At 40.3% G+C, this 115,343-nt stretch carries 100 protein-coding genes, 6 tRNA genes, 1 other RNA gene and 1 pseudogene (1 of these 108 only partly in view); 55 read left to right on the forward strand and 53 right to left on the reverse strand.

What is annotated here, in order from left to right; all coding sequences use genetic code 11:
• Positions 1-4 precede the first annotated feature (4 nt).
• Positions 5-388, forward strand: coding sequence for an SCP2 sterol-binding domain-containing protein (locus F4W09_RS00520; protein ID WP_016167018.1), 384 nt, complete (start codon positions 5-7; stop codon positions 386-388).
• A 62-nt stretch (positions 389-450) separates the two neighbouring features.
• On the opposite strand, the gene F4W09_RS00525 is transcribed toward F4W09_RS00520, so the two are convergent.
• Entirely contained in the window at positions 451-1,563 is a 1,113-nt protein-coding gene (locus F4W09_RS00525; RefSeq protein ID WP_016167017.1) for a transglycosylase SLT domain-containing protein, read from the reverse strand.
• Positions 1,564-1,929: 366 nt separating this feature from the next.
• Between F4W09_RS00525 and greB the strand changes: the two genes are divergently transcribed.
• The 4 genes from greB (at position 1,930) to F4W09_RS00545 (ending at position 5,664) form a co-directional block, all read left to right on the forward strand.
• Positions 1,930-2,421: a transcription elongation factor GreB gene (gene greB, locus F4W09_RS00530; RefSeq protein ID WP_104441632.1), complete on the forward strand. Its 492-nt coding sequence runs from the start codon at positions 1,930-1,932 to the stop codon at positions 2,419-2,421.
• Positions 2,422-2,514: 93 nt separating this feature from the next.
• A tRNA-Ser gene (locus F4W09_RS00535) sits at positions 2,515-2,604 on the forward strand.
• A gap of 798 nt (positions 2,605-3,402) precedes the next feature.
• On the forward strand, positions 3,403-4,809 hold the full coding sequence (locus F4W09_RS00540; protein WP_151503991.1) for an aldehyde dehydrogenase family protein: 1,407 nt from the start codon (positions 3,403-3,405) through the stop codon (positions 4,807-4,809).
• Between the two features lie 192 nt (positions 4,810-5,001).
• Positions 5,002-5,664: a helix-turn-helix transcriptional regulator gene (locus tag F4W09_RS00545; RefSeq protein ID WP_151503692.1), complete on the forward strand. Its 663-nt coding sequence runs from the start codon at positions 5,002-5,004 to the stop codon at positions 5,662-5,664.
• A gap of 528 nt (positions 5,665-6,192) precedes the next feature.
• Here the strand turns inward: F4W09_RS00545 and ssrS are convergent.
• The 3 genes from ssrS to F4W09_RS00560 form a co-directional block, all read right to left on the reverse strand.
• Positions 6,193-6,377, reverse strand: a non-coding RNA gene (ssrS, locus tag F4W09_RS00550) — 6S RNA.
• Between the two features lie 100 nt (positions 6,378-6,477).
• On the reverse strand, positions 6,478-6,762 hold the full coding sequence (locus tag F4W09_RS00555; RefSeq protein WP_044738413.1) for a cell division protein ZapA: 285 nt from the start codon (positions 6,760-6,762) through the stop codon (positions 6,478-6,480).
• Positions 6,759-7,316 carry a hypothetical protein gene (locus tag F4W09_RS00560; protein WP_016167012.1) on the reverse strand — a complete coding sequence of 186 codons (558 nt, stop codon included), beginning with the start codon at positions 7,314-7,316 and terminating at the stop codon, positions 6,759-6,761. The genes F4W09_RS00555 and F4W09_RS00560 overlap by 4 nt, the downstream gene beginning before the upstream one ends.
• Positions 7,317-7,380: 64 nt before the next feature.
• Between F4W09_RS00560 and F4W09_RS00565 the strand changes: the two genes are divergently transcribed.
• Positions 7,381-8,010 (forward strand): UPF0149 family protein, encoded by a 630-nt coding sequence (locus F4W09_RS00565; protein WP_044738414.1) that lies wholly within the window; start codon positions 7,381-7,383, stop codon positions 8,008-8,010.
• A gap of 76 nt (positions 8,011-8,086) precedes the next feature.
• Positions 8,087-9,406, forward strand: coding sequence for a Xaa-Pro aminopeptidase (gene pepP / locus F4W09_RS00570; RefSeq protein WP_151503693.1), 1,320 nt, complete (start codon positions 8,087-8,089; stop codon positions 9,404-9,406).
• 91 nt (positions 9,407-9,497) lie between these two features.
• On the opposite strand, the gene F4W09_RS00575 is transcribed toward pepP, so the two are convergent.
• From F4W09_RS00575 to F4W09_RS00585, 3 genes are all read right to left on the reverse strand, one after another.
• A complete protein-coding gene (locus F4W09_RS00575; RefSeq protein ID WP_016167009.1) occupies positions 9,498-9,989 on the reverse strand; it encodes a flavin reductase in 492 nt (163 codons plus the stop codon).
• Between the two features lie 163 nt (positions 9,990-10,152).
• Positions 10,153-11,199, reverse strand: coding sequence for a methionine synthase (locus F4W09_RS00580; RefSeq protein ID WP_016167008.1), 1,047 nt, complete (start codon positions 11,197-11,199; stop codon positions 10,153-10,155).
• A 37-nt stretch (positions 11,200-11,236) separates the two neighbouring features.
• On the reverse strand, positions 11,237-12,229 hold the full coding sequence (locus F4W09_RS00585) for a DUF1852 domain-containing protein (RefSeq protein WP_016167007.1): 993 nt from the start codon (positions 12,227-12,229) through the stop codon (positions 11,237-11,239).
• A gap of 465 nt (positions 12,230-12,694) precedes the next feature.
• On the opposite strand from F4W09_RS00585, the gene F4W09_RS00590 reads away from it, so the two are divergent.
• From F4W09_RS00590 to F4W09_RS00605, 4 genes are all read left to right on the forward strand, one after another.
• Positions 12,695-13,225 (forward strand): hypothetical protein, encoded by a 531-nt coding sequence (locus F4W09_RS00590; RefSeq protein WP_151503694.1) that lies wholly within the window; start codon positions 12,695-12,697, stop codon positions 13,223-13,225.
• Positions 13,226-13,622: 397 nt separating this feature from the next.
• Positions 13,623-14,831 carry a 2-octaprenyl-6-methoxyphenyl hydroxylase gene (ubiH, locus tag F4W09_RS00595; RefSeq protein WP_151503695.1) on the forward strand — a complete coding sequence of 403 codons (1,209 nt, stop codon included), beginning with the start codon at positions 13,623-13,625 and terminating at the stop codon, positions 14,829-14,831.
• Positions 14,828-16,066 carry an FAD-dependent monooxygenase gene (locus F4W09_RS00600; protein WP_151503696.1) on the forward strand — a complete coding sequence of 413 codons (1,239 nt, stop codon included), beginning with the start codon at positions 14,828-14,830 and terminating at the stop codon, positions 16,064-16,066. The genes ubiH and F4W09_RS00600 overlap by 4 nt, the downstream gene beginning before the upstream one ends.
• Positions 16,067-16,234: 168 nt before the next feature.
• On the forward strand, positions 16,235-16,483 hold the full coding sequence (locus F4W09_RS00605; RefSeq protein ID WP_016167002.1) for a hypothetical protein: 249 nt from the start codon (positions 16,235-16,237) through the stop codon (positions 16,481-16,483).
• A gap of 66 nt (positions 16,484-16,549) precedes the next feature.
• Here F4W09_RS00605 and rsmI read toward each other — a convergent pair whose 3' ends face one another.
• On the reverse strand, positions 16,550-17,386 hold the full coding sequence (gene rsmI, locus F4W09_RS00610; protein WP_016167001.1) for a 16S rRNA (cytidine(1402)-2'-O)-methyltransferase: 837 nt from the start codon (positions 17,384-17,386) through the stop codon (positions 16,550-16,552).
• Between the two features lie 347 nt (positions 17,387-17,733).
• Between rsmI and F4W09_RS00615 the strand changes: the two genes are divergently transcribed.
• From F4W09_RS00615 to F4W09_RS00625, 3 genes are read left to right on the forward strand one after another with little or no spacing between them, the layout of a single operon-like run.
• Positions 17,734-18,162 (forward strand): YraN family protein, encoded by a 429-nt coding sequence (locus F4W09_RS00615; protein ID WP_044738434.1) that lies wholly within the window; start codon positions 17,734-17,736, stop codon positions 18,160-18,162.
• A gap of 60 nt (positions 18,163-18,222) precedes the next feature.
• A complete protein-coding gene (locus F4W09_RS00620) occupies positions 18,223-18,918 on the forward strand; it encodes a BON domain-containing protein (protein ID WP_016166999.1) in 696 nt (231 codons plus the stop codon).
• Positions 18,908-19,792, forward strand: coding sequence for an alpha/beta hydrolase (locus F4W09_RS00625; protein ID WP_151503697.1), 885 nt, complete (start codon positions 18,908-18,910; stop codon positions 19,790-19,792). Before F4W09_RS00620 ends, F4W09_RS00625 begins: the two co-directional genes overlap by 11 nt.
• On the opposite strand, the gene nudC is transcribed toward F4W09_RS00625, so the two are convergent.
• The 3 genes from nudC to dnaQ form a co-directional block, all read right to left on the reverse strand.
• Positions 19,781-20,554, reverse strand: coding sequence for an NAD(+) diphosphatase (gene nudC, locus F4W09_RS00630; protein ID WP_016166997.1), 774 nt, complete (start codon positions 20,552-20,554; stop codon positions 19,781-19,783). The genes F4W09_RS00625 and nudC overlap by 12 nt on opposite strands.
• Positions 20,554-22,203: a chemotaxis protein gene (locus F4W09_RS00635; RefSeq protein WP_104441667.1), complete on the reverse strand. Its 1,650-nt coding sequence runs from the start codon at positions 22,201-22,203 to the stop codon at positions 20,554-20,556. Before F4W09_RS00635 ends, nudC begins: the two co-directional genes overlap by 1 nt.
• Before the next feature lie 125 nt (positions 22,204-22,328).
• Positions 22,329-23,708 (reverse strand): DNA polymerase III subunit epsilon, encoded by a 1,380-nt coding sequence (dnaQ, locus tag F4W09_RS00640; protein WP_151503698.1) that lies wholly within the window; start codon positions 23,706-23,708, stop codon positions 22,329-22,331.
• Positions 23,709-23,927: 219 nt separating this feature from the next.
• Between dnaQ and F4W09_RS00645 the strand changes: the two genes are divergently transcribed.
• The 6 genes from F4W09_RS00645 to F4W09_RS00670 all read left to right on the forward strand — a co-directional run bounded on the left by F4W09_RS00645 (position 23,928) and on the right by F4W09_RS00670 (position 34,057).
• Positions 23,928-27,131: a LysM peptidoglycan-binding domain-containing protein gene (locus F4W09_RS00645; RefSeq protein ID WP_151503699.1), complete on the forward strand. Its 3,204-nt coding sequence runs from the start codon at positions 23,928-23,930 to the stop codon at positions 27,129-27,131.
• Between the two features lie 77 nt (positions 27,132-27,208).
• Positions 27,209-28,996, forward strand: a complete 1,788-nt coding sequence (locus F4W09_RS00650; RefSeq protein ID WP_243793436.1) for an extracellular solute-binding protein — start codon at positions 27,209-27,211, stop codon at positions 28,994-28,996.
• A gap of 75 nt (positions 28,997-29,071) precedes the next feature.
• Positions 29,072-30,136, forward strand: a complete 1,065-nt coding sequence (locus F4W09_RS00655; RefSeq protein WP_151503701.1) for a microcin C ABC transporter permease YejB — start codon at positions 29,072-29,074, stop codon at positions 30,134-30,136.
• Positions 30,136-31,146, forward strand: a complete 1,011-nt coding sequence (locus tag F4W09_RS00660) for an ABC transporter permease (RefSeq protein WP_151503702.1) — start codon at positions 30,136-30,138, stop codon at positions 31,144-31,146. Before F4W09_RS00655 ends, F4W09_RS00660 begins: the two co-directional genes overlap by 1 nt.
• Positions 31,124-32,752 (forward strand): dipeptide ABC transporter ATP-binding protein, encoded by a 1,629-nt coding sequence (locus tag F4W09_RS00665; protein ID WP_151503703.1) that lies wholly within the window; start codon positions 31,124-31,126, stop codon positions 32,750-32,752. The genes F4W09_RS00660 and F4W09_RS00665 overlap by 23 nt, the downstream gene beginning before the upstream one ends.
• Before the next feature lie 60 nt (positions 32,753-32,812).
• Positions 32,813-34,057, forward strand: coding sequence for an NADH:flavin oxidoreductase/NADH oxidase family protein (locus F4W09_RS00670; RefSeq protein WP_151503704.1), 1,245 nt, complete (start codon positions 32,813-32,815; stop codon positions 34,055-34,057).
• A gap of 2 nt (positions 34,058-34,059) precedes the next feature.
• Here the strand turns inward: F4W09_RS00670 and F4W09_RS00675 are convergent, their stop codons facing one another.
• The 11 genes from F4W09_RS00675 to argG form a co-directional block, all read right to left on the reverse strand.
• Entirely contained in the window at positions 34,060-34,758 is a 699-nt protein-coding gene (locus tag F4W09_RS00675) for a glutathione S-transferase N-terminal domain-containing protein (RefSeq protein WP_151503705.1), read from the reverse strand.
• Positions 34,759-34,890: 132 nt separating this feature from the next.
• Positions 34,891-34,966: transfer RNA gene (locus F4W09_RS00680), tRNA-Glu, on the reverse strand.
• A gap of 42 nt (positions 34,967-35,008) precedes the next feature.
• Positions 35,009-35,084, reverse strand: a tRNA-Glu gene (locus tag F4W09_RS00685).
• A 126-nt stretch (positions 35,085-35,210) separates the two neighbouring features.
• The gene (locus F4W09_RS00690) at positions 35,211-36,104 is read right to left on the reverse strand and encodes a lipase family protein (RefSeq protein ID WP_044740759.1); all 894 of its coding nucleotides are present in this window, start codon (positions 36,102-36,104) and stop codon (positions 35,211-35,213) included.
• Between the two features lie 81 nt (positions 36,105-36,185).
• On the reverse strand, positions 36,186-37,604 hold the full coding sequence (locus F4W09_RS00695; RefSeq protein WP_044740760.1) for an amino acid permease: 1,419 nt from the start codon (positions 37,602-37,604) through the stop codon (positions 36,186-36,188).
• A 110-nt stretch (positions 37,605-37,714) separates the two neighbouring features.
• Positions 37,715-37,790, reverse strand: a tRNA-Glu gene (locus F4W09_RS00700).
• Positions 37,791-38,108: 318 nt separating this feature from the next.
• Complete coding sequence (locus F4W09_RS17070) at positions 38,109-38,261, reverse strand: hypothetical protein (protein ID WP_167539537.1); 153 nt, start codon at positions 38,259-38,261, stop codon at positions 38,109-38,111.
• 94 nt (positions 38,262-38,355) lie between these two features.
• Positions 38,356-38,431: transfer RNA gene (locus F4W09_RS00705), tRNA-Glu, on the reverse strand.
• Between the two features lie 20 nt (positions 38,432-38,451).
• The gene (rnt, locus tag F4W09_RS00710) at positions 38,452-39,111 is read right to left on the reverse strand and encodes a ribonuclease T (protein ID WP_035301865.1); all 660 of its coding nucleotides are present in this window, start codon (positions 39,109-39,111) and stop codon (positions 38,452-38,454) included.
• Positions 39,096-40,130: a dihydroorotase gene (gene pyrC / locus F4W09_RS00715; protein WP_151503706.1), complete on the reverse strand. Its 1,035-nt coding sequence runs from the start codon at positions 40,128-40,130 to the stop codon at positions 39,096-39,098. The genes rnt and pyrC overlap by 16 nt, the downstream gene beginning before the upstream one ends.
• Positions 40,131-40,386: 256 nt before the next feature.
• Positions 40,387-41,727, reverse strand: a complete 1,341-nt coding sequence (gene argG, locus F4W09_RS00720) for an argininosuccinate synthase (protein WP_016166983.1) — start codon at positions 41,725-41,727, stop codon at positions 40,387-40,389.
• A 565-nt stretch (positions 41,728-42,292) separates the two neighbouring features.
• Here argG and lldP point away from each other — a divergent pair.
• The 7 genes and pseudogenes from lldP to F4W09_RS00755 all read left to right on the forward strand — a co-directional run.
• Positions 42,293-43,966 carry an L-lactate permease gene (lldP, locus tag F4W09_RS00725; RefSeq protein WP_171069587.1) on the forward strand — a complete coding sequence of 558 codons (1,674 nt, stop codon included), beginning with the start codon at positions 42,293-42,295 and terminating at the stop codon, positions 43,964-43,966.
• A 25-nt stretch (positions 43,967-43,991) separates the two neighbouring features.
• The gene (lldR, locus tag F4W09_RS00730) at positions 43,992-44,735 is read left to right on the forward strand and encodes a transcriptional regulator LldR (protein WP_016166981.1); all 744 of its coding nucleotides are present in this window, start codon (positions 43,992-43,994) and stop codon (positions 44,733-44,735) included.
• A 2-nt stretch (positions 44,736-44,737) separates the two neighbouring features.
• Positions 44,738-45,892 carry an FMN-dependent L-lactate dehydrogenase LldD gene (lldD, locus tag F4W09_RS00735; protein WP_151503707.1) on the forward strand — a complete coding sequence of 385 codons (1,155 nt, stop codon included), beginning with the start codon at positions 44,738-44,740 and terminating at the stop codon, positions 45,890-45,892.
• A 190-nt stretch (positions 45,893-46,082) separates the two neighbouring features.
• Complete coding sequence (gene dld / locus F4W09_RS00740) at positions 46,083-47,780, forward strand: D-lactate dehydrogenase (RefSeq protein ID WP_016166979.1); 1,698 nt, start codon at positions 46,083-46,085, stop codon at positions 47,778-47,780.
• Between the two features lie 184 nt (positions 47,781-47,964).
• The gene (locus F4W09_RS00745) at positions 47,965-49,998 is read left to right on the forward strand and encodes an NADPH-dependent 2,4-dienoyl-CoA reductase (RefSeq protein WP_151503708.1); all 2,034 of its coding nucleotides are present in this window, start codon (positions 47,965-47,967) and stop codon (positions 49,996-49,998) included.
• Between the two features lie 87 nt (positions 49,999-50,085).
• Positions 50,086-50,175: transfer RNA gene (locus F4W09_RS00750), tRNA-Ser, on the forward strand.
• Between the two features lie 289 nt (positions 50,176-50,464).
• Positions 50,465-50,689, forward strand: a pseudogene (locus F4W09_RS00755) (CoA transferase); the annotation flags it as partial.
• An 86-nt stretch (positions 50,690-50,775) separates the two neighbouring features.
• Here the strand turns inward: F4W09_RS00755 and F4W09_RS00760 are convergent.
• Together F4W09_RS00760 and F4W09_RS00765 are read right to left on the reverse strand one after the other, a co-directional pair.
• Positions 50,776-51,435: a VOC family protein gene (locus F4W09_RS00760; RefSeq protein ID WP_151503709.1), complete on the reverse strand. Its 660-nt coding sequence runs from the start codon at positions 51,433-51,435 to the stop codon at positions 50,776-50,778.
• A gap of 14 nt (positions 51,436-51,449) precedes the next feature.
• The gene (locus F4W09_RS00765) at positions 51,450-51,998 is read right to left on the reverse strand and encodes a TetR/AcrR family transcriptional regulator (RefSeq protein WP_151503710.1); all 549 of its coding nucleotides are present in this window, start codon (positions 51,996-51,998) and stop codon (positions 51,450-51,452) included.
• Between the two features lie 97 nt (positions 51,999-52,095).
• Between F4W09_RS00765 and F4W09_RS00770 the strand changes: the two genes are divergently transcribed.
• Complete coding sequence (locus F4W09_RS00770; protein ID WP_151503711.1) at positions 52,096-52,629, forward strand: HPP family protein; 534 nt, start codon at positions 52,096-52,098, stop codon at positions 52,627-52,629.
• Between the two features lie 77 nt (positions 52,630-52,706).
• Here F4W09_RS00770 and tcuB read toward each other — a convergent pair whose 3' ends face one another.
• From tcuB to F4W09_RS00805, 6 genes are all read right to left on the reverse strand, one after another.
• Entirely contained in the window at positions 52,707-53,840 is a 1,134-nt protein-coding gene (tcuB, locus tag F4W09_RS00775; protein ID WP_151503712.1) for a tricarballylate utilization 4Fe-4S protein TcuB, read from the reverse strand.
• A complete protein-coding gene (gene tcuA / locus F4W09_RS00780) occupies positions 53,830-55,236 on the reverse strand; it encodes an FAD-dependent tricarballylate dehydrogenase TcuA (protein ID WP_151503713.1) in 1,407 nt (468 codons plus the stop codon). The genes tcuB and tcuA overlap by 11 nt, the downstream gene beginning before the upstream one ends.
• 103 nt (positions 55,237-55,339) lie before the next feature.
• Positions 55,340-56,269 (reverse strand): LysR family transcriptional regulator, encoded by a 930-nt coding sequence (locus tag F4W09_RS00785; RefSeq protein WP_005302910.1) that lies wholly within the window; start codon positions 56,267-56,269, stop codon positions 55,340-55,342.
• A gap of 131 nt (positions 56,270-56,400) precedes the next feature.
• On the reverse strand, positions 56,401-57,195 hold the full coding sequence (locus tag F4W09_RS00790; protein WP_004773588.1) for a substrate-binding domain-containing protein: 795 nt from the start codon (positions 57,193-57,195) through the stop codon (positions 56,401-56,403).
• 91 nt (positions 57,196-57,286) lie between these two features.
• Positions 57,287-58,597 (reverse strand): MFS transporter, encoded by a 1,311-nt coding sequence (tcuC, locus tag F4W09_RS00795; protein ID WP_009390595.1) that lies wholly within the window; start codon positions 58,595-58,597, stop codon positions 57,287-57,289.
• Between the two features lie 275 nt (positions 58,598-58,872).
• Positions 58,873-59,802, reverse strand: coding sequence for a LysR family transcriptional regulator (locus F4W09_RS00805; RefSeq protein WP_005302915.1), 930 nt, complete (start codon positions 59,800-59,802; stop codon positions 58,873-58,875).
• Between the two features lie 874 nt (positions 59,803-60,676).
• On the opposite strand from F4W09_RS00805, the gene F4W09_RS00810 reads away from it, so the two are divergent.
• The 3 genes from F4W09_RS00810 (at position 60,677) to def (ending at position 63,620) form a co-directional block, all read left to right on the forward strand.
• The gene (locus tag F4W09_RS00810; protein ID WP_418655074.1) at positions 60,677-61,480 is read left to right on the forward strand and encodes a TorF family putative porin; all 804 of its coding nucleotides are present in this window, start codon (positions 60,677-60,679) and stop codon (positions 61,478-61,480) included.
• 861 nt (positions 61,481-62,341) lie between these two features.
• A complete protein-coding gene (locus F4W09_RS00815) occupies positions 62,342-62,923 on the forward strand; it encodes a HutD/Ves family protein (RefSeq protein WP_044737422.1) in 582 nt (193 codons plus the stop codon).
• Between the two features lie 211 nt (positions 62,924-63,134).
• Complete coding sequence (gene def, locus F4W09_RS00820; protein WP_016166966.1) at positions 63,135-63,620, forward strand: peptide deformylase; 486 nt, start codon at positions 63,135-63,137, stop codon at positions 63,618-63,620.
• A gap of 15 nt (positions 63,621-63,635) precedes the next feature.
• On the opposite strand, the gene F4W09_RS00825 is transcribed toward def, so the two are convergent.
• A complete protein-coding gene (locus F4W09_RS00825) occupies positions 63,636-64,418 on the reverse strand; it encodes an AraC family transcriptional regulator (RefSeq protein WP_026440863.1) in 783 nt (260 codons plus the stop codon).
• 102 nt (positions 64,419-64,520) lie between these two features.
• Between F4W09_RS00825 and F4W09_RS00830 the strand changes: the two genes are divergently transcribed.
• Positions 64,521-65,741: an MFS transporter gene (locus tag F4W09_RS00830; protein WP_104441680.1), complete on the forward strand. Its 1,221-nt coding sequence runs from the start codon at positions 64,521-64,523 to the stop codon at positions 65,739-65,741.
• 139 nt (positions 65,742-65,880) lie between these two features.
• Positions 65,881-66,348, forward strand: a complete 468-nt coding sequence (locus F4W09_RS00835; RefSeq protein WP_044737420.1) for a hypothetical protein — start codon at positions 65,881-65,883, stop codon at positions 66,346-66,348.
• Here F4W09_RS00835 and F4W09_RS00840 read toward each other — a convergent pair.
• Complete coding sequence (locus F4W09_RS00840; RefSeq protein ID WP_044737419.1) at positions 66,345-66,548, reverse strand: hypothetical protein; 204 nt, start codon at positions 66,546-66,548, stop codon at positions 66,345-66,347. The two genes, F4W09_RS00835 and F4W09_RS00840, sit on opposite strands and share 4 nt — an antisense overlap.
• Positions 66,549-66,630: 82 nt before the next feature.
• Here F4W09_RS00840 and F4W09_RS00845 point away from each other — a divergent pair, with 82 nt between their 5' ends.
• Complete coding sequence (locus F4W09_RS00845) at positions 66,631-66,999, forward strand: endonuclease domain-containing protein (RefSeq protein ID WP_044737431.1); 369 nt, start codon at positions 66,631-66,633, stop codon at positions 66,997-66,999.
• 88 nt (positions 67,000-67,087) lie between these two features.
• Here the strand turns inward: F4W09_RS00845 and F4W09_RS00850 are convergent, their stop codons facing one another.
• Entirely contained in the window at positions 67,088-67,483 is a 396-nt protein-coding gene (locus tag F4W09_RS00850; protein WP_016166960.1) for a hypothetical protein, read from the reverse strand.
• Between the two features lie 416 nt (positions 67,484-67,899).
• Positions 67,900-71,586 (reverse strand): methionine synthase, encoded by a 3,687-nt coding sequence (gene metH / locus F4W09_RS00855; RefSeq protein WP_151503714.1) that lies wholly within the window; start codon positions 71,584-71,586, stop codon positions 67,900-67,902.
• Positions 71,587-72,026: 440 nt separating this feature from the next.
• Between metH and F4W09_RS00860 the strand changes: the two genes are divergently transcribed.
• A complete protein-coding gene (locus F4W09_RS00860) occupies positions 72,027-73,649 on the forward strand; it encodes an inorganic phosphate transporter (RefSeq protein WP_151503715.1) in 1,623 nt (540 codons plus the stop codon).
• A gap of 384 nt (positions 73,650-74,033) precedes the next feature.
• Here the strand turns inward: F4W09_RS00860 and pgaD are convergent, their stop codons facing one another.
• From pgaD to rubA, 7 genes are all read right to left on the reverse strand, one after another.
• Positions 74,034-74,459 carry a poly-beta-1,6-N-acetyl-D-glucosamine biosynthesis protein PgaD gene (gene pgaD, locus F4W09_RS00865; protein WP_151503716.1) on the reverse strand — a complete coding sequence of 142 codons (426 nt, stop codon included), beginning with the start codon at positions 74,457-74,459 and terminating at the stop codon, positions 74,034-74,036.
• A 27-nt stretch (positions 74,460-74,486) separates the two neighbouring features.
• Positions 74,487-75,749 (reverse strand): poly-beta-1,6-N-acetyl-D-glucosamine synthase, encoded by a 1,263-nt coding sequence (gene pgaC, locus F4W09_RS00870; protein ID WP_151503717.1) that lies wholly within the window; start codon positions 75,747-75,749, stop codon positions 74,487-74,489.
• A 12-nt stretch (positions 75,750-75,761) separates the two neighbouring features.
• Positions 75,762-77,756, reverse strand: coding sequence for a poly-beta-1,6-N-acetyl-D-glucosamine N-deacetylase PgaB (gene pgaB / locus F4W09_RS00875; RefSeq protein WP_151503718.1), 1,995 nt, complete (start codon positions 77,754-77,756; stop codon positions 75,762-75,764).
• 295 nt (positions 77,757-78,051) lie between these two features.
• Entirely contained in the window at positions 78,052-78,945 is an 894-nt protein-coding gene (gene oxyR / locus F4W09_RS00880) for a LysR family transcriptional regulator OxyR (protein WP_016166954.1), read from the reverse strand.
• Positions 78,946-78,957: 12 nt separating this feature from the next.
• Positions 78,958-79,896 carry an esterase EstB gene (gene estB, locus F4W09_RS00885; RefSeq protein ID WP_016166953.1) on the reverse strand — a complete coding sequence of 313 codons (939 nt, stop codon included), beginning with the start codon at positions 79,894-79,896 and terminating at the stop codon, positions 78,958-78,960.
• A 60-nt stretch (positions 79,897-79,956) separates the two neighbouring features.
• The gene (locus tag F4W09_RS00890; RefSeq protein WP_151503719.1) at positions 79,957-81,135 is read right to left on the reverse strand and encodes an FAD-dependent oxidoreductase; all 1,179 of its coding nucleotides are present in this window, start codon (positions 81,133-81,135) and stop codon (positions 79,957-79,959) included.
• A gap of 58 nt (positions 81,136-81,193) precedes the next feature.
• A complete protein-coding gene (gene rubA, locus F4W09_RS00895) occupies positions 81,194-81,358 on the reverse strand; it encodes a rubredoxin RubA (RefSeq protein ID WP_016166951.1) in 165 nt (54 codons plus the stop codon).
• A gap of 479 nt (positions 81,359-81,837) precedes the next feature.
• Between rubA and F4W09_RS00900 the strand changes: the two genes are divergently transcribed.
• Positions 81,838-82,383, forward strand: a complete 546-nt coding sequence (locus tag F4W09_RS00900) for an adenine phosphoribosyltransferase (protein ID WP_016166950.1) — start codon at positions 81,838-81,840, stop codon at positions 82,381-82,383.
• 60 nt (positions 82,384-82,443) lie between these two features.
• Here the strand turns inward: F4W09_RS00900 and F4W09_RS00905 are convergent, their stop codons facing one another.
• Positions 82,444-82,959 (reverse strand): YqiA/YcfP family alpha/beta fold hydrolase, encoded by a 516-nt coding sequence (locus tag F4W09_RS00905; protein ID WP_016166949.1) that lies wholly within the window; start codon positions 82,957-82,959, stop codon positions 82,444-82,446.
• Positions 82,960-83,245: 286 nt separating this feature from the next.
• On the opposite strand from F4W09_RS00905, the gene F4W09_RS00910 reads away from it, so the two are divergent.
• From F4W09_RS00910 to F4W09_RS00920, 3 genes are all read left to right on the forward strand, one after another.
• The gene (locus F4W09_RS00910) at positions 83,246-83,686 is read left to right on the forward strand and encodes an SRPBCC family protein (RefSeq protein WP_016166948.1); all 441 of its coding nucleotides are present in this window, start codon (positions 83,246-83,248) and stop codon (positions 83,684-83,686) included.
• Positions 83,687-83,815: 129 nt separating this feature from the next.
• Entirely contained in the window at positions 83,816-85,342 is a 1,527-nt protein-coding gene (lysS, locus tag F4W09_RS00915) for a lysine--tRNA ligase (RefSeq protein ID WP_151503720.1), read from the forward strand.
• Between the two features lie 137 nt (positions 85,343-85,479).
• On the forward strand, positions 85,480-86,922 hold the full coding sequence (locus tag F4W09_RS00920; RefSeq protein WP_151503721.1) for a capsule assembly Wzi family protein: 1,443 nt from the start codon (positions 85,480-85,482) through the stop codon (positions 86,920-86,922).
• 119 nt (positions 86,923-87,041) lie between these two features.
• Here the strand turns inward: F4W09_RS00920 and F4W09_RS00925 are convergent, their stop codons facing one another.
• Positions 87,042-87,731: a pirin family protein gene (locus F4W09_RS00925; protein ID WP_151503722.1), complete on the reverse strand. Its 690-nt coding sequence runs from the start codon at positions 87,729-87,731 to the stop codon at positions 87,042-87,044.
• A 173-nt stretch (positions 87,732-87,904) separates the two neighbouring features.
• Positions 87,905-89,143 carry a L,D-transpeptidase family protein gene (locus F4W09_RS00930; protein ID WP_151503723.1) on the reverse strand — a complete coding sequence of 413 codons (1,239 nt, stop codon included), beginning with the start codon at positions 89,141-89,143 and terminating at the stop codon, positions 87,905-87,907.
• A gap of 202 nt (positions 89,144-89,345) precedes the next feature.
• On the opposite strand from F4W09_RS00930, the gene hemE reads away from it, so the two are divergent.
• The 4 genes from hemE (at position 89,346) to F4W09_RS00950 (ending at position 93,799) form a co-directional block, all read left to right on the forward strand.
• Positions 89,346-90,416, forward strand: coding sequence for a uroporphyrinogen decarboxylase (gene hemE, locus F4W09_RS00935; RefSeq protein WP_044737410.1), 1,071 nt, complete (start codon positions 89,346-89,348; stop codon positions 90,414-90,416).
• A 23-nt stretch (positions 90,417-90,439) separates the two neighbouring features.
• The gene (locus F4W09_RS00940; RefSeq protein WP_228130573.1) at positions 90,440-91,246 is read left to right on the forward strand and encodes a DUF817 family protein; all 807 of its coding nucleotides are present in this window, start codon (positions 90,440-90,442) and stop codon (positions 91,244-91,246) included.
• Positions 91,247-91,382: 136 nt separating this feature from the next.
• The gene (locus F4W09_RS00945; RefSeq protein WP_016166941.1) at positions 91,383-91,853 is read left to right on the forward strand and encodes a DUF3015 family protein; all 471 of its coding nucleotides are present in this window, start codon (positions 91,383-91,385) and stop codon (positions 91,851-91,853) included.
• A 62-nt stretch (positions 91,854-91,915) separates the two neighbouring features.
• Positions 91,916-93,799, forward strand: coding sequence for an Lnb N-terminal periplasmic domain-containing protein (locus F4W09_RS00950; protein ID WP_151503724.1), 1,884 nt, complete (start codon positions 91,916-91,918; stop codon positions 93,797-93,799).
• A 50-nt stretch (positions 93,800-93,849) separates the two neighbouring features.
• Here the strand turns inward: F4W09_RS00950 and arsC are convergent, their stop codons facing one another.
• Positions 93,850-94,272 carry an arsenate reductase (glutaredoxin) gene (arsC, locus tag F4W09_RS00955; RefSeq protein WP_151503725.1) on the reverse strand — a complete coding sequence of 141 codons (423 nt, stop codon included), beginning with the start codon at positions 94,270-94,272 and terminating at the stop codon, positions 93,850-93,852.
• A 90-nt stretch (positions 94,273-94,362) separates the two neighbouring features.
• Here arsC and F4W09_RS00960 point away from each other — a divergent pair, with 90 nt between their 5' ends.
• The 3 genes from F4W09_RS00960 to arsH all read left to right on the forward strand — a co-directional run bounded on the left by F4W09_RS00960 (position 94,363) and on the right by arsH (position 96,642).
• A complete protein-coding gene (locus F4W09_RS00960; RefSeq protein ID WP_044737407.1) occupies positions 94,363-94,686 on the forward strand; it encodes an ArsR/SmtB family transcription factor in 324 nt (107 codons plus the stop codon).
• A 205-nt stretch (positions 94,687-94,891) separates the two neighbouring features.
• Entirely contained in the window at positions 94,892-95,941 is a 1,050-nt protein-coding gene (arsB, locus tag F4W09_RS00965) for an ACR3 family arsenite efflux transporter (protein WP_016166937.1), read from the forward strand.
• Entirely contained in the window at positions 95,938-96,642 is a 705-nt protein-coding gene (arsH, locus tag F4W09_RS00970) for an arsenical resistance protein ArsH (protein ID WP_044737406.1), read from the forward strand. The genes arsB and arsH overlap by 4 nt, the downstream gene beginning before the upstream one ends.
• 56 nt (positions 96,643-96,698) lie before the next feature.
• On the opposite strand, the gene folE is transcribed toward arsH, so the two are convergent.
• Together folE and F4W09_RS00980 are read right to left on the reverse strand one after the other, a co-directional pair.
• Positions 96,699-97,247: a GTP cyclohydrolase I FolE gene (gene folE / locus F4W09_RS00975; RefSeq protein WP_171069590.1), complete on the reverse strand. Its 549-nt coding sequence runs from the start codon at positions 97,245-97,247 to the stop codon at positions 96,699-96,701.
• A 93-nt stretch (positions 97,248-97,340) separates the two neighbouring features.
• Complete coding sequence (locus F4W09_RS00980) at positions 97,341-98,027, reverse strand: Smr/MutS family protein (protein ID WP_151503726.1); 687 nt, start codon at positions 98,025-98,027, stop codon at positions 97,341-97,343.
• Positions 98,028-98,507: 480 nt separating this feature from the next.
• Between F4W09_RS00980 and F4W09_RS00985 the strand changes: the two genes are divergently transcribed.
• On the forward strand, positions 98,508-98,759 hold the full coding sequence (locus F4W09_RS00985) for a DUF2798 domain-containing protein (protein ID WP_016166933.1): 252 nt from the start codon (positions 98,508-98,510) through the stop codon (positions 98,757-98,759).
• A gap of 111 nt (positions 98,760-98,870) precedes the next feature.
• Here F4W09_RS00985 and trpC read toward each other — a convergent pair whose 3' ends face one another.
• The 5 genes from trpC to F4W09_RS01010 form a co-directional block, all read right to left on the reverse strand.
• On the reverse strand, positions 98,871-99,677 hold the full coding sequence (gene trpC / locus F4W09_RS00990) for an indole-3-glycerol phosphate synthase TrpC (RefSeq protein ID WP_151503727.1): 807 nt from the start codon (positions 99,675-99,677) through the stop codon (positions 98,871-98,873).
• A 14-nt stretch (positions 99,678-99,691) separates the two neighbouring features.
• The gene (gene trpD, locus F4W09_RS00995; RefSeq protein ID WP_151503728.1) at positions 99,692-100,738 is read right to left on the reverse strand and encodes an anthranilate phosphoribosyltransferase; all 1,047 of its coding nucleotides are present in this window, start codon (positions 100,736-100,738) and stop codon (positions 99,692-99,694) included.
• Complete coding sequence (locus tag F4W09_RS01000) at positions 100,739-101,323, reverse strand: anthranilate synthase component II (protein ID WP_016166930.1); 585 nt, start codon at positions 101,321-101,323, stop codon at positions 100,739-100,741. It lies immediately after the preceding gene.
• Between the two features lie 195 nt (positions 101,324-101,518).
• Positions 101,519-101,842 (reverse strand): putative quinol monooxygenase, encoded by a 324-nt coding sequence (locus F4W09_RS01005; RefSeq protein ID WP_151503729.1) that lies wholly within the window; start codon positions 101,840-101,842, stop codon positions 101,519-101,521.
• Positions 101,843-101,853: 11 nt separating this feature from the next.
• Positions 101,854-102,438 carry an NAD(P)H-dependent oxidoreductase gene (locus tag F4W09_RS01010; RefSeq protein WP_044737401.1) on the reverse strand — a complete coding sequence of 195 codons (585 nt, stop codon included), beginning with the start codon at positions 102,436-102,438 and terminating at the stop codon, positions 101,854-101,856.
• 1,021 nt (positions 102,439-103,459) lie between these two features.
• Between F4W09_RS01010 and F4W09_RS01015 the strand changes: the two genes are divergently transcribed.
• The 8 genes from F4W09_RS01015 (at position 103,460) to F4W09_RS01050 (ending at position 115,229) form a co-directional block, all read left to right on the forward strand.
• Entirely contained in the window at positions 103,460-104,638 is a 1,179-nt protein-coding gene (locus tag F4W09_RS01015) for an OmpP1/FadL family transporter (protein ID WP_104441695.1), read from the forward strand.
• A gap of 338 nt (positions 104,639-104,976) precedes the next feature.
• On the forward strand, positions 104,977-106,809 hold the full coding sequence (atzF, locus tag F4W09_RS01020; RefSeq protein WP_151503730.1) for an allophanate hydrolase: 1,833 nt from the start codon (positions 104,977-104,979) through the stop codon (positions 106,807-106,809).
• Positions 106,810-106,825: 16 nt separating this feature from the next.
• Positions 106,826-110,425, forward strand: coding sequence for an urea carboxylase (gene uca, locus F4W09_RS01025; RefSeq protein WP_151503731.1), 3,600 nt, complete (start codon positions 106,826-106,828; stop codon positions 110,423-110,425).
• A 15-nt stretch (positions 110,426-110,440) separates the two neighbouring features.
• Positions 110,441-111,127, forward strand: a complete 687-nt coding sequence (locus F4W09_RS01030; protein WP_016166924.1) for a GntR family transcriptional regulator — start codon at positions 110,441-110,443, stop codon at positions 111,125-111,127.
• 135 nt (positions 111,128-111,262) lie between these two features.
• Positions 111,263-112,273: a CobW family GTP-binding protein gene (locus F4W09_RS01035; RefSeq protein WP_151503732.1), complete on the forward strand. Its 1,011-nt coding sequence runs from the start codon at positions 111,263-111,265 to the stop codon at positions 112,271-112,273.
• A 61-nt stretch (positions 112,274-112,334) separates the two neighbouring features.
• Entirely contained in the window at positions 112,335-112,865 is a 531-nt protein-coding gene (locus tag F4W09_RS01040) for a YaeQ family protein (RefSeq protein WP_016166922.1), read from the forward strand.
• A 28-nt stretch (positions 112,866-112,893) separates the two neighbouring features.
• Positions 112,894-113,232 carry an FKBP-type peptidyl-prolyl cis-trans isomerase gene (locus F4W09_RS01045; RefSeq protein ID WP_016166921.1) on the forward strand — a complete coding sequence of 113 codons (339 nt, stop codon included), beginning with the start codon at positions 112,894-112,896 and terminating at the stop codon, positions 113,230-113,232.
• 203 nt (positions 113,233-113,435) lie between these two features.
• Positions 113,436-115,229, forward strand: a complete 1,794-nt coding sequence (locus F4W09_RS01050; RefSeq protein ID WP_151503733.1) for a sensor domain-containing diguanylate cyclase — start codon at positions 113,436-113,438, stop codon at positions 115,227-115,229.
• Between the two features lie 4 nt (positions 115,230-115,233).
• On the opposite strand, the gene F4W09_RS01055 is transcribed toward F4W09_RS01050, so the two are convergent.
• On the reverse strand, positions 115,234-115,343 hold the 3' end of the coding sequence (locus F4W09_RS01055; protein ID WP_044737395.1) for a GNAT family N-acetyltransferase. Its footprint extends 334 nt past the window's final position; 110 of the gene's 444 nt are visible here — the last part of the coding sequence; the start codon falls outside the window, past its right edge; it ends in the stop codon at positions 115,234-115,236.

Here is a 115,343-nt window from a genome sequence, read left to right on the forward strand (position 1 = left end):
CATCATGCCGGCCTTTTTAACTGATGATTGGTTTTCAACTGTAGAAACTTTGACTGCGCAAGCAGGGGATTTGAATTTGCCACCTGCTTTGGCAAATTTGGCCATTAACTTGGTGGTGACAGATACAAGTGGTAATACCGAATTGGCGTTAGATGGCGGCAAAATCTTGAAAGGTTTGTCTTCAAATGCCAAAACTACACTCAATATGGACGCAGAAACTTTACGTAAAGTTTTTCTAGAGTTTGATATGGCTGCTGCAATGCAAGCATTCATGACTGGAAAAATTAAAGTGCAAGGAGACATGTCTCAGTTGATGGCGTTACAAACTGCTAAACCAAGCCAAGAGCAAAAAGATTTATTTAAGAAAGTACTTGAGCACACCGCTTAAGATTTTTCAAAAAAAAGCTTACCCTAGGGTAAGCTTTTTTTTTTGCTTCAATTAATGACTATTTATATATTCACCAGTTGAGGCGTATTTTTGATGTATTCCAAATAAGAACGAATACGCGTGACATATTGTACGGCTTGGCGATAGCGACCATTTTGGGCTTTATTACCATCTAAATAACTATATAGGTTCACCCAGTTATTCGGATCTTTGCCTTGAGCACTGATACGTTTCTGAATCTGATCTACGGCTCCTGGTCCCATGTTATAGGCAACCAAGGCATACCAGTTACGATCTGGATAAGGAACTTCCTCAAACTTGCTCAGCATCAGGTCGTAGTACTTTGCACCACCCTGAATACTTTGTGCAGGATCGGTACGATTACTCACACCCATCGCTTTAGCTGTGCTGTTGGTCAGCATCATAATGCCACGCACACCTGTGGGCGAAATTGAATCGGGTTTTAAGTACGATTCTTGATAGCCAATAGCCGCTAAGAAATGCCAATCGAGGTCGTATTTCTCAGCAGTACGCTGAAAGCTGGCTTTATAAATCGGCATACGTTTGGTCAGGTCACGTTCAATAGAATCCCATGACTCGGCTTGCACGACATTACGATTATAAAAAGAAGCCAATTGGCTGATCGAACCTGATTGTTTGCCTTGGCAGACAAAGCCACTGGCAGTCTGAGTCAAGGGGTCATCAGCGTGTTTAAATACCCAACTTAGTTGTGTATTTAAGCCATTTTTCTGCAGGCTATACAAATCACCACAGGTGGCTGAAAACGAGGTTAGCTTTTTACTTTCAATGTTTTGAATGCTTGTTGTGGTAATGGCAAAGTTCGCTTTACCTTGATCAACCAATTTTAATGCTGTTGCATCATCAGGAACTGTAGTAAACACCAGTTCAACATTCATACTGTCAGCATAATTACGTGCAAGGTCATAACCAAAGCCATGTAAATACTGCCCATCTTTAAAAACAGTCGATGGATTTTCTACACCAACCACTGTGAGTTTGTTGTTATTGACAACAGCGTCATATTGGTAAGCCTTGCTCGCGTTAATCGTATGAAAAGGAATTAAGGCGACGGTGAGTGCTAAGGCTTTTAAAGGGAGAGAGAAAGTTAATGAGTTAAGGCTAAGCCTCGACCCAGAAGATGAACTACTGTGCATGTTGTCTCCGCTACAAGTAATTTATGCCCAAAAAATCCAAAGCAAACGAGGCCTTAAACTTTTACAAGTTTGATAAATTCAATAAGGGGTGGGCAGTCATGGACGTCATTCAAAATGACATGGGAAAAAATGAAATTATGCAGTCAAAAACCACATAGGTTAAAAAGTACACTAAACAAAAGATGAAGGCATAATAAAGTCGGAAATTTAGATTGTCAAATTTAGTATAAAAAATAGTGAAAAAATGTAACATAACTATCTAATTTAATTAATAAATTATTTTTATACTCTTTTGTTGTGGTGAAAATGGGCATAAAATAGCTTAAAAATGTATCTATTTCGTACCTTGAAAAGTCAATTTGCAATATGAAATCTAACTTAATTACACGTTCTGGGCACGATAAATTGGTGGCCGAACTTCAGCATTTATGGCGTGAAGAACGTCCAGAAATTACCAAAAAAGTGAACTGGGCAGCGAGTCTTGGTGATCGTAGTGAAAATGCTGACTACCAGTATAATAAACAGCTGTTAAGAAAAATTGACCGCCGTGTCCGTTACCTCGGAAAAAGGTTAGAAGAGTTAAGAATTGTTGACTTTGCTCCTGAGCAAGAAGGCAAAGTTTACTTTGGTGCATGGGTCGAAATTGAAAATGAACAAGGTGAGCGAAAACAACTGCGCATAGTCGGTGTCGATGAAATTTATGATCATCATCCGCAACATATTTCCATAGATTCACCTATGGCACGTGCATTACTTTCCAAACAAGTGGATGATGAGGTTGAAGTCATGACTCCCTCAGGAAAAAAGACGTGGTATATCAATACAATCCATTATGAAAAGCCAGAAATCATGCTTTAATCAGGTGTTTTGATTTTATTTTGTGCAATTGAATAGAAAAATATGCAAAAGTATTTGCCAAGGTAGAAAAATATTTATATGATAGCCGCCATTGGAAGCGTGGCAGAGCGGTTTAATGCACCGGTCTTGAAAACCGACGAGGGTGTGAGTCCTCCGTGAGTTCGAATCTCACCGCTTCCGCCAAATTCAAAAAACCCTGACTATGTCAGGGTTTTTTATTTTTAAGTTTTTGCTTAACAGTGCAAAAAAGGAAGTAAATAATTCAAGGAAAGATGATGGGAGTTGGAAAAATACTTTTATAGAGATCATCAATATTTAGTAAGCTATGTTTGGTTTTAGTAGCATATTGAAATGGATTAAAAAAAGGCTTGCTCCTGAAGATTGTTCATGCAATGCCCAAATTGAGATTGGTATTTTTTACTTAAATACGGTTTAAGGTGCTATTCTATTTTCATACTTTTGAGCACTGTGCTTTGCGCTTTAGCATCAGGATTGGTCTAAATTGCTCCCTCAAAATCAGATAACTCAATTTAAAATATAATTTAAGTTTTAGTTGTTCCTCTTTTAGAATTCAAGATTTTATTGAACGCATACTTCCATTTAACCAAGCAGAACGTCAAATAAAAATAAGTAATAAAAGCATTCTATTAAATATCTCGGAAAACATAGGCATAACTGTAAAGTCGGAGATTACTGCGAGTATTTATCTGGAAAATCGGTCGAGGTAGATACCGAGAAACCATGTATAAAGCATAATTTCAAGGCATTATATTTTGAGATGAAATGTTGATAGGCATCTTATTTTTACTGAAATAAATGTAAAATTACATTGAAAAATAATGATACTAAATAAAAGAATAAAAAAATTAATTGTATTGTTTTTCTATTAAGTTACGTTAAAATCATCCTAAAGGATGAGTTTATAAATAATTATCAGCGATAAACTTCATGCAAAAGAACATCAATATGGATATGAATCAGATGAATAGCAACATGTTGTTTAATGGTAAAACGGTAGTAGGTCAAGGCGAGCCTTTTGCGGTACTAAATCCTGCAACAGAAGAAACCATTGTCAAAATTAACAGTGCCACGGTGGAACAAGTAGATCAAGCTGTGCATGCGGCGCGTACAGCGTTTAAAACTTGGCAGTATGTATCCGATCAAAGCATTAATGAGAGCTTCATTAAAATTGCCCAAGATATTCGTGCAGAAAGTGCAGAAATTGCCAAACTGATTACCACAGAACAAGGTAAACCATTGGCTTTGGCTCAATTTGAAGTAGAAGCTGGTGCGAACTGGATTGAATATATTACCAGTCTGGAAGTTCCTGTAGAAACCATTACAGACCCAAGTGGCAAAACGATTAAAGTCTATAACCGTCCATTAGGTGTCGTGGCTTCAATTACGCCTTGGAACTGGCCATTTATGATTGCTATTTGGCATTTCTTCCCAGCATTAAAAACCAAAAATGCGGTGGTGAATAAACCGTCTGAGTTTACACCTCTCAGTACCATTAAACTGGTCGAAATTATTAACCGCCATTTACCCAAGGGTGTATGCAATATTGTCTTAGGAAAGGGCGATGTAGGTCAGGCTCTTAGTGAACATAGTGATGTAGACAAGGTAACATTTACGGGATCTACTCGGACAGGTCAAAGTATCCTGAAGCATTCCGTAAATACCTTAAAGAGTGTCGTGCTTGAATTAGGTGGTAATGATGTCGGAATTGTTTTAGACGATGTCGATGTGGATGCAGTGGCCGAGAAAATCTTCGGTTCAGCATTCTTAAATATGGGGCAAACCTGTGCAGCATTAAAGCGTCTATATGTACATGAAAATGTTTATGATGCATTAACACAAAAATTGACTCAAATCGCGAATGCACAAGTGGTTGGCAATGGATTAGATTCAACGACAACATTTGGTCCAATACAAAACCACGTTCAATACCATAAAGTGAAAGGTATGATTGAGGATGCTGTGGCACAAGGTGGTCAGATTATCACTGAGGCGAAAAAAGTAAGTGAGCATGGTTACTTTATTCCACCTACACTTATAACTAATGTCAAAGAAGGTACGCCTTTGGTTGATGAAGAACAATTTGGTCCAGTCTTACCAATTATTAAGTTTAGTGATGTAGACGCTGTAATTGAACGTGCCAATAACAGTGAATTTGGTTTAGGCGGTTCAGTATGGAGTAAAGACCTTGATCGTGCACAAGAAATAGCCAGTAAACTTGAGACGGGTACAGTTTGGATTAATAGTCATTCTGATGTCTCTCCAGCAGCCGAGTTTGGTGGTTGGAAAATGTCTGGTCTCGGATATTCATTTGGTTTAAACGGTTTGTTGTTGTTTACACATAAACAAGCGATCCATATTTCTCAATAATCAATTAAACAGATTCGTCGGTCTTGTTGATGCATTAAGTTCATGGCTTGGATATGAAACATATTGAAGCCATAACTTATTATTTAGAATTGATGTTTTAAAATAGATATCAGTAAGGTTTTATATTGGCAGGAAGCCAATTTTATTGATCTATCGACACTATTAAATTTTCAAAAAGGATGATGAAAATTTATGTTCAATCGTGATTTTATTCAGCAATTTAGTCAGAACTTTATTGCTCAGATCCAGCATGTTTCCCCTATAGATGGTTTTTTGACATATAAAACCGATAATATTCAACATGCTTATGATTTTGAGCAAGATGGCATATCAAAAAGTGCAATCGACGAATATTTAAATGGAAAAATTGAATATGATCCAGTGAGCTTTCGGCACTTTTATCATGGTCATCAGAACATTGCGCTTCTGGGCGAGCATCAACCTAACGAAATATTTGTAAATTTTATGCAGCGTTGGCAAGTTGAAGATACTGCTGAATTTTTCTTCAGAAAACGTGATGGAAAACTGATCTTTGGTTTGAGTATTTTTAGGGAACAAGGCAAAGCCAAATTTAATCAGCAAGAAAAGAAAATATTTGAATCTTTTTATCGATTGTCTATTGATCATTTTCATCATCATGTCGACATGATTAATAGAGATAAAATTATGGATCAATATCAATTAACTAAAAAAGAAATTGTGGTTTTAGAAGAATTATTTACAAATTTGGAAGCCATTCAAATTTCGCAAAAACTCAATTGTAGTTTGTCGACCATAAAAACGCATGTCCAACATATTTATCAGAAATTAAATGTAAATAGTCGCCAAGAATTGGTGTGTAAATTAATCAGATAGTCACACATTTCATATGTTCAAATAGATTCTATAACAATTTTCTTATATCAAGCCATAAAAGTAGTGTTGGATTTAAATGCTTCATATTCATGTTGGTTTTATGCAGAAAATCTATCTATAAGGGCTTATTGAGCACTCGATAGTAAAATGCATAGATGGAAGGACTTGGCAAATTGATTGGCTATTATGCGCTTAATTGATGGAAGCTAAGAAACTGCGCATTAAATTATTTGCTTGCTAACTCGGTGCCAAGTATTTTCAAAGTTAATGAAAAGAGGTGAACGTTCGGTAGTTACGCTAAACACATTTATAGAAGTAGGCTGATTCTATATCTTAATTTTGGCTTGAAATTAAATGATTGAGGAAAACTTTAACTTTTAATGTGACTCAGCTATGCATGGTTAAAAGCAAATTCAAATAGGCATAGATAACAAAGGACAATATTTTTGAATTATATATAGTCGATACATCGACTGAAAGTGATTTTAAAGGAGAGGGGGCGATAAGCTATTATTCTTATATAAAATAAAGCACTCCGAGGATGCCGCTGCATGTGTCGTTACCCTGAACCCGATGAGTTCAAGGTGGACGCGACGTATACTTGCTGGGTTTCCCACTCGAAGGTGGGCATACACTCTAAATATACAGAACGCAATCCATAAGTTTAAGTATCGGCAGGGGAATAGACCCGCTGGCGAACATCTCAGAGTTAAGCCTAGTATAACGGATAAACCAATACTGGCAAATCATCGTAGGCAAAGAACTGTAAAGTTAAGTGCTGTTTGTCGAGAGATTATGCAAATAAACGTGAAACTAGGTAAGTGTTTTAACATCTTCAAGGATAGTGCTGAGTAAACGTTCACAATGAGCATATTCCTGCAAGGACTTATTCATTGCGAGTACTTCTTGCATGAGCTCAAGTGCAACCATAATGATCAGTTTGCTGGGTTCAACACGGGGAGCTTGACGTCGAAATTCATCATATTTGTCATTTAACAATTGTGCGGCACGTTCTAACTCAGGTTTTTTATCTTCCGTGGTGGCTAAACGAAAGCTATGTCCCAATACACGCAGTTCAACAGGAATTTGTTCACTCATGATTGCATTTCCTCATTTACTTCGGTGGGATGAGCCAATTGTTGAATTTCTTGCGCATTTTGGTCTTGTTCAGTACCTAAAATTGATAAGCGTTGAATGATGGTTTCAACTTTGGTGCGCGCCAACTCATTTTTTTGTAACAATCTATCACGTTCCTGCTGCAAACCCTGAATTTCTTGTTGTGCATGACGTTGTTCATTCTGCATTTTTTCTTTAATGACACGTAATTCATTACGCTCACTTAGAATGTCCTGAAAACGATTCTTTAAATCGGTACAGCTTTTCTCTAGACGGCTATAACGATCGGCCAATGCCGTTGCATCAGTATTCAGTTGTTTAAATTGAGTCTGGACCTCAGTCAGTTGTTCCGTAAGGTTATCAATTTCTTCTTGTTTTTTGGTAATAATGCCGTTTTTATGCACAACTTGTGCATGGTGTTGCTCAGCGGCAGTTGCGCTGGCTTCGGTTAATGCATTATTTTCGGTTTCATAATGCGCGAGTCGGGTTTTTAAAACGCCAATATGCGCCTGTAGACGCTGTAATTCTTCTAACATAACGTAGTCGCACAGTGTTGCAAACAAAGGTAATATATAAGAAGTATAGAGATTGGATAAACGAATGCAAGACGATATTTCAGGTTGGTCGGAATGGCACCAACATTTTTCACAAATTGATGAGATTTCAAGCCCAAGTGAGTTACATGGGTTACTCACTGGTATAGTTTGTGTGACACAATCGCCGACACGTGAAGAGTGGCAACAAATTTTAGCCACGCTTAATGTGCCAGAATTAAGTGATATGGCTTTAACTGTGCTTACAGATGAAGCTGAAGATGTGTCACATGCATTATCAGAAGACGAATTAGACTACTTACCTTTGTTGCCAGATGATGAACATGTGTTAGCTGATCGCGTGCAAGCACTGGCGGATTGGTGTGCAGGTGTCGTATTGGGCTTTGGTTTAGCCTCAGGTCATATTCGTGCTGATGAAATGGAATTAATTGAGCATTTACAGGATGTGGCTGCGGTTGAGTTTGAAGAATCTGACAATGACGAAGAAGGTGAGGACAGTTATCAAGAGTTGTATGAATTTGTACGTTTGATTCCTGTGAGCTTGGCTTTAGGGCGCACCAAAGTAGCGGTAGATGAAAGTTCATTATTACAAAACTTTCATGCGAAAATGCAGAAGCATAAAACTAGTCCTGAAAACAATGTTGTAGAAATGTTTACACCACATCGACCAAGTTAATTTTGGTCGATTTTTTGCTTTAAGATTACAAACACAGCAACCCTATTCTTTATTCAACAAGATCGAAGAACATTCAATGAAAAAACTGACTCAAGTAGATTTTAAGGAACGTCGTGACCGCCTTGCAGAGGAAATGGGACCACACAGCATCGCGATTATTGCTACCAGCCCAGTGGCGATTCGTAATCGAGATGCAGACTATAAATTTCGAGCGGACAGTAGTTTTTTCTATTTGACGGGTTTTGCAGAACCAGAAGCGGTTGCTGTGATTGAAACGTATGAATCTTTGGATGAAGGTTATACCTATAGCTTGTTCTGCCGTGAACGTAATCGTGAGATGGAAATCTGGAATGGTTACCGTGCAGGAATTGATGGCGCGATTGATGATTATGAAGCCGATGAAGCTTATGCGATTGATCTACTTGATGAAGAAATCATTGAAAAATTAGTCAATAAACAAAAACTATTTTATCGGATTGGACATAGTTCTGAGTTTGATGTTCGTGTCAGCAAATGGATTCAACAAGCAGATGCGCAACAACGTCGTGGTAATGAATCTCCAGCACAAGTGATTCAACTGGATCGTATTTTAGATGAAATCCGTTTATTTAAAACACCACAAGAAATTGAATTGATGCAAATCGCATCGAACATTAGTGCAAAAGCCCATACCCGTGCCATGCAAACTGTGCATGTGGGCATGATGGAATATGCATTGGAAGCGGAGCTGAATTATGTATTTGGGCAACAAGGTTGCGTACCTGCCTATAACAGTATTGTAGGCGGGGGTGCCAATGCCTGTATTTTGCACTATGTTGAAAATAATCAAGAATTAAAAGATGGTGATTTGGTTCTGATTGATGCAGCTTGCGAATACGAGTTATATGCATCAGACATTACCCGTACTTTCCCTGTGAATGGCAAGTTTAGTGCTGAACAAAAAGCATTATATGAAATTGTATTAAACGCGCAGCTTGCAGCGATTGATGCAGTCAAAATTGGCAACTCATATAAAGAGCCACATAATGTTGCAGTGCGTATTTTGGTAGAAGGCTTATTGTCACTCGGTATTATGCAGGGAGATATCGAGAAAATTATTGAAACTGAGGCTTACCGTCAGTTTTATATGCATGGTACTGGACACTGGTTGGGGATGGATGTGCATGATGTAGGCGCATACAAACAAGCTGGCGAATGGCGTCCTTATGAAGAAGGCATGGTCGTAACGATTGAACCAGGTCTTTATATTGCACCAGATGATGAAACCGTGGATGCGAAATGGCGTGGAATCGGTATTCGTATTGAAGATGATGTTGTTGCAACCGCAAATGGGCCACTGGTTTTAACCAAAGATGTGGTGAAATCGATTGAAGAGATTGAAGCGTTAATGGCTTAAGCATCAATAATAAAAAAGCCAATCTTATGATTGGCTTTTTTATTTTTGGAATTGGTTTTCTTCTAAATATACTCTATCAAGAAACTATTATTTAAGCGATTTCTGTCTGCCCAACTTGATGATAAGCTCGATTAAAATAAACTAAACTCTGATCTTGCTGACTTTGTTGAATCGCAACAATACGGCAGATAAAAATGGTATGAGTACCGACTTCCTGAATTTGGTCAATTTCACAATCAAAATTGACCAAAGCATCTTCCAACACTGGTGCGCCTGTTTCCAACTCTTTCCAAACACCATGCTTAAAACGTTCTTCTGAACTGAGTTTAGATGAAAATACGTTAGAAATATGCTCATGCTGTGCACCTAAAACATTTACCGTTAAAATCTTATTTTCGATAAAATGCTCATGTGATCGAGAAGCTTTATTCATACAGACCAATAAAGTTGGGGGAGTATCGGTAACACTACATACGGCAGATGCAGTGAAACCATGACGATCAGACATACCTGCCGTGGTCACAACACTTACTGCGCTGGTTAACGAAGACATAGCATTTCTAAAGTCTGTTGCTTCAATCATCACTTTATTCCTAAATTGAACCGTACATTTGGTTTAAATTGGGCTATATCACGCAATTCGGTCATATAACAACTGGATTAGAAGGTATTCTAGGGGAGCGCTGACGCATGCTTTTTACTGAGATAAGAGCTACCCATTTTAGCTAATGCGTAGCTCTTTCACATCATGCGATAGATGCGTATGAAGTCGAAAGTTCTTTACGAATGATTTCAGCACCTGCACTTAAAGCATTGAGTTTACCGCGTGCCACTTCACGTGCCAAAGGTGCCATACCACAGTTCGTTGATGGGTAAAGTTTATCTGCATCAACAAATTGAAGTGCTTTACGTAAAGTATTGGCAACTTCTTCTGGTGTTTCAATGGTATTGGTTGCAACATCAATCGCACCCACCATGACTTTTTTACCACGAATCAGTTCAATCAGATCCATTGGTACACGTGAGTTTTGACATTCAAGTGAAACGATATCAATTTTAGATTTCTGAAGTTTAGGGAATGCTTCTTCGTATTGGCGCCATTCTGAACCTAAAGTCTTTTTCCAGTCGGTATTGGCTTTAATGCCGTAACCATAGCAAATATGCACTGCAGTTTCACACTTTAAACCTTCAAGAGCACGCTCTAAAGTTGCCACACCCCAATCATTTACTTCATCAAAGAACACATTAAATGCAGGTTCATCGAACTGGATGATATCAACACCAGCAGCTTCGAGTTCTAAGGCTTCTTGGTTCAAGATTTTGGCAAATTCCCAAGCCAGTTTTTCACGGCTTTTGTAGTGACCATCATACAGCGTATCAATCATGGTCATTGGGCCAGGCAGTGCCCATTTAATTGGTTGGGTGGTTTGGCTGCGTAAAAATTTAGCATCTTCCACAAACACTGGCTTTTGACGAGAAACTGCACCCACCACTGATGGCACACTGGCATCATAACGGTTACGGATACGAACTGTTTCGCGCTTCTCAAAATCCACGCCATCTAGATGTTCAATGAACGTGGTCACAAAATGTTGGCGGGTTTGTTCGCCATCACTGACAATATCAATGCCAGCATGTTGCTGTTCTTGCAATGACAGACGTAAAGCATCTTGTTTGGCTTCAATCAGTTGCTCACCTTCAAGTTTCCAAGGTGACCAAAGTTTTTCAGGTTCTGCAAGCCAAGAAGGTTTTGGTAAGCTGCCAGCCGTTGATGTTGGTAATAAAATTGCCATTTTAAATCTTCTATCTCTATGTTCTATTTCAGGTAAATTAAGCAGCGTTACGCTCTACGTTGTAATTTGCAGCCCATTGCTCAAGAATATCTCGGTAAGGCTTAATAAAGTTTTCTTCAGTCCATTTGCCTTGTTTGACTGCGAGCTGACCACGTTCAACTCGGTCATAGACAATGCGCGTCAATGAATAATCGGGGTACTCTAAACTTGCCTGATAAACTTGAGCTGCTGATGAATTTGCATTGTAAATTTCAGGACGATAAATTTTTTGGAACGTTTCCATGGTGCTAATCGCGCTGATCAGTTCAAAATCGGTGTAATCACGCAGTAAATCACCCGCAAAATAGAATGCTAAAGGTGCCACGCTTCCTTTCGGCATAAAGAAGCGAACCTGTAAGCCCATTTTGTGGAAATACTCATCGGTACGTGAGTACTGATCTTGTTTATACTCAACACCCAAAATCGGATGTTCATTGGTCGTACGGTAATATTTACGTGCGGTTGAAACACTCAAACAAATCACAGGTTGTTGATTAAACTCAGCTTTAAAGGTATCAGAATTCACTAAATATTGATAAAGCTTGCCATGTAAATCACCAAAACCTTCAGGTGCATACGAGGTTGAGTTCTCTTTATTATGTTCTTTAAGTACCACACTAAAATCGTAGTCACGTACATAAGAAGAGAAGCTATTGCCAATCATGCCTTCAATACGCTGATTGGTATGATGATCGATAATAGTGCTTTTCAGCATTTCAATGATTGGGAAGGTTTGACCATTGCCTTCAATATCTAAATCCGCAGAAATAATATCAATTTCAAGCGAATAACGATCACCATTTGAGTTATCTGTTTGCGCTAAAGCATTAAAACGATTGTTAATCATTCGAAGCGTATTACGTAGATTTTGCTCACGGCTTTCACCACGCGCTAGGTTAGCAAAGTTAGTCGTTAGGCGTGTGCTATCTGCTGGTTGATAGTTTTCATCAAAACGAATGCGTTTGATTGAACATGCAAACTCTTTACTCATGGTGATGGTCATCCTAATTTTTGAGATTAAATCTAAATTTCTTGAATGGTGTAATTTATACCGTAATCACAACATGAATAAAAATGATTTAGTCTCAACCTAAAGTGAGTAAAATTCATGTTTTGGGTTTAAGCCACACTAAAATAGGCGTGTTTTCGTATTGGTTTTGCGCGAGAATATAAAAATTAGGGATAAGCTACCGACTTGTTTCCAAGTCGGTATTTTGTGAATTTTTAGTGGTATTTGTGTTTTTAAGTTATTGATATTTATTTTAAATTTTTATTTTTTGGATGATGATCATTATATTGAATAAGATGATTTAAAATTTAACGTATATGAATAACTTTTTTGTCTCAAATTAGGACCTTATTTTATTTAAATTTCACCTAGTATGACAGAAGTGAATAAAAATAATGCTATAAGAATATATGTCTAATTACTGTTAAATAATTGTGAGAATTGATTATGAGCATAAATATACAAAATTCTATTGAATTGTTTTTCCCTCTTTTCCAATTGGGAGATAATCGTTCTCTACTTGAATGTGATTTTTATGATACTCATTATGGGTATTTTGACCAAATTGATGATGATTATTTATCTGCAATACAATTGTCAGCAGAAGGCTTACTTCTGGAATATGGTTTTGATTGGCCAGAATTTTACATACAAGTTGGACTAGAAGCTGTTCGTTCACGTAGTAGACCACAAGAGGGTATTAAAACATGGAAAGATGTAAGTTTTGAATATTTATACTATTTTGGACAAAATTGTGGTTATTTAAGCTCAGAAGGATTTAAATTCTTTTTACCTGCTGCTGTCTATCATTTTCTAACAAGTGATCAAAATAAAACTTATATGGATTGTTTTATTTTTAGATTGGAATCACAATGGGAAAAAGATAATCGCGTTTTTAATGATGCTCAAAAAAAATTTATTATTGAGTTTGTAAGAGAAAATTATAAAGAGAATATTTCTTGGATTACTATCATTTAATATTAAATAGGAAAATTAAGTTTATCTAAAATTAACATAGTACAGGTCATACGAAATTTTTATAATTAGCTTTTATAATTCAAAATCTTATACTTTAGCTTACAGACCTAATCCTCGCCGATTGGGCTTTTTCATGATTATTCACGTTCCACGATTACAATTTGGTCAAAGTTCCATAAGTTTGATAAGTGAGCCTAAACAGTATCTTAAATAAGTTTTTAAAGAGCAGACACAACATTCATTCTCAAAATCATGGTAGGACCCTTTACCTTGATCGTACGTAAAAAAGTCCATTTCATTATAAAAATAAAACGCTTTGATGTAATATAAAATCCATTAAAACTTATAGGTATTTTGAGGTTTCCTCCTTCGAATACGCCATAAAAAGGATACAAGCATGCAGCAAGAAGTCGTCATTGTCGGTGGTGGAATGGTTGGGCTGAGTCTGGCACTCATGTTGGCGAAAGCAAATATTGCAGTCAAACTGCTTGAAGCCATCAAATACCCAAATTATGATGACATCAATCTTGCGCCTTACCATTCTAGTTTCGATGCACGAAACAGCGCTTTGTCACGCCGTAGCGTGCAAATTTACCAAGAACTGGGTTTATGGGATGCCTTGCAACAACATGCAACACCAATTTTACAAGTACATATTACTGAAGAAGGCAGCTTTGGTAAGGCGCGTTTAATTGCAGAGCAAGAGAAAGTCGAAAGCTTTGGACAAGTCATTGAAAATGCGTGGTTAGGGCGTGTGTTACTAACTCAAGTTCGCCAACAGCCATTGATTGAATTGATTGATGGTGTGCAGGTCACCTCACTTACCCAAGATGCAGAGCATGCTTATATTGAAGCGCGACGTGGTGAAGAACAGTTGCAACTACAAGCCAAGTTGGTGATTGCGGCAGATGGTCGAGATTCGTTCTGTCGTCAAGCTTTGGGTATTGGTGTATCTGAGCATGATTATGATCAAGTGGCGATTGTCACCACCGTACAAACTTCGAAACCGCATCAACATATTGGCTTTGAGCGTTTTAGTCCTCTTGGGCCATTGGCATTGTTGCCTTTACCGGGTGAATACCGTCGTTCAGTAGTTTGGCCTGTGAAAAAGGGCACAGAGCAAGAGTGGTTGGGAGAAGAAAATGATCAACATTTCTTGGATGCTTTGCAGCAAACCTATGGTGACCGTGCAGGAAAATTCCAGAAAACAGGCAAGCGTTTTAGTTATCCATTGTCACAAGTTTTAGCAGAAAAGCAGGCAGTAGGGCGTGTCGTGCTGATGGGAAATGCGGCACATACCATTCACCCTGTTGCAGGACAGGGTTTTAACCTGTGTATGCGTGATGCTTATGTATTGCTGCGCTATTTAGAAGCACAACAGAGTGCGGGTGCTGACCTCGGTGAACCAAGTATTTTACTTGAATATGAACAAGCCCGTTTAAAAGATCAGCAACGTGTAATTAAGTTCTGTGACAGTGTAGTACGAGGTTTTAGCAATCAAAATCCGATGCTGAAATTATTACGTAATACAGGACTGATTGCTTTCGATTTAATTCCAGGTATTAAACCATTGGTGGCTACCTACGCAATGGGACTAAAAGCATGAGCCAAGTTTTAGATGTCGTGATTGTTGGTGGTGGTTTGGTTGGTGGATTGACCGCCTTGTTGTTGGCTCAAGGTGGTGTACAAGCTACGGTTTTAGATGCAGCACCAATTTTGGATGAGGGCAAGGTTTTAGCAGTTGCTAATCCACGTGTCTTGGCACTGAGCCAAGCGACGATTCATTTACTTAAAACAGTAAAGGTTTGGGAATTACTGGCACGCCAGATGCCCTATAGTGGTATGCAGGTCTGGAATAAAAATGGCTATGGTGAGATTCATTTTGGGGATGTCGCAGAAAAAACGCCTTCCATAGAGCAAGCATTGGGTTCAATGGTTGAGCCGAGTATTTTGAATTTAGCCATTCAAAAACGTATGTTAAGCGAAGTCAAAGACTATCGAACACAAGTTAAAGTTACGCGTGTAGAACGTGGTATTGGTGTTTGGCATATTCACTTGGCTGATGGTACACAACTCACCACCAAATTGGTGATCGGTGCTGATGGTGCCAACTCATTTGTACGTGAGCAGGCATTTATTGATCTGGATGTCTTGGATTATCATCAAGCAGGCGTGACCTGTGCCATTCGTACTGTGCAGCCACATCAACATGTGGCGCGACAAATTTTCTTGGAAACGGGTCCGTTAGCATTTTTACCGATGGCAAGCCTAAAACCAGAGCAGGATGGTTATTGGCAGTCGATCGTTTGGACTTTGCCCGATGATTATGCCGAGGAATATACTGCACTAGATGATCAAGCTTTTTTACAACTGCTGACACGAGAAAGTCAGCACATGTTAGGTGAAGTTTTAGAAGCAACACCACGGGCGATGTTCCCGCTGAAAGCCCGAGCTGCACAGCAATATGTGACTTCGGGGTTAGCTTTAATCGGCGATGCAGCACATGTGATCCATCCGTTAGCAGGTCAAGGGGTGAATATTGGCTGTTTAGATGCGGCTGTACTCAGTGATGCCTTATTACATGATTTATCGCGTGGAGTCTGGGCGCATGAGCAAACCTTGCAACGTTATGAACATCGCCGTAAAGGCCAGAACGATGCCATGATGCATAGTATGTCGGCCATTGGTTGGTTAGAAACTACGGAATTCTTTCCGATCATTTGGGCGCGTAATTTTGGTTTAAAACAAGTTGAGCAACAACCTGTATTGAAAGATGCTTTTATGATGCAAGCGAATGGTTTGCAGGCACTGAAAAATACCCGTTATGCAAATTCGCTTTAAACAGATAATTTTTAGACATCTAGTTAAATCTGATTACGAATTTGATTAAAAAAAATACGATTTTTTTGCATTAAGTACTATGCGAAAGCGATTTAGATTGATAAATTTCATCGTAATTCGAAAGCAATTCGAAATGAAGTAAATAGAAGTCATTGTGGGGAGAGAAAGATGACGGATATGAATGATTATGACGACGTAGAAGACTCAGCAGTGGATGAGGATGAAGCGAAGGCTGCTGAAAAAGGTGCATCTGACGAAGCTGAAGGTGCTTCTGATGGTGATCTTGCTGAGGCAGAAACATTAACCGTGACTGCAAAGCAAAAGCAACGTCAGGCTTTAGAAGATGAAGTGGCTGCATTTTTGGCACGTGGTGGACGTATCACCGAAGTTCCACCAGACGAATCTGCACACGACTAATCTAGCAGAACTAAAAACCACTCCTGAGAGTGGTTTTTTATTAGGTAGAATATCAAAGCCTTGGTTTTATTTTGCAGTTAGCTCTAAAGCACGTTGATACGCCACTTTTTTCTTAATCCCAGTCAAATCCGCAGCCAGTTGCGATGCAGCTTTGACGGATAAATCCTGTAAAAGACGGGTGAGAAGCTGGTCTAATTTCTCTTGTTCCATGTCTTTTTCTTGTGTTGCACCACCAACCACCAGCACAATTTCACCTTTTTGCTGATTATGGTCCGACTCAATAAACTTGACCAGTTCTCCCAAAGTCATTTTGCGAATGGTTTCAAAAGTTTTGGTAATCTCTCGAGCAAAGCCGACGGGACGGTCTGCACCAAACACATCAGCCATATTTTTGACACATTCCAAAATTCGATGAGGGGCTTCGTAAAAAATTAGGGTTTGTGTTTCGTCTTTCAACTTTTCAAGTTGTAATAAACGTTGTGAAGCTTTTGAGGATAAAAAGCCTTCGAAACTAAAACGGTCACTCGGTAAACCTACTGTACTTAAGGCAGCAATCGCGGCGCAAGCGCCAGGCACTGGAATTACACGAATGCCGTGTTCCTGAGCAGCACGAACCAGTTTAAATCCCGGATCACTAATTAAAGGGGTGCCTGCATCACTAATTAACGCCATATTTTCACCTTTTAACAGGCGTTGCACTAACACATCAATTTTGTTGCTTTCATTATGGTCGTGGCAGGCGGTCAGCGGTGTTGAAATATTAAAATGCTTGAGTAATTGTGCCGATGTGCGTGTATCTTCGGCTGCAATAATGCTTACTGATTTTAGGGTTTCAATGGCACGAAAAGTCATATCATCTAAGTGCCCGATAGGGGTTGCTACAACGAATAACTGAGCACTCATGTGAAGTCTCCATGCCAAAATAGAATTTAAAAAGAATGACGCGATGTAAGTGATATGGGAGTCTGAATCCGCAAACGCGTTAGAATACTTGCATTCTACCTGAATCCATTGCTTAGACGCGAATTAGATTCTGTGAAGATCTTATATTCAATGCTGGCATGTAAACGAATAGTATTTGAAACTTGGCATATTTTGATAAAAGGCAGATGGTAATGTTCTAATTGCCTGAATTGATGATATACATTTGAGATTGCATCTGAGCTTCAACTAAAATAAAAAAGGCAAAAAGTTTGATATTCATTGCATTACAACAAGAAATAAGTGGGTTTTACTGAGTGGAAGAAAAATTGAATCTTAAAACAACATCACAAGCTTTGGGGGATTGGGCAGAACAGCAAGCTTTAATTCTTTTGCAGCAACAAGGCTTTCAACTCGTGCAAAGAAACTATCATAGCCGATATGGCGAGCTAGATTTGGTTGTGCAACAAGGTGAAGAATTACTTTTAGTTGAAGTGAAGGCACGAGCGTTGACCCGTTATGCGCATGCCAATGAAGTGGTATCACTTTCAAAACAGCGCAAACTCATCAAAACAGCGTTATGTTTTCTGAATGAATATCCTGAATATCAGCAGTTCTATTGTCGATTTGATGTAATTTGTTTTGATTTTTATCAACAATTTGCAAAAACAGTACAGTATGACTTTTCAAGTTTCACTTATGATCAGCAATGGATAGAAAATGCTTTTACTTTTGATTCAGAGTTCATTAATCTTTGAAGTAACAGGAAGCATCAATGCTATAGAAAAATGAATGAAATAAGTGAGGAGTCTTGCTGAGTGTTGAATCGTATTGCAATGACAGTGCTTTGTGTCGCAGGTCTAAGTTTATCAGGCTGTGCGAGTTTTATTTCAGGTGGTACAGGGACTGCACCAGTTGGAACTGAAAGTGGGGTACGCTCATTGGGTCAGGTATTTATTGATTCCTCAATTGAACGTACAGCGAATATTAATTTATACAAATTAGACTCTCGTTTTAAACAGTCGCGTGTCAATATTGAAAGTTTTTATGGCAATGTGCTTTTGACAGGACAAGTCCCAGATCAGCATTTAAAACAATTGGCTGAAGACAATGTCCGTGCGATGAGTGACGTAAAAAATGTGCATAATTTTATTACCGTGGGTGATAAAATTGGATATAACACCATCATGCAGGATGCGTCCGCCACAGCAAATACCCGTGGCTTGATTATGAAAGCCCCTGTGGTTGCCGACAGTAAAGTTCGTGTACATACAGAAGATGGTGTGTTGTACGTGATGGGGCGTTTGAATAATGCTGAAATCAATGATTTGAACAACGTGTTACAGCAAGTGGGTAATGTAACCAAAATTGTGACATTGGTTGATAATGTCGATCAAGGACAGAAATCGATAAATTCTAGTTTTGTAAGCCCAGTCGCAAGCAATGCGCAGCCTGAAGTTCAAACGCCTGTAGCTATTGACCCAGATCAGGTAGAACCGACGAATGTTCAATAAATCCGAATATTGGATTAAACAGTTAAATGACACCATGGGTAATGCGAAAGACTTTATTCGAGACTTTCGCATCTACGATATTGGTAGTTATGCATTAAATCAACTCACACCGCGTGAGGGATATACACTGCATGAAAATATTGCGTATGGTTTAAAGGCACGGCATCGTCTCGATTTATTCAAAACGCATAAACCACAGTTAAATCAACCTTTAATTATTTTTGTGCATGGTGGTGCTTGGACACATGGCGATAAAAGTTCATATCGCTTTGTGGGTGAAGCTTTTGCCCGTGAAGGTTATGACGTTGCAGTAATCAACTATCATCTTGCGCCACAGTACATTTTCCCGAGCTATGTAGACGATTTAACCCTTGCACTCAACTTTTTGAGTCTGCATCAGCAAAAATTGGCTATTCGTACCGACAATGTTGTACTTATGGGACATTCTGCAGGTGCATTTAATGTGATGTCTGCGGTTTACCATCCGCAGCAGTATGAATTGCAATGTCGCGCACAAATTCGTGCCATCATCGGGGTGGCAGGCCCATATCATTTTGATTATAAGGGAGATCCGTTATGTGCCGAGGCGTTCGATCAAAGCGTCCCTTTTCAGCAAGTTATGCCTTATTACTTTGTGGCATCGAATAGCATTAAGCATTATTTGCTCATGGCTGAAAATGACCAGATTGTGGGACACAACAATACGGAAGATTTTGACCGAGTACTGAAAGAAAAAGGCAATCACAGCAAAATGATTGTAATTCCACGCACAGGACATATTACGGTAATGGGATCAGTCTCGAGTTTATTCAGTCGTTATTTTGAAACTAAAGAACAAATTTTGGTTTCTATTGAGGAAGCCTTAAAGCCATAGATGTGTGTCATCGGCAACAGGATGACCTTGAGTCACATGCATAATCATGGCGTGTGCGATACTTCCTTTGAATGGAATTTGAGGAAGTTGGTCAAATTTGAAAAATTGGGCATCACTGATTTCTTCTTCTTGTAATTGAATATCACCCGCAGCATATTCAGCACGGAAGGCAATCATTAAATTACTTGGGAAGGGCCAAGGCTGGCTTGCTAAATATTGAATATTTTTGAGTTTTAAGCCGACTTCTTCTTCGGTTTCGCGTCGTACCGCATCCTCTAAGGTTTCACCAACTTCGACAAAGCCTGCAATCAAACCATACATATTGTTGGTATTCTTGGCATTTTTAGCTAAAAGAATTTCATCTTTTCCGCGTGTGATTACCGTAATAACACAAGGTTGTACCCGTGGATATTGATGATAATGGCACGCAGGGCAGACCATCGCATATTCATTCGCATGAACCTGAGTTTCATGTCCACAATGGCTACAAAATTTATGGTTGCGACGCCATTCTAATAGCTGCATGGCACGACTGGCCTGTTCAAACTCTTTAGTGGTCCATTGAGTCAACAGTTGTCGAATGGGTACCAATTGCAGTCCAGTTGGAATGTTTTCATTGGCTTGCAAATCACGGGCAATAACAGTATTGCCCGTATGTAAGTGTAAATCACTTGCCAAGCGTTCAACTTTAGGCAGTTGGAGATGTTCATCAACCAGAAGTTGTTGTTGATGAAAAATATAGGCAAGTGATAATTCAGACATTAGGCAACTACTTCGGCATTAAGTTTCTGACTGCTGCTTAATGCTACATCAAACATCGAATGTAATACAGGCTGTTTATTCTTTAAATTATCAATCATCATTTCTGCACTCGCGAGAGTATCTAAAATGTAGTTGATTTCTTGTTCAGAAATACTGCTTGATGCTTCAATTTTTTGTTGCACAAATTGCGCAGCATTTTTTAATGCTTGCTGACCTTCACTGGCATTAAGGAAGAGTAAAGCACCGCTAATTTCACTGAGCTGTGTAGACAGGTTGCCTAATGCACCTAAGAATTGATCTTGAAGATACTGAATTAATGCAGCAGCAGCGTGATCAACCAATATTTTAGTTTCATTGAGTAAAGCATCATGAGCTTCATCTAGGCGATCTAGAGAAACATTCAAGTTGTTCACACGATGTTGTAAGCGATTTGAAGTATGGTGACGTTCTAATACCCCAATTGAATTCATGGCAGATAAAATACTTTTCATTAATTGCTGAGCAAAGTTTTCGTCTTTTAATACATCACTTTGATTCAATATTTCAACCTGACGTGATAAGTCTTGATATGCTTCATTCAAATTCAAGACTTTGAATATATTAGCCAATTCTTTGATTTTTGTCTGTAATTCTTGCGTTTTCTCAGGCGACATTGTTTGGTAGTTATATTCAATCTCATTGCGAATTTGTGCCATTTCAGCGGTCACTAGTTCACTAATGTTATGCATGGTATTGAAGTCTGGACCATAAAGATGACGACTAAACACTTGGAGTTGCGTATCGGTTAAGGCATCTTCTCCAATATTCAACTGCTCACGGATGTTTTGAGATATCTCATCTTCTTGGCTAATACATAAACTGAGAATATTCGATAAATCTTTCAGGCTGGCATTGAAGTTTTCGGGCGCTTGGAGAAATGCTGCAATATTACGTTCAATATCAATCAAACTGCGTAAACGTGCATCTGTGAATAGCAGATTATCAATTTGATTAAATGCTACATGAACCAGTCCCCAATATTGTTGACTTGGTAATTGGTTGGCTAAACCTGCTAAATAAGTGCCCACAATTCGAATTGCTTGCAAATCAAGTTCGGTTTCTTGCTGCTGGAGCAATTTGTTCAATGCAAGTTTATATAAGCGGTGTACATATTCTGACTTTTCGAGTGTTGGAACATGAGCCAACTGCAATGTAGGTTCAATATGGTTCAACAGTGATTCAAGATGTTGACCTTCATGGGTAAGAGGTTTGCCTAAAGCCAATTCTAAGCGGTTTAAAGTATCGAGTAGAAATTGAGGAATTTTAACTTCACGCAGGCAGATAAACTCAATGTAGCGTTTTAGCATGGTGGTGCCTTCACTGAGCGCGATCACATCTTGCGTATTGATATTTTCAGGATGTGCCATGATTTTACGCATGAGTTCCGCAGCGTATTGAGCAATTTGCCCTAAGTTTGGCATATCAATTAAGACCAGAACCTGTGCACATTGTTCAAATTGATTCAGCGCATCATCAATACCAAATGGTAGAGTATGATCCTCTGCTAAGGTGCTGACCGCAGATTCAACTAACTTGATCGAGTTATCAACCTCATTTTTTATTATCAGTAAGGCTGTAGGATCAAAATGAATAGAGGTTTGGTAAGACATTTATCTGCACCTTTCCTAATGTATTATCTGTTTATGTGTGGCTGAGTTAGAGCGTTATTTCTTGTATTCAACTATAACTGATGTCCCCAAAGTTTAAATACAAAAAATAACAGAATCTCTAGAAATTATTTTGAAAAAAAGCAAGATTTGCCCTGTTTTTCCTCAATTTGTTTGACCCAAGTCTCATGTGCGGCCAATTCTTCGGCAGAGGGCAGAATAACGGCTAAGCCTGTTTCGTCAATTTGGCGTCGCCCACTTGTACCTTCCTGTTGTTCACTTTGTGATAGCGCATCGATATCAAACGACACTTGCCCACCCGTCATTGCCAAATAGACGTCTGCTAAAATTTCAGCATCGAGCAATGCGCCATGGAAAGTACGATCACGTTGTGCGATTTCATAGCGCCGTACCAAAGCATCCAAAGAGTTCTTTTGCCCAGGATGTTTGCTTTTTGCCATCGCTAAAGTATCTGTGACTTCGCAGACTTCGGAAAGTGCTCCATGACCTGTACGCTTAAACTCCATATTTAAGAAGTTCATATCGAAGGTCGCGTTATGCGCAATAATCTCGGCGCCTTTTAAGTAGTCAAATAAGATATCTGCAATTTCTGCATATTTGGGCTTATCTTTTAAAAAATCATCGGTAATGCCGTGGACATTGACGGAGTCCCCGACTTCCTTCTCAGGATTGATATAAATATGAATGGAACTGCCCGTGAGTTTGCGATTGATCATCTCAATTGCGCCAACTTCAATAATGCGATCGCTGTCCTGAAAGTAAAAACCTGTGGTTTCTGTATCTAGAATTAATTGACGTGGACCAAAGGCTTCGACAGTTGCAGGGGTAATTACAATATGTGGATGAGAACTGGTCGTTGTCGCTGTTGTAGAAGTCTGAGCCACTAGAGGAGCTTCCAGATGAATTATGGTCTCCGTGATTTCTTCAATGATTTCAGGTTCAGCCAATTCGGTTTCTTCAACTGCGAAATCTAGTCCGAAAGGGTCGTCAAATAACCAGTCGGACTCAGCTTTTTTTTTATCTTCCGTTGGACTTTCGGTCACTACGACTTGTGTTTTAGCTGCTTGGTCAGCGCCTAAATTCGCCAGTTGATCCGCCATTTCATTGCCGGGGTGACCTGCATGACCTTTAATCCAGTTCCATTCGATGTCTCGACCTTGGCAAACGCTATCGAGTTTTTGCCATAAATCTGGATTTTTGACATCTTTCCAGTTTTTCTTTTTCCAACCATGAATCCATTCAGTTATGCCTTGTTTGACATAGTTAGAGTCAGTCCAGATAATTAACTTGGCTGATTTTGGACAAGCGAGTACGCCTTCAATTGCCGCGGTCAATTCCATGCGGTTGTTGGTGGTCTGTGTTTCTCCACCAAAAATCTTGCGTTCTTCGGTTGCTGTAACGATATATGCTCCCCAACCTCCGAGTGCGCCATCCTTACCATTTCCACGACAAGCGCCATCGACATAGAGCGTAATTGTTTCAGACATAAAGGGTCATCCAGCCAGCAAAGAAAGTTAACAGAAGCAAATTCAATTTTATATTGTATAACGCATTTGTGCTTTGGAAGTGTATTACATGGTTAATTTTTAATTTCTTGTAACATTTATCATGGAATCGCGCTAAATTATTGCCTTGAGTCTCTGTCATGCTCCACTACAATGGCAGTGCTAAAAAATAAATTTTATACGAGTTGTTTGGATTTTTTTATGTATAAACCAACCACGTTCTTGTGGCAGCCCTCGGTTCCGACATTATTTAAGATTACTATATTGGGCTCTGCACTCGCTGCATTAGGATTAACCACAGGTTGTGCATCGAGCCAAAGTGCGACCAAGGCTGCCGCATCAAAACAGGTTGGCTCAAATTATTTAGATGCAAATAGTTTAGATTCTTTGGAAGATCTTTTATCTGCAACCGATATGCGTGCTGTAGAAGGGGATCGTTTACTTATTTTAAAACATGGTGATGTGTGGAAGCGCATGACTGTCGGTTTTAAAATGGATCTTAATCACTGGGATTCACGTATTGAAGCCCAGCGCAGTTGGTTCGTCTCTCGACAGCCTTATATTGAGCGTTTAAGTGCGCGCGCCTCACGTTATCTTTACCATACCGTAAAAGAAGCCGAGCGTCGTGGCTTACCGACTGAACTCGCACTATTACCAATTATTGAAAGTTCTTATGACCCTGCTGCAACCAGTAGTGCGGCAGCAGCAGGACTTTGGCAGTTCATTCCAAGTACGGGACGTATTTACGGGCTTAAACAGTCAGGTATGTATGATGGTCGTCGTGATGTAGTTGAATCTACCCGTGCGGCATATGAGTTCTTGGGTAGTCTGTATAACCAGTTCGGTTCTTGGGAATTGGCTTTGGCAGCGTATAATGCAGGTCCAGGTCGTATTCAACAGGCAATTAACCGTAACCGTGAGGCTGGTTTACCTACCGATTATTGGTCTTTACGTTTACCGCAAGAAACCATGAACTATGTGCCGCGTTTCTTGGCAGTTGCGCAAATTGTTAAAAATCCGAATGCTTATGGTGTGACATTACCACCGATTGCTAACCGACCACACTTTAGAGAAATTAGTGTAGGGCCAGCGAACTTAAATGATATTGCTGCGGTTACAGGTTTAAGTCGGGCGGAACTGTATGCGCTCAATCCAGGTCATCGTGGTGATCAGATTGATACGAGCAGCCCAATGCGTATTTTGATCCCTGCGGATATTAGTCCGTCGATTGATGCCAAGTTATCTAAATTGCAATCAAGTTCAGGTGGTCTATGGGCGAGTGCTGCACCAATGACCAATAGTTCGACTGCAACGGTGATCACACCAAGTAAAGCGACTCCACCTGCTTTGGTTGCAAGTAATAACCCGAAGACTACAGATACTAAGACCAGCACTTCAGTGACAACGAACACAGGTCGCCCTTTATCGACTACACCACGTGGTGCCGATGCATTGGCTGCTTTCGCTTCGAGTACTGTTGTTCCGAGCGCACCACGTATTCCTGTTGCAGTCACACCAGCCAAAGATGTGAAGCCTGTAAGTGTTGAACCGCCAATTTCTGCCGCGGAACGTGAGCAAATTATGGCGGCAGTTCAAGCTGAGGATGTCCGTAAAACTGTCGATCAGGTCTTGCAACCTGTAGCAACCAAAGCTGAACAAGAACAAGTGGTTGCAGAGATCAAACAGATTGCACCGCAAGGAACAGAAATTGTCGATCCTTATGATGGCAAGATTAAACTGACCGCAATTCAGACCAGTCAATCTGTAGCAGAGCAACAAGGTAAAGAGTTAACCAAAGGTTTTGCTTATCCAAAATCAGTAACAGACAATACCAAGTTAGACTCTGAAGAAGCTCAACTGAATAAAGACAAGAACTATGTGAAAACAGCATCTGAAGTGGTCGTAGTACCACCTAAAGGGAAACGTACCACTTATACAGTTCTGCCAGGTGATACCTTAGCAACGATTGCATTGAAAAACGGGGTGAACTGGCGTGACGTTGCCAAATGGAATCAGATTGATCCAAATGCGATGTTATATGTGGGCACCAGTATTTATTTATACGATGCTAAACCTGTTGCACAAGATCGCACTTCTAATAGCGCGAATAGCAAACCAGACAGTTATGTGGTGCAGGCCAATGATAATTTGACCAGCGTCGCAAACCAGTTTGGTTTATCGGTGAAGCAGTTGGCTGACTATAATGATTTGACCGTGACCAGTGGTCTGTTTGTGGGGCAGAAATTGTCATTAAAAGACAGTGGATTAACCACAGCGAAAAAGTCGACTGAAAAAACGACGACAAAGAGCACTATTAAAACTAAATCTTACGTAGTGAAACGTGGTGAGTATTTAAAACTGATTGCTGACCGTTATGCTTTGTCTAATCAAGAGTTGGCAGAATTGACACCTAGCTTAAATGCAGGTAGCAATTTAATGGTTGGACAAAAAATCAATGTTCCGATCAATACCGTAAATCAGGATGCAACGACATCGGCAAAAAATGTCGTGGCTAAAGTAGACAGTCCAAATGTGGATACTCACATTAAAACCGAAACCTATAAAGTTCAGCGTGGCGATACTTTATACAGCATTGCATCTCAGTCGAAAATTTCGCTCAGTGATTTGGCTGAATTGAATAAGATTTCAACCAACAGTGGTGTTTATGTTGGACAAACTATTAAAGTACCAGCAGGTTCTACTGTGCCAGAAAGTTATGTGGTGCAGTCAGGAGATAGTTTGTCCGCTATTGCCAGTAAATACAATTTAAACCAAGCCAATTTAGCGACCTTAAATGGCTTGAGTCGTAATGCCAATGTTCGTGTTGGACAGCGATTAAAACTCACAGGGGAAGTTCCTGAGATTGAACAGCCAGCTGAGAGTTCGGTTACTACAAAAGACCTTCATGTGGTGAAATCGGGTGAGACCTTAAGCAGCATAGCCAAGAAATATCACTTGCAGTTAAGTTATTTGGCAGCGCTAAATGACTTGTCAACCAATGCTTCGGTTCGTGTTGGACAACGTTTAAAAATTGAAGGTGATTTGCCGAGTAAGACCACGACCAAAGCTGATGCAACTGTGAAAAAGAGCAGTGCAAGCAGTAAAGATACTGAAAAATATACAGTAAAATCGGGTGAATCATTAAATTCAATTGCGAGTCGTACGGGTATTTCAGTTGCTGAATTGGCAAGTCTAAATGATATGAGTTCGCGTACTGGTTTACAGGTTGGTCAAACCATTCTAATTCCTAAAACGGTGAAAGAATATAAAGTGAAATCAGGTGATAATCTGATTCGCTTGGCTGCACGTTATGGTGTTGAGGCGAGTGCTTTGGCTGAAATGAATGATTTGAAGCCATCGGCGCAATTAAAAATTGGTGATGTGATTAAAGTTCCGAATCTTTAATTCGTTAATCTAAGATGTCAGATGTTCGTTTAACGAGCCAAAAAGTTGCCATACTATTGCTATGTTTAAGCAGTAGTATGGTGACGCAGCAGGTGTGGTCGGCTTTGCAGACTACGCCGTATATTGCTGTACATAGTCAGCCCCAATATACCAAACTGAGGGCAATGCCTTATGCTAACCCTCAGGCCCCAAAAGGCGGATATATCAGCACTGCAGCAACGGGTACTTTTGATAATCTCAACAGTATGAATGGCAAAGGTAGTGCAACAGAAGGTGTCAATTATTTATTCGATACGTTGATGGATAATTCCTTAGATGAATCTGGGGTGATGTATCCGTTATTGGCAGATCAAGTCACGTTTGACCCCGTAAATCCACAATTTATTATTTTTCATTTGAATCCTCGGGCACGTTTTAGCAATGGAACACCTGTGACGGCAGAGGATGTTAAATTCAGTTTTGATGCATATCAAACCAAAGCCAACTTGGGCTTACAGATGTATTTGTCGAATTTGGCGAAAACAGAAGTCTTGTCCAAATCACAAGTTAAATTTATTTTTAAGTCGAGCAAAAACAAGGAAATGCCACTGATTGTGGCGAGTTTACCCATTTATTCCAAATTAGATTGGAAAAATAAGGATTTCACCCGAATTACGCTACAGCCGATTTTGGGTTCTGGTCCTTATTTAATTGAACGCATTGACGCAGGGCGCAGTATTACTTATAAGCGCAATCCGAATTATTGGGCAAAAGATTTAATGGTCAATCGTGGTCGTTATAATTTTGATCGGCTGAAATATGTCTATTACCGTAATAATGATATTGCCTTTGAAGGTTTTAAGTCGGGACAGTACACTTTACATGAAGAAAAGAAGACCAAGACATGGGTCACGGGCTATCAATTTCCCGCTGTAACAGCAGGATTGGTCAAGCGATATAGTCATCGTTTAGCCCGACCCGTGGTCAATCAGAGTTTGGTCTTGAATACGCGGAAAGATCCATTTAATGATATTTATTTTCGTCAGGCATTGAGTTATGCCTACGATTTTGAATGGTTGAATAAAGCATTGTTCTATGGACAATATCAGCGTTTGCAAAGCCATTTTCAGAACAGCGAATTGGCAGCAACGGGACAACCGAGTGCTGCTGAGTTAAAATTATTACAACCTTATTTACCCAAGTTACATCCTGTGCAACGACAAGGTGTACTCTCCAATTGGCAGTATCCCAAATCGGATGCAGGTGGATTCAATCGCCCGAATTTACTCCAAGCACGTACTATTTTGCTGAAGGCGGGTTATCAATATCGACAAGGTCAGTTGTATGGTAAAAATGGACGGGCGATCCAGTTTGAAGTTTTGCTCTATCAAGAAGGTGCACAGCGTACGATTATGCCGTGGGTTCGAAACCTAAAAAAATTAGGTATCAATGTGAAACTGCGTCAGGTTGATGTCTCGCAATATATGGAACGGATGCGTCGTTACGAATTTGATGTGACCACTTTGGAAATGCCACAATCGCTTTCCCCTAGTAGCGAACAAGCACAAATGTGGAGCAGTAGTGCTGCACGTGAGTTTGGTAACTATAATTATGCGGGCATACAAAATGCCGCTATCGATGCTGCTGTTCAGCAGGTGATTCAAGCACCAAATCGGGAACAATTAATTCTACGTACCCGAGTTTTGGATCGCTTGTTGCGGGCAGGTTACTATCAAATCCTAACCTATGGTAAAAATGACAATTGGTATGCCTATTGGAATATGTATCACCAACCTAAAGTGAAGCCAAAATTATCTTTAGGCTTAGACTACTGGTGGAGTGATCCTGTGCAAGCCAAAAAAGTCAGTCAATTTCTCGGTAAGTAAGGCGAGAAATATGCCCGTCTTGAAAGATGTAACCAGATCGGGAAGGCAAATTATACAGAAGATAAGGATAAGCAATTGGGTACGTATATTCTAAAAAGGTTATTCCTGATAATTCCAACCTTATTTTTTATTCTGTGCATTAATTTTGCCGTGATTCAGATTGCCCCAGGCGGACCTGTAGAGCGTGCCATTCAGCAAGCAGAGTCTTTTCAGCGCTTGCAAGCCGCAAAAGCAGGTATCTCTACAGAAAACAGTAATTATCAGGGTGCGAAGGGACTCAGCGAAGAAATGATTCATCAGATTGAAGCCCAGTATGGTTTTGATCAGCCTGCGTATATACGTTTTGCCGTGATGGCTAAAAACTACTTGAGCTTTAATTTTGGCGTGAGTTTTTTTAAAGATAAACCAGTGACACAATTAATTTGGGAAAAAATGCCCGTCTCTGTTTCACTCGGGTTGTGGAGTAGTTTACTGATTTATTCTATTGCGATTCCCTTAGGAATTAAAAAAGCCAAGCAACATGGTTTATGGTTTGATAAAACCACCTCGCTTATTTTAGCCGTTGGCTATGCTGTTCCTGCTTTTGTTTTTGCTATTTTGTTGATTGTATTCTTTGCTGGTGGTAGCTATTTTCAATGGTTCCCGTTACAAGGTTTAGTCTCGGATAATTTCCAACAATTGAGTTTGCTGGGCAAAATTCAAGACTATTTCTGGCATTTAAGCCTGCCATTGTTAGCGATGGTTTTGGGCGGTTTTGCCAGTTTATCTTATTTGACCAAATATTCTTTTTTGGAAGAACTCAACAAACCTTATGTTTGGGCAGCCCGTGCCAAAGGTTTGAGTGAATCCCGTGTTCAGTATGGGCATATATTTCGAAATGCTGTATTGGTGATTATGGCGGGTTTACCTGAAGCATTGGTCAGTATTTTCTTTGTCGGCAATTTATTTATCGAGATTGTATTTAACCTTGATGGTTTGGGTTTGTTGGGATTTGAAGCCATTATTCAGCGCGATTATCCCGTCATCTTCGGGACGTTATTTATTTTTACCTTATTGGGCTTAATTCTGCGTTTAATTTGTGATGTGCTCTATCAATGGGTTGACCCACGAATTGATTTTGAATCGCGAGGAAAACACTAATGTCTCCTATGATCCAAACACGTCTACAACGTTTTCGACAAAACCGTTTGGGTTTTTTTTGCTTAATTTTATTTAGCCTGATTTTTGTGGTGTCCTTAGCTGCAAATTTAATTGCTAATGAAAAACCTTTATTGGTCAAATATCAGCAGTCTTTTTATTTTCCTGTATTTAAGAGCTATCCCGAAACCACATTTGGCGGGGTATTTGAAACAGAAGCTGATTATAAAGATCCTGTAGTACAGCAATTGATTGCTGATCAGGGCTGGGTGGTATGGCCCGTGATTCGGTACGCAGCACAAACGCCAAATTTAGATTTAGCTGTTCCTGTTCCGTCTGAACCGTCGACGCAAAATTGGTTAGGGACGGATGATCAAGGCCGAGATGTGCTCGCCAGAATTTTATACGCCTTGCGTGTTTCACTATTGTTTGGTTTTACTGTAACGCTATTTTCAGCGGTGATTGGCATCTTTATTGGAGCAGTACAAGGTTATTATGGTGGTTGGGTCGACTTAATTGGTCAAAGGATATTAGAAGTCTGGGGGGGGTTGCCCATGCTGTTTATGGTGATGATTTTAGTCAGTATCTTCACGCCGAGTGTGTATTGGCTATTTTTGATCATGTTGTTCTTTGGTTGGACCACGTTGGTGAATTTAGTTCGGACGGAGTTTTTACGTGCGCGAAATTTTGATTATGTTCGAGCTGCCCGTGCGCTAGGGATTTCTGATACTCGTATTATAGTTCGGCATATTTTACCGAATGTCATCAGTTCCAGTTTGTCACAGCTCCCTTTTATGTTAACTGCCAATATTACTGCTTTAGCTGCTTTGGACTTTTTGGGGCTTGGATTACCTGCTGATACTGCCTCCTTAGGGGAACTTTTGTTACAGGGTAAAAATAATTTAAATGCGCCGTGGTTGGCTTTATCAGGTTTCTTCACCTTGGCAATTGTCTTGTCACTTTTGATTTATATTGGGGAGGCTGCACGAGATGCATTCGATCCACGACAATAACCATGCAACAGGCGTGATTTTAGATGTCCAGAAATTGCATATTCAACACGAACAAACGACATTACTGGACAATTTATCCTTTCAACTGCATCGGGGTAAAACATTGGCTCTGGTGGGGGAGAGTGGTTCGGGTAAAACGATTAGTTGTTTAGCGCTACTAGGTTTATTGCCCTCAAGTTTGCTCAGATCAGGCAGAGTAAATTATGCTGATATTGATTTACTCAAACTTTCCGCACCACAATTACAGTCTATTCGTGGTCATAAAATTGCCCTGATTTTCCAAGACCCAATGGCAGCATTGAATCCATTACATCGGGTTGAAAAAATTGTTGGGGAAGCCTTAATTCTACAAGGCTTGTCTCAGCAGTTTGTCCGGCAGCGGGTGATACATTTATTAAATGATGTTGGATTAACTCAAACAGAAGCCCTTTTAAAGCGTTATCCGCATCAGCTTTCGGGCGGTCAGCGGCAGCGTGTGATGATTGCTGCTGCCTTAGCGTTAGACCCTGAAATTTTAATTGCAGATGAACCGACAACCGCTTTGGATGTGACCCTGCAAATACAGATTCTAGATTTAATTAAGACGCTGCAACAACAGCGCAAGATGTCACTGATTCTAATTAGCCATGATTTGAATTTGGTTCGCCAATATGCGGATGATGTGATTGTAATGAATCAAGGGCATGTCGAGCAACAGGGTGCTACCGAGCAGGTCTTTCAGCATCCTGCAACGGACTATACTCGTGAATTGATGAACCATAATTTTGGTGAGGCACTGGCGCCTGCTCTGACACCGACTCTACTGCAACTCGAACAGTTATTGGTACAGTATCCAATTAAACAGGGTTGGCTAAATCGTGTGACGGGACAGCAGATTGCGGTTGAAATTCCTCATCTAACCTTAATGCAAGGGGAATGTATTGGTATTGTGGGGGAAAGTGGGTCGGGTAAAAGTTCTTTGGCCTTAGCTATTGTGCGTTTGGTTCAGAGTCAAGGACAGATTCTATTTCAACAGCAGAATTTAAATGCCCTGAATCAAAAACAATTACGTTCGCTTCGTGCCAATTTCCAGATTGTTTTTCAAGATCCTTTTAGCAGCTTAAACTCACGTTTAACCGTACAACAGATTATTGCTGAAGGATTGACACTCGGTCATCAACATGAAAATCATATTGAAGCGAAAGTGAGTCAGGCTCTATTGGATGTTGAGTTGGATGATAGTTTCAAACACCGTTATCCTCATGAACTATCAGGTGGTCAGCGTCAGCGGGTGGCTTTGGCGCGAGCGTTGGTGTTAAAACCACAGTTGATGATCTTAGATGAGCCGACATCTTCTTTAGACCGTACGACACAACGGGCAATTGTGCAGCTATTGCGCCGTTTACAGCAGCAGTATCAACTAAGTTATTTATTGATTAGTCATGACCTACATGTAGTCCGTGCGATCAGTCAAAAAGTTTTGGTACTACGCGCGTCGCAGGTGATTGAAATGCAGACCACGGAAGCACTGTTTGCTCATCCCTTACACCTGTATACCCAGCAACTGATTCAAGCCAGTCAATATCATTCAACTGACAAAGTTGACAAAATAAATTGTCAGAAATAACTTGACCTCAGTAACAAACCGATTAGAGTAAAACATCTAAATAAAAATGAGGAAGTTCACATGAGTCATATTGCAGCGCCTTTGCAAATTCGAAATACAACCTTTAAAAACCGTATTATTAAAGGGGCAATGAGTGAGGCTTTAGCCAACCATGCGGGACAACCGAATCGATTACATTTAGGTTTATACGAAGCTTGGGCAAAAGGTGGCTTGGGCTGTGCTATTACGGGTAATGTCATGGTGGATTTTCGTGCCAAGAATGAGCCCGGTGTTGTAGTAGTTGAATCTGAACGTGACATGACTGAACTGAGTCAGTGGGCTGCTTTGGGTAAGCAATATGGGATGGTGCAGTTGGTACAGTTGTCCCATCCAGGGCGCCAATGCCCGAAAGGTCTAAATAAAGAAACCGTAGCACCTTCGGCAGTGCCATTTAGTCCAATGCTTGCCACCACTTTTGGTACACCACGTGAACTTCGTGAAGATGAAATTTTAGACATTATTCAACGTTTTGCCCATGCAGCGCAGGTCTGTGAAAAAGCGGGATTTGAAGGTGTGCAACTGCATGGTGCACATGGTTATCTGATTAGTCAGTTTCTCTCGCCCTTGACCAACAAACGTCAAGATCAATGGGGCGGTAGCATTGAAAATCGTATGCGCTTTTTGCTAGAAATTTACCAAGCTGTTCGTGCAGCGACATCAGATAACTTTATTATTTCGGTTAAACTAAATTCTGCGGATTTCCAACATGGTGGCATCACTGAAGAAGATGTGATTGCTGTGTTCAAAGCGATTGATGCAGTTGGAATTGACCTGATTGAAATTTCGGGCGGTACCTATGAAGCACCTGCCATGGCAGGTGCAAAAGAAGATAAACGTAAAGCCAGCACCATCGCTCGCGAAGCCTATTTCCTTGACTTTGCTGAAAAAATTCGTCAGCAGGTCAGTTGTCACTTGATGGTGACAGGTGGCTTCCGTACAGCACAAGGCATGAATGCTGCACTTGACAGTGGTGCCTGTGATTTTATCGGGATTGCTCGTCCATTTGCCGTAGAAACCGATTTGACCGAACGTTTATTGGTTGGGCAAGATGTCCGTTACGCGGTGGATAAGATTAAAACGGGTATTCCAATGGTGGATAAAATGGCCATTATGGAAATTATTTGGTATGCCGCTCAATTTAAGACCATTGCGCAGGGTAAACAGCCAAATCCGAAACTTTCTCCGCTTAAAGTGTTCTTCCATTATGTGAAGGGGAATTTAAAAGCCGTGATTCAAGGGCAAATCAACTCCCGCAAAAGTGCTTAATATTAGTTGGCTACGACCCAATACTGTTTGAAGATTGGGGCAGACCATTGACCTTTTGACAAAGCACGTTGAAAGGCAGGTCTGTCTTCAATCTGTTGTAAATAGGCATTGATCGCAGGGTAGTGCATATAACGGTCATTTAGATGGGTGCAAGCGTGTAATGGAAACCAGAGCAAGATATCTGCAATAGTCAATTGAGAGCCTGCCACCCACGGTTGTGTGGTGAGATGCAGATTGATCATTTGCATTTGTTGTTGCAGTAGGGGATTTAAATAGCCTTGATTAAATCCATATTGAATGGCTCGTGGAATAAAACGAATAAGCCAAGGTGTTCGGATCGCCAATTGGGAAAAGATCTGTTTTAATGCCAAATTTGGCATAAATGTGGCTTCAGCGAAGTTTTTCCAATAGTAGTAATCTACTAAGGCAGAACCGTCTAAATTTGTTGTACCTAAACTTTGCTGGCGAGCACTGAACCATTCGGCAATAGCGCTGGTTTCAGATAAGAAAAAAGTATGTTCAAGTTCTGTTATTTTGACTGTTGGAAATTTTGCTAAAGGATGTGCTTGCTGTAATTGATGCGTATTGGCATCGTCTAGTGTGTCGCAAACCAGAATGTCATAATCGAGACCAAGTTCTTCGAAAAGCCAGATAATACGTTGCGAACGTGAAGTAGGTTTATGATAAAGTTGAATCTGCATTTTGTTGTTTCAATTGCCTTTTATTCAATATGTTTTTTATTTTGCTCAAACAGAGCATAACTCAAAATATAGACATAAAAAAACCTGAGTCATTATGCTCAGGTTTTTTTAAGAGATAAACATCTCTGAATTTGGCGTCCCTACGGGGATTCGAACCCCGGTTACCGCCGTGAAAGGGCGATGTCCTAGGCCTCTAGACGATAGGGACTTAATGAGGCAGGTACTTCTGAAAACTAAACCATAAATTAATTGGCGTCCCTACGGGGATTCGAACCCCGGTTACCGCCGTGAAAGGGCGATGTCCTAGGCCTCTAGACGATAGGGACGTTTCAGAGGTGGGCGTATATTAGGGTGAATATAGGGGGGTGTCAAACATTTTTTTGAAGATAATTATTAAAAAAGGTTTGAGTGGGTAAAAAGAATACAAAATGTGGAAATACAATTTAGATTGTTTATTTTCCGAGCTTTAATGCATCCACAATGCTTTTAATAACAGCTGGATGTGCTAAATAACCTGTAATTTGATGAGGCTTATCTACAGGTGTTGTGATTGCTTGATTAATGATCGGTGGTTCAAAATTGAAAGGTGCTTCAGATAAGGGGAAGGCGGTCAGGAAATCATCAGGAGAATAAAAATTAAACCAATCACCATGTAGCTGTGGCGGTCGAGAAATCGGTCGATTCAGTTTTTCTTGAATCACCTTAAAGGCAAGCGGTGAACCGAGAGTAATAAAACGATGTACTCTAAAATGGTTAAATTGATGTAATAAGTTATAGGCAATGACGGTACCCAATGAATGCGCCACAATAATATGATCTTTGCTTGGATGAAGATGAGACATAATTCTGTGGTGAACTTCATGCATAAAATCAGAATTTGACAAGTATAAGTAGGTCTCGATGAGAAATTTATGCATGAGTGTCTCATGGAGTTTAGGGTAATGATTGAGGAACATGATCAATTCTTTGAATGCATGGTCTTTGGTGAGGGCTGTAATGACAGATAAACGCTGAGTAAGTGACTCTGATTGCTCTGGATTAAAACAAGGCAAAGGGGTAATACATGGGCTACGTTCTTGAACAATTGATGTGTTATGCCAAAGATGAAAAGGAAAATGTAAATGCGACAGTGATTTAGGAAGCATTGTGTTTAAATCTAAACTGTTATTGAGTTGGTGTTTGGTGAGTAAATCGCCATAAAAAGGGAGTTTGATATCTAGTGATTTAAGTTCGATATTTTGCTCGGCATGACTCAAGCCGGTTTTAAATAAATTTAACCAATGCTGTTTTAAAGTCTCTTCATCATAATTTTGTTGATTCATACCGTGAATAAAAATGATTTTCATACAGGGTCAGGCTTTTTATAACGAACATTGTTTATATTTAGCTTAAAAAAAAGAGTGGTCTTTGACCACTCTTTTTATGTGTTAGTTTTGCTTTCGATAAAACACGTAATAGCTGAGATAACACAAGGCAATAAAGATTAAACAGCCAATAAAGCCCGCTAGCATTTCAGGATCTGCGGCCATACTGATGCCAGTAATAAAACAGAATACAAAGCCTAAAATCGGCACAATTGGAAATAATGGCGCTGCAAAGCCTAATTCTTTCGCTGTATGACCTTGCTTATACCATTGGCGACGGAAATTGAACTGACTTAAGCAGATGCTCATCCACACCACGACCATCGTAAATGCGGCTACACCCAGTAGGTTTTTGAAAATGGTTTCAGGCGCAAATTGTTCAGACAGCAAACCTGGAATTGCACCGAACATAGTGACAATAATGGCAACAAAAGGAATGCCTTTGTGATTTAACTTAGAGAACACCTCAGGCAGTTGCTTTTTGTAAGATAAAGACCACATCATACGGGAAGCGGCATATAAGCCTGAATTCGCAGCTGATAGAAGTGCGGTAATAATCACAAAGCGAATAATGTCTTCTGCATGGGGAATGCCAATATAGTTAAATACGGTTACAAAGGGGCTGCTGCTCACGCCATTACCACCTAAGCCCGCCATTTGATGTGGAAGCAGTGCACTAATGACTACAATCGTACCAACAAAGAAGATTAATAAGCGCCAAATGGCTGCATTGATTGCTTTAGGCACATTTTTAGCTGGGTCTTGGGTTTCACCCGCAGCAACACCAATAAGTTCTGTCCCAGAGAAGGCGAAATTCACAATCAACATGGTTGCAAAAATAGGGAAGAAACCTTGAGGGAACCATCCTTCTGCGGTCAAGTTACTAAATAAAGGTGCAGAGCTATAACCATGAAAAGACAGCACGCCAAAAATGGCCAATAGACCTAAAATAATGAAGCTGATGACAGTAACGACTTTGACTAGAGATAGCCAAAACTCTGATTCAGCAAATAATCGGGTTGAACTCATGTTTAAGCCAAAAATAATGGCAGCAAAGATGAGCGTCCAAATCCAGACGGAGATGTGAGGAAACCATTCTTGCATCAGCAAAGCGGCAGCAGTGAATTCTGTGCCGAGTGTTGCTGTCCATGTTAGCCAATATAACCATGTAATCGTGTAGCCTGTCCCTGGACCAATATACTTTTGTGCATAAGCGCCGAAAGAACCCGATACAGGCATATGTACCGCGAGTTCTCCCAGACATAGCATCACCATATAGGCAATAATTCCACCTAAAATATAAGCGATGATGGCACCTACAGGCCCCGTTTGTGCAATGACTTCACCCGACCCTAAAAATAGACCAGTCCCGATTGCACCACCAAGTGAAATCATGACCAGATGTCGAGTACTCATAGCGCGTTTTAAAGGCGCAGAATTGCCCTGATGCATAGCATCATTCGGAGATTGAGATGACTGCATAAGAGAGAAAAAAATAGAATAATGAAGCGCGCTATTGTAGTGCAAAACTACAAATCTGCAATCGAATAATAATGAATTGTGAGTTTTGAATGATCGTATAAACGATAAGATGGCGTCCCTACGGGGATTCGAACCCCGGTTACCGCCGTGAAAGGGCGATGTCCTAGGCCTCTAGACGATAGGGACGTTGTGAGGTGATGCGTATATTATGTATTTTTTTCTTTACTGTCAAATAAGTTATTACAATATTTCGAAAATAAGGGTTTGTTTGTGTAAAAAATGTCTTGCTTACAGGATATAACGCAATTTTTTTACGTTTCTAAAGATTCGATATCTCGATCTTTTTTATTGATAAAGGTAAAGCTTTATTCATTCAATAGCCAAGAGATGAAGGGTTTGATCAAGCTATGAGACTAAGTTGAATGAGATTTCATATGGTTAATACTAAGAAAACTGAAATTTCAACAGGCTTGAATTATTGATAAGTGAAAAGCCTAAGCAAATTTAATGTTCTGGCGTTTGGTATGGATCGTGTGCTTTTTCTGATGGTGTGGCATTAGCTGCGGATGGTGCAGATTTCTGTTCTTTATTGGCAATATAAAGATAAACAGCTGAAGGGGAAAGAATGAGTAAAACCAGTAATATTTTCTTTAACATAAGTTTAGGGTGAAAAATAAAACACAAGAGTATAAATGATTCTAAAAATAGAATTCGATGAAATTTTTTAAAAAGATTTGCGAGAGCAAATAGATGGCGTCCCTACGGGGATTCGAACCCCGGTTACCGCCGTGAAAGGGCGATGTCCTAGGCCTCTAGACGATAGGGACGTTTAGAAGATGGCGGTATCTTATTGATCCGCCACCAAAGTGTCAAGTAGGTGAGGAGAGAGTTTGTTTAAAATATAGCAAAACAGTTCAGCAGTCTTTTTTGTATCGTACAAAGCCGAGTGAGCTTCTTTACCATCAAACTCAATTCCAGCTTGTATACATGACTTAGCAAGTACTGTTTGACCAAAAGTAATTGCACTTAAGGTTACCGTATCAAATACAGAGAAGCTGTGAAATGGATTTTGATTTTTAGTGCCAGTACGCGCGATCGCAGCCTGAACAAAACCTAAATCAAAGTGCGCATTGTGGCCGACCAAAATCGCGTGGGTGCAATTTTGTTGACGGCGTACGTCATTCACTGCTTTGAAAATACGTTTTAGTGCCGATTTTTCATCTTCAGCCATCGCAACACGCATGGGATTAAATGGATCAATTCCAATAAAATCCAACGAACGGCGGTCCAGATTTGCGCCTTCAAATGGATTAATGTGTGCATGATGGGCTTCACCTGGAACGAATTTGCCTTCTGCATCATAAATAATTGGAATCGCGGCTATTTCTAGCAGCGCGTCAGTTTGTGAATTAAAACCTGCAGTCTCGACATCGACCACCACAGGTAAAAAACCACGGAAACGCTGACCAATTACTGGTAGAGTTTCATTTGTCACACTTTTCTCCATTGGATGGTTTTACCAGCATAAAGCGGGATAATCTTGTCACCATCTAAATAATCAAAACTTTCAGGAATGACTTGTTCTTCTTTGACTAACGTAATGGTTTCAGTATTACGTGGAAGACCATAGAAGTCTGCACCAAAGTGGCTCGCGAAGCCTTCTAGACGTTCGAGTTTATTAACTTGGTCAAAAGCTTGAGCATACAGTTCAATTGCCGCTGGCGCACTGTAGCAACCTGCACAACCACAAGCATTCTCTTTGGCATTTTTTGAATGAGGTGCACTATCTGTACCTAAGAAGAACTTAGGATTACCACTGGTTGCCACTTCCAACAAGGTTTGTTGGTGTGTTTGGCGTTTTAAAATTGGTAAGCAGTAGAAGTGCGGCTTGATGCCACCGACCAACATGTCATTGCGATTAAACAATAAATGTTGAGGGGTAATCGTGGCAGCAACATTACGGTCTTGTTCTAACACAAAATGTGCAGCTTCGCTGGTGGTAATGTGTTCGAGTACCAATTTTAACTGAGGGAACTGCTTTAATAATGGTGATAAAACTTCATCTAAGAAGCGTTTTTCACGGTCAAAAATATCGACATGGTTATGGGTAACTTCACCATGTAACAGTAATGGCACTTGATGTTCTTCAAGTTGCTCAATTACTGCATAGACTTTACGAATATCGCTTACGCCATTGTCCGAGTTGGTGGTTGCACCCGCTGGATAAAGTTTGATGGCATTTACAAATTCAGAATCTTTGATTTTTTTGACTTCGCTTGCAGGAGTGCTATCCGTAAAATACAACACCATACGCGGGTCAAATGCATTGCCTTCAGGCACATGAGCCATAATTCGCTCACGATAAGCAAGCGCCTCTTCCACAGTTTTCACAGGTGGAACAAGATTTGGCATACAAATCGCACGCTTAAATTGGGCTGCTAAATCTGGAACTGTGCGTTTCAGGGCGAGGCCATCACGTAAGTGGGCATGCCAATCGTCTGGTTGCAAAAGAGTAATCGTATTCAAGGCGATTTCGGACTAAAAAATAAATCAGATGATAATCTATATCACTCAGTAATGCTAAGCTGAATTACACATAAATGGCTTAATTCTGGTAAATACAAAAAGCTTTTTATTGTTTTTTTGTGATTGTGGAATATAAGCAGTGCTTTGATTGAAGCTATTTCATCTGTGAAGTATCAAGATATATAAGATGAGCTTGATAAAGAAAAAACCGCCAATTTGAGGCGGTTTTTTCTTTAGCTATTGAGCAATTAAAAACTTAGTTTTTGTCTTTCAATTGCGGCACTGCAGAACCAGTACCTACAGCCAACAAACCAGAATTGGTATAAATACCGAGTTTTGCGCGTGTATCTGTAATATCAAGGTTACGCATAGTAAGCTGACCAATACGATCCATCGGCGTAAACATTGAATCACCTTTCTCCATAGTTAAACGCTCAGCTTCATAAGTGAGGTTAGGAGATTCGGTATTCATGATGGTGTAGTCATTACCACGACGTAATTCTAAAGTGACTGTACCTGTAATCGCTTTAGCAACCCAACGTTGTGCAGTTTCACGCAACATAAGTGCTTGAGAATCGAACCAACGTCCTTGGTATAACAAACGACCTAAACGTAAACCGTTAATACGGTATTGTTCAATCGTGTCTTCGTTATGAATACCTGTAACCAAACGCTCATAAGCAATATGAAGTAACGCCATGCCTGGTGCTTCATAAATACCACGAGATTTTGCTTCGATAATACGGTTTTCGATTTGGTCAGACATACCTAAACCATGACGACCACCGATACGGTTCGCTTCAAGAATGAAGTCAACCGGATTTTCAAAACGTTGACCATTAAGCGCAACAGGGAAGCCTTCTTCAAAAGTAACAGATACTTCTTCAGCATCAATTTTTACGTCATCTTTCCAGAATGCAACGCCCATGATTGGGTCTACAATTTTGATACCTGCATTGAGGTATTCAAGATCTTTTGCTTCATGAGTTGCACCCAACATGTTTGAGTCAGTTGAGTAAGCTTTCTCTTTCGACATTTTGTAGTCAAAACCATTGTCGATGAGGAACTGTGACATTTCTGCACGGCCGCCTAATTCATCAATAAAAGTTTGGTCTAACCACGGTTTGTAAATTTTAAGTGCAGGGTTAGTCAATAAGCCATAACGGTAGAAACGCTCAATGTCGTTCCCTTTATACGTTGAACCATCACCCCAGATGTTCACGTCATCTTCTTTCATCGCGGTAACAAGCATAGTACCTGTTACTGCACGACCCAGTGGAGTCGTGTTGAAATATGGCATACCACCAGTGCTGATATGGAATGCACCACATTGAATCGCTGCAATACCTTCAAGTGCAAGTTGCAAACGGCAGTCCACTAAACGTGCTTTAACGGCACCATATGCTTCCGCTTTTTTCGGAATAGCATCGTAGTCATCCTCATCAGGCTGGCCTAAGTTTGCCGTATATGCATAAGGCTCTGCGCCTTTTTGTTTCATCCACAATAAAGCAGCTGAAGTATCTAGACCACCAGAGAAGGCAATACCAACTTTTTTGCCAACTGGGACATTCTGCAAGATAGTTGCATTATCAGTCATTGTTAATCCTAACGATATAAATATAGGCACCGAGAATAGGTGGCCTGAAAGAATACATATTTTTGCGATTGTAGCACTTTTCCAGACGCTTGTTTTCGCAAAACAAAGTCAAAATAAAAAAAACAATAAATTTTCTGATCGATAAGCAGAAATTGACGTCTGAAAAAGCAACATCTTGGTGCATTTTTGAGGTTTGTAATTTATATAAAAATCAGAGGAATGCTTTTAAAACTGGATAAATCCTCAACAAACGAATGAATGCGACTAAAGTTGAGTAATTGTTTAATCCGAAGCTTACATGGCTGAAAAAATAAATAAAAACAATAGTTTTACCAATATTGTTAATTTTTTCTAAATGAAATGTGTTGTGTTTATTGATTTAATATATTGGTCTGACCAATATATTTGTTATGCTTTTTTATTGACCTGTTTGGTGTTTGAAATTACTATAATGGTGCAAACAGCTATTATTTTTTTACGCTTTTGGTTTATTGGTCTGACCAATTTGGTATTTTACCACAGGATGATTGGACCAACTCGAGGTTCTGGCAAGCATTTCAAGGAGATGACAATGCTTCAACATTGGCAACAAGTTTACGATCCTATTGGCAATATCTGGCTTTCCAGCTTAATTGCACTTATTCCAATTATCTTTTTCTTTTTAGCGCTGGCTGTATTTCGTATGAAGGGCAGCGTAGCTGGAACAATTACTGTTGTTTTAGCATTGTTGGTTTCTTTATTTGCCTATCAAATGCCGACCATGATGGCATTTGCTTCTTTGATTTATGGCTTCTTTTACGGTTTGTGGCCAATCGCATGGATTATTATTGGTGCGGTTTTCCTGTACAAAATTTCGGTGAAAACGGGCCAATTTGACATTATCCGTTCATCCATTCTGTCCATTACTGAAGATCAGCGTTTACAAATGCTGTTGGTGGGCTTTGCCTTTGGTACTTTCTTAGAAGGTGCAGCAGGCTTTGGTGCGCCTGTCGCGATTACTGCGGCTTTATTGGTGGGCCTTGGCTTTAAACCATTATATGCAGCAGGCTTGTGTTTAATTGTGAACACTGCACCTGTAGCGTTTGGTGCGATGGGTATTCCAATTATTGTGGCGGGTCAGGTGTCTGGTGTAGACACTCATGAAATCAGCCAGATGGTGGGTCGCCAACTTCCGTTTATGGTGCCAATCGTACTGTTCTGGATTATGGCAATTATGGATGGTTGGCGCGGTGTTAAAGAAACTTGGCCTGCGGTATTGGTTGGTGGCGGTTCATTCGCGTTGGCACAATTCCTTACCTCTAACTTTGTAGGTCCAGAGTTACCAGACATTACCGCTGCGATTGCTTCTTTGGTGAGTTTGACCATTTTATTGAAATACTGGAAACCGAAACATATTTTCCGTTTCAAAGCTGAAGATATGCATATTGATGCAAATAGCTTGAATGCAGATCAACAGAAGAAATATTCAATTGGTCAAATCGCGAAGGCATGGTCTCCATTCATGATCTTAACCGTGATGGTGACGATTTGGAGTATCAAACCATTTAAAGATTTATTCGCTAAAGATGGTGCATTGCATGACCTTGTGATTGCAATTAAGGTACCGTTCTTGCATCAAGTGGTACAAAAAATGCCACCTGTTGTGCCTGAAATCAAAGACTATGACGCCATTTTCAAGTTTGATTGGTTGTCTGCGACGGGCACTGCAATCATGATTGCCGCGGTAATCACCATCATTTATTTAAAAATGAAACCACGTGAAGCGGTAGTGACTTTTGGCGAAACCCTGAATGAATTAAAAACTCCAATTTATTCAATTGGAATGGTATTGGCGTTTGCCTTTATTGCTAACTATTCAGGCATGTCTGCGACTTTGGCATTGGCATTGGCGCATACTGGACATGCATTTACTTTCTTCTCGCCATTCTTGGGCTGGATCGGGGTGTTCCTAACAGGTTCAGATACGTCTGCAAATGCCTTGTTCAGTGCGCTACAAGCAACGACTGCACAACAAATTGGTGTACCAGAAGTGTTATTGGTGGCTGCCAATACCAGTGGTGGTGTGACAGGTAAAATGATTTCCCCTCAATCTATTGCAATTGCCTGTGCGGCAGTAGGCTTGGTTGGTAAAGAATCTGATTTGTTCCGTTTTACAGTGAAACACAGTATCACTTTTACGGTAATGATCGGTATTATTATTACCTTACAAGCATATGTGTTCCCATGGATGATTCCATAACACCCGTAGATTGAAGGACAGCGGTATGAAGGTCTCTGATAGAGTTTTACAAAGTTTGCGTCATTTGATTGAAACCCAACAAATGAAAGTCGGAGATCGTTTACCCGCTGAAAGAAAGTTGTGTGAACAACTCGGTGTCTCCCGTTCCTCTTTGCGTGAGGCTATTCAGCAACTGACCAGTCAGGGCATGCTGGTCAGCAAAGTCGGAGCGGGAACTTATTTACAGCAATTACCAAGCTCTTGGTCACAACACCAAATCGTGCAACCACTGAGTGAGTTGATTGATGAAGATCCTGCTTATCGTTTCGATGTGCAGGAAGCTCGAATTATTTTGGAGGGTGGCACCGCTTGGCATGCAGCTTTGCGTGCCACTCCTGAAGATATTCAGCATATCCGTGATTGTTACGATCAAATCACCCACTTTCAGTCTTTGGGCGATGATGAGCAAGCTGCACGTGCCGATGCCAATTTTCATCTGGCGATTGCAGAAGCTTCGCACAATCTGGTGCTGATTCAAGTCATGCGTGGCGTGTTCGATTTATTGCAATTTAACGTGGCTTTAGGACGACGCAAAGTCTATTCCGAAGCGCACCGTTTTGATCAATTGCATGAACAGCATTTGCAAGTGATTGATGCCATTGAGCGCCGAGACCCAGAAGCCGCACGCAAGGCTGTGTGTGGACACATTGAGTTTGTAGTTCAGCAAGTACGTTCGATTGATGAGGAAGAAGCCCGTCGACAACGTTCGAGCCGTTTAAACAGGATATAACCATGATTATTTCATCTGCAAATGATTATCGCGAAGCTGCGAGACGTCGTTTACCACCATTTCTTTTCCACTATATTGATGGTGGAGCATATGCAGAATATACCCTGAAGCGAAATGTAGAAGATCTTTCTAAAATTGCCTTAAGACAACGTGTTTTGAACGATATGTCTGAGCTAAGCCTTGAAACCAAACTATTTGACGAAACATTGTCGATGCCTGTGGCGTTGTCGCCAGTGGGTTTAACAGGTATGTATGCACGTCGCGGTGAAGTTCAGGCTGCGGTTGCTGCCGATAAAAAAGGCATTCCATTTACGTTATCGACTGTATCGGTGTGTCCAATTGAAGAAGTTGCACCTGCCATTCAGCGTCCGATGTGGTTCCAGTTATATGTATTGCGTGACCGCGGCTTTATGCGGAATGCCTTGGAACGTGCTAAAGCAGCAGGCTGTTCGACATTGGTATTTACTGTAGATATGCCAGTACCAGGCGCGCGTTATCGTGATGCACATTCAGGGATGAGTGGTCCGAATGCCGCGATGCGTCGTTATATGCAGTCTTGTTTTCACCCGCATTGGGCATGGAATGTAGGCTTGATGGGACGTCCGCATGATTTAGGCAACATTTCTAAATATTTGGGCAAACCGACAGGTTTAGAAGACTATATTGGTTGGTTAGGCACCAACTTTGATCCGTCAATTTCATGGAAAGATCTAGAATGGATCCGTGAATTTTGGGATGGCCCAATGGTGATTAAAGGGATTCTAGACCCTGAAGATGCCAAAGATGCAGTCCGCTTTGGTGCAGATGGTATTGTGGTGTCAAATCATGGTGGTCGTCAGCTTGATGGTGTGTTATCGACAACACGTGCATTGCCTCCAATTGCTGATGCAGTGAAGGGTGATATTAAAATTCTTGCTGACTCTGGTATTCGTAATGGTCTAGATGTGGTGCGTATGCTGGCGATGGGTGCGGACACCTGTATGCTTGGTCGTGCTTTCGTTTATGCATTAGGTGCAGCGGGCGGTGCGGGTGTTTCAAATCTTTTAGAGTTGATTGATAAAGAAATGCGTGTCGCCATGACCTTAACGGGGGCGAAGACCATTGCAGATATTACTGAGGATTGCTTGGTCCGTTTAGAGCGTGAATTAGTCGAGTGATTTTATTCTTAAAATAATTCATTAAGTAAGATGACATCTTTCCCAACCTCCCTTTAAAAAGGGAGGGCCTGACTATTTTTGATTTGAGCTTGTCGCTTTAAATTGCTTGCCTCTTTGGAAAAGGGGGCAAGTATCCAAAAATTTCAATATATACGATTCCATATTCAAATTTGGGAGAGGAACATTCCTTATGCAACCCCATTCAGATTCACAGCAAACGATTCAAAAACTCATCGACATTGTTGGAAAGCAACATGTTCTGACGCAAGAAAGTGAAACGCGCTTGTACCGCCAAGGACGCCGCTATGGTGCAGGTCAAGTGCTTGCAGTTGTCGTTCCGGGAACTTTATTGGAACAATGGCAAGTGTTGCAAGCGGCTGTGGATGCAGATTGTATTGTGATTATGCAAGCGGCTAATACTGGATTGACCGGTGGCTCAACGCCTTTTGGTGATGATTATGACCGACCTGTGGTACTGATGAGCACGCGACGTTTGGCAGGTATTCAAATCATCCGTGATGGGCAGCAGGTAATTTGCCTTCCTGGAGCAACATTAGACCGTTTAGAAAAAGAACTGGCGCCCTTTAATCGTGAACCGCATTCAGTGATTGGTTCTTCGTGTATTGGTGCATCAGTTTTAGGTGGGGTATGCAACAACTCAGGTGGTGCGTTGGTACGTCGTGGTCCAGCATATACTGAGTTGGCGCTGTATGCACGAGTTAATGAATCGGGTCAACTGGAGCTGATTAACCATTTGGGTGTGGACTTAGGACATACACCAGAAGAAATTCTTTCACGTTTGCAAAATCAGCAATACCAAACTGCGGATGTACAGCATAATCCAAGTTGTTGTGCATCTGACCAGCGTTATGCACATGACGTGAAACAGGTGAATGAGGCAACTCCTGCACGATTCAATGCCGATCCATCACGCTTATTTGAAGCATCAGGTTCAGCAGGTAAAATCTGCGTATTTGCGGTTCGACTAGATACTTTTGAGAAGATTCCGAGTCAGGTGTTTTATGTGGGAACCAACTCACAGGATGACTTAACTGAGATTCGTCGTTTTCTATTAACTGATTTACCGCGCTTACCCATTGCAGGTGAATACATTCACCGCGTGGCCTATGACATTGGCGCAGAATACGGTAAAGATACCTTTGTCTTTATTGAAAAATTCGGTACTGCCAAAGTGCCTGCTGCTTTTGCCATGAAAGACAAAGTTGATGGTTACTTAGAAAAAGTTGGCATGAAAGGGTTGTCAGATAAAGTTCTGCAATTGATTACCAAGTTTATGCCGAATCATTTGCCTGAACGCATGAACCAATTCCGTGATCAGTATGAACATCATTTGATTTTACGTATTGAAAATCAGGATGTAGAGCTAGTACAGCAATTCCTGAGTGACTATTTCGCTCAGCGTACGACAGGCAATTTTTTCCATTGTACAGAGGAAGAGGGACGCAAAGCTTTTTTACATCGTTTTGCGGTCGCAGGCGCAGCTATTCGCTACCGAGATACCCATCGGAGTGAAGTGGAAGATATTGTGGCACTTGACATAGCTTTGCGCCGTAATGACCGCGAGTGGGTAGAAACTTTGCCGAAAGATATGGATGAGCTGATCATACATAAACTGTATTACGGTCATTTCTTATGCCATGTATTCCATCAAGACTACATCGTCAAAAAAGGCGTTGATCCTTTGGCAATGGAGCATCAAATGTGGCATTTGCTGGATGATCGTGGTGCTGAATATCCTGCGGAGCACAATGTTGGTCATTTATATGTGGCGAAGCCTGCGTTAAAACAGCACTACCAAAAACTCGACCCAACCAATAGTTTTAATGTGGGGATTGGCCAGACGTCGAAGTTAAAATACTGGAAGTAAACCTTCAGCACTGTATTGCTAGATAATAAAAGTGTAGCCCACTAGAAATAGAATAGGGCTACACTTTTTTTTGTATTGACTGATTATTTAAAGAATCAGTCTGATAAAGTCATAAACAAAATAAAAATTCACGTTAAAGTATTATGCAACAAGTTGCACAGCTAATAAATTATAAGGATTCGCCATGACAACGCCCTATGCAAATATTTTGAAACCTCTTCATTTGGGGTTTACCACCATCAAAAATCGCATGGTGATGGGTTCTATGCATACAGGTTTAGAAGACCGTTTTTATAATTATCCTAAATTGGCAGCCTATTTTGGCGAGCGTGCGAAAGGGGGCGTCGGGCTAATCATCACGGGCGGAATCTCACCGAACCGTCAAGGTTGGCTACTTCCAGCAGGTGGTACCATGAATACCATGGGGGATATTGCACCACATCGTTTGGTGACACATGCTGTGCATAAGCATGGCGCAAAAATTTTGATGCAGATTTTGCATTCAGGGCGTTATGGTTATCAACCTTTCGTGGTGTCTGCCAGCCCTATCAAATCACCAATTTCACCATTCAAACCACGTCAAATGAGCGAAAAGCAGATTTTGGCGACTATTCGAGATTATGCCGAAACATCACATCTTGCAAAATTGGCAGGTTATGATGGTGTGGAAATTATGGGTTCTGAAGGCTATTTGCTGAATCAATTTTTGAGTCGCCATGTTAATCAACGACAAGATCGTTGGGGTGGTTCGATTGATAATCGGATGCGTTTTGCGGTTGAAATTGTTCGTGCAATCCGTCAAAAGGTCGGTGAAAAATTTATTATCTGTTTCCGTTTATCCATGTTGGATTTGGTCCATGATGGCAACACCATGCAAGAGGTGATTGCCGTTGCACAGGCCTTAGAAAAAGCAGGCATTACGTTATTAAATACAGGTATCGGCTGGCACGAAGCACGCATTCCAACTATTGTGACTTCGGTGCCACGTGCAGCTTTTGCTGACTATACTGCAGAAGTGAAAAAGCATGTGACAGTGCCAGTGATTGCTTCAAACCGAATTAATATGCCAGACACAGCAGAAGAAATATTGGCACAAGGGAAAGCCGATATGGTGCAAATGGCACGTCCATTTTTGGCAGATCCTTATTGGGTGAATAAAACTGCGACTAATCGGGTAGATGAGATTAATACCTGTATTGCCTGTAATCAGGCGTGTTTAGATCATACTTTTAAAAACCAACGTGCAACCTGTTTGGTCAACCCACGTGCAGCATTTGAGACTGAATTGGTTTATGTCAAAACTGCAAAACCAAAACGGGTTGCTGTGGTGGGTGGCGGTGTCGCAGGCATGTCAGCCGCAACAGTAGCAGCAGAACGTGGGCATCAAGTGACATTGTTTGAAGCCAGTCATGAAGTGGGTGGGCAATTTAATTTAGCCAAAGTCATTCCAGGTAAAGAAGAATTTCACGAGACCATTCGTTACTTTAAAGTACAAATCGAAAAAACAGGTGTAGAACTACGCTTAAATACCAAAGTAAACCGAGAGCAATTAGAGCGTGAAGGTTTTGATGAGGTGATTGTGGCGACGGGAGTCGTGCCACGAGCTTTAAAGATTCAAGGTAGTGATGCGCCGAATGTACTTTCTTATGCTGAAGTATTGCGTGGAGCAGCAGTCGGTCATCGTGTTGCCGTGATTGGCGCTGGGGGAATTGGTTTTGATGTGTCTGAGTTTTTGTTGAAACCGCCACATCAGCCTCAGCCACAACCTTTGGCAGAGTGGAAGCGAGAGTGGGGCGTCGATGCTGAAGCCAACTATATGACAGAAGGTGGCTTACAGCGCGCAGAAGTTGAAGCGCCTGTCCGTGAAATTTATTTATTACAACGTAAAACCACGCCGTTAGGCATTGGATTGGGTAAAACTTCGGGTTGGGTCCATCGAGCTCAATTAAAAAAGCATGCGGTACGCATGTTGCGTGGTGTGCAATATAAAGCGGTAACTAATGAAGGCTTGTGGGTTGAAACGAATGGTCAGGATCAGTTGCTTCGAGTCGATACCATCGTGGTGTGTGCAGGGCAAGAATCTGTAAAAGATTTAATGCCAAGTGAAGGGCAAGCTACTTTAGCCAATTATCATATTATTGGTGGTGCAAAACTTGCAGCAGAGCTTGATGCAAAGCGCGCAATCCGCGATGGTGCTGAAATTGCAGCCAAACTTTAAGGAATTGATGAAACAATATGCACTTGAATGCTTTAACGCTATTTTTTACTTGTCTAAAATGAAAAAGCTTAGTATTCTTGCGCACATGGAAGCGTGGCAGAGCGGTTTAATGCACCGGTCTTGAAAACCGACGAGGGTGTGAGTCCTCCGTGAGTTCGAATCTCACCGCTTCCGCCAAATATCTAAATAAGCCCTTGTGATTACAAGGGCTTATTTTTTTGTCTATAGGTTTACCTCTCAACTTATCCTATATCAAAATTTGGATGTAAAACGGGATGATTTAGGAAATAAGTATAAAAATATGAATCATCCTAAACTTCCGGCTTCGGAAAGATGTTTTAAATAGATAAAAAAGAGCTTATGAATGAATCATTAAATGGAAAAAAGGCTGGTAATAGCCCAAATTGAATTGGGCAACCTCAATCAAATATTAAACTATCACAGGAAAATCCATTCTCCTGTCAGACCACAAATCGTGCATCGTAATTTGGTGGTGAATATTCCTCATCGTTTAAATGAAAACTTTCAAACCATAGGCTCACCAATCAAGCTGTCTGATACTCCAGTTGAATATCATCATGCACCGCCAGAGCTAGGTGAACATACGGCTCAAATCTTATCGAGATTTAAAACAGCAGAAGAGCTAGCTGCATTAAAAGAGAAAGGCATTATTGATGGAAAAATTGCTTAAGCTATTGTCGTTTTTAATGTGATTCAATTTAAATAAAAAACTGTGATTTGCAATAAATCACAGTTTTTTATTAGAAACTAAGAGTTTTAATATTTAAAAATAAGCGGCAGTTCTGGTCTGAAATCATGAATTATTCCTTGAGGTTCATGATCAAAACTAATTTCCATTAAATGCTCCGATCCATCGGTGACTTCAAAATTATCAACTGTATTGAATAGTAATGAAGTCGGGTGCTTTTCAAGGTTCGGAATAGAAACTTTAATCGTAGTGATTTCTGATAAATCTTTGCTATGCACAAGTGGTTGTTGTTTTTCTTTTGCAGCAAGGTCTGGTCGTGAAGCAAATGAAAGGAAGAACCACATCGGTTCAGATACCACAGAATCTTTGGCAACATTTACTTCTAAGCTGGCTGGTAAGTAGCTTGGCTTGTAAACCCAATTAGGAAATTTTGCACCGTTATCATCTTTATTTTTAGGTCTAAAACAAATACCAAAAGGGGAAGCGATATTATCTTGAGCACTGAGTCGTTCAAAGAGCAGGGTGGGTTTGGTTAGATCACTTGAAGCTTCTTCTGGATTATTTAAAAAGATTAATTCGATAAAGCTATTTTTAAAGAAAAAGCGTCTGTTTTCTGTACCTTGACCTGGGTGCTTATTGGATGAACCTTCTGTTAGACCGAATTTTTTTAAAGTTTCAGCTTCGGGAGCGCCTGATTGTACACAAATAAAAATATGGTCCACTTCCATTTTAAGTTCTCATGCTAATGTTGATGAATATTAAATAATTGATTAATAGAATTTTTCATTTTTATCGCAAGTGTTTCATCGAAACCATCGACTAAAAAGCGGCTAATTAAGCCTTCAATCACCGTATAGATCAGCTCAGATAAAGCTTCACCATTCGGTACATTGCAGTTCTGTGCAATCAGTACTTTAATCCATTGTTTATGGGCTTTAGAAATAGAAATAATGTCTTGATCATCTTGGTTAGATTCAGCGACCGCTCTTACAAATAAACAGCCTTTAAAAAAATCTTGCCTAAACCAATTGGTATGCCAATCAAGAATTTTATTGATGGCCTCTAACCCCATTGTATCTCCCACATAGCCTAAAAGACTTTGCTTAAACCGTTCATCACGAGCAATCAGTACAGACTGAACCAGTTGATTTTTATTTTTATAGTATGTGTACATGGTGGTTTTGGAACAACCGGATTCATCGCGAATCAAGTCAACGCCAACCCCGACAAAACTATTTTCATTAAATAACTTCTCGGCTGTATCTAATATTTTTAAGGCAGATTTTGACATAAAACTTTTCCAAAAAATAAAATAGTACAGATCTGTACTATTTAGAATTTTATCTATATGCTTTTTAAAAAGCAACTTTTTGTTTGAGGAAAAAACCATGTTCTCGATCTTTTATGGCAAAGAAAAGCTAGCTCCATCGCCCACTAAAGTTGATGTCTTAAGAAGCCTTGTTGGGGGTACGCTCAGTATTTTTATACTCCTGTGGTTGAGTAAGCTCACATATAATATCTTTATCATGGCGCCGTTTGGTGCGACCTGTGTATTGCTCTATACCGTGTCGCAGTCACCTTTGGCACAGCCGAGAAATATTATATTTGGGCATCTTATTTCGGCTTTTGTAGGTTTGTTTTTTCTAAAATTTGTCGGTGTTTCTATTTTTACAATTGCTTTATCAGTGGGCTGTGCAATTGCACTCATGCAGATTTTTAAATGTGTTCATCCACCTGCTGGAGCGAATCCTTTGGTTATTTTACTCACCGCAAGCAGCATACATTATGAGTGGAATTTCTTAATTTTCCCTGTTTTGGTCGGAGCAGTGTCTTTAGTTTTAGTGGCGATGCTCATTAATAATATTAAAGCGAGTACGAAGTGGCCAATGTATGGCTTGGGAATTTTAAATAGTAAAAAGTAGGAAAGGTATGAAGTGTTTTGAGCTTAAAATAATGAAAGTATTCACTATGCCAAGATAGTGAATACTTTTGAATGAAATTATGACTTCTTAGAAATACGTTCTTCGATGGCAAATTTGAGTAAAGAAGCGCTGCGGTAAAAACCATGTGCGAACTTTCCAAATGGCATAGTAATAAAGAATGTCATGACCGTAGCTAAATGGAAAATCAGTAAAAGTGCCATGTAAGGTGTATTGCGAAATGCCATAAGAGCTAAGCCTGAAGCACTGACTAAAATTAAAAGGAAAATAAAGCCTCGATCTACAGGTTTTTGCTCACGGTCACCATGTAATGGATGGCGTTTAAGATTTAAATAGAGTAAGCCAGATGGTCCAATCACTAAGCCAAGCCCACCCAACGTACCTAAAATCACAGGCAAGCTAAAGATAGGGTACGGCGCATGCAGGTTAAGGAAATAGTGATATAAAGTCGCTACGCCTGTGGCTGCAAAGCAGAGCATAAAGCCATAAAAAGTCAGGTGATGGAACACGCGGCGGATTTGGGTGTAACGGTCATCTTGCTCATTACAGCCTTTGCCATGTCCACCATCTAAATATTTAAGCGTTAACACATTTTGAGAGGCTTGAATAAGGTCTGGTTTCTCAACTTTGCCGTGAATAACTTTAGACGTCTGTCTCCAAAATTTACTAATCCCAATGCCGAGCAAAACAATCGCAATTGTAAAGGTCGCTCCAAACAATAGAGCTAAAAAGTTATGCGGGAAAATCGCATAGAAATTACCTTGATAGCCTGCAAATAGGTCGGTGCCTTTGTACCAAACCACAGCTAACATGCATAAAAAGAAAATCACTGATAAAGCCGAAACAAAAGGAATCCCAACAGACTTATAAAGTCGGCCTAAAGGCTGAGGTGTCGCAAACTCTTGGTAAGTTTCTAAACGTACTTGCGCCATCGCTTTTGGAATGTTTACGCCAAACTCGTGCGGCGGGGCATATTGGCAAGCATGTAGACAAGCACCACAGTTATGGCACAAATTTGCGAGGTAATGAATATCGGCTTGATTAAACTCAAGACGCTTGGTCATGGCAGCAAACACAGCACAAAATGACTCACAGTAACGACAAGCATTACAAATCTGTAGCGCTCTTTGAACTTCCTGCTCATGATCAGAGAGCTGAACAACTGGAATTAGGGCTTTAGTACTAGCATTCATGTTCAACTCCTTGTGAAAGTGCATAGTGGGCTGCATTTTTTCCGGCAATGCGTCCAAAGGTCGTGCCAATCGACATGCCGACCCCTGCGGTATAGCCCTGACCGAGTACGTTACCTGCCATCATTTCACCTGCCACAAACAGGTTGCGGCTGGCTTTATTGTTAAAACGTACCGCAGCATCGTCTTCGACTTTTAAGCCTAAATAGGTAAAGGTAATGCCGGGTTTAAGCGCATAGGCATAGAAGGGTGGACGATCAAGAGGAACGGCCCAATGGGTTTTGTTGGGAACAATATTTTCGGTGGTGCAGTCATCTAAAACGGTATGGTTAAAGGTGCCTTGAACACAGGCTTGGTTAAATTCTTCTACGGTGTGACAGAAGGTTTTTGCATCTAGCCCGATTTTTTCGGCCAATTCTTGAATGCTATTTGCTTTCACACCCGCAAACACAGGTGGCATAAAGCGACCAATGGCTTTTGAGTCGATAATCGAATAGGCGATTTGCTGAGGCTGTTTGGCAACAAGACGTCCCCAAATCGCATAACGTTTTGGCCAGAAGTCTTCGCCTTCATCGTAAAAACGTTCGGCTTTGTTATTGACCACAATTCCTAATGAAACGCAGTCAATACGAGTGCAGATGCCGCCGTCATATAATGGTGCTCGTGCATCTACAGCGACGCAATGTGATTGCGATGGGTCAACAATAATATCGGCGCCTTGATCTATCATAAATTTGAGCAAGTTGCCCTGATTAAAGCGGGTTCCGCGAATAATGAAATTATCGGCAGGCCATTCGCCGTTTTCATTTTGTCCCCATGCTTCTCTTAACCATTCCAGATTTGACTCAAAACCACCTGCGGCCAATACACAGCTTTTCGCTTTAAACACACGGCCATCTTCCGCAATTGCAGCTTCAAAATGTCCTTGGTTTAACTTTAGATCTTTAATTTTTGTGTTGTATAAAATCTCAATGCCAAGTTCTTGGGCACTACGGTAATACGCATTAATGAGGGCTTTACCGCCACCCATAAAAAATGCGTTGGTACGTGCAACATGCAAAGCACCCGATAGTGGCGGCTGAAAATTCACACCATGTTTACGCATCCAGTCGCGACAGGTCGCCGTGCTACGAATAACCAGACGAGCTAAGTGCTCATTGGTTTTGCCCGCAGTCACTTTAAGTAGGTCTTGCCAATATTCTTCTTCGGGGTAGGCATCGACCAATACATCTTGAGGAGCATCATGCATGCAACGAAGGTTACGAGTGTGTTGTGAGTTACCACCACGCCATTCTTTAGGTGCTGCTTCTATGACAAGCACAGACGCGCCACTTTCTTTTGCCGTGAGCGCGGCACACAGTGCGGCATTCCCACCACCAATTACAATCACATCATGCATGGATTTCTCCCTTTCTCAGCTAAGGCTAATGTAGCTTTAAAAGGGACGGTGAAGTGAGAGGCTAAGGTTGAATGGGTGTTTAGTAAAAGTAAACACTAATGGCTTAAGTGTTTATGAGTTTCGCACCGGGCCAACGCTTTTCATTAATCAGGTTGGTCACACAAGCACGAATCACTACTTTCGTGGCTAAAGTTGCAGGCGAGAGTTCTTCTTCAGACAGACTAATTAAATAGTTAATGCGTTCAATAGCAGGTTCTACAACGCGCAGTAGACATAGGTCTTGCCGTGAGTTTAATGAGGCACCCGCAGGTTGGATGGTTGCCATTTCGAGTTGGCTGATGCTTTCCATTAACAAATGCAACCCATCAATTTCATAGGCCACTTTAAGCTGATGAATTTTCTGTTCGAGCAACAAGCGCAGCCCATGTCGTTGACTCGGTAAAATTAGCGGAAGTTCTTTAAGCTGTGAATGAGTAATGGTTTGAGTGTCGATACAGCTTTCAAGATGGTATTGACTCAGCACTTCTTTAGGCGAGATTAAAAACATTTGCTCTTTGACTAAAGGCTGTATGGCCCACTGTGGGTCGACATCGTCACTAAAGATGATGGCAACATCGAGCTGCCTTGCATTAACTAAGGCCTTAAGGTCACCCGATAATCCTTCAATTAGACGGACTTTAATGTCGGGGTAACGGTTTCTCATGAGTTTTAAAAAGTGCGTGCCTATAACCGACGCGACACTCGGCGAAAAACCGACGGTGACATGACCGCTTAAACGTGAAGAGTGTGCAGAGTCTACGGCATGGTCTAAGTGCCTAAGCGCCAGTTGAACCTGTTGAAAAAAAGCTAAACCCGCAGGGGTGGGAACCGTACCTAAAGCAGTACGTTGTAAAAGGCGAATAGAAAGCTCGCTTTCTAATTTTGAGATTTGCTGACTTAATGCAGAAGTTCCAATATCGAGATTTTTTGCAGCTTTACCCAAGCTTCCTGACTCGATCACCGCAATAAAATACTTTAATTGTTTGAGTTCCACGGCAAATACTACATTGTCCTTTATTGGTTATTCTACACTGGTTTATCGCTATACATTTTGTTCTATTACGCTGAGTAAACAACCAACAGAGTAAAGGCAACATCACCTCAAGATGTTGCCTTTTAGAGCTTTTATTGTTTAACCTGCTCAAGACCCTGTTCTTCAATAATTTGTGTTGCTTGTGGTGACTTCACAAATTTGATGAGTTCTTTTGCGACTTTTTCATGTTCAGAGTTTTTACCAATGCCCGCTGCAAATACAGTGACTTTTTGATAAGGAGCAGGAATTGGACCGACTAAATCAACTTGACCATATTGGCCAGTAAAAGGTTTGATTTCACTAATTTGCTGGAAACCAATATCGAACTGACCTTCAGCAATACGTTTTGCAACGCGGTCACCGACCACTTTTTCTGCTTTACCAGAAATCACTTTGTACTCGACAGGTGGGAAGCTTGGGAAAACATCTTTTTCAAGATGCGTACCGCTCGCACTTGCTGAATAGCCTATGTGCTTAGCATTTAATAAAACTTTTTCGAATTTTGCCGCAGAGCTAATATCTGGTTTTGGTGCACCTTTAGGCACAGCCATACCAATGCTTGAATTGACTAAAGCACTTTGTGAATTTGGGTCTACATAACCTTTTTCTGCAAGCTTGTTCAGTTCAGGAGCAGCCAACACCACCACATCAAAATGTTCACCACGATCGAGTCGATTTGGAATTGCAGTTGGCGACGCGCCCATTGATGAACCAGACGAAAGGTGAACCGTGTGACCAGTTTGCTTTTCAAATATTGGAATGAGTTTTTCCATAGATGAATAGAAACCGCCTGAACTAATCACTTCGAGTGTATCTGCGTTAGCAAGCGTTGAGCCTAAGCCTGCACCAGCTAGGCAAATGGTCATGAAGATAGGGGACTTTTTCATAGTATCTCACTTTAATGACAGGAGAGCACAGTACGGAGACTTAAGATCTGCCGTACTGTTCATTAAAATTTCAGGTTAAGTAGTTATTGTTTTAAGCGCTAACCTTCGCAGGTTCAGCAATTGGGTCTGCATTCTTCTGCTTAGAACCACGACATAGATATAAGCTTGAGATTAAGCTACATACCGCTGCTAACATCAGCCAGAATGCTGGTGTGCTTGCATTACCTGTGTTTTCGACAAGGTACGTACAAGCCATTGGCGTCATACCACCAAAAATAGCGGCTGCAAGGCTGAACGCTAAAGAGAAGCCAACTGTACGTACACGTTTTGGCATTACTTCGGCAAGTGTTGCGACCATGGTGCCGTTGTACATACCAAAGAAGAATGAGAAGTAAGCAAGCGTAATAATGAGATTGGTAAAGCTAATGTCACTCACTAACCAGCTTAAAACTGGATAAGTTGTAAAGATGGCAAGGGTTGTAATGCCGACTAAAACTGGACGACGACCAATTTTGTCTGAAAGTAAGCCACCCATTGGTAACCAGAAGAAATTGGATAAACCCACAAATACGGTTGCTAAAAGGCTATCCGTTACCGACATTTCTAGAGTACGTTTTGCATACACAGTGGTGTAAACCGTAATGAAATAGAACGTGGTTGTGGTCATGGCACTCATCATCATGCCCGCAAGTACGATGCGCCAGTTGCTCGCAAGCGTGCTGAAAATTTCTTTGGTCGATGGATGAGTTTTTTGCGCTTTAAAGTCTTCAGTTTCTTCTAACGTACGGCGGAATAAGAAGATTAAAGGAATAATCAAACAACCAATTAAGAACGGAATACGCCAGCCCCATTCACCCACTTGAGCAGTAGTTAAAATGGTGTTGAGCCAGTAGCCAAGTAATGCTGCAAATACAACCGCAATTTGTTGGCTGCCAGATTGCCAGCTTGTGATAAATCCACGGTTTTTATCTGTTGCAATTTCAGCTAGATAAATCGATACACCACCAGATTCAACACCTGCCGAGAAGCCTTGTAATAGACGTCCAATCACCACCAAAATTGGCGCAATAATACCAATGGTTTCATAACCCGGTACAAAGGTAATTAAGATGGTTCCGATTGCCATAAGGCTTAAAGTCACAATAAGACCTTTACGTCGACCAACTCTGTCGACATAAGCGCCCAAGAAAATAGCGCCGAGAGGACGCATAAGAAAACCCGCAGCAAATACGGTAAATGTCATCATTAAAGAGACATATTCATTTTCAGAGTGGAAAAATTTTGCTGCGATATAAGTAGCATAGAAACCAAAAAGAAAAAAATCGTACTGTTCTAAAAAGTTGCCACTCGTTACATTTAATATTTTTTTAAAAGTAGCCCTACGGTTATTCACGACATCCATTGGAGACCTCCTTGGCCTGACAAAATGGAAACATTCACGATCTTCAAGCTTTGAACTTCAATCTCATGCAATAAACCTAAATAGGAAATGGGTCAGAGATGAGATTTTAAGATGTCCTATGTCGAAAATGTGATGCCTTGTTTCCAGTTCAAACTATACATCTATATTGTGATAAGCAGAAATCCACTTATCATTCCAAGGAAAATGTAATCTTAAAAAGCAGGAGGGAGTGAGAGGGAAAAATTAATCAGGTATTTAATAAAATTAATGACCCCTTATAAAATAATTTCAGAACACGGCCAAATTTGGTTTTGAATCAGTTCTTTCACACACGCTTTAATTGCCGATTTTGCAGCAAGTGCAGCAGGTGATAATTCTTCTTCGGCAAGGCTCACCAAGTAATTGATTCGCTCAACTTCAGGGTCGATCAATTTTAGTAATTGAAGTTTATGTTTGTATTCTTGCAAACAAGCACTTCCGGGGCGGACGCTGGCAAGGTCAAGGTGAATCAGGCTATCCATGAGTAAGTGCAGACCATCAATTTCATAGACAACATTAAGCTGCCCAATCTTGTGCTCAAGCAATTTTCTTAAGCTATGACGCTGCCGTGGTAATACTAAAGGAATATCACCGATTTGTTGGGACTGAATAATTCCGCTTTTGATACAGTCGGCAAGACCGTATTTTTCGAGCACTTCTTTGCGTGCCATTAAATACATTTGTTCACGTACCAAAGGCTGTATCGACCATTGCTTATCAATTTCATTGGTAAAAATAATGGCAATATCAAGCTGACGCGAATTAATCGACTGAATTAGATTCCCAGACAAGGTTTCCACAATTTCTAGACGAATGTCTGGATAGCGTTCAGACATTAGTTTCATTAAAGGGATGCCAATTAAAGCAGTAATAGTTGGCGGAAAACCAAGGCTGACATGGCCTGAAAGCCGAGCTGAATGCGCAGCGTCTATTGCAAAGTTAACTTGACGCAAAATAAGTTGAGAGTGTTTTAAAAAGGCCAGACCAGCAGGTGTAGGCGTGACGCCAAAAGCATTACGCTGTAATAAGCGAATGCTTAGCTCTTGTTCGAGCTTACTAATTTGCTGACTAATGGCCGAAGCGCCAACATCGAGTTTTTGGGCAGCTTTACCAATACTGCCTGCTTCAACCACCGTCAAAAAATATTTTATTTGTTTGATTTCCATGAAAATATATTCTTTTGTGTTGAGGTGTCCGATACTTCAATAAACCAAGTTAATGAATAAAGTGGATGTTATCAGTGTTGCTAGAAAAATGTTTAAATTAAGTAGAAAATTTTCGATAGGATAAATATCGTATAATTCGCTTAATATGATATTTGTCCAATAATAATGATGAATTTCAATCATAATCGTGCTTAGATTTAACTTTTAAAAAAAATCGTAATAGACAAGCTAGGGTTCAGCGCTAGTCAGCTTGAAGAATAAAATTAATTGGCACTCTTAAGCTGCAATTAAATGGCTCTCGCATCTTCAGCTGAAAAAGTTCAAATTAATGGCATAGAGCAAACACCAAATGCTTCTTAAGGTCTGAAGGGGAGGACCCATCTCTTCAGACCTTGTTTTATTTCACTTAGTTTTGATATTTCATAAGTCATAGATATAGAAAATGCAAACTTTATGCTTGAATTTAAATAAAAGTTACTGTGTTTCAATAAATAAAAAAATTGTATAAAGGGATTGAGTTATTATATTTTGAAGCTGATCGAAGCAAGAAATTTATACATTAGATCTTTTTAATAAAATAAAAGCATGATCACTTTTGATTTGTGAGAGAGACTTTCTATTAATTATTGATGTAAATATATTTATGATGTGGATGAGTTTATTGAATAAGCTCTTTTTTATAAGGATGTTTATTCTTTACATTAGTCACTATTTAAGAAATTTTAATCAATGTTTTTGAAATTTTATCTTAAATTTTTGTACTATTTAATATTTTCTATTATTTATGTTAGAAAAATCACGATCATTGGTTATCTATTCTCTAATGGTTCCTATTGATTTATAGGAATTGGTTCTATGTTTTTGTTAAAAAAGAATGACAATAAAAAAACAAAATAAAAATCATGGAATTGATGGAATGCAAAAGTTGAAAAATAAGCTAGTATGTGGTTTATGGTTGGTCATGGCAATTTCGAGTGTACACGCAGAAAATGTTGAAGAATCAAGTGTTTTTAAGGGTTTTTCAACCAGTGGTACGGTTTCCTTTTTAACTGATTACTATTCGCGTGGTTATTCACAAACAGAAGGTGATCCAGCAATACAAGGTACTTTACGCATAGATCATGATTCGGGTTTATATGCACAAATTTTTGCCTCCAATAGTGAACTTGATATTGGGAGTAGCATAGAGCTAGATTATTATTTAGGATATGATTATCTCGTTAATGATCATTTCAAGCTCAATATTCAGTATGGGGATATTAATTACCCTGGTTCGGATAAATCTTTAACCGATACGGATTATGAAGAATATTCTATTGCTGCAACAGGTATGAGTTTATTAACTGAAGATGATGCATTAAATTTTACTTTTTATTATTCTCCAGAGTATTTTTTCAATACTGGGAAAATGTTACGTTATGAAGCCAGTTATAACTATCCTATAGCTAAAAATTGGAATACTTATGCCCAAGTAGGTTACAACAAGTTTTCAAGTCATGATGCTTATGATGTTTTATGGGCAACAGACCAAGAAGATTCATATTATGATTATAAAGTAGGTGGTAATTATAACTATAATGACTTTATTTTTGATTTGTATTATGTCGATTCAAATATTAATAAAGATTTAACTTATGCTGATGATGCAGTAATTTTTAGTATTACCAAGGAATTCTAAAATTTTGTCATCATTTAAATAGATCTGATTCAGAACATTATTACAACAAAGGGTTATTCTGAGAATTGGAATAACCCTTTGTATTTTACCAATATTAATTTAGCAGGTGGTTGAGTTTATAAGAAAATTTCTAAGCTCATGCTGATTGGGTTTATATAGTTGTTATGTTTAATCGGCGCTGTTGTGCAAAGATTCAAAAGGTAAATGTATCTTGATCTACTCAAATTTAAGTGACCACTCAGGTAGATGACCTGCCTAATCAGTTCACTATTTGCAGTAGCCCTCTTCTTGCTTGCGGTAAAGTTCTTATATTCCTCCAAGTTTCCATTTTCACTTAGCAGAATAGGAATTAAACGAGATTGATAAAGTTTCTTGGTTGATCTGAGTTTGGTTTTCAATAAACGAATTACTAGAACGATAGATTTTGCTGTGGTGTACTTATCTGAGAATTATACTGCTGAATAAGGATTTACGAATAGCTTTCTGCAACAAATCCGTTGATGGGTGCTCAAGTCGTGATGCTGAGCCATCATGGCAACATTAGTTATTATGTATGATCCTGTATATACAAATAAGTATGTGCTACGTTAAGATAAATCAGATGATGGATTGAATTGTAGCCATTGGAGGGTTAACCCTGAATTAGCAGAATTAACGGACGAAGGTTGATTGCTGCGGGATGTAAAGAACACATTGCTACTGCTGTTTCATCGCTAATTCAAGTGTGTAAAGGTTTGAAAATTTAAAATAAAGAATATTTTTATTCATTTTTCGCCGTGCATGGTCAAACCAGTAGCTTATTACACATGCATGACTGTTTTGTCTAGCCAATCATTACGATTTAAAAGGGAAATTTACGCCATGATCGAGTTGCTTACAGCAAATCACTATAAAAAAATGCCTTGGAAAAATGGAGCAGGGTATACCCTAGAACTGGCACGTAGTGCAGGTGAGAGTTTAACCGATTTTGATTGGCGCATTTCCATGGCAGATGTCACGACTTCGGGAACCTTTTCTCAGTTTAACGGTATGCAACGCTTTTTGACGGTATTGGATGGCACTGGCATTCATCTGAATATTGATGGAGTAGCGCTCACTTTAAAGACACTACAGTCGGTACAGTTTAGTGGTGATAGTTTAGTCAGTTGTAATCTACTGGCAGAGGTGATCCGTGACTTTAATTTAATCTATTCACCGCAGCGTTATACTGCCCGCTATCAATGGATAGAAACTTCATCCGCGCTTGAGTTTTTCTCCTCAGCAGATGTGGTGTTTATCTTTAATCAAAGTATTTCAACACTCGAATTGTTTGTGGATGGCCATCACTTTAGACTTGAGCAACACCAGAGCATCTACATGCATTCCAATCAGAATGTGAAACATCTTGTTTTCCCTACATCTCCTGAACGGCAATGTTGCTGGATTGAATTAAGCAAAATTTAATAGAATAAAATGCATATTGAATCCGACACTCGACGTATGTTGGCTTAGACTTGAATAAACAGTGCAGTAAAAGCCCATTTGAACTGCCAAAAGCTGCACAAAAATAGATAAAGCTTAGAAATTCATCATTAAACTGATGATTTCAATTTACGTATAACTGGTTCAGAATAGACAGAAACCAATCATTGAGTCCTGACATTAGGAACAGCGCATGAGTGTAATTTTACCCGTTGCCCAACGCGGAGAAGAGATCTTAAAATTAAAAGCTGCGCCTGTTGCTGAAGCAGAGTTTAATAGCGAATGGTTGATGCAATTGGCTTCAGTTATGCATGCAACGATGTTAGAGCGTAATGGTGTCGGTATCGCCGCACCACAATTGTATATTTCTAAACAGGTTATTATTGCTGCTTCGCGCCCGAATCTACGATACCCCGACGCACCTGAAATGCAACCTGTGGTCATGATTAATCCGCAAATATTAGAGTTTTCTGAAACCACGTGTCTGGGTGAAGAAGGTTGTTTAAGTGTGCCCAATCAACGTGCGCAGGTGGAGCGAGCGCAAGTCATTAGAGTGCTCTATCACACATTAGAAGGTGATGTTATGGAAACAACGTTTGAAGGATTTCCAGCACGCATCGTGCAACATGAAGTAGATCATCTCAATGGTATTTTGTTTGTTGACCGATTAAAAGCCTAAGCGATATGGGCTGTATTATTCATCTTTATATTTAAATTGCTGTGGTGTCTGTCCTAAATGCCGTTTAAACATGGCACTAAATGCACTTGGATTACTGTATCCCAGTCCCCTTGAAATTTGTGCAATCGACTCACCACTGGCGATTTTACTCAGGGCTTGAGCAATGTGCATTTGTTGTAGCCATGCCCGATATGACATCCCAGTTTCCTTTTGGAACATCCGCATCAGGGTTCTGGTGCTGGTGCCAATTTCATCTGCCCATGTGCTTAAATCTTTAGGATATTGTGGTTCATGTAAGAGCGTTTGACAGATATTCAATAGCCGTTTGTCTTGGGGCCAAGGAATCTGAATCGGTAAAGAATTGGCTTTCTGAATTTCATCAAAAATTAAAATTTGTATTGCACGGGAAAGCTCATCCGAACTCAATAATTCTGACGTAGGAATTTGCTCAATCACATTTAAACGAATGAGGAGTTCGTGCAATAACTTACTGACCCGAATAATAAAACACTGTTGACCCAATACTGATGCCGCTTGGGATTCTACGAGGGCGGTATTCATTTTGACCCGACTTAAAGAAATCACACTATGTTCGACATAAGCCGGAATCCACAGTGCACACATAGGTGGAATCAACCAAACATGATTTGGAGTAAAGACCTGAATAATCCCAGTCGAGGCATACAGGAATTGTGCCCGTGAATGGTGATGGGCAGGAGTAATTTCGCGGTAAGTATGTTCAGAGGAAAGTCCAATCACCAGTTCAGACATTTCTGTTTCAATCAGTGAATCTGATATTTTCATGAAATTTGTCACTTATACAGGGATTATTGGAAGATAACGTTGTGAATGACAATTTACAATATTGTTTGAAATATCAATGATTGGAGTTTTTCAGCTATGACGTCTTCAATACAGACGAAGGAAAGCATGGATGAAGCTGTGGCAAGTCTTCAGCCACAAGGGATGATTGTGAAAATTGTAGGTGCTGTGGCACTGGCACATTTACTGAATGACTTGATTCAAGCCGTTCTGCCTGCGATTTATCCGATGCTGAAAACCAACTTTTCACTGAGTTTCGCACAAGTTGGACTCATTTCATTGGTATATCAAATTACTGGATCATTGCTGCAACCTTGGATTGGTCTTTATACCGACAAAAATCCCAAACCGTATTTATTGCCACTGGGTATGCTGGTGACCTTGAGTGGTATTTTATTGTTGGCGTTTTCTCCTAGTTTTACAGTATTGCTTATCGGGTCTGCTCTGATTGGGGTGGGGTCATCGACCTTTCATCCTGAGGCTTCGCGTGTGGCGCGTATGGCATCGGGTGGGCGTTTTGGTACAGCACAATCGACCTTTCAGGTGGGAGGTAATACAGGAACTGCAATTGGACCCTTATTAGCTGCACTGATTATTGTGCCCTTTGGGCAACATGCAGTGGCCTTGTTGATTGTATTTGCACTACTTGCCATTTGGGTATTATTTGGCGTGAGTCGTTGGAGTATTAGTCACAGTAAAAAACAACTGGCAGCCAAAGCACAACAAGTGCAAAGTAAATTGCACGGGCGCCAGTTAGTAATCGCACTTTCGACCATCTGCGTGCTGATGTTTGCCAAATTTACTTATATTGCCAGTATCAGTAATTACTTTACTTTTTACTTGATGCATAAATTCCATATCAGCCTGCAATCGGCACAGTTACATTTGTTTGCGTTCTTGGCTGCGGTGGCATTGGGAACCTTTGCAGGCGGCCCAATTGGCGACAAAATTGGACGTAAAGCGGTGATTTGGGTTTCATTTGTAGGCATGGCACCGTTTGCTTTAATGATGCCTTTTGCCAATCTGTTCTGGACTACGGTATTGTCTGTCATGACTGGTTTAGTGTTGTCTTCTGCATTTGCTGCCATGGTGGTGTATGCACAAGAAGCGGTACCTGGGCGAGTCGGGATGATTGCTGGTTTAATGTTCGGCTTAATGTTTGGCGTGAGTGGTATAGCCGCAGCAGGTTTGGGCTATTTGGCAGATGTGAAAGGCATTGAATGGGTATTTGGTGTGTGTTCGCTATTGCCCTTACTGGGTTTTGCCACTGCATTTTTACCGAAGACCCAAGCAAACTAAACCGATTACAGCAGAACTTTATACTTAGACGCGCTATCTTAGAAGATGAACAAGATGGCGCGTTTGTTTTTGCAGGGTTGTTATATCCAAAACCAATACAACGATGCATGAACCGTTTTGATTCTGGAGGATGAATGTCATGACTACTCCCGATACTACAATAAAATTTTCCTTAGGCTTGGAGCAGTTCAGCTTTGAACTCGATGGGCAGCACTTTCAGATTGATAAAGGCTTACAATTCATAAAGTCGAATAGTATGCGTCATGGGGTACTAGACGAACTTGCCATTGAATTGATGATCTATGTAATTGAAGAAATATTAGAATCGGTTCCCATCCAATATGCTTCGCCCAAAAGTGCAATTAGTACGGATACTTTATTTGAGCAAGTTTTGAGTTTATTTTTTCCGAATCAACACAGCATAGGTCGAATACAGCTTGAAAGTGGCTTTAATGCATTTCTTGAGTGTCGGGAATATTATTTGGCTAAGGTCACGAAACAAGGAATATTTAGCTTGGTTTACTTTGTGTTTTTACGTGAAATGATGCATCACTGGAATGTGACCGACATTAAATTTGAATCGCTTGAAACCGCTAAGTCATTCTAAAAACGTAAAAAATAAGGAGTGATCGACAGTAGAATCCCAATGCCACTCAGCAAAACATTACTTTCTATAAAATAAGGGAAAACCATTAGAACCAGACCGACTACAAAGGGCACAGTCAGTTTTTGTTTTTTGCCATAGAGAAAATAGCCTAAACCAATTGAGCTAAAGATCACGCCGAGAAAAAGTTGTGTTGTGTTCATAATGATGTTTCGTACGCTATTATTTTTGGCAGATATTATGCCAAGATTCTTAAAAGAATATTTAAAAAAAAAGAGTGTCGTGATGCAACCTTATAACAAGAACTTAAAACTTCCATCGCGTGATTTGCGTAGCAATATGGCCGATGCAGAGCAATGGCTATGGCAAAGATTACGCCGTAAGCAAGTTTTAGGATTACAGTTTTATCGGCAAAAGCCAATTCTTAACTTTATTGTGGATTTTTATTGTTCCGCTGCGAACCTCGTCATTGAGTGTGATGGTGGGCAGCATTACACCGAAGATGGTCGTTCGGCTGACCAAATTCGTGATCAAGCTTTAAGTGAATTAGGGCTTGTAGTGCTGAGGTTTAGTAACAGGCAGATTTTGACTGAAACTGATGCTGTGGTGGAGCAGATTTATTGGATTGCTAAACATAGATTGGAATCCCCCTAAATCCCCCTTTGGGAAAGGGGGACTTTACGTGAATTTTGTTGAGGTTTTGAATTCGAGGGGTTCCTCCCTTTTTAAAGGGAGGTGTAAATTAGATTTTATTAAAATTTTTCAAAAAATTAGTAGGATGTTGATGAAAGCGAATATGATTTTGGGATTTTAAATTTCGCTTTTTTTCCTTGAATGCTGGAACAATATAGCCCCATTCTGCATTTCTAGAGAAATATATGACATAGTCAATATCAGCATCTTCCCATTTATTTTCAACAACAATATTATCATCTACAGAATATAAGCTTTTGACTTGGATACGATATACAGTACGGCCATCTAAAATTTGAATATCAGTTTTGGCATATACATCCAAACTAGGCATACTTGCATCCCAGCCATCACTTAAGAGCCAAGAGAGTAGTAAATATTCATAAGAATGATTTTTGTATTGAGATAGGGTTTGTTCTTTAAGCGCAGTCTGACGAACAGGCATAAAAACTCCTTAAAGCTTTTAATGCCGTAAGTCGTTTTGGCTATCAATTCACGGATACATGGATGTAATATAGCTCTTAAATAAAACCATGCTTTTATTTAAGAGGCACTACTGCATTTCCTATGGAAAATGCCCAATTGATATCGGTCACCAAACCCTTATTAAATAAGATATTTCTAATTTAATATTCATCAATATTCAGCTCTCTTGAGTCTGTAGCGTCTGAATTTTTTTGAAAGTATCTGATCTACAATTATTTGTCAAATTTTAATCCCACCCAACCTCCCTTTAAAAAGGGAGGAACTGTCACGTAATTCAAGTGATACGCGAAAGTCCCCCTCTTTTTAAAGAGGGGTTAGGGGAGATTCTTTTATTTGATAAAAATTGATTTTCTTCCCCCTTTATTAAAGGGGGATTTAAACAATCGAATCATCTAAATTCGGCCCTAACCAACGCTTCGCTTCATCAAGTGTCCAACCTTTACGTTTTGCATAATCTTCAAGTTGGTCTTGAGAGATTTTGCCCACGTTAAAGTATTCACTTTGTGGATGAGAATAATAGAAACCACTTACCGAAGATGGTGGCATCATTGCAAAGTGTTCAGTGAGTTTAGTGCCGATTTTGTCGGTAGAACCTAACCAGTCAAACAATACAGCTTTTTCAGAGTGCTCTGGGCAAGCTGGGTAACCCGGTGCAGGGCGAATACCGACATATTTCTCTTTAATCAGTTCTTCATTGCTGAGTTGTTCATCAGCTTTATAACCCCAGAACTCTTTACGAATGCGTTCATGTAAGTGTTCGGCAAAAGCTTCAGCAAAGCGGTCAGCTAGTGACTGAACTAAAATTGCAGAGTAGTCATCACCTTTGGCTTTGTATTCATTTGCCAATTCTTCTGCACCAAAAATTGATACAGTGAATCCGCCTAAGTAGTCTTGTTGCTCACGGTCAGTACGAATGTAATCTGCCAAAGACAAGTTTGGTTTACCTGTTATTTTGTCAGATTGTTGACGTAAGTGCTCAAAAGTATGAGTAACATTTTGACCCGCTTCATCAAATACGCTCACTGTATCTGCGTCAGTGCGCTGTGCTGGGAACATACCAAATACAGCACGAGCATCAAAACGGTTGTTGTCGATAATATCTTTCAACATTGCTTGAGCTTGGTTGTAAAGGTCAGTTGCCGCTTCACCCACCACTTCATCTTCTAAAATTTTCGGGAATTTACCTGCCAAGCTCCAAGAAATGAAGAATGGTGTCCAGTCAAAATATTCTACAAGGGTTGCAAGCGGGTAGTTGGTGAGGACTTGTGTTCCCAAAAGATTTGGTTTTGGTGGTACATAGCTCTCATCAATTTTAAAACCATTTTCAACCGACTCTTTATAAGTCAGTTTGGCCGCTTTTGGTTGTTTGTTGGCTAAACGTTCACGAATTTTGGCATATTCAGCACGATGCTCTGCAATAAAGTTTCCACGCATTTCTTTCGAAAGGAGAGTGGTTGCAACACCTACAGCACGTGAAGCATCTGCAACATAAATCACTGCATCGTTTTGATACTGAGGGTCAATTTTTACTGCTGTGTGCGCTTTAGAAGTAGTCGCGCCACCAATCAATAAAGGAATGTTAAAACCCTTACGTTGCATTTCTTTCGCAACAAATACCATCTCATCTAAAGATGGAGTAATCAGACCAGACAACCCAATGATGTCACATTTTTCATCAATTGCAGTTTGCAAGATTTTCTCGCAAGGTACCATCACGCCAAGGTCAACAATATCGTAACCATTACAGCCAAGTACTACGCCAACAATATTCTTACCAATATCGTGTACGTCGCCCTTAACAGTTGCCATCAGGACTTTACCTTTAGATTGGCTACCGGTTTTTTCAGCTTCAATGTACGGGTTGAGCCAAGCTACAGCTTGCTTCATAACACGTGCAGATTTCACAACCTGAGGTAAGAACATTTTGCCTGAACCGAACAAGTCACCAACAACGTTCATACCGTCCATCAAAGCGCCTTCGATTACATCTAAAGGACGTTTGGCTTTTAGGCGAGCTTCTTCTGTGTCTTCGTCAATGTATGTGGTAATACCTTTAACCAATGCATATTCAAGACGTTTTTCTACAGGTTCGTTACGCCATTCAAGGTTTTCTGCTTCGCGCTGCGCACCACTATGACCACGGAATTTTTCAGCAACTTCAAGTAGATTTTCGGTCGCAAGCTGACCAGACTCACCTTGGTTCTGGTTTAAAACAACATCTTCAACTGCATCTTTGAGTTCTTTAGGAATATCGTCATAAATTGCCATTTGACCGGCATTTACAATACCCATAGTCATGCCTTGTTTAATGGCATGGTACAAGAACACAGAGTGAATCGCTTCACGAACAGGCTCATTTCCACGGAACGAGAATGAAACGTTCGATACACCGCCAGAAATCATGGCATGAGGTAAATTCTGTTTAATCCAACCTGTGGCTTCAATAAAATCGACACCATAGTTATTGTGTTCTTCAATACCTGTTGCTACTGCGAACACGTTCGGGTCAAAAATAATATCTTCAGCAGGGAAGCCTACATCGTTAACCAAAACGTCATAAGAACGTTTACAGATTTCGCGTTTACGCTCAGCAGTGTCGGCCTGACCAGTTTCATCAAAAGCCATCACAATAATCGCAGCACCATATTGGCGACACAAGCGAGCTTTTTCGACAAACTCGTCATAACCTTCTTTTAACGAAATCGAGTTAACAACAGGTTTACCTTGTACGCATTTTAGGCCTGCTTCAATGATTTCCCATTTTGATGAGTCAATCATGATAGGCACACGCGAAATATCTGGCTCAGATGCCACAAGGTTTAGGAAATGTACCATCGCATTTTGCGAATCGAGCATCCCTTCATCCATGTTAATGTCGATAATCTGAGCGCCAGCTTCCACTTGTTGCTGTGCAACTTCTAAAGCTTCGGCAAAGTTTTCTTCACGAATTAAGCGTAAGAATTTTTTTGAACCAGTAACGTTGGTACGTTCACCCACGTTAACGAACAATGAGTCATCATAAATATTAAATGGTTCTAAACCACTTAAGCGACAAGCTGGCTTAGTTTCAGGAATTTGACGTGGTGCAATGTCTTTTACAGCATTGGCAATCGCACGAATATGGTCTGGTGTCGTACCACAGCAACCACCGGTAATATTGATCAAACCACTTTCTGCAAATTCTTTTAAGAAGGCAGCAGTTTGTTCTGGTGTTTCATCATATTCACCAAAAGCATTTGGTAAGCCTGCATTTGGATGAGCAGAAATGAACGTATCAGCCACATCAGACACGGTTTTAACGTGAGGACGCATAGCATCTGCACCAAGGGCACAGTTAAAACCAATCGATAGTAAGTCACCATGACGTACAGAGTTCCAGAACGCTTCCGCAGTTTGACCTGTTAAGGTACGACCCGATGCATCGGTAATAGTCCCTGAAATCATGAGTGGTAATTCATGACCAAGTTGCTTAAAGACTTCTTTCACCGCAAAAATTGCAGCTTTACAGTTTAATGTATCAAAAACGGTTTCAATCAGAATGATATCTGCACCGCCTTCAATCAGCGCATGAGTTGCCTCAATATAGTTTTCTTTTAGCTCATCAAAGGTAATGTTACGAAAGGCAGGGTCATTTACATTCGGTGAAATGGAACAGGTACGCGATGTTGGACCGAGTACACCTGCTACAAAACGCGGTTTATCTGGAGTCGAATACTTCTCACACGCTGCTTTGGCTAAACGTGCTGCTTCACGGTTAATCTCTGGGACAAGATCTTCCATGTGGTAGTCAGACATAGAAACACGGGTGCCGTTAAAGCTGTTGGTTTCAATAATGTCTGCGCCTGCATCAAGATAAGCTTCATGAATGCCTTGAATGATTTGAGGTTGGGTTAAAACTAAAAGGTCATTGTTACCTTTTAAGTCATGTGCCCAATCGGCAAAACGCTCACCACGATAATCTTCTTCTTCAAGCTTATGACGCTGAATCATGGTGCCCATCGCACCATCGATGATCAATATACGCTCAGCGAGAAGTTTTTTAAGGGTGGTAAGCGTGGACATAAATAACCCCAATACACGGCAAGTCTTGAAATGGAGCATATTTTAGCAGAACTCAGGGCTAATTTTATTTTAATTCAGCTTTTTGACTGTCAAGTTAGCAGTTTTCATGTAAGAAATAAGAGTTACTTTGCTATTTCATTGAAATGCAATATTACATAGGCATGATGAATCGGTTTCAATTTCAAGGTGAAAGCGCATCGGAGAGTGATAATTTTTTTTACAATTCTGAAAATCAACTACTTTTTTACATGAAATATTTTTTTGTTATAAGTATTTGAAAAAAACAGATTTACAGTCAAAAATCCTCCCCATTGTAGCGCGGAGTGATTTAAAACAGGTCAATTGTTAAAAATTTGGCTTTATATGACACCTGTTTGTCATATAATTGTCATAATTTAATTTAACAATAAGGGGATTTTATTATCCTCTTAACCGTCTGCATGAATTCAAAAACTCCTCCCGTCCAAGATCGTATGCATTCAGCATCGAACAAGTCGACGAATGTGCATGTTCCAACACCGAAGTTTTTTATGCCGGTGTTTTTTACGGTCATTATTGCGACCCTCATTTATATTGGGTTTCAGGTATCTGCTGACTTGTCGCATGTACCACCATTAAGTTTGTATTCTGTTATTCTTTTAGCGACGGCATTACTAATTGCACTGGGCTTTGAGTTTGTGAATGGTTTCCATGACACAGCCAATGCAGTAGCAACAGTAATTTATACCAATGCTCTTTCTGCACCTGTTGCAGTGATGTGGGCTGGTTTTTGTAATTTCCTTGGGGTTATGGTTGCCAGTGGTGCGGTTGCTTACGGCATTATCGCCTTATTGCCAGTTGAACTGATCATGAATGTGAGTTCAGGGGCAGGCTTTGCTATGGTCTTTGCCATGCTGATTGCTGCAATTCTATGGAATTTAGGCACTTGGTTCTTGGGGATTCCTGCATCGAGTTCACACACTTTGATTGGTTCTATTTTGGGTGTAGGGATTATGAATTACCTATTACACTCAGGTAGTGGTGCCAGCGGTGTAGATATGGATCAAGTAATTAAAGTGGGTAAAGCATTACTGTTTTCTCCTTTAATTGGTTTTGCATTTGCTGCTGTGGTTTTCTTGTTGGTGAAAAAAATCTTCAAACGCCAGTTGGAGTTATTCCAGCCACCTGAAGGCAACAAACCACCACCACCACTTATTCGTGCAATTCTAATTTTTACTTGCACAGGTGTAAGCTTTGCGCATGGTTCAAACGACGGTCAAAAGGGCATGGGCTTAATCATGTTAATTTTGATTGGTTTAGTACCATTGGCGTATTCACTCAACAAGAATTTAGACCAAGCCCATATTCAGTCATTTGAACAATTGTCATCTCAAGCTGCTGTGGCGATGTATCCTGCACATGCAGATATTCCAGATGAACAAGCGCGTCAAACCATTACAGCTTATATTCAGACCAAAGAAATCACCCCAGAAGTGGTGCCTGCTTTGGCAAGTTTGACCGATCATTTAGGTGACCGTGTTGCTCAATATGGCGACTTAAAGAATATTCCTGAAGATGCAATCTCATCTATCCGCAATGATATGTATTTGAGCACGACTGCGTTTAAGCGTTTGGATAAAGCAGACCAGTTACCTGCGATGCCAGAAGCGCAGCAAAAGGTAGTAAAAGAGTACCGTAGCAATTTGGATAGCTTTTTACAGTACATCCCAACTTGGGTAAAAGTGGCTGTGGCATTGGCTTTAGGTCTAGGTACAATGGTAGGCTGGAAGCGCATCGTAGTGACTGTAGGCGAGCGTATTGGTAAGCATCACATGACGTATGGTCAAGGGATGTCTGCTGAACTTGTAGCAATGTCAACAATTGCAGCAGCCGATGGTTTTGGTATGCCTGTGTCAACAACTCACGTATTAAACAGTGCAGTTGCAGGTACGATGGTCGCGAACAAATCAGGCTTGAATTTTGCAACTGTGAAAACAATTCTTTCGGCATGGATTTTTACACTTCCTGCCACCATTTGTTTATCAGGTGGTTTATACTGGATTTTCCTCCAGTTCGTTTCTTAAAGTTCTTAAGAGACGGAATTAAAGCGCTGCATCGTCAGCGCTTTTTTTGTGTCTGAAACATCGCCCCATCGAGGGGGGAGATTGAAGGCTTATGAAAAGGCTCATAAAGATGTGATGAGTATTGTCGGGTAATGAGCTTTGATTTACACGGTTTGAACAGAAGTATAGGACTACGTAAAACAATTAAAATCTAGCGTGATAAGAGCTGAAAAATTGAAGCGCTAAGGGATAGATACAGAAAGAATAGATTTCATGTTTAGGATAGAACAGCAATCGAAACTTGTTGCATGCTTTGTTTAGACTTCAATCTAATAGAGATGAAAAAGACCCCAAGATAGCTTGAGGTCTTTTTATAAGATTAGAGTACGTTAAAAACGTATTTCATTATTCTAAATCAACGATTTGTCCTTGGTCATTATGATGAACCACGGTGATTTTATGCTGTCTGGATTGTACAATTTTTTGATTGCTCAGCTCAAAATAGTCAGCATATTGCTGTGTCGCTAAAGGTTGTTCTGAGTGTGCCATTTTGTCACTCGCAGACGGCATAAATCGACTCCAGAGCAATAAACCCACACTACAGAGCAGTAGTTCTAATCCACCATATTCAAGGCTTATACTTAGCGCATTGATCAGATGGTGTACCGCTGTACTTTTCTGTAATTGTATGAGAATCCATACCAGTAAGAAGGGACGCCAAAGCAGAAGCCACGCACCCCACATTAATGCCGTAGTGGTATTCGACATATAGCGTTTATGCCAAGGCAATAAATGACGCAAATCAATCACTAAATCATGTTGAGATTTCATTTTGAGATACTCTAATCGTGTTGCGTATTATAAACGGATACCACGGTCTGGGCTGACCCAGCGCGCGCGCTTATCTTCACCACGTAACAGTACTTTTGGAAAAGCCATAATGGTGGCACTTATAGTAATGAGCCAGAATACAAATGGATACCAAATCATCCAGAAGTAGTTCTTGCCTAGGTTCGGTTCATAACGACTATCCATCCATTTGCTTAAAGCAAACTGAATGAGACAGGTTGCTCCCAGTAAAACACCACTGCCATAAGGTAAAAATGGTGAGCTAATTCCACTGAGTGCAGCGATTGGGAAAATTAAATGAATGATCCATAGAATTGCCAATAACAACATTAAATAAGACCAAACCAAAGTCAGGCAAAGCTCTAACATCAGTGGCCATAAAAAATTGAGTTTGGGTTGAATGAATACATCCAAATTTTTGATTAAGACCTGAGCGCCACCCATTGCCCAACGTAGACGTTGTTTCCAAAGTCCAGAAAGTGTTTCAGGCATTAAAATCCACACCAGTGCATTCGGTTCAAACTGAATGTCCCAACCCGCACGCTGCAATTTCCAAGTGATGTCAATGTCTTCGGTGAGCATGTTTGGCGACCAATATCCAACTTGATGTACGGCAGTTTTACGAAATGCGGTAATCACTCCTGAGACTGTAAATAGTCGTCCGAAGCTGCGCTGAGCACGTTTGATCATTCCCACAATTGAAGAAAACTCACCCACTTGAATACGTCCCAAGAGTGTTGAACGGGTCCGAATACGTGGATTGCCTGTCACTGCTGCAATTTTGGGATTTGCAATAAAATGTTGCATCATCCATGTCGCTGCATGAGGATCAAGGAGTGCATCCCCATCAATTCCTAACAAGAACTCTGCTTCTGTTACTAGGCTGCCCGCTTGTAACGCCATGGCTTTACCTTGATTTTTCGCAAGGTGTACCACACGTAGGCGTTCATGTTGATGTGCCAATCGATTCAATACTTCAGCGGTGTTATCTGAACTACCATCATTAATCGCAATGACTTCAAAATTCGGATAGTCGAGTTTTAAAGCATGACTAATGGTTTCTTCTGCATTATCACCCTCATTAAAACAAGGGATTAGTACTGCAACTAGAGGGTAGTGCGGTAATGTCTTGGGTTGTTGATAGGCAGGTTGTTTGCGTTCTTTACGATAGAAAATCAGTGCACCTAACATCCACAGGTAAGACATGAACAGCGGGTAATAAAACACAAAGTTGAGCGCGTGACGCAGCCAAAGATTGAAATGAAGTAACATACTCAACTGCCTTTATGGAATTAATTGAGAAGATTTGGTTGCAAAGACATCATGCATGACTTTTGGGTCTGGATGTCCTTGAATTGGGTCGTCAGGGTAATAGGCAACATGCATAACACCTTGGGTATATAAAGACTGAATGGTACTTGCCAGTTCTTGTGAAGGAATTTTCTGATTGTTACGCCAGTTGGTCGCTTGCAGCTCAAAGACCGTTTTTTTCATGCCATTTGGGAAAGAATTAACCCGTTGAACGATGTCACGATAAAACTGGTCTGCATCAGGCGCTTGTTCCATATACGGCATTGCCATAATGGCAGTGAAGTCATAACGTTTTAAGGACTCTTCGAGTGACTGTGAATACCAGTTTTCTGCATAAGGTTTTAATGCAACTTGCGCATATAAATTACGTGCAGTGAGCAGGAAGGGTTCGTACTGACGGACTTGGCTGGCAAGCTGCATGGCAAAATCATCAATGGTTTTGGTTTTATATGCAGTCCATTTTTGCAACAAGGCATCATCTGCACGAATTTTTGCTAAATCAGTCGGTAAGCCTTGTGCTGCATAGGCCGTTAAAGCATTTGGGCTGGCATCTTCATAATCGGATAGGGTGGTATCGTCATGGAACAGAATGCCATTAAATGGTGTAGATTTTGCTAAATCTTGATAGATCTCACTGATGGTTTGGCGTGCGCGTGGAGAATAAGGCGATAAACGTAAATACCCCATGTTTAAATGATCTTGGCTGACTTGTTGGGTCTCAACCACATCTTTGCTTACAGGGTCAGTTTGAGGGAGTTCCCATGCCAAGAGTGGCATCCAAGCATAAATACGGCTGACTTGGGTTCGAGTCTGAATTTGCCAAGCTACATGATTAAATAGATCGGCACGCATAGGTAAATGACGATTAGGGAAATACACCATGTTGGCAGAACCATCACCATCAGAATCTGAAAATGCCTGAAGATAAACAGTATTGACTCCCATAGCGCGAATGCGATCTAGCAAAATGCCAAGGTTGCGTTCTTGTTGTTTAGGATCTGGGTCATAAACATAGTCTAAATCAATATGCATGACTTTCTGTGGGCGGTTGTTATCGCCCAAATTCATTTCACGATTTTTAATTTCTTGTGCCAGATCGGCGGTACTCATATTGCCTTCAACCAAAACACGGTTCAGGGTTTGCAAAGAACCATGCACATGGTCAGGGCCATCATCCAGAGTGATGGTAATTGGCATACCTAACTGTTTCGCAATATTCACATCCTGCATGTTATAGCGACCATATGGCCAAACCATGACACGCGGTGCTTTTAAACCATGAGCTTGGAGTAACTCATTGTTATGCTTTAGATCTTGGGTGATACGGGTGGTATATTGTTGATCATTTTCATAGCGCTGGTGTTTTGCATCATATTGACGTGTAATGGCAGCAGGTTCAGAGTTACCTTGTGGATTGGCATTGATACCACAATGTAAATTAAAACTGTGATTCCCAATTTCGACCAAACCACTGTCCTGCATTTCTTTCAGTTCTGACCAAGTCAGAATTTTGTCACGTGAAATAATATCATCACCAAAATGTACTGCTTGATTGGCTTTTGGGGTAAGCCACGAACCAACGACAGCAAGTACTACAGGAATATGTTTGGCTTTTAGAATAGGGTAAGCATGAGTGTAAAATGATTGATAGCCATCATCTACGGTCAATAATACAGGTTTGCTCGGCAAACGGTATTTGCCTTGGTGAGCTTGGATAAGTTGGTTGACATTGATAAAGTGAAAACCATTGTTCTGTAGCCAATCAAGGTGCTGACTAAACTGTTGTGGCGTTACTGCATAATCAGGGATCAGGGCATTTTTCTGATCGGTAATTTCATGATAGCCAATAATAGTCAGAGTAGAGGGGTCAACTTTGGGAGGCTCGGCTGCCATACTGAATGACGCACTGAGCGAACATATTAATCCTAGTGAAAGTGGAAACCAAGGAGATGCAAAGCGAGCAAGCATAGAGATATCTTCTAAAAACTTTTAGTACGGGAGATTAGCGATCACAAAAACTCAAAATTGTTCTTATTTTTGAGAGTCGACTAAGGTCTTTTGTTCATTGCGCATTTATAAATTCTGAACCTGAAAGTTTTCTTAAAAAACGCATTATTTAAAGAGGTGATACAAAATAAAAACAATTAATTGCAGATATATTGTATTAAGTGATGCCGAGTGGTTTTAAGAGTATTAGTACTGTAAAAATGGAAAACCCAGTGCGGACACTGGGTTTTTAAAGCTTGAATTTGAAAATTCGTTCTTAGGTAATTTTTTGCAGAATTTGCAACAGCACATCAAATTCGCTTTGCAAGGGTGTACTCTTACGCGTAATCAGGGCCAAAGTACGGCTTGGTGCATCTTGAATAGATTTCACAACCAAATCAGAGTTAGCCTTAATCATATTGGTGTGCAATGCAATTTCGGGCAAAAGGGTAAAGCCCAAGTTTGCAGAGACCATTTCAATTAAAGTTGGTAATGAGCTTGCCTTTAAGCGATGATCATTTTTACGCTCGCCAATCGGACAAGCACTTAAAGCATGATCACGTAAGCAGTGACCTTCTTCCAGCAACATCAAACGTGATAAATCTAAATCTTCCAGCGTTACCGCTTGTGCCGAACGGTGGTCAGATTTATGGCACACCAAGAACAAGTCTTCTTTTGCAATATCAGCAACTTTAAGTCCACGCGTGTCAAATGGCAGAGCCAACAACACCATGTCTAAGTTACCATGCTCAAGTTTTTCAACAATTTTTTCGCTTTGTGCTTCGTGCAGATGCAACTGAATTTTAGGAAGCTGCTTATGCACTTCGTCAAGTAACTGCGACAAAATAAAAGGCGCGATCGTTGGAATAACACCTAAATGTAGATCGCCAGTCAAAGGCTCACTCATTTCACGACTTAAGCGCATTAAGTCTTGAGCATCAGCAAGTAGAACACGGGCTCGAGCGACAACTTGTTCGCCAAGCGGGGTTAAACGTACATTTTGGCGATCGCGTTCAACGAGGACGCCACCCAGTAAGCGTTCAAGTTCCATGATCCCACCCGAAAGGGTAGATTGGGTCACGAACGAACGACGCGCCGCTTCAGTAAAGTGCAGCGTTTCAGACAGTGTTACAAGGTATGACAGCTGTCTCAGGGATGGTAATGCAGCCATAGTGTCCTAATTTTAAGATTTAAAATGATGAGCAAATAATCCGCTAAGATGAGGAATGAAATGCGGCGGGATATCATGCCCCATTCCATCAATTAATTCAAACTTAGCGCCTGTAATTGCTTTTGCAACAGCTTTACCATGGCTAGGCGGGAGCAAGCGATCACGTGAACCATGAACTACAAGAGTTGGTTGTTGAATCTGCTTGTCCAGATGTAGCAAGGAGCCTGTACATAATATTGCTAAAAACTGTTGAAGTACACCCGCTGGGTAATAACTTCGTTGATATAATTTACGAGCGGTTTGCATGGTTTCAAGCTGATTGATATAACCAGGTGAACCAATAATGTTAAATACTTTTAAGCTGTGGTTAATAATTCCTTCCTCATCATTCGATTCTGGTCGGCCAATAAGGCTAAACAATTGCTTTGGAAAAGGAGGAGGGAGTAAAGGTTGATTGTTGCTGGTAAACACCAGTCCTAATTTGCTGACTTTATCTGGATTTTTTGCAGCTAGAATTTGTGCGATCATTCCGCCCATGGACGCACCCAGAACAAAGACATTTTCCAGTCCCATGCGTTCAATCAAGAGAGCAGCATCATCCGCCATATCATGTAAATTATACGGTGCACCTTGGTTTTCTAAGCCCAGTGCAAAACGACCCATCAATTTAATGGTATTTAGACGTGGTCCCTGATGACGTATTTTAGAAGATAATCCAATGTCGCGGTTATCGTAACGAACAACACGATAGCCATGATCAATCAGTGTTTTACAAAAGAAATCGGGCCAGAATAATAATTGAGCACCTAACCCCATAATGAGTAAGATGGTTGGATGTTCAGGTTGACCGCCAACTTCGACGTGTAATTCAATTCCATTCCCCAAGTTTACCTTGGTTTCATGCATAAACGGGGTGTAAGGTGAATTTTTGAATTGTAATGCGCTATTCATTCTTCTTTCTCCCCTAATAAGAGGACATTCAAAAATGTGAACGTCCTCTCTATTTTGAACTTAAACTGATACAGGAATCAAGTCTGGAACTAACTTGGTTAGTGCTAATCGTTGTTTCGCTGCAGTTGCACCTAACAGTACAAAACCACGCAAAGTCCCTGAGCTATCAAAGGCTTTGGCTAACATACCATCATCAAATTCTTCTGTTTCCCAATTCACGTCAACATCAACCGGCGCTGGTAAAACCGTGAGTGGTGCTGCAGGCGTTTTGACTGCTACAGGCATCGCAGGATAATGTACTGCGGTATGCTCACCATTTAAGGTTTTTGCCAGTGCTCGTGCCTGTTGCATGATTGGCATTACATATGGAAGTAGTGTGCCATTCACTTCTGCACAGTCACCCACTGCGTAAATATTCGCTTGATTGGTTTCCAAATGGCTATTGGTCAAAATGCCACGACTGGTGTGAATGTTGCCTGTTTTAGCCAAGCTAATATTTGGCTGTAAACCAATTGCTGAAAGTACTATATCAGCGATTACAGATTGTCCATTGGCTAAAGTGACAAGATAATCGCCATTTTCGACTTTAGATACTTTCTCAACAGTCGTACCCAATACAAAATGAATGCCTGTTTCTTCCAGATTTTCTTGGAAGGCAGAAGCAATATGTGCAGGCAGTAGTCGACCTAAAGGTTGGGCAGCCAAATCGATGACTGTGGCATGATATCCCGTATTTTGTAGATCATTGGCAAACTCGCAGCCAATTAATCCAGCACCTAAAATCACCACACGTTTATCTTGACGTTTGTCTAGGTTTTCACGGAATGCTTTATAGTCATTGAGAGAGTTGACCACATGAATATCATCACTGCCATCTCCAGCAATTGCTAAACGAATTGGATTTGCACCTATAGCAAGAATCAGTTTTGCATAGTCTAAGGTACTCGATTGACCATCTTTTTCTAAGACAAGTTGATTTTGCTCACTGCGAATTTCTTTAACCCAAGTATGCGTTTCAATACGCATATTGAGTTGTGAGCTCATTTTTTCAGCATCACCTAAGGCGATTTGTTCAGGAGATTTTTTGCCTGCTAATGCATTAGATAAGGTTGGCTTCGCATAGTTGCTGGCATCATCAGCGGTAATCATAATAAGTTCTTGTTCCGCATTGAGTTTACGAAACTCACGTGCCACGGTATAGCCAGCCATGCCTGAACCAATGATAACGATAGGCTGCATTTCTTTCTCCAAAGATAAGGTGTAAAAAAAGACCACTAGAAGGGTCTTTTAGTTATTATTAAATTTCAATCATTTCAAAGTCGGCTTTAGAAACACCACAATCTGGGCAGGTCCAGTCATCTGGAATATCGTCCCATTTAGTGCCCGCAACAATACCGTCTTGCGGCCAGCCTTCTGCTTCGTCGTAAATCCATCCACAAACGATGCATTGATACTTTTTCATCTGATTCTCCAATTCTGATCGGGTCATTTAGATCAGTAATAACTCATATACCGCATGGCTCTAATGATCTAATGGCTAGCGTTATTTTCGCCTAAATTTTTACGCAGTTCTAGGACGAATGTAAAGCAAATATCGGATTTTAATTAGAGAATTCTGAATCGGAATGGCTGAGTGGGACAAAACTTATCAATTCAATCACTGCGCTGTATTTTTGTTAGACAATCTAGAGAGGTTTGATGAGCAACAGAACAAGTCCAATTTTCTGCGACTAAAGTCGAGCAGATTTAAAACTGTGAAAATGCTATTTTATAATCATATAAGTCTATAGTTAATATTTTATATAAAAATTATTTATAAAAATTATAATGTTATAAAAAGTGATTAAAATTGTTTTCGGCTGAAAACCTGATGATTATCTATCCTGAGCGTTGAAAAAGCGTTAAAATTCACCTATTCCTTCCGTTCTTAAATTCTCTCCCATGAAAAATTTGTCTGCTGTATTGTGGTCGCACATTCGTACTGTCCAAGATTTCCCAAAACCTGGGATTTGCTTCTACGATTTGACTCCATTATTTATGAGTAATATTGGCCCATTAGCCGATGCATTGATTGAAAGTATTCCAGAAGAACAGTTGGCTGAAGTAGAAAGTTTTGTGGCGGTAGAAGCACGTGGTTTTGTGTTGGCAAGTCTATTGGCGCAACGCTTAAACAAAGGACTTTTATTGGTTCGTAAAGCAGGAAAGCTACCACCTCCAGTGGTTGGTGTAGGTTATAGCCTTGAATATGGTGTCGATCGTTTAGAAATTGCAGCCAATATTCAGCCACAAAAAGTGATTATCGTAGATGATGTCCTTGCCACAGGTGGAACCTTAAAAGCGGTGAAACAATTAATGGATAAATGTCAGCATCAAGTATTGGGTGCGAGCATTTTCTTAGATTTACCAACTTTGCATCAAGATTTAGGCTTCAAAGTGTGGACAGTGTTGGAAGAAAACTCAAAGCCATTACACGCTGCTGTCGCTTAGGCGTGTTAGAGCTGTAGAGAAAAAGCCAATCAACTGCGTTTGATTGGCTTTTTTATTGCGCTAAAAAAAGGTCTGTTCCATATAATGAATCAGTTGGTTGACGCGTTCTGGAGCAGCCAGTCGATGATGTCCACCTTCAACTGCTTCAACTTGCATGTAGGGTTCTAAAAAAGCTGTGGTCGCGTACATGTCTAAAACCTCATCACCAAGTTCAATATAGGCAATTTGAGGAATATCATGTTCTAAATCGAATTCAGTAATTGCAGGATAATCTGTGCGGAAATCTGGAGTTAGAGTGGGATTCGCTACAATGCAAGGAATTCGGTGCTGTAAGGACATTTTGAGCGCCCAATATCCACCTAAACAGTGACCTATTAATAAGTCAGGTTTAATAGTCGCTAAAGCATTTTGATAAAATTCGGCAACAGTGGAATAGTTTAAATTTCTATAATCCACATCAATGCAATATTTTTTTGCTGAGTCAATTGCATGGAATTTAGTCGATTCTTTAGAAGAGTCTAATCCATGAAAAAAAAGAATTTTCGATTGGTCTATATTGATTGTTATCGCATTCATAGGCTCTCTTTTTGCAAAGATAGAACGGATTAATAAACGTTCACTTTTCAACTTTTTTAAATTATGTTCATTTTACGAATCTTCAGTTGGCATTGATCTTAGCATTTGGTCTAAGAGTAGTATGTGCAATATGGTGATGTAGTTTTTAATAATAGATAAAACAGAGAGGTATATTGTATTTTTGGAGTAATTCGCCAAGTTTATAAATATTTTTTAACGATTTATTTTACTACATGTAGAAATTATTCAGTAGTTTGGAAAGAAGCAATTCGCTTGAGAAAATGAAATGATGGAACATCTTCGTTTTAGTGTCTGTATAGATGCAAGTCCTGAAAAGATATGGAAGATTCTTTGGTCAGCAGATACTTATACTGAATGGACCAAGTTCTTTACTGAAGGGTCAAAAATACAGTCTGATTGGACAGTGGGTGGAAGAACTTTATTTATAGACAGTCATGGCGATGGTTTGATTGCTACCATTTTAGTTTATTTACCGAATTGTTCAGTTATTTTTCAATATCAAGGTCTATTACAAGATGGGGTGGAGGATTTAACTAGCCCTGAAGTTCAGCAGTGGCAAGGATTGCTCGAACAATATTCTTTAGAAGAAGTTGATGGAAAAACAATACTGAGTGTCGAATTGGAAACGACAGAAGATTATAAATACATGATGGAGCAAGCTTTTGAACAAGGATTGCAGCGTGTTCGAGAACTAGCAGAACAATAGAATAATAGAGTTGTAGAAAAGAAAGTTAAATTCACGGTCATTATTTTGTTTAAGAGAAATCATACGAAATCATGAATGAATCTGCTATGCTATAGCACTTCATTTTTTAGTATTTTTTACGAGGCAGAGATGACGCAAAACAACGCTCAATCGACTTCTGAACAACCTATTTCCGAAAACGATTTAATTGCACAGCGTCATGCCAAGTTGAAGCAAATTGAAGAGCAAGCCAAACAAATGGGCGTTAGCCCATGGCCGAACTCGTTCAAGCGCGAACATTATGCGCAAGATTTACAAGAACAATTTCAAGATCAATCGAAAGAGCAGATTGAAGCGGCTGAGCATGTTTATGTGAAAGTTGCGGGTCGTGTCATGTTGAACCGTGGATCATTTATCGTGATTCAAGATATGACAGGTCGTATTCAGCTTTATGTCGCACGTAAAGAGTTAGACGAAGCTACTTTGGCAACCATCAAAGGTTTAGACCTTGGTGATATTATTGCAGTAGAAGGTTATATTGGTCGTTCGGGCAAAGGCGATTTATATGTTCACATTCAACATTTTGAATTATTGACCAAATCACTACGTCCACTGCCAGATAAGTTCCACGGTCTAAATGATACTGAAGTTAAATACCGTAAGCGTTATCTTGACCTGATTGTGAACGAAGAAACACGTAAAACGTTCGAAATTCGCGCCAAAGTTGTTGCAGGAATTCGTGCATTTTTGAACAACGAACGTTTCATGGAAGTTGAAACCCCAATGATGCATGTTATTCCTGGCGGCGCATCTGCGCGTCCATTCGAAACGCATCATAATGCTTTAGATATGCCTTTATTCTTGCGTATTGCACCTGAACTTTATTTAAAACGTTTAGTGGTTGGTGGTTTTGAACGTGTGTTTGAGATTAACCGTAACTTCCGTAATGAAGGGGTGTCAACGCGTCACAACCCTGAATTTACGATGATCGAGTTTTACCAAGCTTACGCTGATTATAAAGACTTGATGGCATTGACTGAAAATATGCTTGAAAAGTTGGCTTTGGATATTTTAGGTACAACTGATGTGCCTTACCAAGGTGAAGTGTTTAGCTTCAAAGGGCCATTCAAAAAAATCTCTATGTTTGATGCGATTTTAGAGAATAACCCACAGTTTACCCCTGAAAATGTAGGTGACCGTGAGTTCCTTGCTCAATTTATTCGTGAAGAATTAAAAGAACAAGTGAAGCCAGGTTTTGGTTTAGGTAAATTACAAACGATTGTATTTGAAGAAACGGTTGAAACTAAATTACGTCAACCAACCTTTATTACTGAATACCCAGCTGAAACTTCACCATTAGCACGTCGTAATGATGATAATCCACATATTACTGACCGTTTTGAATTCTTTATCGGTGGTCGTGAATTAGCAAATGGTTTCTCTGAGTTAAATGACCCAATTGATCAAGCTGAACGTTTCCAAGCACAAGTTGCGGAAAAAGATGCGGGTGATGATGAAGCCATGCACTATGATGCAGAGTTTGTTGAAGCACTTGAATACGGTTTGCCTCCTACTGCGGGTGAAGGTATTGGTATTGACCGTTTAGTCATGTTATTTGCTGATGCGCCGAGTATCCGTGATGTGATTTTATTCCCACACATGCGCCGTAAAGACTAAGGTCTATATTTATAAAAAAACCCGCTTCGGCGGGTTTTTTGTTGATGATTTACAACAAAAATCAATACTCAGGTTGCAATATTCAATCAAAGAAAATATGGTAGTCGGCAGAATTAAGTAACGAGAAAGTCACGATAATGTTTTTAAAAAGAGCTTTAGTTTCGGCGTTGTTGATGGTGTCAGCGTCATCGGGTTTTGCGCAAGGGATTGTCGTGAATAATGAAGATTTACGTTCGGATTTGAACTGGTTAAATCAACAAGGCGTTATTCAAATTAGTACCTCAACATGGCCAATGAGTGGGGATGAAATTCAACGTGCATTATCCCAAGCACGTGTTAGTCAACCAGAACAACAAAAAGTAATTGACTCTGTTTTGGCGAGTTTAAAAGCGGATAATCATCTGGCGAAAGTGAGTCTTTACGCGGCAACAGATGAAAAGCAATTTCCACAAGCGTTTGCTGCAAGTAACAAATCTCAATATGTGGGTGCATTGGAATTAAATGCGGGTAGCGAGAATTGGGATGCCAAATTAAAAATAAACGTTGAACATGACCCGATGATCGATAACGGGGAATATGTAAATGTTGAAGGATCATACTTGGCAGGCAAGCTTTGGAACCAGTGGCTGATTGCTGGTCAAATGCCAACGTATTGGGGACCAGGACATGAGGGGAGTTTAATCCGTGGTGATGCAAGCCGTCCTGTTTATGGTTTGACCATGCAACGTGCAGACCAAAGTGCATTTGAAACGAAATGGTTGTCATGGATTGGACCTTGGCAGTATCAAGCATTTGCAGGTCAACTCGCAGATTATGATGCTATTCCAGACACAAAACTGATTGGATTACGTTTAACCGCACAGCCTTTGCCTTATTTAGAGTTAGGTGCATCGCGCATGATTCAATGGGGTGGTGAAGGACGCTCGGAAAGTTGGGATTCATTATGGAATGCAATTAAAGGCAATGATAATTTCTATAATTCCGATGATGATAAATCAAACCAACTTGCAGGTTTTGATGCGCGTTTAAATCTAAACCAATGGTTGAATACACCGCTGAGCGTTTATGGTCAGTACGTGGGTGAAGATGAGGCTGGATTGCTTCCATCTAAAAAAATGTATTTAGCTGGTATAGATTATTCTTCAAGTTTTAAAAATAAGCCATTCCAACTGTATACAGAGTGGGCGGACACCCGTACAAATGGTGATGTGAAAGGTATTTCGTATAATCATTATGTATATAAAGATGGTTATTACCAACATGGTTTCCCATTAGGTCATGCAATGGGCGGTGATGGTGAGATGTATTCAGTCGGCGGTAATATTCGTTTGGATCCTATGAACCGTGTGTCTGGACGTGTTTTAGTGGCTAAAGTTAATCAATCTAATCTGGATATTAACCAAGCATTTCCAGAAAAAGATGAAGTGAAAGCACTCGATTTAACATGGTCACATTATCTTCGCCCAGATGTTCCTTTGAAATTAAATGGGTGGGTGAGCGATTCAGATATGCATGGTAATGATACAGGGCTTTCAGTTGCTGTAGATTTACCATTAGACCCAAAAGCATGGGGCTATTAATTTCTAAATTGAATAAAAAAACCTCACAATTGTGAGGTTTTTTATTTTAGAGCTATCAATGTGAGTAGTATTCAAAGAAATTATTAAATCAATCTCATGCTTAGAAAAGCATGTACTGATTAAACCGGTAAATCAAACCAAATCAATTGACTGTCTGTCAACGCTTTGGTTTCAGCCTCTTCAGCAAATGCTAAAGCATCACCAGCTTTTAAGGTCTCACCTGCAATTTCAAGCTCGCCAGATATTACGTGGACATAATTGAGTTTCTGCGCCGATTTGACCGACAGACTATGTGCCGCTTGTATAAAGGCAGTTTTGACTTCAGCCTGCTGACGAATATGCATTGCCGCATCACTATTGGGTCCTGCAATCACATGCCATTGATTCGGCTGTAATTTTGGATCACATTGAATCTGTTGATAATTAGGTTCAGCATTACGGATATCAGGATGTATCCAAATTTGTAGCATGTGTACAGGAATATCGCCCTGATTAATTTCGCTATGTTGTACACCTGTACCCGCACTCATGAGCTGCCATTCACCCGCAGAAATATGACGCTCATTACCCATACTGTCTTTATGAGAAATAGTCCCTTCAAGTACACAGGTCAAAATTTCCATATTGTCATGTGGGTGTGTGCCGAAGCCATTATGGGCTGCAATTAAGTCATCATTAATGACACGTAATACGCTTACACCCATATATTTTGGATCGTACCAACTACCAAAAGAAAAACTATGTTTAGACTCTAGCCATCCTGCTTTGACATGACCGCGATTTTCACTACGATGTAAATAACTTTGCATGATCGTTATCCTATTTTTAATCTGTTCATGGATTCATCATAGCGTTTCGATTATGTGGTTTAAATCTTATATAAGCGACAATTCATTCTATTTTTGCAACATTAAATATAATCAGAAATTTAACTTAAAAAAATAGCCTGCAGGTGCAGGCTATTTAGGGCTAATTGCCAGAATTAATTAAGGAATTTTACCGTTACGCCAGAACGAACTTTTTTACCAAGGTCGTTGGCATCCCAGTTGGTTAAACGGATACAACCATGCGATGCAGTTTTTGAAATTGCAGATGGGTTAGGTGTACCGTGAATACCAAATGATTTTTTGCTTAGACCAATCCAAATGTTACCTACTGGACCGTTTGGACCTGGTGGTAAAGAAAGTGGCTTTAAGTTTTTACCTTGAACAAAGTTGCTTGGAGAATAGCTATACCAAGGGTTTGGTGCTACGCCAGTTACTTTATAGGTGCCTTCTGGTGATGGGGTATCCGAGCTACCAATAGTCGCTGGGAAAGAAGCAATCATTTGGTTGCGACTATTAAATAGATACAGTTGTTTTGCACCTTTATGCGCAACAATTAAATGAATGTCTTCTGGGAGTTCATTGCGAATATTCGTCACAATAATCTTTTCACCAGCTTTCTTGAATGTTGCTTTTGGATTAAGTTTCTTCAAGAAATCTTCATCCATGTGGAATTTTTCACCTAACATTTCTGTCACACGAGTGTAGTACAAACCTTTCATTTTGGCTTGTAATGCGTAGTCGTGTGGAATAGATGGTGCATATGGACCTTTAAGGTCAGCATCGGTAATGGTGTATTCTACAAATGCTGGGCGATTCCCTTGTTTAGCCACTAAGGCATCCCAAGTTTGTTTGGTTAAAGTTCCAGTTGGCTGTAAACCATTCATTTGCTGAAAAGTAGCAAGTGCTTTTAATGTATTTTTACCACTGGTACCGTCAATCGCACCCGGTGAAGCATGTGAGTTATTCAACATGACTTGAGTTCGTGCATAAACAGGGAATTGACCTTTACCAATGTTGTCAAACCAAGATGCATTATTCAGACCATCAAGTGTCCAAGAAGCTTTTGCAGCAGGAGAAGTGGCTGCTGTTGCTGAACTCGTTGCTACAGCTGCACTAGCTGGAGCAGTTCCAATATCTGCTGTGTTATCTTCAGATTGTTGAAGATTTTGTAAAGTCTGTGACGCTTTATTTAAGTCTTGCTGTTCTTGAGGCGTAATTTGTGCATCTTGTGCTGAAGATGCTGCGCCTACAGCAAGAGGATTAATTGGGTCTTCTACGGCAGTATTGGTAACGACTTTGGGCTTTAATGGTTGTTCAGCAGTAGTAGCTGTGGCAAAAGCTGTGCCAGCAAAAAGGCAGCCTAAACTCATTGCGAGTATTGTGCGAACGAACATGTAATTCAACCTTAAGAATTATTCATTTACTAAGTGACAAACTACGCAAGTATTGCAGAAAAAAATGGCAGATGCAGTATTTGTTTTGTTTAAATAGACGTTTGTCCAACAAGAACATTAAATTTTAATCATGCGAGAAGTTATTAAAATTTAATCCTTTTTGTTATGATGCTGCAAAGATTAAATTAAGTTAGGAAAGTCAATGGCGACCTTAAAAAATGATCGTTTTCTGCGTGCTTTATTGCGTGAGCCTGTTGATACTACGCCTGTATGGATGATGCGTCAGGCAGGACGCTATTTACCTGAGTATCGTGAAACACGTGCAAAGGCAGGTGATTTCCTTTCTTTATGTAAAAATACTGAGTTTGCATGTGAAGTAACCTTACAACCTTTACGTCGTTATGACTTAGATGCCGCAATTTTATTTTCAGATATTTTGACCGTTCCAGATGCATTGGGTTTAGGTTTGTATTTTGAGGCAGGCGAAGGCCCAAAGTTTCATAAAACCGTGCGTACTGAACAAGATGTCATGAATTTACCGACATTCAATGCAAAGTCGGATTTAGATTATGTCATGAATGCGGTATCGACCATTCGTTCTGCTTTAGGCGGTCAGGTACCCTTAATTGGTTTTTCGGGAAGCCCATGGACTTTAGCGACTTATATGGTTGAAGGTGGTTCTAGCAAAGACTTCCGCTTTACCAAGAACATGATGTACGCGCAGCCTGAAGTTTTACATGCTTTGCTTGATCGATTGGCGATTGCAGTCATTGACTATTTAAACGCACAAATTGATGCGGGCGCACAAGCTGTTCAAATCTTTGATAGTTGGGGCGGAGCATTAGCGCATCGTGAATATATCGAATTTTCATTAAATTACATGCAAAAAATTGTTTGTGGTTTAAAACGTGAAAAAGATGGTCGCAAAATTCCAGTGATTTTATTCACTAAAGGTGGCGGTCAATGGTTAGAACCCATGGTTGCAACAGGTGCAGATGCACTTGGATTAGACTGGACGACGCCACTAACTGTAGCACGTAAAATTGTCAATGGTCGCGCAGCATTACAAGGTAACTTAGACCCTGCAACTTTATATGGTTCTTCACAAACGATTCAAAAAGCCACTCAAGCCATGTTAGATGACGCGTATGCCAATGGTGAAAAAACGGGATATATTGCGAATTTGGGTCATGGTATTACCCAATGGGTGAACCCAGATCATCCGAAAGTGTTCATCGACACCGTACATGAATATAGCGCAAAGTATCTATAAATTTAGGTTGAGTATTTACAGTGTTGCGTGTTGCTCAATCTTGTGTTGAGTTTTCTTATAAGGCAGCTTCGGCTGCCTTATTTGGAATACTTTTATTATTGGCTTTTGTATTTACTGCGCCATTAGGTTATGAACAACATTATGGTTTTTATCGTTATGACTACCTGTTGTTTTATGCCTTAATTATTCAGTGCTGCTTATTATATTTAAAATTAGAATCTTGGGCAGAAGCCAGAGTCATTGCCCTATTTCACATTATGGCAATGGGGATGGAAATTTTCCTTACGCATCCAGCCATTGCTTCATGGCAATATCCACAACCTGCAATTTTTAAACTGTGGACAGTGCCTTTATTTGCTGGGTTTATGTATTCAGCCGTCGGAAGTTTTTTTGCGCGTTCTTTACGGCTTTATACCGTGTCTTTTAAGGCTTTGCCAAAATTCAGTCATATGTTGACCTTGGCAGTGTTGTCTTATTTGAATTTTATGAGCAAATTCTTTATTCCAGATATTCGCTATGTACTGTTTGGCTGGAGTATTGTGATGTTTTGGAAAACTAAGATTCGTTTTGAGTTGCAACATCACACCATTCAATTGCCGATGTTGCCTATTTTGTGGGTCTTGGCTTTTATTATCTGGCTTGCTGAAAACGTGAGTACTTTTTACAAAATCTGGCTTTATCCAAGTCAGGTTGATGCTTGGCATATGGTGGGTTGGGGCAAGCTAGGTTCATGGTATTTGTTGCTATTGTTAAGTCTAGTTTTAGTCTTGAAAATACTTGGAATACGCAACTCAAAGGGTGATTGGCAGTTAAATAATGATGAATATTAATAATTTAGTTTAAGTTTTTTAACTTTAATATAAATTGTTTTGCGTTATTAAAGATATGCGGATAATCTAAGTTTGTGTAATCCATTATTACATGTAAATAATTAGAACACTCAGAGAATAATTCTGGAGAAGTGCAATGTTAAAAAAAGTAGCGTTAGCAGCAGTATTGGCAATAGGTTCTACAGCAGCATTTGCAGATAGCGATGCAGGTTGCGGTATTGGTTCTGAGATTTGGGCGGGCCAATCAGGTAAAGTGCCGAAGTTACTTGCTGCTACAACAAATGGTTTATTTGCTAACCAATTATTTGGTATCACTTTTGGTACTCTCGGTTGTAGTGGTTCGGGTACAGTCACTGCACAAGCAGTCACATTTACCAATGAAAATGCAGAAGCATTGGCGCGTGATATGGCGGTAGGTCAGGGCGAAAGCTTGAATGTGTTAGCTGAATTACTCAATATTAAAGCAGAAGATAAAGCGCGTTTCTTTGCCGTATCTAAGCAAAACTTTGCTGAGATTTACTCTACAGAGAATAAAGATTCCTACCAAGTACTCACATCGCTACAAGCTGTAATGGCAAAAGACCAAGTCCTCAAAGCTTACGTCTAATCGATTGTTGTAAAACCCTGTCCATCTGACAGGGTTTTTTATATCTAAAAAATTAAATTTGAATGAAAAAGATTGCTTTATTTACGGCTTTATTCGGTTCTAGTCTGGCGTATGCCGTTGAACCGACATCATCTATCCACTATGTTGAAATGGCGACCCAGAAACATCTAGCGCAAGAAACAACTTGGCAAAGATTAATGTATGCCAATGCCAAAGGGCAAAGTGAAGTTCATTATGCAGGTTACTTTCTTAGCCCAGAAAGAGGTGGACATTTACAAAATGAATTAAATGCCAATATCGAAGCATTGTTTTTATCCGCAGCGCCGAATCAATCAGTACGTTGTAAATTTCCAGCACGCAGTCAATGGTTAATCAAGCGACTGAATATTCCCGCGACAGATTTACCACACGTTGAATGTCCTGAATTAGACAAATGGATTGGCGAAATTAAGCCCTATAAAGCGACTTTAATTTATGCAACTGACTTTATGGGTAATCCGAGTTCGATGTTTGGGCATACTTTATTGCGTTTAGACCCCAAAGATCAGAAAGAATTAAATTTGGTTTCCTATGCTGTGAACTATGCAGCCACGGTCGCAAGCGCGGATGGTTGGTCTTTTGCTTGGAAAGGTTTAACAGGGCAATACCCCGGTGAATATTCTTTAATGCCGTATTATCGCAAAGTAAAAGAATATGGTGATTTAGAAAGTCGTGATTTGTGGGAATATGAACTTAATTTAAATCCAGAAGAAACACGCTTTTTGGTACAGCATATTTGGGAAATGCAACATGTGACTTTTCCCTATTATTTTGTTAGTGATAACTGTGCTTACCGACTGTTAGGATTGATTGATTTAGTCCGTCCCGAACTCAATTTAAGTCAGCAGTTTAAAGTCGCAGCAATTCCAATGCAGACCATTAAAGCGATTGATCAGCAAGGAATTGTTCGTGAAACAGTCTATCGTCCTGCCTTAGAAACTCAATTATTGGCGCAAGCCAAACAGCATGGGCAAAGTTTGGCTAAAACAGCCCATCAGGTTGCTTTTGCTGAACAAAAACAAAGATTAGATATTTTGGCAGCTTATTCTGTGGAAGATCGTGCCAAAATTTTAGAAATGGCCTATGACGATTTGTACTTACAATTGGTTGCACGTAAAGTGGATGTTGCTTTTGCACAGCCTAATCTACGTGAATTACTGACTTTACGCAGTGCGATTGATTTAGAGAGGCAACGTAAAGAACCTGAACGTCCACGTATTGATCCGACACAATCACATGACGCTCGAAATTTCTCGGTAAAAGCAGGAACTGTGCAAGGCGATGAATTTATTGAGTTGGGACACCGTCAAGCCTATCATGATTTGATTGATCCTCAAGGCGGTTACCGCGTCGGAACACAATTGTTGTTTTGGGATGGCGCCATTCAATTGCGTGAGGATGAGTTGAAACTGGAGCATTTCGACTTTCTGACAGTAAATTCTTATAACCCGATTACAGCGTTTAAAACCCCGTTGACATGGGGATTTAATCTAGGTTGGCAACAAGAAGCGACAGATTCTTCAGGGCGTTTTAGTGAACAGGATCAACATGGTGTTGCCAGTTTAAAAATGCAGATGGGTTATAGCTATGCAGATTCAAAACGAGAGAATCTATGTTATGCGCAAATGCAAACCTATCTTCAAGGTGGAAAATCATTAGATAAAGGCTGGCGATTGGGTATGGGGCCGACGGTCGGTTGTCAGAACATTTGGGCAGACCATATTAATTCGATTGTGCAGGTCGAATTGCCATATTGGGAAGATTCGCGCCAGTGGCAAGTTCGATTGAATTCACAAGTACAATATGCCTTGAATGCGCAGAATGCATTACGTGTAGGGTGGGAATACCAATATCAAAATCATCAGGACTGGAATAAATTGAGCTTGGGTTATGTCCGATTCTTCTAAGCTTAAGCGAAGAAAAAGGCACTTTCGAAGTGCCTTTTTTGCAGTCTATTTTATTTTTTGATCAGTTGTCCCTGTTCATCGATGAGTAATTCACCATCCTCTTTGCTAAAAGAACCACGTTGTGGTGCAGAAAGAATTTCAAGAACGACTTCGGATGGACGGCATAACCTTACGCCAAGTTTCGTTACCACAAAAGGACGATTGATTAAAATTGGATATTGCAGCATAAAATCAATGAGTTGGTCATCGCTGTGAGTTGACAGTTCTAATTGTAATTCTTCATAAGGTGGAACATTCTTGCGTAAAACGTCACGTACAGATAATCCTGAGCGCTTGATTAAATCAATCAATTCTTGTTTAGTAGGCGGGGTTTTAAGGTATTCAATAATTTCTGGTTCTTGACCTGTATTTTGTATCAGACCAAGGGTATTTCTGGACGTACCACAAGCAGGATTATGATAAATCTTAATCATTTTTTAGACATCATCTTTTGTTAAATAAACTTTATTGCATTTATATATGGATATACGTATATTTGCAATTATTAATTTTTGGGCTGTAAAATGGATCAAACTGATTTCTTTAAATGTCTCTCTGACCCCACTCGCTTAGACATTATGAAGTGGGTACTGGTGAGAGAAAATGTCTGTGTATGTGAACTGACGGAATTATTGCAATTGAGTCAGCCTAAGATTTCACGACATTTGGCATTGTTAAGAAATTTGTCGGTTTTATTAGATCAGCGCAAAGGGCAGTGGGTATATTACCGCGTAAATCCAGACTTACCTGAATGGGCGAATGCGGTGTTAAAGATCATTGCTCAGTCAGCGCAAACAGACAGAGAAACTCTTTATTTGAATACTTCGACCAATGTCCATTGTGATTGATTCACTTTATTCAGTAGGTCTATTGCCCGATAACTGATGTTTGAATGAATTTAATACTCAGATGGAGTCCTGATTAAATAAAATCAGAATCGAAGGTGTCTTGTATTTAGAAGATTGGATGCTTGTTTGTTTTAAGCTGATCAAAAAATCATATCGAATGAGATCTATTCGATACAAAAACATATCTCCCTGATTGAGAAAATACATGTCGACTTCTAGACTTTCGTTTTTAGACCGCAATTTAACCTTGTGGATTTTTATTGCCATGGCGCTTGGAGTGGCAATAGGGGTATTTATCCCTCAAGCTTCGGTTACTTTAAATCAAATGCATGTCGGCAGTATCAATATTCCAATTGCCATTGGTCTTATTGTGATGATGTATCCACCGTTGGCAAAGGTGGACTATGCAGCTTTACCAGAAGTTTTTAAAGATAAGCGAACCTTGATGCTGTCACTGGTACAAAACTGGTTGATTGCACCGTGTCTGATGTTTGTCTTGGCAATCATATTTTTACAATCTTATCCCGAATACATGACAGGACTGATCTTAATTGGGCTGGCACGTTGTATTGCCATGGTTTTGGTTTGGAATGATCTGGCATGTGGCGATAACCAATATGTTGCAGCATTAGTTGCATTTAACAGTATTTTCCAGATTTTATTCTTCAGCAGTTATGCATGGTTATTCCTGAGTTTCTTACCGCCATATTTCGGGGTTGATGCTCAAGTCATTCAAGTTAGTTTTTGGATGATTACCCAAGCGGTACTGATCTATTTGGGCATTCCATTTTTATTGGGCTTTTTAACCCGACTGATTTTAGTCAAACAAAAAGGCTTGGCGTGGTATCAAACCCATTTTCTGCCAAAAATTGGTCCACTCAGTTTAATGGCATTGCTTTTCACCATTGTAGCGATGTTTAGCCTCAAAGGTGGTGAAGTGGTCAGTCTGCCGATGGATGTATTGCGTATTGCGATTCCATTGACCATTTATTTTGTGGTGATGTTTTTTATCAGCTTCTTTATGAGCAAATGGATGGGTAATAACTACGCGCGTACCACTGCGATTTCATTTACGGCTGCGGGCAATAACTTTGAACTGGCATTGGCTGTTGCGATTGCAACCTTTGGTTTGGCTTCTCCAGTCGCATTTACCACGGTTATTGGCCCTTTGGTGGAAGTTCCTGTGTTGATTGCATTGGTCAGTGTGTCTTTGTGGTTGCGAAAAAAATATTTTAAAACAGAGGTGTTGGGATGAGTTTTGCCCATATTGATTTAGCGTTAATACCAAAGCCGACACTAGAGCAAGTCCAAGCGAAAGCTATTCAGCATCCGCCACGCATTTTGCTGTTGTATGGTTCAAACCGTGAGCGTTCTTATAGCCGTTTAGCAATACAGGAAGCGGGTCGAATTCTGGAATACTTCGGCGCTGAAGTGAAAATTTTCCACCCTAAAGGCTTACCTTTGCCAGAGGATGCTGATCTGGAACATGCAAAAGTCAAAGAGTTGCATGAACTGTTGGCTTGGTCTGAAGGCATGGTTTGGTGTTCACCAGAACGTCATGGCTCCATGAGTTCGATTTTTAAAGCACAGATTGACTGGATTCCATTGGCAGCAGGGGCTATTCGAGCGACACAGGGCAAAACACTGGCCTTGATGCAAGTGTGTGGTGGTTCGCAATCATTTAATGCACTCAACCAAATGCGTATATTAGGACGCTGGATGCGCATGATCACCATTCCAAATCAGTCTTCGATTCCAAAAGCATTCTTGGAATTTGAAGAAGATGGCTCCATGAAAGATTCCTCTTTCTACACACGTATTGTGGATGTGATGGAAGAATTGTATAAATTTACTTTGTTGACTCGTGGTCAGGCAGCCTATTTAACGGATCGTTATTCAGAACGTGTTGAAACCGCAGAACAGTTGTCGAAGCGTGTGAATCAGCGCTCACAATAAGATAAAAATAAACCCCGAATGCTTCGGGGTTTATCTTTTAATTCATTTGAGATGAATCAGTAACTTTCAGGCACTGCACTGAGGAATTCACGACGTGATTCTTTATCGGTTTTAAATTCACCAATAAATGAAACGGTACGAGTCGTTGACTCTTGTTTACCGACACCGCGCATCATCATGCACATATGTGCAGAATCAATCACCACAGCAACACCACGTGCTTGAGTAACTTCAGCAACCGCTTCTGCAATTTGCTGAGTCAAGTTTTCTTGAATTTGCAAACGACGTGCGAACATTTCAGTAATGCGAGCAAATTTAGACAAGCCAAGCACATGGCCTTCAGGTAAATAAGCAATATGTACGCGACCATAGAACGGGAGGAGATGGTGTTCGCAAAGCGAATAAAATTCAATATTTTTCACCAAGACCATTTCACGGTTGTCTGATGGAAACACCGCTTTATTGGTGACTTCTTCTAGCGTCTTACTATAACCAGACGTTAAATACGAAAACGCTTTAGCAGCACGCACAGGTGTATCAACCAAACCTGGACGATTTAGGTCTTCACCAACGGCAGTTAAAATATTTGCGTAGGATTGCTGCATAGACATAAGACGTTTTCACTTACTCTTATATTGAACAAGGACGGCATTGTACCAGAAAACCGAAAAAATACCGTGTTTAATATCAAAATCCGATTACTGTTTGTGCTTCGGATTTTTTTCTGAACGTTTAAGTAGAACTAAAACGGCGCCCGTACCCCCCTGATTATCAGGTGCGCTGACAAATGCCAGTACGTCACGATGTTGACGTAACCAACCGTTGACATAGGTTTTTAAAATGGCTTCAGGTCCTTTGCCGTGGACAATTTTAATGACATTTTGATTTTCATCTTTTGCCATTTGAATAATTTGTAATACGGCAGCACGGGCTTGTTCTACAGTACAGCCATGCAAATCTACAGCTTCAAACCAGCGTAATTTACCAGCTTTTAAATCTTCAAAAACTTTATGTTGCAACGTCGCAATGCGGTAACTCAAGTTTGCTTGACTGGCTACAGGGTTAAGCATGGCTTGTGTGTCGGAAAGTTCAGCCATTTCAGATTCAGTTGGACCAACAGCCGCTGCTCGCTTTGCTAAAACCTGAGCGTCTAATTTCTTTTTTGGGCTTTTGGCAATTTGAGCGATATTGCCTGCATCTATTTTTTGTACACCTTGCATGGATTTTAGAAATAATTCGGCATCATCTGGCTCAGCTATTACAGCTTGCTTTTTCACTTCAACTTGCCGTTCAGTAGCGGTTGAATGTGGATGATTAATTTGCTTTTTAAAAGCCTTCAGTAAGTTGTACTGATCTTTAGAAAGCGATGAATCATGTTTGCTCATAATGTCTAGAAATAACTGCAAGATGGGGTTTAAGCGGCAATTATAGTCGGATTTTGCAGTAAATTGAACTGAATTACATGCAATGGCTGTTGTGTAGAATGAAAATAAGAGATCGGTGATGAGTTTTTTTGTTTTTCTAAAATAACACCAAGTGAAGCACTGATTTATGGGAAAGATGTTTTTATGCGGTTTGGTTGGTAAGAAAAGAAGTTGAATGATTCGATAACAATAATGGGATGGAAAAACATAAAAGATATATTAAGATATATCTTATTGAGTGATTGGTTCTCCTAATATATCAACAGGGAAAGATCTTTTATGAAAAAAAAGAGTTGATTACATTAGAAAAGTTGCGGATTTGACTTGAGATAGCTCGTTGAGCTATAGCGCAAACTTAGAGGGATTTAAACCATTGAGCCTAGCCTCTTACTCCATTTGTATGACTTCTTCTGTAAATCGTAAATCAAAAAGGTGATTCTTATGGCAAAAATTCATGTTAAGCATATGTCTTGGCTCATGCCTTTGTTCTTATCGGGGCTGATGAGTGGCTCCCTGTCTTGTTTTAATCTTTTTGTGAATAAAGGCTTAATGCATGGTTTCGTAGAAAAGTGGTTGCTAACATGGGCGATGTCTTGGCTCATCGCTTATCCACTGATTTTAATCTTTATTCCCTTAGTTAGAAAAGTTTTGATGTTGATTGTTCAAGTACCTGAGGAGTCGGCTAAGTCGTGATTGCCTAGTTTGGAAACTTTTATTTGAATTGATCTTATGGAAGGGTGGGCTTGAGTTGAATACAAGTAAGTTGCCATCAGAGTAAAAAATTTTTACTCTGATGGCATCTGTTTAAATTTCGGCAGGCTGACCAAATAATGCGGTGAAGGCATGATCTGGACGAGTTTGCTTCATGAAGCTTTCACCGACCAAGAAGCTATGAATATCATGCTCTTGCATCATACGAACATCTTCTGGGGTTGCAATCCCACTTTCAGTAATAAGTAAGCGAGAAGAATCAAGTAATCTCTTCAAACGAATTGATGTATTTAAATCCACATCAAAGGTTTTAAGATTACGGTTATTCACCCCTAACAAGCAGCGCTCAGAAAGTTGTAATGCACGCTCAAGTTCTTCCTCATCATGTACTTCAACCAAGACATCCAAATGATGCTCAAACGCTGTTTTTGACATTTCTTCTAATTGTTGGTCTGACAAGCAGGCAACGATCAATAAAATACAGTCAGCATGCAGGGCACGCGCCTCGATGACATTGTACGGGTCGACTAGAAAATCTTTACGCAGTGCTGGCAAAGCACAGTGTGTACGCGCGATTTGAATATTCTCATCTGCACCTTGGAAAAAATCGACATCAGTTAAAACCGATAGGCAAGCCGCACCCGCTTGTTCATATTGTGCTGCAATTTCAGCAGGATTAAAGTTTTCACGAATAATCCCCTTTGAAGGTGATGCTTTTTTAATTTCAGCAATGACACCTGGGCGCTTCTTCATCAATGCTTGAGCAAAACCACGCACGGGTGTTGCTTCTTGTGCCCATTGTTCCACATCATGCAGGCTACGTTGCTTGAGGCATGCTGCCAGTTCTTCCTGCTTACGATCAACAATTTTGCCTAAAATTGTATTTGCGATATCAACCATGTGAGCATCCTTCCTTAAGCTTCGTATTGTTTGAGTGTTTTGGTAAATTCAGACAGCACACTCATTTTTTCTAAAGCCTGCCCACCGTAAATAATGTCGTGCGCTAAAGCCACACCTTGTTTATAAGTTTTGGCTAAACCAGAAACATAAATGCCTGCGCCTGCATTTAAGGCAATCATGTCTGCGGCTTTGGCGCCACGATCAGATTTTTTTCGGCCGAGCGCATCTTTAATCAGGGCTAAACTTTCAGCAGAATCTTCAATAATTAAGCCTGTGAGGGTTTGCGATTCAATCCCGACATCTTCAGGATTAATCACCCATTCACTCACTTCGCCATCTTTTAGTTCAGCAACATAAGTTGATGATGCGAGGCTAATTTCATCTAGTCCGTCTTTAGAATGCACCACCATCACGTGTTCAGCGCCAAGTTGCTTCATCACTTCTGCAATTGGGCGGCACAATTCATTTGAGAACACCCCGATCACCAGACGCTTTACTCCAGCCGGATTCGTAAGCGGGCCGAGTAAGTTGAAGATGCTACGGATACCGAGTTCCTTACGTGGACCGACTGCATATTTCATGGCTTTATGATGGTTGGGTGCAAACAGGAAACCGACGCCAATTTCACGAATGCAACGCTCAGTTTGTTGCATGTTCAAATCAAGATTAATGCCTGCTTGCTCTAACAAGTCAGATGAGCCAGATTTGGTTGATACACCGCGGTTGCCATGTTTGGCAATGGTGGCACCAGCCGCAGCGATGACAAAGGCTGAAGCGGTAGAAACGTTAAATAAGTTCTGTCCATCACCACCCGTACCGACAATATCAATCAGGTTGGGTACATCGCTCACATCAATTTTTGTGGCGAACTCACGCATCACGCGTGCAGCAGCCGTAATTTCATCAATGCTTTCACCCTTTAAGCGTAGCCCCATCATTAATGCACCAATCTGTGCATCAGTGGCTTCACCACTCATGATAGTTCGCATGACCTCTTCCATTTGTGGCTGAGTCAGGTGGATATTCTTGGTAATATGATTTAAAGCTTGTTGAATATTCATTTATGCATAAATCTCTAAAAAGTTTTTGAAGATTTGGTGTCCGTGTTGGCTGAGGATCGATTCTGGGTGGAACTGCACACCTTCGACAGGCAGTGTCTTATGTTTTACGCCCATAATTTCTTCCATTGAGCCATCAGCTTCTTGGGTCCAGCAAGTAACTTCTAGACAATCTGGCAAGCTCGCTTGATCAATCACCAAAGAGTGATAGCGGGTTGCAGAGAATGGTGAAGGTAGATTGCTAAAAATTCCCTTGTCACTGTGATACATGTCCGATAAACGCCCATGCATAACGGTTTTGGCGCGAACGATATTACCGCCAAAAGCTTGTCCGATACTTTGATGACCTAAGCACACACCGAGTAATGGAATTTTTCCAGCAAAATGTTGAATGGCTGGAATAGAAATACCTGCTTCAGTGGGTGAGCAAGGTCCCGGACCAATGACCAAATACTTCGGTTGCCATCGTTCAATGTCTTCCAAAGTCACGGCATCATTACGGACTACTTTTACTTCTTGGTTCAACTCGCCAAAATATTGCACGATGTTGTAAGTAAAGGAGTCATAATTGTCGATCATGAGAAGCATTTCAGATGTAACCTCTTGAGTTGCATAATTTTATCGCTTGGTACTTTTGTCGTTATCTCTGTAGTCGCCCATTTTAATTAAAACGAGTGCCCATATTTGAGTTTGACATAAAAAAGCCTGCTAAGCGCAGGCTACTTTATCAGTTTTTAACAGTCTTGTGATAATTTCATATACAATCATCATGCTACGAAGGATTTAATTGTCATTTAAACCCAATTGCATAATCCGAATTTTTGTTTCTTTTACGGCATCTTTCACCTTTTGTTGAAAGTCTTGCATATGCGCCGTGTTTAAATGCTGCTCCAAATGCGCTAAAGATTGCCATTTTTCAAACATAATAATCGAATTAGAAGGTTTGTATTGGAAACTGGCGTTACTGTCTTGATCAATATAAAGCTCATAACCAAAACAACCTGCTTCCTGTAGCACTTTAGGCGTGACATTCTTAAATGCATTCAGGACAGTTTCAAAATGTACTATACCTTCATGAATTTGAATTTCTGCAATGACAGTTAACATGGTGATGTCCTTTATACTGTAAAAATCGTATCTAAGTGTGAGCGATAGGCTTCTAAATATTGAGGTACATTCGGTGCTTTAATGACGTCATTGACAATAAACGTGTCTAAACCTTGCATACCTAAGAATTGATTTGCTTTGTGAAAGGGTAGATAGACACCATCGACCCCAACTCCCTCAAAGAATTGTTCTTGATCTTCAAATGCTTCGATCGGAGCATTCCACGTGAGAGAAAGCATATATTTTTTGTCGTGAATTAAACCACCTGATCCATATTTTTTGCTGGCATCACTACGTGAACGCCCATCATTGGCATACAACGTACCATGACCTATAGTAAAAACATCGTCGATGTATTTCTTCATAGTCCATGGCGCACCCATCCACCAACCTGGCATTTGATAAATAATTACATCCGCCCAAACATAGTTTTCAACTTCTTGCTGAATGTCATATTGAGCATCTGTTCTTGTAATACGAACATTGTGTCCCTGTTGACTTAAATGGGTGTTTGCAAAATTGGCTAGTGTGTCGTTAAGTTCGCCATTTGAATGCGCGAATTGTTTTGCACCGTTGACAATCAGAATGTTTTTCATTGAATGACTCAACCAAATTTTTTGAATTGGGCAAAAGTATAATTAAGTCTTTGATGCTGAAAAATCGATGAATCTGCAAAATATTCTTGATTATAAGTCAATAATTGGGTTTTAAAATTGCATAACAGAACTAGAGAGTAGATCGTAAAAGTAGCAATTTTATTGCTGTGACATCCATTGTTAAGCAATTAAAAAAATCAGGAATTTTAAAGGGCTTTTTTTCTGATGATGATCATTAAGTTGTGACATCTTGATGTTAAACTGAAGGTTTAAAATTTAATCATGATTGATGAATAGTAGCATATGGTCTAGTGCATTTTTTCTGGATTATTTATGCAGCATTTTTTAAATTTTTTCTCCTTCAAAACCATTCGCTAACCATTCTTTTGCATGGGTGTTTCATTCTTTGAGACTGCTAATCTTCAGATGCCGATTGCATCTCAGTGAATGAGTGAAATTCGTAAGTAATATTTTTAAGAAATCCATAATTAAGGATGACTATGGTTTTCTTAGAAATATGTTACTTGTTGAAAAATATCGATGTGAAATCGAACGATTAAAGATAGTAAATATTGGATTCGAAAAGAACATAGATATTTTGCTCTTGTGGGATTACAAGAGTTTGCTGCTAAAAAGGATTTGGAATCAGGATGATAAATAAGAAATAACAGATTTTGGTGTAAAAAAAAGTACGTCACTGTTTCATGACAAGGACATGAGTATCTTTCCATTTTTGGGGCTCTATACCGTAATCGTGAGCAGAACTCTCTTAATTCAAATATAGCTTTGTTTACTTGAGCTTATCGGATCGAATTGAGCATCTAAAATAGTGAGCGTTATTTTCTGGATTACAGTTTTGAGTATTAAAAATACTGCGTAATAGCAGCAAGCTAAAACTATCTGAATTACCCCACATGGGTAACCACCGAGATTAAGTAGTTCACTATTTAATCTTTAATAAGTGCGTGTATTTATAGGATCGAAACACATCCACTTGTTTAAATTGACTAAAGGAATAGAGATGAAATTCAATAAGAAAAAATACCTCAATATTGCGGTATTGTCAGTATTGTCTGGTCAAACTTTTGCTGCTGGTTTAGAGCGCTCGCCACAGCAAATCGATGCGCTGTTTGAAAAGGGTACCTATGCAGAAGTAAGTTATACGCATATTGATCCTGATGTACAGGGGACTGACACGAGTGGAAATCATATATCTGATTTGGCAGAAGATTTTCAAACAATGGGTTATGCCGTAAAAACTGACTTAAACCCAAGCTTCCGTTTGGCGCTCATTTATGATGAGCCATATGGCGCAAAAGTAAAATTTGAAGGCGAGAATAATTTTATCGCGACCAATTTACCTGCATCTGATGCCTATACACGCGTTGAGGTAAAGTCAAAAAACCTCACAACTTTATTGGGTTATAACCTCAATAAAAACTTTATGATCTATGGTGGTCCTGCATTACAAGAACTACAAGCAGATGTACATTTACGTGGTTTAACGTATCAAGCCTCAAGTGGATATAACAATAGTTTTGATGATATGGCTGTAGGTTGGGTTGCTGGTATGAGCTATGCCAAGCCTGAGCTAGGTATTCTTGCATCGTTAACTTATCGTTCTGAAATTGAACATAAAACAGTAATTAAAGAAGATGTTCCTTTGGCAGACCTAATTGGCTTCGATTATTCACATACCAATAGAGGCAGTGTGACAACGCCAGAGTCTGTGAACTTAAATCTGCAAACGGGTTTAAATCAGACTACGGCTGTATTTGCTAGAGTCCGTTGGGTGCCATGGAGTGATTTTGCTTACTATCCACCAGCATTAAAAGCGACCACTGCATATGCGTTACAAAATGGACGAGGGTTGCCTTTAGTAACGTATCATGATGACCAAACCGCTGTTGAACTTGGTGTTGGTAAGCGCTTATCACCAAAACTTGCAATGTCTGTTTCTGGTTTATGGGACTCTGGTGCAGGTGCACCTGCACCAACTTTAGGTCCTGTTGAAGGTTATTGGGGTGTGGGTTTAGCGGCTAAATACAACATTAACCAAAATGTCGCTTTTAGTTTAGGTGGTCGTTATATGTGGTTTGGTGATGTAAAAGGTGAGGTATCAGATGGCCGTGTCGTTGGTGATTTCAAAGATAATACTGGTTATGCCGTGGGGATGAAAATTTCTTATTCATCTAAATAATCAATAAAAATATTTACCAGTTTAGGTCCTTCCTTCTCCCTGAAAATGGGGGAAGGAAATTTTTTACTCATGGTCTTTTAAATTTACCATCACGTTTTTTTGCTGCTTTTTTATTTCTACCATCTATTGGCTTATTCATGTTTTAAAATGCAGCACGCTTTAGTGCATAACGTATGTTTTACTGTATTAAAAAAATGCATCCTTTTATTTCCAAGTACTCATTTAAATGTAGGTTTGTATGTAAATTTAATCAAAATATTGATTTTTAATAATAAATAAATATTGGCATAAAATTCGCTTTATGAATCTTAACTTGTATACAAGATAGGATGCATAAAGTGAGCATACTTCAATCTTTTGGCTGGACCATCGCAGAATGGCAAAATGCCTATAAAACACAACACATTCAATTAACGGATTTAATGACGTGGGTACAGGCTTTTGATACAGAAGATACAGCGTGGATTTCCCTTGCGACTCCTCAAATTTTGCAACAACAGATTGAAGAATTAGAAAAACATAGTACAACCAGTACAGCATTATTTGAACAGTTCCCGTTGTATGGCATTCCATTTGCTGTCAAAGACAATATTGATGTTGTTGGCTTTGCCACAACAGCGGGTTGTAAAGTTTTGCATGATATGGCGCAAGAAGATGCCGAAACAGTGCGTTTGCTGAAACAGGCAGGTGCGATAGTGGTGGGCAAAACCAATCTTGATCAATTTGCAACAGGCTTGGTCGGTACACGTTCTCCATTTGGGGCAGTCCCGAATAGTTTTAACTCTGAGTATGTTAGTGGCGGTTCAAGTTCAGGTTCTGCCAGTGTGGTGGCACGTGGTTTGGTACCATTCTCATTAGGCACAGATACCGCAGGTTCTGGTCGTGTACCTGCCGCTTTTAACAATATCGTGGGGTTAAAACCAACCAAAGGACGTTTTTCAAATTATGGTTTAATGCCAGCCGTAAAAAGTATTGACTGTATTTCCATATTTGCCTTAACGGTAGACGATGCGGAGGTCGTGGCGCAGGTACTGGAACAATTTGATGTGCGTGATAGTTACTCACGGCATAACCCTAAAACTGCTCCTGCAAAATTATCTTCTGCACTTCATTTTGCGATTCCAAAAACTTTGCAATTCTTTGGTGATGTACAAGCAGAGCAAGCTTTTCAGCAAGCGATTGCACAACTAAAGCAAATGAATGTCACGTTGACTGAAATTGATTTTTCAATTTTTGAACAATTGGCAACACAGCTTTATCAAGGCCCGTGGGTGGCTGAGCGTACGATAGCGGTTGAAGCATTACTCGAACAAGCTCCAGAAGCATTTGATCCAACCGTCTTGGAGATTGTTCAACAAGGCAAAAACTATACGGCACTCGATGCTTATAAAGCCGAATATCTCAAAAATGATTTGGCGCGACAAATTCAAGAGTTGCTGTCAGAGTTTGATGCCTTGGTTGTACCTACATCACCAACCATTCATACCCTTGCAGAAATGCAGCAGGAACCGATTCAATACAACTCACATTTTGGCACTTATACCAATTTTACCAATCTTGCAGACTTAAGTGCTTTGGCACTCCCTGCGGGTTTCCGCGAAGATGGTTTACCGTTTGGCATCAGCTTGATTGCACCGGCATGGCATGACCGTGCTTTGGCAGATTTTGGTCGTCAATGGCAAGCACATCTGCAATTGCCTTTAGGTGCGACAGGACGTCCTTATGCTGAAAAGGTAAAGTCAATCTCTGCACTATCCGCACAGCATATTCGTGTGGCGGTAGTGGGTGCACATTTAACAGGCATGCCCCTGAATTTCCAACTCAGCACACGCCAAGCAGTGCATGTCGAAACCACTAAAACCTCAGCCAATTATGCCTTATATGCACTGAATGGCACGATTCCACCAAAACCAGGTTTGGCACGTCAAAGTAATGGACAGGAAATTATCGTGGAACTATGGGATGTGCCAACAGCTCGATTTGGTGAGTTTGTCGCTGAAATTCCAACGCCATTGGGGATGGGCAATGTTGAGCTGAGTGATGGGCGTTGGGTCAAGGGTTTTATTTGCGAGCCATATGGTTTAGCCGATGCTGAAAATATCAGTCACTTTGGGGGCTGGCGCGCCTATATTGAGCATCGTAATGCGCAACAACTACAAATAACACATTAAAAAAATAGGAACGCTCATGTTTAAAACTGTATTAATTGCTAACCGTGGTGAAATTGCTGTACGTGCAATACGTACCTTAAAAAAATTAGGAATCACTAGTGTTGCTGTGTATTCGGACAGTGACCGTTATGCGCAGCATGTTCAAGATGCTGATCTGGCAGTGGACTTACAAGGAACCAAACCCGCTGATACCTATTTATCGATTGAAAAATTAATTGCAGCTGCTAAACAAACAGGTGCTGAAGCAATTTTTCCAGGCTATGGTTTTTTGTCTGAAAGTGCTGAATTTGCACAAGCCTGTGAAGCTAACCATATTGCTTTTATGGGACCAACTGCCGAACAGATTTTGGAATTTGGTCTGAAACATCGTGCGCGTGAATTGGCGGCTGCTGCACATGTCCCAATGACACCGGGGACAGGTTTGCTCAATAGTTTAGAAGAAGCATTGGTTGCTGCGGCAGAAATTGGTTATCCAATTATGCTGAAAAGCACCGCAGGAGGAGGTGGTATTGGTTTAACCCGCTGTGATACGCCTGAAGCACTGCAAGATGCCTATGCTAGTGTCAAACGTTTAGGTGAACAATTTTTTAAAGATGCAGGCGTGTTTTTAGAACGTTTTGTCGATAAAGCACGTCATGTTGAAGTCCAGATTTTTGGCGATGGCTTGGGTCAAGTAGTGGCATTAGGTGAGCGTGATTGCTCATTGCAGCGCCGTAACCAGAAAGTGGTGGAAGAAACGCCTGCTGCATTATTGCCTGAAGCGACGCGTCAGAAGTTGCATCAAGCGGCAGTAGAACTAGGTGCTTCGGTGAATTATCGTAGCGCGGGCACCGTCGAGTTTATTTATGATGCTGCGCGTGATGAATTTTATTTCTTGGAAGTCAATACTCGTCTACAAGTCGAGCATCCTGTGACAGAAATGGTAACAGGGCTGGATTTAATTGAATGTATGCTCAAAGTGGCTGCGGGAGATGGTTTAGATTGGGAAAAATTGCAGAATATTCAGCCGCAAGGTGCTGCGATTGAAGTGCGTATTTATGCAGAAGACCCAGTGAAAAACTTTCAACCGAGTCCGGGAGTATTAACTGAAGTTTATTTTCCTGAACACGCTCGTGTAGATACATGGGTGGCGACGGGCACAGAAATTTCACAATACTTTGACCCGATGATTGCCAAAATCATTGTTCATGCGGAAAACCGTGAACAAGCGATTGCAAAATTACAGCAAGTGCTGAGTGAAACACGCCTTAACGGTATCAGTACCAACTTGGATTATGCCCGTGCAGTCATTGCTGATCAGCGTTTTGCCGAGATGAACATTTGGACACGGATGTTAGATGATTTTACGTATGTGCCAAAAGTAATTGAAGTTTTGCAGCCGGGAACTTTAAGCTCGATTCAAGATTATCCAGGACGGACAGGCTATTGGGATATTGGTGTGCCACCTTCAGGGCCAATGGATGATTATGCCTTCCAATTGGGCAATAAAATTGTGGGTAATCCACAAAATGCTGCTGGGTTTGAATTTACCTTACTCGGACCTACACTCAAGTTCCACACAGCAACGACCATTGCTTTAACAGGTGCACCTTGTTGTGCAACCTTGGATGATCAGCCTGTTGCATTTTGGTCGGCGATTAAGGTGAAGGCGGGGCAGGTGCTTAAACTGGGTCAAGTTGAGTCGGGATGTCGAACTTATTTGGCTGTAGGTCATGGTTTGGATGTCCCGTTATATTTAGGCAGTCGTGCAACTTTTGCTTTAGGTAACTTTGGCGGACATGCAGGGCGTACATTACGTACTGGAGATATGATTAAACTGGTTGATCCTGATATGCCGCATACTGGATTAACTTTGGCGGCAGCAGAGCCTCAAGATCTCGCACCTGATTTAATTCCAAGTTATGGGCGTGAATGGAAAATTGGTGTGCTCTATGGTCCGCATGGCGCTCCTGATTTCTTTAAAGCAGAATATATTGAAGAGTTTTTCCAAACCGAATGGACAGTACATTTTAACTCTAACCGCTTAGGTGTCCGTTTATCAGGACCCACTCCAAGTTGGGCACGTGAAAATGGTGGTGAAGCAGGTTTACATCCCTCCAATGTACATGACTGCGAATATGCAATCGGGGCAATTAACTTCACGGGAGATTTTCCTGTGATCTTGGCAAAAGATGGTCCGAGTCTAGGTGGTTTTGTTTGTCCAGTCACGATAGCCAAAGCAGAGCTGTGGAAAGTGGGCCAATTAAAAGCCGACGATAAAATTAGCTTTTACCCGATGACAGTCGAGCAAGCCAATGCTTTAGAACGTCAGCAAATTGAGCAGATTGAGAATTTCTCTATGGCTGAAACGGTTGCTGAAGTATCCGCAGTGACTGAAATCGGAAGCACCATACTGGCTTTACGTGAGGAAACAGCAACAACACCAAAAACAATCTATCGTCAGGCAGGAGACAGTTATATTCTACTGGAATATGGTGAAAATGTATTAGATTTGGCGCTACGTTTACGCGTGCATCAATTGATGCAAATGATTCGTAATGCCAACCAAGATGGCATTTTAGAACTGTCACCTGGGGTGCGTTCACTGCAAATTAAATATGATGGTCTGGTGATTTCACAGCCACAACTGATTGCACATTTACTTGAGTTGGAATCTTCAATGGGAGATTTAAGCCAGCTCAAAATTCCATCTCGGATTGTGCATTTGCCAATGGCATTTGAGGACAGTGCGACTTTGGGCGCTGTGGAGCGTTATCAGGAAAGTGTCTGCGCCAAAGCACCATGGCTGCCCAACAATGTTGATTTTATTCAACGGATTAATGGCTTAGACAGCCGTGAACAAGTCCGCGACATTATTTTTGATGCCAATTATTTGGTGCTTGGCTTAGGTGATGTCTATTTGACTGCACCTTGTGCGGTGCCAATTGATCCGCGTCATCGTTTACTCAGTTCGAAATATAACCCTGCACGTACCTTTACTGCGGAAGGGACGGTCGGTATTGGCGGTATGTACATGTGTATTTATGGTATGGACTCACCGGGTGGCTATCAGTTGGTGGGGCGTACTTTGCCTATCTGGAATAAATTTAAACAAAACAAACAATTTGGTGATAAGCAATGGTTCTTGCAGTTCTTCGACCAAATTAAATTTTTCCCTGTTACCGAAGCAGAATTGAATCAATGGCGTACCGATTTTGCACATGGTGTAGCGCAGATTCAAATTGAAGAAACTGAGTTTGATTTTGCCAATTATACCCAATTTTTACAGGACGAAGCGGAAAGCATTGCCGCATTCAAGCAACAGCAACAACACGCTTTCAGTGCAGAAGTCGGGCGTTGGAAAGAGGAACATAGCACGCAACCCGAAGAAATCGTTCAGCAACAGTTCGAGGACTTTGGAGATTTCTTGGCTGTGAATGCGTCTATGACGGGGAATATTTGGAAAATTTTTGTTGAGTCTGGTCAGGAGATTAAAAAAGGTGAAACAGTTGCTATTATTGAAGCCATGAAAATGGAGCTGCCTGTGTATGCGACTGAAGATGGCATCGTTAAAGCGGTCATTTGTCGTGCGGGACAAACCGTACACAGCGGAGAACCTTTGGTGTATATGGAATAGAGTTGAGTATAGGAAATGAAAAGCGCGACAAGTAAAAGTGCAGACAATTTGTCCGCGCTGGTGTATCAACGCATTAAGAACGATATTTTCGATTTCAAATTAATGCCAGGTGAACGTTTTACTGAGTCTGAAGTTGCACAAGCATATGAGGTGAGTCGAACTCCAATTCGGCAAGCTTTGTATCGCTTGCAGCAAGAAGGCTATGTCGAGGTCAGTTTCCGCAGTGGTTGGCAAGTCCGACCACTGAACTTCCGCTATTATGAAGAACTGTATGATGTGCGGATTGTGCTGGAAAAAGATGCCATTTATAAGTTGTCACAGCAAGATTGTGAGCAATCCAGTGAGTTGGCAAGACTGAAAGCAATTTGGATGGTGGAACCGCAAGATTATCTGAATGACATAAAGCAACTCTCGCAACTGGATGAGGATTTTCACTGCGCTTTGGTTCGTGCAGCAGGCAATAATGAGATGGCGCGAATTCACTTAGACTTAAGTGAAAAAATACGGATTATCCGCCGTTTAGATTTTTCTAAACAGTACCGTATTGAAGCCACATATCAGGAACATCAACATATTTTAAAATTAATTTTTGAGCAAAAAACTGAAGAAGCAATCGCGGCAATTGCCACCCATATTCAGCAAAGTCGAGATGAGGTGAAAAAGATTACCTTACACATGTTGGATCCGAGCCAGTTTGTTTAAATTTATATTCAATATCGGTTTAAAAATACATTCGACGACATATGAGTTCGTAATATGTACATGCAGCGAAAGTGAAGATTTTGTTATACTATTACATTAATCTTCACTTTTTGTTTGGCTTGCGAGCATCTCATTTTGAAACTGTTGACCCCACAAAAATCCGTACCGACCCATATTATTTCTGGATTTTTAGGTGCAGGAAAAACTACATTACTGAATAGCTTATTGGCACAAAAGCCTAAAGGCGAAGTCTGGGCTGTCTTGATGAATGAGTTTGGTCAAATAGGGGTGGATCAAAATCTGCTTCCGCAAGCCGAAGGTTATGCCGTAAAGGAGCTTTTAGGCGGTTGTTTGTGTTGCAGCAGTCAATTGCCCATGCAAATTGCATTATCTCGTTTATTGTCTGAAACTCAACCTGATCGTTTATTCATAGAACCTACAGGTTTGGGTCATCCAGCTCAACTGTTAGAGCAACTGACTGAACCACATTGGCAAAGCCAAATTCAAATGCGTGCTTTAGTTACGGTGGTGGATGGTTCGCGTTTGCATAAACAGGAATGGGTGAAACAGAATCTGTATGCTGATCAGTTGAAAGCCGCGCAAATCGTGGTGATTTCACATGCGGAACATATGCAAGCGCTTGATGAACAGGCTTTACAACAGTTGCAGCAGGAATATCTGGCCTATGCTCAGACATGGTTAAAACCTACTTTGGGGCAACTCCAACTGGTAGAAATTGATTTGCCATATCAAGGTATACAACGCAAAATCCAGCCATTAATTCAGATTCAAAAAAAGTACAGTAATGAGTCTGCATTACCTGAAATTAAGCAACTACCTTATCATTATGTAGAAACTGCGCAGGGTTATAGTGTGGCAGGGTGGAAGTTTTCCAAGCGTTGGCAATTTGATTTCTACGATTTACTTGACCTGTTATGCGAACAGCAGCAGTGGCTCAGAATCAAGGGTATTTTTAATACCAATCAAGGTTGGAAAAGTTTTAATTTTAATCCGAATCAGTTTAATTATCAGTCTGCACCTGAAAATGTCGATAACCGTATTGAAGTGATTGTTCAAACTGAACGGGACTGGGCTTTATTTGAAACTCAGTTACTTGCCTGCCGTATAGATACGGAAACGGATTAAAACTGTTCAGCAAAATTGTGTTAAATCTTATATGCTAGGCGCCAAATTTGAGGATCATTTCATGGCGTTAAAAGCAACAATTTATAAGGCAGATTTAAATATTGCCAACATGGATATTCACCAATATGGTGATTATCAACTCACCATGGCATTGCACCCATCAGAAACCATTGAACGTTTGATGGTTCGAATTTTGGCATTTGCACGTTACGCGAGCGAACAGTTGGAATTTACCAAAGATCTATTTGAAACTGATGAACCTGCACTCTGGGAAAAAGACCTGACAGGTCAGTTGGTACATTGGATTGAGGTGGGTTGTCCTGACGAAGATAAAGTCAAAAAAGCCAGCGCACGTTGTAAGTCGGTTGCCGTGGTTGCTTACGGTACGGCAGTAGAAGAGTGGTATAAACGCAATAGCAAATTAAAAACCCTCAGTAATGTTGAAGTTTGGCAATTATCACCAGCGACTACCGAAGCCATTCAGCAATTGTGCGAACGTACCATGCAATTGCAGTTGAATGTGATGGATGGTGAGTGGACGCTCATAGGTGATCATGCTCAAGCACAAATTGAGTGGATTCAGTTACAGTAAACTTAAGCGTGTTCGAGGAGTATTGAATATGTCAAACGAATTAGAAATTATTGATTTAGTTGTAGGCGAAGGTAAAGAAGCTGTAAAAGGCGCTTTAATTACCACACATTACACAGGCTGGTTGGAAGACGGAACTAAATTCGATTCTTCACTTGACCGTGGCAACTATTTTGAATGTGTGATTGGTACGGGCCGTGTGATTAAGGGCTGGGATCAGGGCATTATGGGCATGAAAGTGGGTGGTAAACGTAAACTGATTGTACCTGCGCATTTAGCCTATGGTGAGCGAAAAATGGGTAATATTATTCCAGCCAACTCGAATTTAATTTTTGAAATTGAATTATATGACGTTAAAACACGTGACTAATAATATTTGAAAAATAAACCATAGCATGTTTAGGAAAAAGCGTGCTATGGTTAAACTTGCTACTGAAAATAAACGTTTTTTTAGTGCATTCTATTTTATATTAAAAATCAAATTCGCGAACAAGGAATAAACGCGACTTGAAGATAAGAATATTTAAGCCATATACGATATTGCATTTTATCCTTTATGCGCTGACATGTTTCATGTTGCTTTTACAGCAATCCAGTTGGGCACTGTATGAACCAGTTCCTGAGTCTTATTACGTGCATCAAAAGAATATCAATTCAGTCACATTTGAAGAAAATACGACCACGTATTTGTCAGGACAGTGGCAGTATTATCCAAAACAATTGTTACAAACAGCGACACCGACCAGACCTTCTAGAACCGTACTTTTACCGATTTCCTTTAAAGAAATGGGGTATCCGCAAAATACTTATGGAACTTTTATTGGTCACTTTAAGATACCAAAAGAATTTATAGGACGCCGTATTGCCATTTGGATTCCAAATCAATACGGTGCGTATCGGATGTATTTAAATGGTGATTTTCTATTAAGACTAGGCAAGGTTGGCAAAACCATTCAAACCCAGCAAACCGAGAATGCACCACGCTTTGCTTATTTCATTGCCGAAAGTGAATATTTTACTGTCACCATGCAGGTATCGAGTTTTCAGAGTTTACATGGCGGTTTAGAAAACCCAATGCGAATTGGAGTGAGTCAAACAGTGAACCGCCAGTTCCAACAATTAATGATGAGCATCGCGGGCGTATGCGGAGCTGTGATAGGTGTAGGTGTATTCACTATATTATTTGCCATTTTCCGAGGGGTTAGACATAGCCAAAGCCAAGGTTTCTTTGTGTTTGGCATCTTTATTATTTTTTTAGCTTTACACAATTTATTTTCTGCACCCTATGTTTATACGGTGTTTACCAATATTGATTGGTTATGGGGAACACGGCTCGAATATATTTTTACCTATTTATCAGCATTTTTCTTTATCAATTACATGTTTTTACTCAATCAGCGTTATTTGCATCCTGCAGTTTTTACCATAGCTGTATTTGTATTGAGTTTCAACATTGTCATTACTTGTTTATCAATGCCTGAAGTTTTTGAAAAATTGGTATTTTATAGTTTTTTGTTAGGAATTATTGTGGTGCTGAACTTCGCTTACGGATTCTATCAAACCGTAAATAGGCACGAACCTTATTCAACCATTAATTTATGGGCAGTAGTGTTGTTGTGTGTCACTTTTCTACATGATTTTTTACTGAGTTTAAATTGGATTGATTCAGTTAACTTATCTTTTGCTTCGACCAGTTTTTATGCTTTTTTAATCATGGTACAACAAGCAAAAAATTATGCTTATCACTCCGATCGAATTGAGAAGTTAAATAATAATTTATTAGAACTCAACTCCTCATTGGATCAAAAAGTAAAAGAACGCACCGTCCAGTTAAGTCAACTAAATAAAAGGTTAGAGATACAGGCGAAAACTGATGCGCTGACAGGGGCTTTTAACCGCCGCGCCTTGAATTCAGAAATTCAGCGTCAGTTTAATGAAACCGCACAGCAGCATAATGCTGTGTTGGCTTTTGCCATGTTAGATGTTGATTATTTTAAAACGTATAATGATTATTACGGACATCTCAAAGGAGATGAAATCCTGCAACACTTGGTGCAAGTGATTCAAAGTAATTTGCCTGAGCATGCCTATTTGGCGCGTTATGGTGGTGAGGAATTTGCAATAATATTACGGAATATGCCTGTGGTGGTGGTTGAAAAATCATTACAGCATTTGCTTCAGATTATTCGTGAATATCAGTTCGAGCATATAAGTCGTACAGACCATAAACAATACGTGACCGTGAGTATTGGTGCTGCTTATATGGATCGAAATCACCCTTACCCTGATATTCATGAACTAATGAAAGCTGCAGATCAGCAGCTTTATCTCGCCAAAAACGCAGGGCGAGATCAACTGAGAATGTAAAAGACTAAATATATTTAATCATGGGGATAGTGTGTTGTTCTGGAGTTGCATATGCACGGATTTGGAAGCCGTGCTTTTGGTAAAATGACATTGCTGTTTGTGTGCTATCGAGGG

Source organism: Acinetobacter tandoii, assembly GCF_008867985.1.
Classification (GTDB): domain Bacteria; phylum Pseudomonadota; class Gammaproteobacteria; order Pseudomonadales; family Moraxellaceae; genus Acinetobacter; species Acinetobacter tandoii.

What these genes read in the sequence shown, in the direction of transcription:
- tcuC (WP_009390595.1), bottom strand. Translation starts at nt 58,597, where the DNA reads ATGGATGTCGTGAATAACCGTAGGGCTACTTTTAAAAAAATATTAAAT.
- F4W09_RS00635 (WP_104441667.1), bottom strand. Translation starts at nt 22,203, where the DNA reads ATGTCTTACCAAACCTCTATTCATTTTGATCCTACAGCCTTACTGATA.
- pgaC (WP_151503717.1), bottom strand. Translation starts at nt 75,749, where the DNA reads ATGTTACTTCATTTCAATCTTTGGCTGCGTCACGCGCTCAACTTTGTG.
- F4W09_RS00765 (WP_151503710.1), bottom strand. Translation starts at nt 51,998, where the DNA reads ATGTCAAAATCTGCCTTAAAAATATTAGATACAGCCGAGAAGTTATTT.
- def (WP_016166966.1), top strand. Translation starts at nt 63,135, where the DNA reads ATGAGTGTAATTTTACCCGTTGCCCAACGCGGAGAAGAGATCTTAAAA.
- F4W09_RS00665 (WP_151503703.1), top strand. Translation starts at nt 31,124, where the DNA reads ATGCATTCGATCCACGACAATAACCATGCAACAGGCGTGATTTTAGAT.
- F4W09_RS01000 (WP_016166930.1), bottom strand. Translation starts at nt 101,323, where the DNA reads ATGCTTCTCATGATCGACAATTATGACTCCTTTACTTACAACATCGTG.
- F4W09_RS01040 (WP_016166922.1), top strand. Translation starts at nt 112,335, where the DNA reads ATGGCGTTAAAAGCAACAATTTATAAGGCAGATTTAAATATTGCCAAC.
- metH (WP_151503714.1), bottom strand. Translation starts at nt 71,586, where the DNA reads ATGTCCACGCTTACCACCCTTAAAAAACTTCTCGCTGAGCGTATATTG.
- pgaD (WP_151503716.1), bottom strand. Translation starts at nt 74,459, where the DNA reads ATGAAATCTCAACATGATTTAGTGATTGATTTGCGTCATTTATTGCCT.
- F4W09_RS00645 (WP_151503699.1), top strand. Translation starts at nt 23,928, where the DNA reads ATGTATAAACCAACCACGTTCTTGTGGCAGCCCTCGGTTCCGACATTA.
- greB (WP_104441632.1), top strand. Translation starts at nt 1,930, where the DNA reads ATGAAATCTAACTTAATTACACGTTCTGGGCACGATAAATTGGTGGCC.
- F4W09_RS00690 (WP_044740759.1), bottom strand. Translation starts at nt 36,104, where the DNA reads ATGAAAATCATTTTTATTCACGGTATGAATCAACAAAATTATGATGAA.
- F4W09_RS00840 (WP_044737419.1), bottom strand. Translation starts at nt 66,548, where the DNA reads ATGAACACAACACAACTTTTTCTCGGCGTGATCTTTAGCTCAATTGGT.
- F4W09_RS00540 (WP_151503991.1), top strand. Translation starts at nt 3,403, where the DNA reads ATGAATAGCAACATGTTGTTTAATGGTAAAACGGTAGTAGGTCAAGGC.
- F4W09_RS00905 (WP_016166949.1), bottom strand. Translation starts at nt 82,959, where the DNA reads ATGAATGCGATAACAATCAATATAGACCAATCGAAAATTCTTTTTTTT.
- F4W09_RS00815 (WP_044737422.1), top strand. Translation starts at nt 62,342, where the DNA reads ATGATCGAGTTGCTTACAGCAAATCACTATAAAAAAATGCCTTGGAAA.
- F4W09_RS00565 (WP_044738414.1), top strand. Translation starts at nt 7,381, where the DNA reads ATGCAAGACGATATTTCAGGTTGGTCGGAATGGCACCAACATTTTTCA.
- F4W09_RS00980 (WP_151503726.1), bottom strand. Translation starts at nt 98,027, where the DNA reads ATGAGCAAACATGATTCATCGCTTTCTAAAGATCAGTACAACTTACTG.
- F4W09_RS00805 (WP_005302915.1), bottom strand. Translation starts at nt 59,802, where the DNA reads ATGGAAATCAAACAAATAAAATATTTTTTGACGGTGGTTGAAGCAGGC.
- F4W09_RS00575 (WP_016167009.1), bottom strand. Translation starts at nt 9,989, where the DNA reads ATGATTGAAGCAACAGACTTTAGAAATGCTATGTCTTCGTTAACCAGC.
- F4W09_RS00520 (WP_016167018.1), top strand. Translation starts at nt 5, where the DNA reads ATGCCGGCCTTTTTAACTGATGATTGGTTTTCAACTGTAGAAACTTTG.
- F4W09_RS00835 (WP_044737420.1), top strand. Translation starts at nt 65,881, where the DNA reads ATGACTACTCCCGATACTACAATAAAATTTTCCTTAGGCTTGGAGCAG.
- F4W09_RS00810 (WP_418655074.1), top strand. Translation starts at nt 60,677, where the DNA reads ATGACAATAAAAAAACAAAATAAAAATCATGGAATTGATGGAATGCAA.
- F4W09_RS00945 (WP_016166941.1), top strand. Translation starts at nt 91,383, where the DNA reads ATGTTAAAAAAAGTAGCGTTAGCAGCAGTATTGGCAATAGGTTCTACA.
- F4W09_RS00900 (WP_016166950.1), top strand. Translation starts at nt 81,838, where the DNA reads ATGAAAAATTTGTCTGCTGTATTGTGGTCGCACATTCGTACTGTCCAA.
- tcuB (WP_151503712.1), bottom strand. Translation starts at nt 53,840, where the DNA reads ATGAATGCTAGTACTAAAGCCCTAATTCCAGTTGTTCAGCTCTCTGAT.
- arsH (WP_044737406.1), top strand. Translation starts at nt 95,938, where the DNA reads ATGAGTTTTGCCCATATTGATTTAGCGTTAATACCAAAGCCGACACTA.
- dnaQ (WP_151503698.1), bottom strand. Translation starts at nt 23,708, where the DNA reads ATGTCTGAAACAATTACGCTCTATGTCGATGGCGCTTGTCGTGGAAAT.
- folE (WP_171069590.1), bottom strand. Translation starts at nt 97,247, where the DNA reads ATGCAGCAATCCTACGCAAATATTTTAACTGCCGTTGGTGAAGACCTA.
- trpD (WP_151503728.1), bottom strand. Translation starts at nt 100,738, where the DNA reads ATGAATATTCAACAAGCTTTAAATCATATTACCAAGAATATCCACCTG.
- F4W09_RS00650 (WP_243793436.1), top strand. Translation starts at nt 27,209, where the DNA reads ATGGTGACGCAGCAGGTGTGGTCGGCTTTGCAGACTACGCCGTATATT.
- F4W09_RS00845 (WP_044737431.1), top strand. Translation starts at nt 66,631, where the DNA reads ATGCAACCTTATAACAAGAACTTAAAACTTCCATCGCGTGATTTGCGT.
- lldD (WP_151503707.1), top strand. Translation starts at nt 44,738, where the DNA reads ATGATTATTTCATCTGCAAATGATTATCGCGAAGCTGCGAGACGTCGT.
- F4W09_RS00600 (WP_151503696.1), top strand. Translation starts at nt 14,828, where the DNA reads ATGAGCCAAGTTTTAGATGTCGTGATTGTTGGTGGTGGTTTGGTTGGT.
- rsmI (WP_016167001.1), bottom strand. Translation starts at nt 17,386, where the DNA reads ATGAGTGCTCAGTTATTCGTTGTAGCAACCCCTATCGGGCACTTAGAT.
- F4W09_RS00830 (WP_104441680.1), top strand. Translation starts at nt 64,521, where the DNA reads ATGACGTCTTCAATACAGACGAAGGAAAGCATGGATGAAGCTGTGGCA.
- dld (WP_016166979.1), top strand. Translation starts at nt 46,083, where the DNA reads ATGCAACCCCATTCAGATTCACAGCAAACGATTCAAAAACTCATCGAC.
- F4W09_RS00695 (WP_044740760.1), bottom strand. Translation starts at nt 37,604, where the DNA reads ATGCAGTCATCTCAATCTCCGAATGATGCTATGCATCAGGGCAATTCT.
- tcuA (WP_151503713.1), bottom strand. Translation starts at nt 55,236, where the DNA reads ATGCATGATGTGATTGTAATTGGTGGTGGGAATGCCGCACTGTGTGCC.
- F4W09_RS00670 (WP_151503704.1), top strand. Translation starts at nt 32,813, where the DNA reads ATGAGTCATATTGCAGCGCCTTTGCAAATTCGAAATACAACCTTTAAA.
- F4W09_RS01015 (WP_104441695.1), top strand. Translation starts at nt 103,460, where the DNA reads ATGAAATTCAATAAGAAAAAATACCTCAATATTGCGGTATTGTCAGTA.
- F4W09_RS01005 (WP_151503729.1), bottom strand. Translation starts at nt 101,842, where the DNA reads ATGTTAACTGTCATTGCAGAAATTCAAATTCATGAAGGTATAGTACAT.
- ubiH (WP_151503695.1), top strand. Translation starts at nt 13,623, where the DNA reads ATGCAGCAAGAAGTCGTCATTGTCGGTGGTGGAATGGTTGGGCTGAGT.
- F4W09_RS01045 (WP_016166921.1), top strand. Translation starts at nt 112,894, where the DNA reads ATGTCAAACGAATTAGAAATTATTGATTTAGTTGTAGGCGAAGGTAAA.
- F4W09_RS00560 (WP_016167012.1), bottom strand. Translation starts at nt 7,316, where the DNA reads ATGTTAGAAGAATTACAGCGTCTACAGGCGCATATTGGCGTTTTAAAA.
- F4W09_RS00930 (WP_151503723.1), bottom strand. Translation starts at nt 89,143, where the DNA reads ATGTTCGTTCGCACAATACTCGCAATGAGTTTAGGCTGCCTTTTTGCT.
- rubA (WP_016166951.1), bottom strand. Translation starts at nt 81,358, where the DNA reads ATGAAAAAGTATCAATGCATCGTTTGTGGATGGATTTACGACGAAGCA.
- trpC (WP_151503727.1), bottom strand. Translation starts at nt 99,677, where the DNA reads ATGGTTGATATCGCAAATACAATTTTAGGCAAAATTGTTGATCGTAAG.
- F4W09_RS00925 (WP_151503722.1), bottom strand. Translation starts at nt 87,731, where the DNA reads ATGCAAAGTTATTTACATCGTAGTGAAAATCGCGGTCATGTCAAAGCA.
- uca (WP_151503731.1), top strand. Translation starts at nt 106,826, where the DNA reads ATGTTTAAAACTGTATTAATTGCTAACCGTGGTGAAATTGCTGTACGT.
- F4W09_RS00675 (WP_151503705.1), bottom strand. Translation starts at nt 34,758, where the DNA reads ATGCAGATTCAACTTTATCATAAACCTACTTCACGTTCGCAACGTATT.
- F4W09_RS00545 (WP_151503692.1), top strand. Translation starts at nt 5,002, where the DNA reads ATGTTCAATCGTGATTTTATTCAGCAATTTAGTCAGAACTTTATTGCT.
- pgaB (WP_151503718.1), bottom strand. Translation starts at nt 77,756, where the DNA reads ATGCTTGCTCGCTTTGCATCTCCTTGGTTTCCACTTTCACTAGGATTA.
- F4W09_RS00910 (WP_016166948.1), top strand. Translation starts at nt 83,246, where the DNA reads ATGATGGAACATCTTCGTTTTAGTGTCTGTATAGATGCAAGTCCTGAA.
- F4W09_RS01050 (WP_151503733.1), top strand. Translation starts at nt 113,436, where the DNA reads ATGTTGCTTTTACAGCAATCCAGTTGGGCACTGTATGAACCAGTTCCT.
- F4W09_RS01010 (WP_044737401.1), bottom strand. Translation starts at nt 102,438, where the DNA reads ATGAAAAACATTCTGATTGTCAACGGTGCAAAACAATTCGCGCATTCA.
- lldP (WP_171069587.1), top strand. Translation starts at nt 42,293, where the DNA reads ATGACAATGCTTCAACATTGGCAACAAGTTTACGATCCTATTGGCAAT.
- rnt (WP_035301865.1), bottom strand. Translation starts at nt 39,111, where the DNA reads ATGGAGAAAAGTGTGACAAATGAAACTCTACCAGTAATTGGTCAGCGT.
- lysS (WP_151503720.1), top strand. Translation starts at nt 83,816, where the DNA reads ATGACGCAAAACAACGCTCAATCGACTTCTGAACAACCTATTTCCGAA.
- argG (WP_016166983.1), bottom strand. Translation starts at nt 41,727, where the DNA reads ATGACTGATAATGCAACTATCTTGCAGAATGTCCCAGTTGGCAAAAAA.
- F4W09_RS00625 (WP_151503697.1), top strand. Translation starts at nt 18,908, where the DNA reads ATGTTCAATAAATCCGAATATTGGATTAAACAGTTAAATGACACCATG.
- pepP (WP_151503693.1), top strand. Translation starts at nt 8,087, where the DNA reads ATGAAAAAACTGACTCAAGTAGATTTTAAGGAACGTCGTGACCGCCTT.
- F4W09_RS00850 (WP_016166960.1), bottom strand. Translation starts at nt 67,483, where the DNA reads ATGCCTGTTCGTCAGACTGCGCTTAAAGAACAAACCCTATCTCAATAC.
- F4W09_RS00760 (WP_151503709.1), bottom strand. Translation starts at nt 51,435, where the DNA reads ATGGAAGTGGACCATATTTTTATTTGTGTACAATCAGGCGCTCCCGAA.
- F4W09_RS00960 (WP_044737407.1), top strand. Translation starts at nt 94,363, where the DNA reads ATGGATCAAACTGATTTCTTTAAATGTCTCTCTGACCCCACTCGCTTA.
- F4W09_RS00860 (WP_151503715.1), top strand. Translation starts at nt 72,027, where the DNA reads ATGAATTCAAAAACTCCTCCCGTCCAAGATCGTATGCATTCAGCATCG.
- F4W09_RS00525 (WP_016167017.1), bottom strand. Translation starts at nt 1,563, where the DNA reads ATGCACAGTAGTTCATCTTCTGGGTCGAGGCTTAGCCTTAACTCATTA.
- F4W09_RS00585 (WP_016167007.1), bottom strand. Translation starts at nt 12,229, where the DNA reads ATGAGTAAAGAGTTTGCATGTTCAATCAAACGCATTCGTTTTGATGAA.
- F4W09_RS00985 (WP_016166933.1), top strand. Translation starts at nt 98,508, where the DNA reads ATGGCAAAAATTCATGTTAAGCATATGTCTTGGCTCATGCCTTTGTTC.
- F4W09_RS00580 (WP_016167008.1), bottom strand. Translation starts at nt 11,199, where the DNA reads ATGGCAATTTTATTACCAACATCAACGGCTGGCAGCTTACCAAAACCT.
- arsC (WP_151503725.1), bottom strand. Translation starts at nt 94,272, where the DNA reads ATGATTAAGATTTATCATAATCCTGCTTGTGGTACGTCCAGAAATACC.
- F4W09_RS00745 (WP_151503708.1), top strand. Translation starts at nt 47,965, where the DNA reads ATGACAACGCCCTATGCAAATATTTTGAAACCTCTTCATTTGGGGTTT.
- F4W09_RS00555 (WP_044738413.1), bottom strand. Translation starts at nt 6,762, where the DNA reads ATGAGTGAACAAATTCCTGTTGAACTGCGTGTATTGGGACATAGCTTT.
- F4W09_RS00590 (WP_151503694.1), top strand. Translation starts at nt 12,695, where the DNA reads ATGAGCATAAATATACAAAATTCTATTGAATTGTTTTTCCCTCTTTTC.
- F4W09_RS01030 (WP_016166924.1), top strand. Translation starts at nt 110,441, where the DNA reads ATGAAAAGCGCGACAAGTAAAAGTGCAGACAATTTGTCCGCGCTGGTG.
- arsB (WP_016166937.1), top strand. Translation starts at nt 94,892, where the DNA reads ATGTCGACTTCTAGACTTTCGTTTTTAGACCGCAATTTAACCTTGTGG.
- F4W09_RS00920 (WP_151503721.1), top strand. Translation starts at nt 85,480, where the DNA reads ATGTTTTTAAAAAGAGCTTTAGTTTCGGCGTTGTTGATGGTGTCAGCG.
- oxyR (WP_016166954.1), bottom strand. Translation starts at nt 78,945, where the DNA reads ATGGCTGCATTACCATCCCTGAGACAGCTGTCATACCTTGTAACACTG.
- F4W09_RS00770 (WP_151503711.1), top strand. Translation starts at nt 52,096, where the DNA reads ATGTTCTCGATCTTTTATGGCAAAGAAAAGCTAGCTCCATCGCCCACT.
- F4W09_RS00890 (WP_151503719.1), bottom strand. Translation starts at nt 81,135, where the DNA reads ATGCAGCCTATCGTTATCATTGGTTCAGGCATGGCTGGCTATACCGTG.
- F4W09_RS00950 (WP_151503724.1), top strand. Translation starts at nt 91,916, where the DNA reads ATGAAAAAGATTGCTTTATTTACGGCTTTATTCGGTTCTAGTCTGGCG.
- estB (WP_016166953.1), bottom strand. Translation starts at nt 79,896, where the DNA reads ATGAATAGCGCATTACAATTCAAAAATTCACCTTACACCCCGTTTATG.
- F4W09_RS00660 (WP_151503702.1), top strand. Translation starts at nt 30,136, where the DNA reads ATGTCTCCTATGATCCAAACACGTCTACAACGTTTTCGACAAAACCGT.
- lldR (WP_016166981.1), top strand. Translation starts at nt 43,992, where the DNA reads ATGAAGGTCTCTGATAGAGTTTTACAAAGTTTGCGTCATTTGATTGAA.
- hemE (WP_044737410.1), top strand. Translation starts at nt 89,346, where the DNA reads ATGGCGACCTTAAAAAATGATCGTTTTCTGCGTGCTTTATTGCGTGAG.
- F4W09_RS00790 (WP_004773588.1), bottom strand. Translation starts at nt 57,195, where the DNA reads ATGAAAAAGTCCCCTATCTTCATGACCATTTGCCTAGCTGGTGCAGGC.
- nudC (WP_016166997.1), bottom strand. Translation starts at nt 20,554, where the DNA reads ATGTCTGAATTATCACTTGCCTATATTTTTCATCAACAACAACTTCTG.
- F4W09_RS17070 (WP_167539537.1), bottom strand. Translation starts at nt 38,261, where the DNA reads ATGTTAAAGAAAATATTACTGGTTTTACTCATTCTTTCCCCTTCAGCT.
- F4W09_RS00605 (WP_016167002.1), top strand. Translation starts at nt 16,235, where the DNA reads ATGACGGATATGAATGATTATGACGACGTAGAAGACTCAGCAGTGGAT.